The sequence below is a fragment of the uncultured Psychrobacter sp. genome (genome assembly GCF_947500265.1).
Lineage (GTDB): Bacteria > Pseudomonadota > Gammaproteobacteria > Pseudomonadales > Moraxellaceae > Psychrobacter.
In genome coordinates, this window is record NZ_CANMRN010000003.1 from 173,014 (window position 1) to 288,356 (window position 115,343).

The following is a 115,343-nucleotide window of genomic DNA, read 5'->3' on the forward strand; positions in this document are numbered from 1 at the left end:
TTATTTATGACATCATGAATGATAAGCAACGTGCCGACTTTGAAGAGTTTTTTGAAACGGATTTTTCTTTTGAAATTCCTAATCTAGCACGTTTTCGTGTCAACGCTTTTAATCAAAACCGCGGTGCAGGTGCTGTATTTCGTACCATTCCTTCCAAAGTATTAACGATGGAAGACTTAGGTATGGGCGATGTCTTTAGACGCGTTTCAGACTTTAAGCGTGGTGTGGTATTGGTCACAGGCCCAACAGGTTCAGGTAAGTCGACAACACTTGCAGCGATGATTGATTATATTAACGAAAGCCGTAAAGAGCATATTCTAACTATCGAAGACCCGATTGAATTTGTACATCAGTCTAAGAAAAGCTTGATCAATCAGCGTGAAGTACACCGTGATACTTTGGGTTTTGAGCCAGCATTGCGCTCTGCCCTACGTGAAGATCCCGATGTTATCTTAGTTGGTGAGCTACGTGACCTTGAGACTATCCGTTTGGCACTGACAGCGGCAGAGACTGGTCACTTAGTGTTCGGCACCTTGCATACCAGCTCAGCGGCTAAAACGATTGACCGCGTTATTGATGTATTCCCAGCTGCTGAAAAAGACATGATCCGCGCGATGCTGTCAGAATCATTGCAAGCTGTTATTTCACAGACCCTGTTACGTCGACAAGCGGGTGGACGTATAGCCGCCCATGAAATCATGATAGGCACCCCTGCTATCCGTAACTTGATACGTGAGAACAAAATCGCTCAAATGTATTCTGCTATCCAAACGGGTGCAGGCGATGGCATGATTACCCTTGATCAGACGTTAAAGAACTTGGTAAGTAAAGGAACCATTAGTAAGGATGTTGCACGTCCTTACGCCAAGCAACCTGAGGCATTTTTGTAGTACTGATAGATAGTATTGACAGATACCACTAAAAATAACAAACAACTTATGGTCTCTGTTTCTACTTTATTACTTTTTACTGACGTATTTAAAATATGATTTTAATCGACTTACATCCGGTGCAGGTGCGATATGGATATTGATAAACTATTACAATTAATGATCAGCAAAAATGGCTCTGACCTTTTTATTACTGCTGACGTAGCGCCTTCCATGAAAGTGAATGGAAAAATCTTACCTGTCGGTAGAACCCCTTTGAGTGCTGAGCAAACCATGAGATTGGTCAAAGGTGTAATGACGCCAAGCCAGCAAAAAGAGTTTGAAGAAACCAACGAGTGTCAATTTGCTATCTCTGATGAAGCACAGCAAGCTCGCTTTCGAGTCAGTGCATTTGTACAACGTGACATGGCAGGAATGATTTTACGGAAAATTGAAAACAACATTCCAACGGTCGAAGAGTTACGTTTACCGCCAGCGCTAAAAGAATTGGCCATGAAAAAACGCGGTATTATTCTATTAGTTGGCGCAACGGGTACGGGTAAATCCACTACCCTTGCTGCAATGATAGGACATCGCAATCAAAATTCTCATGGTCATATTATTACGATAGAAGACCCTATCGAATTTGTCCATAAACATCGCGGCTGTATTATCACCCAACGTGAGGTTGGTATCGATACCCATTCATTTGAAGCGGGCCTAAAAAACACGCTACGCCAAGCACCCGATGTCATCTTAATCGGTGAGATTCGTAACCGTGAAGTCATGAGCTATGCTATTCAGTACGCAGAAACTGGCCATCTAGTGTTTGCAACGTTGCACGCAAACAACGCTAACCAAGCAATCGATCGTATCATTCACTTCTTTGAAACCAGTCGCCATAATCAGTTGTTTATGGATTTGTCGTTGAACCTGCAAGCTATTATCGCGCAGCAACTTATCCCCACGCCTGATGGTAAAGGAAGACGCGCTGCTATTGAAATTTTGCTAAATTCGCAGCTGATCAGTGACTATATCCGTAAAGGGGAAGTTCATGAAATCAAAGATGTGATGACACGCTCACGAGACAGTGGTATGCAAACCTTTGATCAGGCACTTTTTGATTTGTATGAGCAAGGAGAGATAACGTATAAAGAAGCGATTCTACATGCCGACTCTCCTAACGATCTACGCCTCAAAATTAAGCTCAGCAGCAAAAATGGTAAGGCGAATTTAGATGAAGGTGCCGATAGTTTATCGTTAGATGTAAGCTAAATCATTAAGCTTTCTACGTATAATAGACATATAAAAAAACCCTCGTTATAAATAACGAGGGTTTCTTTTATTGTTCGATATCGTAGTACTGGCAGAAATAAGCGTTTCTACTTATACGCTAGACGATTACTTCGCGCTGTCTCTACAAGCTTGATCCGCGCAAATACCATATAGCACAAGAGAATGCCCAGACAGTTTAAAGCCATGTTTTTCTGCTACTTTTAGTTGTTCTTCTTCAATGACTTCATTATGAAACTCTATAATTTTGCCACACACATCACAAACTAGATGATCGTGATGCTCTTCTTGGGTAATCTCGAATACAGATAGATTGTTTTCAAAGTTATGACGCTCAACAATACCTGCTTGCTCAAACTGTGTTAGGACACGATAGACAGTGGCAAGACCTACGTCTTCACCTTGCTCGATAAGCGCCTTATACACTTCTTCTGCACTCATGTGATGCAGCTCTGCGCTTTCTAATAGCTCTAAAATTTTAATACGAGGTAACGTGACCTTGAGTCCTGCTCTACGTAAATCTTGATTGGTAAAAGAAGCCATAATATCCCTTTTGACTGTAACAGCCTTAACAAATAGAAAATATGAGATAAATAATCAGCAAAGATTATTTTTATTTAATATAAAGTAAATGATTAATAATAAACTGATGAAACTTATGCAGACATCTCTCTTATTATTTTCTAAATATCGAGATGCAAGCCTATGAATTTAAAATATAATTAATCTAACTATTCAGATTGTGTTTGGTAAATAATGTCGTAAGTGGTAGGCAATTGCAAGTAAATGACGTATCATTTGTCCAAGATTGTCGGTCAGACTGGTACGACCTAACGCTGGCCACACCTAATTCATTTCTTATGAGTCATCTTACCATGATAAAGACATTAAATTTCCGTCCGTTAAGCCACACAAGCGCATTACGTAAGATCGTTATCACCAGTATGCTTAGCGCTACTGTTGCTATGTCTGGCTGCTCATTATTGAGTGTTTATAAGATTGATTTGCCACAAGGCACAGCGATTACTCAAACCCAAGCTCTAAAGCTAAAAGTGGGTATGAATCAAAACCAAGTTCTTTATACTCTTGGTAGCCCTGCGATTCGAGATACTCTTGAGCCTAAACGCTGGGATTATATCTATGACTACAAAGCAGGCACTGAAGGTAGCCGCAAAGGCATCGCAGATGTCAAAAACGCTAGCCAGCATTTAGTTGTTTACTTTGATGATAATGGTTTGGTCACGCGCATCGAAGGTATTGAGAGTCTGCCAGCGTCATAGTTAGCGAAACCTATTAGCTTAGATAGTTAATGGTTTAGCTACGAGATTTATTTTTGCGCTGAGACATAGGATCAGCGCTTAAACTGCGATATACCTCGATACGGTCAAGAGGCTGTAGCAAATAGCTTAGTGGCTGTTTCTGTGCATAAATCCCTACATGCCAACGTTTTGCAGTTGGTGTGGTGATATCTATTACTTGCTCACACCACTCTGCCAGTTCTGCAAATTTCTCAAGCCACCCTGCTTGCGCCAACGCTTCATGCAAACTAGTACCTTGTTTGACCTGCAAAGCTAGATAATGCTGGCGCTGCTCATCTTCAGCATACGCCAGATATACGGTCATTAAGTTAGCTTGAGTAGACTGTGGCACGCTGTTGTCACGACCTTCGACTGTTAGCTCAACCACTGCATCACCCAACCTATCAATGCTAGCAGCAATGCTAATGGTACGACTAAACGTATCGCTACTCGCCACAAGTTATAAACTGCTTCATTGCTAAAATTTAACGACTTGCGTAGATGGCTAATCTTCATCTGCCAACCCGCAAATACTGATAATAACAGTACAGCAATGCTACTAATAATGACCAAGATGCCAACTAACCATGCTGTTGGAATCGCAACCACTAGTAATAAAGCTACAGCAAAAGTGATTATCAAACTAGCTAATAATCCAAACTTGTGCGTTAACTGTTGCGTGCTGTAATGTAGCAAGTAACTGGCTACAAATAACACCCCGCCCCAATATAACAGCTGTCCAATCGGCGGTAGCGACATACCACTAGTAAATAAAGCTACTACTCCTATCAGCAGTTGCAACACCCAAATCGGTAACACTAACTTGGTTGCACGGTACTCACGAGTAGCCGCTCTGTTGTTTGCTTGCTGATTGTTTGCTTCTACCGCTGTGACTGTCTGCTTACTCACTAAGTTCTGACCGAACCAGTATAATCCTGTACCCGCACCGACACTCACTAACGCTAACGCGACTGCGCGTGCCCATTCCGTCAAACTGACATCAGTCATGGCAAAACCAGCATTTGGCACACCGTTTGCGAATCCTAGTAGCAACCCTATTACCATCAACCCTAAGCCAATAGGTAAAGGCGTAATACCCAGCAAGCTTAAGAGTAACGCAATGACCATCAGGCCTGCAGCAACTGCGAAGCTAGGTACATCGGGTACGCTATTTAGCTCAGTTAATGCAGACAATATACCTGTACTTGCACCAGATATAACCAATGCTGCAATCACAATAGAGACCAGCGCCGCTAACCAACCAAAGCTGCGCCATATCGGACTGACATCTGCTTCACGAGTGAGCTTTTGCATACCCGCTAGAGGGCCTTCGACACTGCGATAGGCCAATGCTATCTCAGCGTAAACAACTGGCAGCGCAACCAATACCATGGCTAACAGCCATAGTAGCCAAAAATCAATCTCACCAATTGACGCAGGTGCAAACCAACGAAATAGCAATAACGGTAGTAGCGCCGCGATAAAATAAGAAGCATAACGGATCATCATAATTTCAATCCAAACGATCTAATACCACTCACAAAAACTGGATTAGCAAACGAAACAAGTGCAAGTACTACGCATAGTAGACTAGACATGTTTAACAAGGCTAATCGTATTTTGAAAATTGGTATAAAGTGAATAACGATAATTTATAATTATACAGAGCAACGACTGGCTTCTGTAAATGAATTCAGCTAAATACTGTCTTAATATAAGGGACAAACAGTTATAAAAAAACCCCGAAATCGGGGTTTAGTCATTCAGATATAATCAATATACGATTCAGTACTCAGTGGCTTTACTCAATGGCCTTCTATGCAAAGCAAAGTATGTATCAGATATTGAATCAGTGCGACTCAATTAGTGAATAGCACTTACATAGTCTGACAGGATACGAATATCACGATCTGATAGTTTCGATGCAACTGTTTGCATCATACCCATCTCCCCTTCTTTGGCTGCATCATTGACTCGTTTTTGATCATCACTATCGATATCATCAACACGTCCAGCGGCACGGAATAGTTTTAGCTGAGTAGCAATATACTGAGCGTGCTGTCCGCCTAGCTTTGGAAATGCAGCCCAAGTGTTACCTGCAGCATCTGGACCATGACAGCCTGCACAGCCAATAACACCGCGCGACTTATCGCCGCCCAAGAATAGCTTAGTCGCTTCTTGGTTGGTTGCAGGATTGCCGTAGCCAACGCCCCAAGGCGCTTGACTGGCGTAATAACCTGCTACGTTGGCTAGGTCTTGCTGAGACAGATTAGCAACTTGTGACTGCATGATACCGTTTTTGCGATATCCTGCTTTAAAGTTGACTAGCTGTTTATATAGGTACTTTACGTTTTGGCCGCCAAGGTTTGGCTGTGCAGGAACAATGCTGACGCCATTAAGACCATGACAAGCGGCACAAACGGTTTCTGCAACTTTTTGACCTGCATTGACGTCATATTCAGGAACAATAATAGCAGCTTGTACGCTGAAACTTGCAACGCATAAGCTGGCAGCAGCGATTAACTTTTTCATTGATACAAATCCTACTAGCTCGGCGTAAGCATTATTTAGAGTGATTGCACTGGTAAGATACCTGATATAGCCGTCTCTTTAATCATAAGAATGGCGTATATTTTGAGGTCTTGGACACAAGCAGTCTGAAAGTACTTACTAACATCAGGGTTTATTTTCGATTATTATAGCAAGACTTTGTATCATTTGCCTACTTAATCATAGTATCCATCAGTTTTCTGGCAACACAATATACAATATGCCGCAAAAACAAAAAGCGCAGATAGGTTGTTAAACCGGCGCTTTATTTTATATGTTCAAATTATATTTATAAGTCGATTATTTGCTCATATATTCGATAAGGTTACGATAATCGTCATCACTACATTTGTCGCAAAGACCACCTGCTGGCATCTGCGGCATCCCACCTTTGACAGACTTGATAAGCGTCGGCATACTTTTTTGTTTAATCAGCTGTTGCCATTTGGCACTATCACCTTTTTTGATGGCATTTAACGCCCCACTATCGTGACAGGCTGCACATGAGTTATTATAGGTAGTGGCGATATCCGCCGCACTTGCGCTGCTAATCATAATGCCACTTAATAATAGTGCAGCACTGCTAGCCGTTATAGCGCGATAACTCGTGCTAAGAAGTTTACTGATTGAAAACATAGAGCACCTCCTCGTGATATTTCACGTGTCTCATCAATCGTTCTATTAAACATCCTTCATTAAACATTGTAACAATATATGTCATATAAACATAGAGAATTTGGATATGGCTTTGTTAAAGCTGAGAACTTGTCTTAATGACTGACCAACTTTAATGTTATCCTACTATTTATATGATGCTAATCGCAGTTATTTCAATAAGTAAGACGCGGAATAGTATAGAATAGCCAGTAATTTTAAATAGCTACTTTTATGATTTGCACATAACTGTATTGATAAAGAACTGCCTTTTAACTTGGTTTACCTATTGCTTGACCACTTACTTGACCGCACCGATGACTTGAATCATCAGCTGACTAAAATTTTATAATCGCATCCAATTTTTTAAGATTAATGAGCCATTTATGAGTACCCCGTTTAACGATGTCGCCGCTGAACATGCCTTGTTCAATACCAAATCTCGTCAGAAAATTCAGCAAACTGAATTTATGATGTCAGCACCTACCTTTCGTCTCTGTCCTCCTGATATGGGATTGGAAGTCGCTTTTGCAGGTCGCTCAAACGCTGGCAAATCATCAGCCATCAACGCCTTAACCAATCAGCGTCAATTAGCTCGCTCGTCTAAAACACCTGGACGCACGCAGATGATTAACTTTTTTAGTATCGGTGATACTGACAGACGTTTGGTCGATTTGCCTGGTTACGGCTATGCAGCTGTTCCGCTAGAGATGAAAAAAGAATGGCAGGTTGAGCTAGAAGAATACTTGGTATCACGCTCAAGCCTTGCAGGTCTGGTATTGATGACAGATATTCGTCATCCGCTTAAGTTTTTTGATGAGCAAATGCTGCACTGGGCAAACGATGGTGAGCTACCAGTACATATTCTGCTGACCAAAGCAGATAAACTGAAGTACGGTGCTTCTAAGAACGCCCTACTCGAAACTCGCAAAAGACTGAAAAAACTGGGCTTAAACTGTACCATTCAGTTATTTTCAGCCCTTAGAAAAGAAGGTCTCGATGAGTTGGCTGGGATAATGGGCAACTGGTATGAGTATCAGCTTGATGCAGACAAAATTATCGAGTCATCTTTTGCATTGCTAGAAGGCGCTGAGTTAGAAGACGCTATTGAAAAAGAAAGCGGTGAAAAAGAGAGCGTTGATAAAGAAAACAAATAGATATCATTGTCTTTAGCAAAAAAGGGTTTATCGCTATTACGATAAACCCTTTTTTATTGCCTGTTTATTCACTCATTATTATTATCGGCGTGCTATTAAAATAACGAGAATGATAAAAGTAGCTCTACCCGCATAACAAGTCTACTAGCGCTTGTGGAGTATCAACTTGGTAGGTTGGATTTTGCTCAGCAAGCTCTACACTCGTTGCCGTACCATAGTTCACCGCTATACTGGTCATGCCTAATGCTGTTGCCATCTGAATGTCATAGATACTGTCGCCGATAAACACAGCATCAGAAACCTGCTGCTGCGTATAATCCAAGATATCGGTCAACATTTGCGGATCAGGTTTTGAGCCTGACTCATCAGCACAACGCGTAATTGCAAAATAATCATGGCTATCTGAGGCATCTAATACACGATCTAGCCCTTTTCTTTTTTTACCAGTTGCTACGGCGAGCGTTTTGCCCTGCTGCTGCAAAGTTTGCAACATATGCTCTATCGGTTCAAATAGCGGCGTACTATGACTATTGGCAATATAGTACTCTGCATAGGTTTGCTGAATCTCAAGCAACTGTGTATCCTTTGCCTGCGGATATAAAATCTTAATCCCATTCATTAAGCTCAGACCAATGATATCTTTTACGGCTTTATCAGTCGTCTCAAACCCGTGTGTTTCCCCAGCCACATGCATAGACTCAACGATTAGACCGATTGAATCCATTAGCGTGCCGTCCCAATCAAAAATAATTAACGTCTTATCAGACAGATTGTGTTCTGCTGATGGTTGAGTATTTACAACATACTCTGAAGTTGTAGCTGGTGTGGTCATGAATTTACCTTAATGAATATTAATAATAAATAGCAGATACTAAAACGTCACGGCGTCTTATTCGTAAAAATAAGATATCGTGACGTTTAGGAAAATACAAAATAGTTTAGCTTAAGAGTTTATTTTGAAAAATTATTCAGGCAATTTCGTTGTTTCTGGTAGCCAATCTGCCATATCGTCTGGCAATGGCGCAGTAATAGTCTTGTAGCCTGGAATATCTAAGCGCCAAGCATGTAGGCACAGACGATGGACACCTGATTTATCATGGACGTTATATTTGTCATCACCCAAGATGGCATGACCAATATGTGCCAAATGCACACGGATTTGATGAGTGCGACCGGTCAATGGCTTGGCTTCAATTAAGCTGACTGGCTGACTATTAATCATAAAGCGATCATGGATAACGATATCAGTCTGGCTTTCTTTCGCTTGTGGGTCTTGGCTATCTACTTTCACTCGGCGCTCACCACTGGCAAGCGTATATCTTAGCAATGGTGCATTGATACGCTGCTCATTAAGCGCAGGCTGTCCTTTGGCTAGACATAGATAGTGCTTTTGAATGGTCTTGTCTACCAAGTGCTGCTGTAACACTTTGAGCGTTGAGCGTTTTTTGGAAATCATCAGTAGCCCTGATGTGTCTTTATCAATGCGATGGATCAGCTCTAGATACTTTTTACCCGTCACTTCACGCATGGCTTCGATAACCCCAAAGTCCAAGCCGCTACCGCCATGCACAGCGATACCAGAAGGCTTATTCAGCACTAGCAAACCGTCATCTTCATAGACCACACGAGCCAGCAAGCTCTTTGCAAACTCGGTACTAATAATTGGTTTTTCGCGCGTTGCTAACTCTACAGGGGCAATACGTACCACATCTTCACGCTGCACCCTATCGTGTGCTTTGCAGCGCTTATTATTGACGCGTACCTCATCTGAGCGAATCATTTTGTAGATATGTGATTTTGGCAAACCTTTTAAACGGTTTAACAAAAAGTTATCCAAACGCTGGTCGTGTTGATGGCGCGTTACTTCGAGGTAGTTCACCTTACCGAAGTTGCTAATCTCATCGTCAGCGCTTTGTGGGCGTGTTTTGCTATTAAAAATAGCAGGGGCTTCATGGGTAGTAGCGTCGTCAGTCATTTTTGAGTTTGTCATTTTTAGTTAGGTATTTACACAAAGATTTGCTATAGTTTAGCATGTTGAGCGACAATTAAGCAGAGGCGACAGCAATAATCATTGTTGTTACAAATAGTTGACCACCGTTTTATTGCTTGTCAGTTTTCTACTACTTGCCAGTAAAGAGGTTGACACTATTTATCCTGCTGACCTGACACGTTTCATCTGATTTTAGGGCGCATTTTTATTTAGAGGTATTACTTACCAAATATAGCCCTACAAATTAAAAATACTGTACTGAATGTTATTCGGTACCATAAAATAAATAGTGACACTAAATACCATCGCGTTAATAACGCTGATAATAAATCAGCTTATTAACCGATTACAACACAACACTGACTCACTAATTGCATGACAACGACCGTACTCGATAACCAATCATTATTTAATGACTATTTATCTGATGGTTCTTTATGCCAGCATAGTTGAGCAAGTATGGGTAGTTTAGCGTTAGGATCGAAAAGTATATCGATAGCTGCCTAAGTATTGGTGGTCAAACAGATGACGATAACAATGTAAATACGATACCACGCTGACAAGCTGGTCCATTACTCTGTTTGCCAAGTACGCCCCGCTGATAACAAAAGCTGCGACACCTAACCTTGAGACACCCAAGATATTATTGACGTTATACAAAGAACGATAAACAAAGAGTAACCAATTGCTTCGCCTGAATAAACAACCGCTGAATGACGCCACTATATAGTAGCAATCATGACCGCGATATTATTGTTAGACTTTGATGGATGAATGGCAACAGCATCACGCCTTTTTAATATCAGTATTTTTTAGAACTGTAACTGACCCTCGCCCACGCTTACAACGTGCGCTGAAATCACTACCAATAGAACGTACTGAGAATAAGAGCGCTTTGACTCGCTGACCCAATCATATATGTACCAAGTTTACTGATGATAAAATATAAGTACCATAGCCTTACACCCTATATTACTGATATTAACGTGAGCACCGCTCATTACTTCAGGTAAAAAAGAAGCCATTGAAAAAGCCCATGTGCTTTATGAAACCCACGATTTACGTTCTACCGTTAATGAACATCTACACACGCTAATCACAATATTAGCCACACTTGCCACTATGTCCTAAAGACTGTCTTATCGTTGTCATGCGTACTCATAGGATACAAATATGAAACGCATTTTGATCAACGCCACTCAAAACGAAGAGATTCGTGTCGCCTTATGTAAAGGCAACCACCTGTACGATTTCGACCTAGAAAACCGTACTCGCGAGCAAAAAAAATCTAACATTTACAAAGGTCATGTGACCCGTGTTGAGCCATCGCTCGAAGCAGTATTCGTCGAATACGGCTCTCAGCGTCAAGGATTTTTGCCAATTCGTGAAATCTCTGCTGAATACCTAAGCGGCAACCCACGCGACGAAAACATCAAAAAACTGATCAAAGAAGGCGACGAGCTAATCGTCCAAGTCGAAAAAGAAGAACGCGGCAACAAAGGCGCTGCCCTATCGACGTATGTGTCATTAGCAGGTCGCTACCTGGTATTAATGCCAAACAACCCTCGCGGTGGTGGTATCTCACGTCAAATTTCGGGCAAACTGCGCGAAGATATGAAGCGTATGCTGAGCAACCTTGATTTACCAAAAGGCATGAGTGTCATCATTCGTACTGCTGGTATTGGTAAAACTCAGGAAGACTTACAGCACGATTTAAATCACTTGCTCAACATTTGGCAAGCCATTCAAGAACAAAACCAAAAATATCCTTCACCGCGCTTGGTTCACCAAGAAGCGGGCGTTGTCACACGTGCTGTTCGTGATTATCTGCGTGATGATATTGCTGAGATTTGGATTGATAACGAAAACGCTTACATTGAAGCGGCTGGGTTTATCGATGCGGTAATGCCAAAACAAGCCGAAAAGCTACGCAAATATACCGATTATGAACCGATGTTTTCGCGCTTCAATATCGAAAAACAAATCGAAACTGCTTATCAGCGTGAAGTTCGCCTGCCATCAGGTGGTTCAATCGTTATTGACCAAACAGAAGCACTAGTCTCTATCGACATTAACTCAGCTAAGTCAACCAAAGGTTCAGACGTTGCTGAGACCGCTTACCATACCAACTTAGAAGCAGCCGATGAGATTGCTCGTCAGCTTCGTTTGCGTGATATGGGTGGTTTGATCGTTATTGATTTCATTGACATGAATGACAATAAGCACCAAAAAGAAGTAGAAAAACGTCTAATCGACGCGACCAAATATGACCGTGCGCGCGTTCAGTTCGGCGATATCTCTAAGTTTGGTCTAATGGAAATGAGCCGTCAGCGTCTACGTCCTTCGTTAGAAGAATCAACTGGCTATATCTGCCCACGTTGTCATGGCAACGGTATGATTCGTGACTTGCGTTCATTGTCACTTTCTATCATGCGTCAAATTGAGCAAATCGCCCTTAAAGAACGCCAAGGTGAAGTACAAGCAGAAGTCCCAACAGACATCGCTGCATTCTTATTAAATGAAAAGCGCGACAGCTTGGTTTATCTTGAGCAAGACAGTGGCACGCGTATCACTATTTTGCCACATGCGCATTTAGAATCACCAAACTTCAAGCTTCACTTCAACCGTGATGGCTTTGCTCCATCAAGCTATGAGCGTATCACTGATACTCAGCAACAAGAGCACAGTGACCTTGGCTACAACGTTGACTGGCAGACTGCTGAAAAAGAGCGTCCTGAACAGCAGCCTACTCGCCAACCTCGTAAAAATACAGATGATAAGCAGAGCCGCTCAAACACTCAGCCGAATGCAGCCACGCAAGCACAGAACGATACGGTAAATCATAGCAATGATCGTCGTAATCATAAAAATACCAACGACGTGTCGCCTGCACATGCACCGCAAGCTAATAAAACCGCTAGTGTTGCCGCTCCAATAGCGCCGCAAACACAGAGTGTTGAAACTACTGCCCAACCAAAAGCCGTTGCGTGGTTATCAAACCTATTTGCTCAAGCACCGCAAGCCACTACGACGCCTAGTGTCAGTAGCCGAGATGCCGCTGAAGCAATCGAGGCGCTAGTAAACACGGGCGCGCAAAGCTTAGGCTCGTTTGGTCAAGTTGATAGCAATGCCTTGAATAGTGCCGCTGCAACAACTAGTGAGCAGCCAACTCAACAAAGCAACAGTCAGAAAAACGAAAGCCAACAGTCAGATAACAACGCTAATCGTCAACAGGCGCGTCGTAATGACAACGATACTGACGACAGCAGCAATGAAGACAGAAGAAGACGTAAGCCGCGTAAGTCTAGATCTTCTAAGCCGCGTCAAAGAAAAGAGGCAACTGACGAGACTGCTGGCAACGTAAACAGTAGCTCAGAAAGTACTAACTCAAACAATGCTGATGACAAATCGTCTGATACTCAAGACCAAAGACAGCAAGACAAGCGTCAGCATGATAATAGACGCACGAACGATCGCAATCGTAATAACCGCCAAGATAGCAATCAACAGAACAGCAATCGTAACACAAGCGAGCGCAGTGATGCTGATAACGAAAACAGCTCTAAAGCAGATGAGCAAACTCGTACTAAGCGTAAATCGCATAGCCAACGCGGCTCACGCGGTAAGCTAGAGCGCGGTGAGACACTCACGGCAGACAACGTTAAACAGAGCAAACAGCAGAACGCTAGAAACAACGATGCTGCCAGTAGCAAAAATCAACATAGTGCACGTCGCAATCAAGACCCTAACGAGGTCGTGCTACAGGTTAATGAAGCGCCAACTGAGCTAAAAGCGCCTGAAGTGGTGCATCTATCTTTAGATGATAGCAAATCTACACAGGCCAAAACTCAGCCTAGTGAGCAGCGAAGCGCGACAAATAACGTAGCAAAAGATGAGCATTCAAACGAAACAGCTGCTCAAAAACCTACTGATAAGCATAGTAGCAATGAGCAGAGCACTGATAAGCAGAACACCAGTGCTCCGAACGCTGATAAGAAAAGTGATAATGCAAAAAGTACGGTGGAAACCCATGCTAATCAGGTAAATGATGATAAGCGTGAATCTACCGAACAAGCTAAGGTTCAAAACGATGCTCCTAAGCAGGAGCAGGCTACTGAAGAGAAAAAAGCACGTGTAGTTGTAGAAGCTCAATCGACCTCTACGAGTAACACCGAAAGTAAGGCGGAAGCTTCAACGTCAGTAACTGCTGATGCTGAAAAAGCTACAGAGACTCCAAAACAGCAGGAAACAAAGACTGCTGAAGATGTGAGTAAGAGTGATGAAGCTCAAAATACTCAGGCTGATAATAATAGTGCAAGCACAAGTAGTGTAAGTAACTCAGCACTTGAGCTAACCCATGAAGCACTATTTGGCACACGTTACGTGACTGCTGAGAAATTTGGTCAAGCGAGTAACGATCCACGTGTAGTACTTGCTAAGCAAGCCGCGAAAGCGGACAAGCCAGCTGCTACTAATGTGCCAGCAATACGTGGTACGGTTGGTGAGTTTATTCGTGCCACGCTACCAGAGGCGCAAACGCGCTTAGCAGAAGAGGGCATTATCAACTGCTTTATCGCGACCATTGCGTTGCATAATGAGCAATCTCAGAGTACTGATAATAGCTCTGATACTGCTAGCCAGAGCTTTGACTTTAGCAACTATGGCTATCAACCATTGGCTGCCGACTACCTTGCACGCTTTGAATCGATGACCCAAGCGGTCAGTCAATTTGCAGCGGCACAAGGTAAGACAGACGTTGAACCACGTGCTATCACTAAGCGTGCTAGCAACGATCCGCGCGGACAGCACCCTGATTATCAGAAACCCGCTGTATTGAGCGTACCTGCTGAACAAGCGGAACAAGCTATCGTCGAGCAAACCAATAGCAAAGTCGATGCACATGACGTTGAAGCGACTGCCCTCGCCAATCAAGCTCAAACTGATGATATCAGTGTTGATAGTGAGCAATTGCTAGAAGTCGAGCGTGCTCAGTCAGAAGCTAAGGATGCAGAAGTCGAAACCTCTACAGAGCAAACTGTCAATGAGGTAGAAGATGCTGCAGAAAACATAGCTGCAGAGACTGAGCAGACGACTGACTCGGCAGTAGAAGAATCTACTAAAGAGGCTAGCAAAGATGACAGTCAGGCAGCTAAGTCTAAGACGACCATAGCCAGCTATAAAAACATGATCGAAAATGTGGCTGAGCAATTACTACCACAGACCGGTATGTTTAATCTGACTACGCCAAAAGTACCAAAGGCGCGCAGTCGTAAGCCTAAGACGGAGCATAAGAAGCCGACGCAGGCTGAAAAGCTCGCATCTGATGATACAGATAGCGATAGCTAGTTACATAAGCTCAAACGTAAAAGCCCCAAAGCTATTCGTAGCTTTGGGGCTTTTTATTTCAATACAGTCAAACTTACTTGCTAATTCAAACGAGAGACAATAAAAAGCAGATAAGCTTAGTGTGCAGAAGACGCTGTGTCATCTTTACCACGGATTTTACCAATAGTAGTAACAATAGCTACTACAATAGCACCAACAATCAGTCCGACCAATCCATTTAACAATGACGCAGTTAACCCTTCAAATACCCCAGTAAGATGAGCAATATCTTCTACACTGTGATGCAAAAAGCCGATACCGTGCACGATAATACCGCCGCCCACCAAGAACATCGCAATCGTGCCCGCTATGGATAAAAACTTCATAAGCTTTGGCGCAGCCGCAAGCATAAACTCGCCAAACTTGCGCTTACTATCACCTGCTTGTGAGTTTTCAATCAAATGCAGACCCGCATCATCAATCTTTACGATGCCTGCAACTAAGCCGTAAATACCGACGGTCACGACAGCAGCCACTATCGAAAGTACGATGCCCTTTTGGACAATATCGCCACCAGCTGCTGTAATTGCGCCTAAAGAGATAACAATAATCTCAGCTGATAAGATAAAGTCTGTACGTATGGCACCTTTGATTTTGTCCTTTTCAAACGCGACCAAATCTACCGACTCATCTGCGTTGGCTTTTAAACGAGCATTTTGCTCTTCATCATGAGGCAACAACTTCGGCCAAAACTTGTGAATGACCTTCTCAGCCCCTTCATAACTCAGATATAACCCTCCGATCATCAATAGCGGAGTAATCAACCACGGTATAAAATAACTAATCAATAGCGCCGCTGGTACTAAAATCACCTTGTTCACGGCAGAGCCTTTGGCAACTGCCCAAATGACGGGGAGCTCACGATTTGGCTTAACCCCTGTGACCTGCTCGGCATTGAGTGCTAAATCATCACCAACTAAGCCCGCGGTTTTTTTGGCGGCAACTTTGGTCATGACGCTCACATCATCCATTAAAACGCTGATGTCATCGAGTAAGGTTAATAAACTGGCACCTGCCATGTGTGCTCCTTAAAGCAAATTTGTTAAAGTAAGTCGTTCTCAAATGGTTTATACAACGCATTTTATATAGATTTTTATAAAAACAATGCGATTAGTCTTAGACTACAAGTTCAAGCAACTATGTTAAATAGCACAAATGTATCTTATTTTTTGAATTTATGTTGATAGCTATTCTTTAAAGTTGGCTTTACTGATACTTGTTGGCTGCCTTCCGTTCGCTATTATTTGGCGTAAATATGGTAATATGAAGGCTGTTATTACCTATCTTTTATTATCAATAAGTTATAAGAACTTCTTCAATGTTAAACCTTTAAAACACTGCCAAGACACATTACTATATAGAAAAGTTTATAGCGCTTTTTATAACGAACTCATGATTAGGCGCGATGCCTATAGGAAACCCGTATGCCGTTCCCCACTACCAAAAATACCACCTTGCGTAATCCTCTTTCTCGTACCGTTCTATCTCGTTTTATGATGAGTGCGCTGTTAGTTGGTATCGCTGCTGGCTGCTCAAACAATGCCGCTGATGCAACCAGCAATACCAGTGTTGTAAACGCTGCACAGACCAAAGCTACTACTAAGCCTTCAGCTGGTAATGATACAACCGTGGTGAAGGCGTTACAGGCGAATCTAAAAAGCTCTGGTATCGAGGAAACTATTGTCTCAGCTGTACCGACAGATGTGGATGGTATTTATTGGGTGACCGCTGAAGGTCTACCTTCTTTCTTTACTGATAAAGCTGGCAAGCATATTATTCAAGGTCAGATCATCGCTGTGGGTGATGCCGCTCCGGTTGATATCAGTGCCGCCCTAGTTGCTACGACAGCACAAGAAGCGCTAAAAGCCGTAGATAAAAAAGACATGGTGATTTATCCAGCAAAAGGCGAAACCAAAGCTGTCATCTATGCCTTTACCGATGCAGACTGTGGCTACTGTCGCAAATTACATTCAGAAATGGATGATATCAATGCGCGCGGTATCGAGGTTCGTTATCTGGCATGGCCACGCAGTCAAGAGTCTGTACCAAAAATGGAAGCTATCTGGTGTAGTCAGGATCGTAAAGCTGCGATGGATCAAGCAAAAATCGGTGCCAATGTACAAGGCCCTAGCTGTGCCAACCCTGTGCAAGAACATATGGCTCTAGGCTCAAGACTTGGTGTGCGCGGTACGCCTGCGGTGTTTACCGAAACAGGACAACAAGTAGGCGGCTACTTACCTGCAGCAGAATTGGCACAAGCAGTAGGCGCTAACTAATCATATGAATTACCAGTATTAATCACTCATATTAGAGTGACTAATACTGGTAACCAAGCATAAATGACATATACATATGCCAAACAAGATTGAAGCTACTGCTTTTTTATAATCGTAAGCTGATATAACCTTGATGACGTTGTCTTTATAACATTGGCTTTTATGACATTAACCTTCAGGACATTGGCTTTTATGAGATTGCTCTTTATGAGATTGTATAGACGTCACAATGCCTTGTCGGTATGATACGATAAAGCGCGATGCAAAATGAGTAACACCCTTTTTATTTGAGCTTTTTTATTCAACTATGATGAATTAGATAGGCAGGTAGCACTAGACAATGCGCACAGACGTTATGTTTGATGTCGCAGACTCATTTGACACTGTCACCGCTTATACTTACTTCATTATATTTAACCTCTTGAGGATACTGTGAGTAATTCCATCAAACTAGCGATACTTGGTCTAGGCACCGTCGGAACGGGCGTGATCAATCTGATCAATGACAATTTAAATGAGCTAAAACGCCGTAGCGGACGCGACATTATTATTACCGAAGTCGGTACGCGTCGTCAGCGTGATGATATTGATGCCGATATCATGCAAAACAGCGATCTGATGGCAATTGCCGCAAGCGACAACGTCGATATTGTTATCGAAGTGATTGGTGGGACCACCTTAGCCAAAGACGTCATTATGCAGGCCATTAAAAACGGCAAGCATGTGGTTACGGCAAACAAGGCTCTACTCGCTGAACACGGTAATGAGATTTTTGCTTTCGCTGAAGAAAACAATGTGCATGTTGCATATGAAGCAGCAGTAGCAGGCGGTATTCCAATTATCAAGGTAATGCGTGAAGCACTGGCTGCCAACAAAATCGACTGGCTCGCGGGTATCATCAACGGTACTGGCAACTTTATCATGACCGAAATGCGTGATAAGGGCCGTCCGTTTGCCGACGTATTGAGCGAAGCGCAAGAGTTAGGTTATGCAGAGGCTGACCCTACTTTCGATGTTGAAGGTATCGATGCTGCTCATAAACTGGCACTACTCGCCTCGATCGCGTTTGGCATTCCGTTACAGTTTGATAAAGTCTACTGTGAAGGTATCACGGGCATTACACTACAAGATGTAAACTATGCCGAAGAGCTTGGCTACCGCATCAAGCATTTAGGGTTTGCCGTACGCCGCGATAGTGAAAATAATGGTGACGCAGGGGTTGAATTACGTGTACACCCGACACTTATTCCACAAGATGCGCTACTGGCGAACGTTAATGGTGTGAAAAACGCAGTACTGGTCAACTCGCATCCACTTGGCCAGACGCTGTATTGCGGCGATGGTGCTGGTGCTGGTGCAACCGCTTCTGCAGTGATGGCCGATGTCATGGATTTGGTTCGTGTACTGGGTAGCAAAGACCGCGACGATCAGAGCAACACTGGACATCATGTGCCGCATTTAGCATTTATCCCTGAGCAGCTATCAGACACGCCTATATTGCGTGCTGATCAGATGGTAACTGGATATTATTTGCGTGTGCATGCTTATGATAGCCCAGGCGTATTGGCAGATATCACGCGCATCCTAAGTGATGCCGGTATCAACATCGATGCAATCTTGCAAAAACCTGCGCATAAAGTAGGTCAAGTGCCTGTGATTATCCTGACGCTACCTGTGATCGAGAGTCAGATGAATCTTGCTATCGAAAAAATTGAAAAGTTAGAGACCATTACTGATAAAGTGGTACGCATACGATTAGATGAGCTAGCATAAACCACATACTGAAGAAGACAGATGCTTATAATATAAGCAAAAGCTAGCCAATCGGCATCTGATTTCTTGGTAGATACTTAATCAAAACGCACAACAAGGAATAATAACGATGTCAAATGATGCAATTGTAATCCTAAACGGCGCACGTACACCAATGGGTGGCTTTCAAGGCGCACTAAAAGACATGAGTGCTACCGAGCTGGGTGCCGCCGCTATCAAAGCTGCCGTCGAACGCTCAGGCGTTAGTGCTGACAGTGTTGATGAAGTGATCATGGGTTGTATCTTGACGGCAGGTCTGGGTCAAGGCCCTGCTCGTCAAGCCATGCGTAAAGCAGGTCTACCGGATGCGACTGGTGCTGTCACTATTAATAAGCTTTGTGGTTCAGGCCTAAAAGCAGTCATGCAAGCGCATGATGGTATCAAAGCGGGCAGCTTCAACGTTGCTGTTGCAGGTGGCATGGAGTCAATGACCAATGCACCGTATATTATGCCAGGTTCACGTGGCGGCTATCGTATGGGTCATAAAGAAGTCAAAGACCATATGTTCTTAGATGGCCTAGAAGATGCCGATACTGGTAAGCTAATGGGTATGTTTGCTCAAGAAATGGCTGATGAAAAAGGCTATACACGTGAGCAAATGGATGAGTTTGCTATTGAGTCATTGAACCGTGCGCTGACTGCTATCAAAGACAACCATTTTAAAGATGAGATCGAGCCTGTCACATTTGCCACGCGCAAAGGCGAACAAACTGTTGATACCGATGAGCAACCTGCCCTTGCGAATGCTGATCGTATCCCTACTTTACGTCCAGCATTTGCTAAAGACGGTACGATTACTGCCGCAAACGCCAGCTCAATCTCAGACGGTGCTGCAGCCGTCGTAGTAATGAAAGAGTCACAAGCGAAAGCTGAAGGTCTTGATTATCAAGCTCGTATCGTTGCTACTGCGTCAAACTCACGTCACCCAAGCGAATTTACCATCGCGCCAATCGGTGCCATTGAAAAAGTACTATCAAGTGCTGGCTGGTCAGTAGATGACGTAGATCTATGGGAAATTAACGAAGCCTTTGCAATGGTTACTATGGCTGCGATGGACGAGCTGAAACTTGATCATGCCAAAGTAAATATCGAAGGCGGTGCATGTGCCCTTGGCCATCCAGTAGGCTGTTCAGGTGCTCGTATTCTGATTACGCTTATCAACTCTCTAAAACGTACTGGTGGCAAAAAAGGCATCGCAACGCTATGTATCGGTGGTGGTGAAGCGGTAGCTGTTGCTATTGAACTTGCTTAAATAAAGTAGGTTTAGCTGACTTAAAGTAAGTTAGCTAAATAATACTTAGATAATTATTGTTTATTGAGAAACCGCATTGCTAATGGTAATGCGGTTTTTTTGTGTCTGCTTTCTTTCGATGAATGTTGAATATTACTCTATGTAAAGACTCGTTAACTTCTACCCCCTCCTATGTTATGCCACTTACAGCCTATTACACGCAATTACTGCAAGCGCACACTTTGCTACCTTGCTCATATATCTCATCAAAAATCACGGTGTTAGGATAGCTACAAGTTGATAGGGAAGCTATTCATTTGGCTTACCGTTAACTGTAATAAATATGGTTTTACTAAAAATTAATAACAACACCAACCATTACATTATAAAAAATAAACTCGCGAAAAAGGAATATAACAATGAGTCAACTAATCCGTTTAAAAGATATTCAAGCTACTCACCAAGATTTGATTGGTGATGACTATTATGATCCAACGCACAAAACTGCTTACGGTATCAATGAAGAGAAAATTGGTAAAATCGAAGGTGCTCTAGTAGAAGATACCACTGGGCGTATTCGTTACTTAATCGTAGATGCAGGCGGCTGGTTTAGTTCAAAAGAAGTACTAGTACCAGCAGGTTTAGCACGTATCGTTGGTGATGATGTCTTCTTTGATAGCTTGACCAAAACGCAAGTAGAAGCCATGGAAGTATACGATCACGACTACCAGTACAGCTATAAAGAGCAGTACGAAAGAGATCGTCAAGCATTTACTGCTGATACACTCCCTGTAGAAGATCGCGTTGATATTGCAGATCACTCCTATGACGCACCAAATACGCTAGAGCTATTAGAAGAGCGTTTGACGGTGAATAAAGACCGTATCGTTGCTGGTCTAGTAAAAGTGGGTAAGCATGTCGTTACTGAAGAGCGCAATGTCGATGTAGATCTAGAAGAAGAACATGCCAATATCCAACGTACTAGCGTAAATCGTCCAACAGATCGTCGTATTGGTGATCTCGATGCTACTGAAACAGTTGAAGTTGAACTGCAGGCCGAACGTGCTCGCGTCAGCAAAGAAACATATGTTTCTGAAGAAGTAAACGTTGGCAAGACGACCGATCATCACACTGAAACTTTGATTGAGACCATTCAACGCGAAGAGCTAGATGTTGATGGCAACGGCAATGTGGTTGACCGTGAAGGCAACTTAGTAGACCGTGATGGTATCACAGCAGAAGATGTGCGCCGTGCTCGTGGCATGTAATATGCTAATACGTCATAGTTCAACGACGTGAGTTTCCTATACCGTCAGTTAAATATGATAGTAATAAATAGCTAAACTCATATGTTTGGCCATCAAGATCAGAGCATGTCTCTGGTCTTTTTTGTATTCATAACATGAACGAATGGTTTATAGTATTCAATGTAGCTAGTTAACATGTGTGGTTGACATACAGCGTTTTAGATTATTAAAAAATTATCATTTTACAATTATAAAGGAATCATAATGACTACTGAAAATGGAAACAGCCTTTACCAAGATAACTTGGACAAAGAACAAAATATCTCAACGAAGCAAGCAAATAATACCGTCAATGTTGGACACTTAGAGCTATTAGAAGAATGCCCTGTGACTAACAAAGAACGCTTGGACGTGGGTAAAGTAACCGTCACCAAGCATTCACGTACTAAAACTGTCGAAGTGCCAATTGAGTTAGTAGAAGAATATATCACCATTCGTACTGAGTACCATGACGCAGAGAGCCAAGATTTACTCTCTGGTAATTACGATGAAAAAGATATATTACGCCACGTCGAGCCTTCTTTGGATAGCAAAGCCGTAGTGACCATTAACGGTAAACAAATAGAGATTGGTGATGAACCGATTGATATTGTGTTATCTCGCCAAGTGGCTACCATCACCAAAGACACCTACGCTATCCAAGACATTGAAATCAATAAGAGCACCCATGTACATACTGATAGCATTCAAGTAGAGCTCAAACATGAGGAGTTAGATGTCACTGAAGAAGGTCTATTAGCTCATGGTTCTGATACAACTCCGTTAAAATAAGCGCTGATAGTTTAGTTACTACGAAATTGTATGATTGATAAAGATTATTTCACAACATTAAAAAGCAACGCTATCTTAGCGTTGCTTTTTTAATGATTATTCCCTGCTAAGTATTGAAGACCAACTATGAGGCTTCATTACACTCGAATGTATTAACATTTGACTCATCTGCACCAGCAGTACGCATGACGCCAGTTTTACGAGCTTCATGCCCTACGCGCCATTGTGTGAATCCTTGACCACCATCAATTGCGGTCGCCACTTCAAACACTTCAGGATTACTACCTTCATTGGTCTGGTTTAACGTTACTGTACCCATGTCAGTTGCGACAACAACTTGATTGGCATCTTCTTTATAAGTCGCCTCAACTTTTAGTTCAGGTGTACATAGATACGACATCTGCTTGACGGCGCTATTTACTGAAGCGGTGGTATCACCTTCTACTTCGTTAAGTGAAGCATCTTCAGTATCGACAACGACATCGCTAGGTTCAGCAGGCTCCGCTGACATTGGAACGGACTCTTCTGTATTAGCACCCTCTTCCATGCCCGACTCTGGCTCTGACTGTTGCTGACAAGCACTGACCGTCAAGGCGCCAGCCAACAAACTTGTTAAAACTACTGAGCTGCGTACTTTTTTTAAGAATTCTACACTCATGACACTCTCCCAAATAAATATGTTAAACACTATAGCGTGTCCATAAATTCACGCCTATGCTGAATTTGTAAGTAATCAATACAAAGTGTTTGTTGGTCTTGGTCTAGCAAGTTTTAAGTTTGCATAAGTTATCTAACAGATATAAAAAAGCCCCTATCTACTTAGGATAAGGGCTTTTTCAAATAGAGCTTACTTTAATAGCAGTTCAGTAAATAGCTATTAACTTATCATAACTAACGACTAGATTTTACCATGACACTGCTTGTATTTAAGACCTGAGCCACAAGGACACGCTGCATTACGACTGATATTCATACCTGCATATGGGTTTGATTCGTTAGCATTACTACCGTTACCTGCGATAGCAGCACCAACGCCAGCTGCCGCAGCACCGCTGTTTAGAGTGCGGCTTTGTGGTTGCGGCTGAGCAGCTGAACCACTCGCATTGCTATCCAAGTTATCTACATCGTCATGCTCAAACTGCATTTGCATATGGGCAGCGTTCTCACGTTGCTGAATTTCTAATGCTTCCAGTTCTTCCTTGGTTGGGATATGTACACGTGACAAATCTTGTACGGTCTCAGACTTAATCGCACCAAGCATCATCTGGAACAATTCAAACGACTCACGCTTGTATTCCTGCTCAGGGTTTTTCTGTGCATAACCACGTAAATGAATCCCTTTACGTAGCTGATCCATTTGCGTTAAGTGCTCTTTCCAATGCTTATCTAGACTCTGTAGCATGAAATGACGCTCAAGCTGAGCGGCATCCTTTTCACCCATCTGCTCACGGCGACTGTGATAACGATCTATCGCCGTTTGAACGATTTTCTCACGCAGCCCTTCTTCATCCAGACGACGATCTTCATCTAACCAATCATTGATTGGCATTGAGATTTTGAATTCGTCTTCTAACTCATCTTCTAAGCCGTCAATATTCCACTGATCATCAATAGAGCCAGGCGGAATAAACTGATTGATCATCGCGTTATATACTTCATGATGCATCACTTCGATGGCTTCTAATAAGTCCATCTCTGCTAATAAATCATCACGCTGACCATAGATAACTTTACGTTGCTCATTGGCAACATCATCGTATTTCAGTAGATTTTTACGGGCATCAAAATCGCGACTCTCAACTTTACCTTGCGCGTTTTCGATCGATTTAGAGACCATTTTATGTTCGATGGCTTCGTCTTCTTTGAGGCCCATCGCACGCATCATATTGACCACGCGATCGCCTGCGAAGATACGCATGAGATCATCTTCAAGCGATAAGAAAAAGCGTGACATACCAGGATCACCCTGACGACCAGCACGACCACGTAACTGGTTGTCGATACGGCGTGACTCATGGCGCTCAGAGCCGATGATATGCAAACCACCAGCTGCTACGACTTGGTCATGTTTGACTTGCCATTGAGATTTTAGACGCTGCATCTCCTCTGGACTCACCGCATCGATATCTTCGATAAACGACTGCCAGTTACCACCAAGGATAATATCCGTACCACGGCCTGCCATGTTGGTGGCGATCGTGACTGACTTTGGACTACCTGCCTGTGCAATAATTTCTGCTTCACGCTCATGCTGTTTGGCGTTTAGGACATTATGCTTGACGCCTTCTTGGTCGAGCAAGTAAGACAATTCTTCACTAGCCTCAATTGTCGCCGTACCAACCAGTACTGGCGCGCCTTTGGCTTGAATTTCTTTAATTTCGCGAATGATGCCTTTGTATTTGCCTAACTTAGTTAAGAAAATCTGGTCATCCATATCGATACGAGCAATCGGCTCATGCGTTGGAATCACGATGACATCTAGATCGTAAGTAGATTTGAACTCAGCCGCTTCGGTATCAGCGGTACCCGTCATACCAGACAATTTGTCATATAGACGGAAGTAGTTCTGGAATGTCGTGGTGGCAAGCGTTTGGTTTTCTGCTTGGATCTCAACGTTTTCTTTCGCTTCTACTGCTTGATGCAAGCCTTCTGACCAGCGACGACCAGGCATGGTACGACCTGTATTTTCATCAACGATGACCACTTCGCCTTCATCGACGATATAGTGAACGTTTTTAACAAATACGTGATGCGCACGGATGGCAGCTTGAACATGAGCCAGAAGTGGCAGACGACTTGGGCTATATAAGCTTTCGTTTTCACCAAGCTCGCCCACTTCGATTAAGAAGCGCTCGATTTTTTCATAGCCTTTTTCGCTAATCTCAATCTGGCGATTCTTTTCATCAATCCAAAAATCTTCTTCTTCGTTATTCTTGTTTGCTTCTTCGTCTTTTGAACGAATCAGCACAGGAATAATCGTATTAATCAACGCGTACATGCGTGATGAATCTTCAGCTTGACCCGAAATAATCAGCGGGGTACGAGCCTCATCAATTAAGATTGAGTCAATTTCATCGATAATACAAAAGTTTAGCGGGCGCTGTTTTTTCTCCGCAAGGCTAAAGACCATGTTATCGCGTAGATAATCAAAACCGTATTCGTTATTGGTACCATAGGTAATGTCAGCTTGATAAGCTTCGATTTTTTCTTGTGGCGGCTGCTGTGAGTAAATCACACCCACCGTCATACCCAAGAACCCGAACAACGGACGGTTTAGCTCAGCATCACGTGCAGCCAAATAATCGTTGACCGTGACTAGATGAACCCCTTTGCCACTGATCGCATTTAAGTACATGGCCAAGGTTCCCATTAGGGTTTTACCTTCACCAGTTTTCATCTCAGCGATTTTACCTTCGTGCAAGGTGATACCACCAATCAGCTGCACGTCGTAGTGACGCATGCCGTTGACACGTAATGATGCTTCGCGGCAGACGGCAAATGCTTCTGGCAATAATGCATCTAAGCTTTCGCCTTTTTGATGTCTGGCTTTGAATTCTTCAGTTTTTTGTTGTAGTTGCTCATCAGACAGGGCTTGTATTTCAGCCTCTCGTGCGTTGATCTTGCTGACCACTTTACGCATGCGTTTTAATTCGCGGTCATTTTTGGTGCCAACCACACTGCCTATAATCTTTGATAACATAATTTTTTGACCTATGGAATATTCGATAATTAGTGCGCATTAGCCAAAGCTTAGCTCTCTGCCTTGTCATCACCCGACTAAGTACTACCTAATTTAGTATCGCCCAATTAAGTGTGCCGTCATTATATATGGTTATGACGCTGATGGATACAAGGGCAGCGAGTAGATATTTGCCACAGTAAAAACCTAGTAGGACGTGTTAAAATAGCGAATACCTTCTTAAATTTCTTAGCTTTTTTAGCGACTTTATTTGTTTGTCACGGTTTGATTTCTATACAACTGCTATCGCTGCATCTTGGCTCAAAATTTGTCGTTAAGCCATTTATCTATAAGTAACTGGCTTATTGATAAAGCCAAAACTCAAAGCTATATATCAAATTCGTACATAAGACAAATGACCCTTTAGTATCTCTATCACAAAATACTTATTAATACTCATTAAAGCACTATAAGAGACTCTGCATGACCGTAAAGCCATCTGGACAAAATCAGTCGTCAAATCCTAATCCATCAGAAAAACCCTTATCAAAACAAGAGAACTCTGACTGCTTAAGTATAGGCGATGCCGTCTATAACCTAGCAGACCATACGCCAATGATGGTGCAATATCTAACCATGAAAGCCAACTATCCACAAGCATTGCTCTTGTACCGGATGGGTGACTTCTATGAGCTGTTCTTTGACGATGCTAGGCGTGCGGCGCAAATACTAGATATCACATTGACGCGCCGTGGTACGGATAAAGCAGGCAACACGATAGCCATGGCGGGTGTGCCCTTCCATGCAGCTGACAGCTATATGGCACGCTTAATCGCTGCCGGTCAGACAGTGGTCGTATGTGAGCAAATTGACGAATCGACAACTGGCAGTGGCAGTGGCAGTGCTAGCAATAAGTCCAATGTCCCTGCGATGGGCGATAAACAGAAAAAAGACAAGAGCAAGTCTGCTGCTGGCAGCATTATGCGCCGCGAAGTGGTTAAAACGCTTACGGCAGGTACTATTACTGATGACGCATTGATTGCCCCTAATCATACGCCAACTGTGGTTGCCATCGATATTTCGACTATGAAAACGCAAGACAATAGCCAGACTTTACAAGCAGCCGTTAGCCAGATGGATTTGGCCGCGGGTACACTGACTACCCAGACACTGATAGCAGATAAAAACGATATAGATGGCTTGCAAACTCAAATGCTGACTATATTGGCGCGTTTTGCGCCCAGTGAATGCATCATTAGTGAAACATTTAGCGATAGCACTGATGAGCAATGGCTACTGTGGTTACGACAAAATCTGGACTGCCCTATTATGGAAGTCGCTGCCAATGACTTTCATCGTGCGCATGCCAGTGACACGCTTTGTCAGCAGTTCGAAGTCCAGCGTCTCGATGGGTTGGGCATTCATGAGGCTCCACTTGCGCAAACCAGCTGCGCTGCGCTTATCCACTATGCGCGTCAGACTCAGCAACGCCACGTGCCTCAAGTCAACCAACTCATTGTCGAGTACAGCGATGACTACCTAATTATCGATGCCAATAGCCAGCAAAATCTCGAGCTATTTACTCCTGTTAGTAGCAACGGCACTTCTTTGATATCTGTGCTGAATTACTGTCAGACCCCGATGGGCAAGCGTTTACTCGTGCAGCAAATGAAACGTCCACTGCGTCAGCATTCACGTATCAATATGCGTCTAGATGCGATAACTTGTTTGCTAAACCCAAAGAGTGACTCAATTGAATCAAACCAAGATGTAAAAGATAGCTTACTGGTTACACGTTTACGAGAAACGCTGAATACTATTGGCGATATTGAACGAATCAGCAGTCGAATCGGGCTAATGAGTGCCAAACCTCGTGACTTACGCAAGCTCGCCGATGGTATCGCTAGTGGTGCTCAGCTTACTACTCTATTGACAGCATCGGGTATCAGTCATGAAGACGCTGGCCTATTACCAATGTTGATGCAGCAATTGCCAGCTAAGTTACCTGCTGTTCAATCCATCGCCGAATTAATCGAACGCGCTATTGTCATTGAACCGCCTGCGCATATCCGCGATGGAGGAATGCTAGCAGCGGGCTTTGATGAAGAGTTTGATCGCCTTACTCATTTGCATGACAATATTCAATCAACGCTAGACGAGATGGTCGAGCGTGCCCGTCAAGACAATCAATTACCGAGTCTAAAAGTCGGCTTTAATAAAGTTAGCGGCTTCTATTTTGAATTGCCCAAAATGCAGGCGAAGAATGCCCCTGCCCACTTTATCCGTCGGCAAACGCTCAAAAGTAGTGAGCGCTTTATCACTGATGAGCTAAAAGAAGTCGAGACAGAATATCTAAGTGCCCAGTCCTTAGCATTAGCTCGTGAAAAGCAGCTGTATCACGAGCTACTCACTCAATTAAACCAACACTTGGCTGATCTGCAACAGCTTAGCGCGGCTATCGCCCAATTAGATGTGCTAAGCAATTGGGCCCAACTTGCCATGATGTATAACTGGCAGCGCCCAATCATGGGTCTACATACAAAAGACCAAAGCGAATCGGTAGCCAAAAACCGAACCAACATTGATATTCGTCAAGGTCGTCACGTCGTGGTTGAAGCGGCATTAAATCAAACGAATGCGAACAATAGGAATAGTAATTTATTAAGTACAAACTACTTTGTCGCCAATGACTGCGCATTAGGTAGCGCCAATGCTGATGAAGGACACCCTGAAAGATTGCTTCTGATTACTGGCCCTAACATGGGTGGTAAATCTACCTATATGCGCCAAACAGCCTTGATTGTACTGCTCGCACATTGCGGCAGCTTTGTGCCAGCAGCTAGTGCTCATATTGGTGATATCGACCGTATTTTTACTCGTATCGGCTCAGCTGACGACTTGGCTGGTGGCAAATCGACCTTTATGGTAGAGATGATTGAAACGGCCAATATATTAAATCAAGCAACGAATAAATCACTGGTATTAATGGACGAAGTCGGACGCGGTACTGCCACCACTGACGGTTTGGCCATTGCCCATGCTTGCGTCAATCGCCTAGTCGAGATTGGCTGCCTGACGTTATTTGCCACTCACTATTTTGAGCTGACCCAATTAACAAATGATACTGGTAAGAATTATGCTAATATCCGTAACGTTCATGTAGCAGCTAGCGAAGTTGATGGTCAATTATTGCTATTGCACCAAATTAAAGATGGTGCAGCGAGTTCTAGCTTTGGATTACATGTCGCAAAGATGGCTGGTATTCCCACCCAAGTGCTAGAGCATGCTAAGCGCTATTTAGCAGACAACTTACAGTCAGACCATTTAACCGTAGATAAAGCAAAAACTATTGATGATAAAAATGAATTAGCTAAGTCAGTAAAGGATAAACGGCAAGAGAGTTATAATGATGCTACTCTCAATCAAGAAGTAAGTCATACTACTCAAGCGGCAGACACATTGAACAATCCAAAACAAAATCAGCTATTTAGCTTGCAAGATGAGCTGAGCATGATTGATCCTGATAGGCTAACGCCCAAGCAAGCGCATGATTTACTTTATCATCTGAAGAAAATCATTAGTCATTAAAGGGAATTGTCAAAGCGTAGTAAAGGCGCTAAAATACGATTTATTTTCCAACTATTCTATGTAGCCCTTATAGTTGATTTAATTTAAAAGAATTACACTGCAGCTGAGCGCAGAGGTATAAATCATACTTCAAGCAAGGTTGACACAGTAATTTTTTTGAAAGAGATTGACTATATCAGCCAATCCAATAACAGGTAGACCTCACTATGACCTTTGTCGTTACAGATAACTGCATTCTTTGCAAATACACCGACTGTGTAGAAGTCTGTCCTGTGGACTGCTTTTATGAAGGCCCAAACTTCCTAGTCATCGATCCTGATGAGTGCATCGACTGCGCGCTATGCGAGCCTGAATGTCCTGCCAACGCGATTTTCTCAGAAGATGAGGTTCCGAAAGACCAAGAGATGTTTACTCAGCTAAATGAAGAGCTGGCGCAAAAATGGCCTAACATCACTGAGATGAAAGGACAAATGCCAGAAGCTGAAAAGTGGGATGGCGTGGAAGGTAAGATTCAGTATTTAGAGAGATAGTATCCTTCTCGAAGTGCCAAGATATTGTAAAAATAAAAACCACCTAATAGTGATATGCTGTTGGGTGGTTTTTTATTGTCCATTTTACTGGCAATCTACTGGTAAATAACTACGAGAAATACTTAAGGACGCTTTACAAGTCCAACTACCACTAGCACTTCGATCAAGACTTATGGTTTGATTAGATAGATAACTTAAATTTTGAATTTGGCAAAGCACAGCGTTAGAGGTATTAGCGTTTATATTTGGCGCTGTCACACTCAATTTACAATTTTCTGTTTCTAAAGGCATGTTCAAGCCGCCAGGATCAAAACTTCTTACCCCTGCTCCTTCGTTAACAAGCATTTGGTAAGGCATTCTAAAGCTATTTACCTCCTGATAGATTATCATAACCTGAGTCTTTCTAATATAATTTTGATAACTAACAGTAGCTATAGATGCCAAAATACCTATGATTGCAATAACAATCATCATCTCAATAAGAGTAAATCCAGATTGATTCGCAATGCGGACTTTTGAAATATATAACATAAGAATCATAGCTTTATCATCTTTTGTTATATGTTGCATACATCATGCCATGTTAGAATAGTTTATAGCCATATACCCAAAATCTTGGTGGTGTCATTGGCATATCAGAACCAAAAGTAAAGGCTCGTAAGCCTATATAAAGTAGCCAAGCAGCTATTGCAACAAACACTACTACTGATAATTTATATTGTGCAGGAGATGCTTTTGGAATACCTCGATTGTAATACTGAGCATGAGGGAATATAGGGTTTTTTAACAAGAATATAAATAGCCATAATAGAGCCATTTGTGTGACTGGATAAATATGTACTCCAGAAAATAAGAAATCAATACTTATCGCTAAAAGACCTGCAACAGCAAAGTAGCTATGTATATTTTGCCATTCTATATTCTTGACAATAATTATTATTACGTAAACTAGAAAACTAAAGCCTACTAAGCCTGTTTCGCTTAATACTTGTAAATATAAGTTATGTGGATGGGCCGCTATATCTTTATAATTTTCCAGTTGATAAAAGCCACAGCCTAATATAGGACTTTGTAACCAACAATTATAAGCATTAACCAGTAGATCTAAACGCTCATAAGTTGCTGTTCTTAAAATCCTCAATTCTGAAGATCGTGAACTTATAGCGTAATAAGTAAGCGATAAATAGGCGAGCCACGAAGCAGTATAAACCCCTACAAGATGCCAGCGTATACTGCGATAAGCTAGACTCATAAACACGATAAATACAGTATAAGCGATCGTCACTGAACGACCACCGTCTAACAACACTGCGAAAAAAGCTAAAAACAGAAGTATTAAATAGAATATTTTATACTTTTCTTCAGCTAAATATAACCAAGTAGATAAAATAGATATAACTAAGAAATAACTATTGTAAACTCTAATGTTCCAAGGTAGAGGATACCAATTAGCTTCATAATTACCTGTTTTGATATAGTCGAATAAGGATAAAGGTAAGAGTAGAAACAATAGAAAAGTTGATAGAATGATAATTCTAGTAATGACATTATTATAATCTAATACTTGAAAGCTTTTATAAAGCAAATAGACGAGCAGTAATTCAGTGATAGAAAAAATAGGCTGTTGCCAAAAAAAACCACCTACTACTAAAAACAATAAAAACAATAGTTCTAATTTCGTAATGACGAACTGCTTATTGAATATGGCATTAAAGCTAAAGGTTAGTAGAACTACAATTTCAAAGAATCTATATTCATTATAAAAGCTATAACTAAAACCTGTTGTAAATCCTAAAATAAATAGCAAAAAATAAAGAGCTATTAATAGCTCTTTATTTTGAATGATTATTAACAACTTACTCATTGGAGATTAGCTAGCTACACAAGACTTAGGAAGATACTTTTGATCAAGTTTATTGGTACCAGATGAACTACATGCAAAATTAAAAGTCGTATTAGTGCCTGTAAGCGCAGGTGGAGTTAGTGTAATTGTTTTACCAGCAACATTAGCGTTTACGGTACCTGCAGCTTCCATAGTAACAGTAATAACACCAGTATCTGCTTCTACTTCAGATTTAGCATAAGTACCATTAGCTGCTAAAGATGCTGCTGTTGGTGCGGTTGCTGTACCAGGATAAGCACCATTAGTCTGTGCATATTCTGAAATAGCAGTTTTCTGTCCAGCAGTTAAAGCAAACGCTTCAGCGACCTGTGCACGAGCAATATAATCCTGATAAGCAGGGATAGCAATAGCTGCTAGAATACCGATAATAGCAACAACGATCATTAGTTCGATTAAGGTAAAGCCTTTTTGAGCGTTCATAGTATGTCCTTTAGGGTAAGGTGATAACAAATCGATTGATACGCTATTTGGTATCACTATCTGCCATCTATTATAGATATGGGGTTGCTAGTATGAGTAGTTACTGAACTTACGCATCTAACCTTCGTATTATTATCGTTGCAGGTAGCGTGCCAACTTATCACTTTTATTCTAATTATCGCCATGAACCATATATTTTCTATTGTTACTTTCCCTATATAGGTAACTCTATTTTTAATACTTAACAAATATCTGTATAAATATTACTACCAGTTTACTAAAAATTGTCAGTTTATGTAAATTAGAATCATTTACCGTAAGTATGATGACATTTTTTGTCAGTTTATTGTTTAGTCAAACTTAAATATTATTTACTCCATTCATTATCTTTGCCACATTTTTCTGTAGTTCCTATAATTCGGCATTTTATACCCTGATCATCCAAAGTCAGACTACCATCATTTGCCATACGTCGACCGGTAACTGGTATTGCTATAATAGTCCAATCACGTCCTGCTAATGTACCAGTGCTTGTCGTCCAGTCTGCCTCTCCCCACGTTCCTGTACCTGCTGTAACTGTATACAGCGCCGTTCCCGAACTAGGGAAACTCACACTGCCATTTGTAGCAGGAGTTCCTGAAAATATAGACGAGAGTGGTATCCTATCATATCGCTTATAGTTGACCTTGCTTGACTCAATACGACTGGCAATCTGTTGCATTTCACTCATCATATCTGCACGATTGGTTCTTTCTACATACCCTTGGTAACTAGGATACGCTATAGCTACCAACACCCCTATGATAGCAACGACGATCATTAACTCTATAAGTGTAAAGCCAGTTTGCTTTGAAAAAGACTCAGAAGATATTGCTGTGCTAACCGACCCATTGATTGTTACCACGTTGTCCCCCCTATCCCGCAGTTATCATTCGCAATATCAAAACTTATATTGTTGGCACAGCGTACACCTTGGCTGGTAATCTTAAAGCTGTTCGCACCTGTAAGATCGACTGGTGTCGCCATCATTACCCAGTTTGTAGCACGCGCGCTTCCTTCATGTAACGTACTAAATGTTGGCGTACTACCTGTAGTATGTCCAAGCCTAATAATATAGCGTGGATTATTGGTAGGTTGGTTGATCGCTCCAGTATTATCCGCGATACTATCTGACTGAGGCTCAAAACCTTTATAAGTTAATGCTTTAGCTCGCCATTGCTCAAGTTCGTTAGAAAGTGACAGCATTTTACGCTGTACATCTGCTTCAGCATTACGAATGATATAGGCACGATAGCTCGGTATCGCAATAGCGGCTAAAATACCAACCATAGCTATAACAATCATCAACTCTATAAGTGTAAAGCCTACTTGTTTCGTAGCCTTATAGTTTAATAAATGAGACATATCAATGCTCAATCCAACTGAGTGGATTAATACGTTTGTCAGTATTAAAACCATCTAGAGGACTACAAGTAGGACCCGTACAAGTAGGCGGTACAGGATCACAGTTGCCATTTGGACAAATAAGTGTAGGCGTACAAGAGTCACCTTCACAACGATTAACTAGTCCGCTAAAAATACTAGTATCATTGAACTGAGTTACAATATTATCGACAATCCCTGAACCTGCATTAAACGTAGAGCGACTGGTCAGTACATCATTACCTGTGCCATCTAGGCAAGCACCATAAGGCAAGCAAGTACGTTCACGTTGAGTCTCACCTTTAACACCAGCACTACATGCTTGGATCACTTGTCCTTTGTCAGGGTTGTATGAGGAGGACACTAATACTCCAGCTAATGCATCGGGTTCATTAAACATTTTTATTTTGTAAGGACCAGTAGTTTGTGTCGTCTCGTTTAGCCAAGTGTTAAATGGCATGTACCATCCTTGGACCGCATTGTTCTGCATATTTTGCTTAATACCATTTGAACCAATATCTGTAGCTGAGAACGTCAGTTTTTGTAGTTTGTTATTTTCATCTGATGCCACTCCAACCTTGTTTACAGGTGTACGCATGCTAATCGTCGTTGCTGTACCAGTTCCATAATAGAATAAATCGCTACGGGCAACATCCTTATCGATAATATTGTATAGAGCGTCAGGCATATTTCTGGTTGCGGTTACTGGATTACTGCGATCTCCCGTCCCTACCGTTACCATAGCTTGTACGCCACTGGCATTACCTGTTGCATTAGCTGCATCTTTATAAGCATACTTGCCGTTATAGAAAGTAATCAGCGGACGCTCATAAATGCGCGGCGGTGCATCACCAGTACCAACTTGATCACTGACATCTAATATTTTTACTACCCGATCTACTTTGAAATTATCAGTATCAGCATTGTTATTGATATCTGCTCGCCATACTTGACCACCCAAGTCAGCAAAATAAATATGATCTATTAGACCATCATAATTACGATCTAGAGTTCTAACCTGAGTGACAACACTATGCTTAAGGTCATCTGCCTTCGAGTACTGTAATGAAGCAGAGCGAGAAGTACTGTTACTACCAATACCGCTATTACTTGCCCACCATAATAAATTACCATTATTTTTTGAAGTATCTACTTTTTCTTCATTATTGGCTTTGGTTATGACCTCACCTACTTGTACCATATAAATGCTGTTGCCCTGGGCAACGTCTTTATTGCTACATTGAGTGTCATCCGGATAACTGGTATCTAGCTTAAATGTTGGATTCTCATAGCAAGCATCATAGCCACCAGGTAAAAAGCTAACCATAACACGTTTGCCGCCACTTTTGACATAGCCAAGAGCGGGCTTACCCCATGTTTGCCCCATACGAGCATAGGCTTTTTGGTCGGCAGATGCAGCTGCGCTACTAGTAATAGCACTAACACCATTTTTGACACCACTTATATCTGTACTAAGTTTTTTTAAGCGATTAGCGTAATTCGAACCCACACTATAGATTATTTTAGGACTTTCGAAGTTTGAGACGTCTAACGCATAATACATAGAACCGCCCATCCGCAAACCACCTAATGCAAAGCTTTGATCAGATTCGTAAGTATTGACAGTTGTTGCGGCAGCACCGGTACCTGTAGTAGTAGACTTAGTAGTATAAGAGGCATAAGTTAACCAAGGAGCATCGACACCGTATGGATAACTACCATCTTCTGCAGAACCACTACCAGTGAGTGCTTTAGGTTGCAAATCAAGAATCTGTTTTGGTACAAAAGTAAAGGTTTCTTTGCCCGTACTATCGTCGAGCATATGTAGCGCACCGTCCATAGAGCCATAGATAATATAATCTTTACGCTTGCTGGTATCGAACTTGCCAGTAGCATCAACCGCTACTTCTTTGGTAATAAGCTGCGGTATAGAATGCAAAACACCGCCAATATTCTTTAATGCCTTATTTTGAGTAGACGTGAGCGCTGTATTATCTTTGATCTTTGCTTCTTCTGGTTCGCTATAACCCATAAAATTAAGTAGAGCTACTTTCTGCTTATCATTATATGTTGTCGATAAAGAGTTGAAGTTTACTGGCTTGTTATTAGCCACTTTCAGATTGACCAGGCTATCACCACTATCGACAAACAAGTTTCTGTTACCTATACCAGTAGTAGCATTTTCAAATACTTTTTGATAAGCACCACCAATTTGCGGCGCACCGCCATCGGGTCTCGCGGTATCAAGACGACTGGTATCAGTGATTGTATTCCATAAGTCATGAGTGTTTTTTGCAAACAGCCCACTGCTATCAGAAAAGACGAATTTGTTGTCGCCACCAAGTAAGGTAGAGTTCTTGACTTTATATTTCTTTAGGTTACCTTTCCATAACAATGGTGATTTAGGAATCGGCTCAAGAATAGGTAAGTAGGCGAATTGACGAGATTCTAGCCCTCCTAGACTATCAAGCGGTACCGACATTGTGCCTGCTGATATTGGATCAATTTCCGCAGTACTAACATCTTCAATAAACTTTCTAACACTATTGGCAATATCTCTTGGCTCTTCGGTGTAATAGAAGCCACCATTACCATAGCCTTCACCTTTTTCGCCAAGTTTACATAGATTTTTGGCATCTTGACTAATACCATCAGCATCACATTGGTAAACGTCTACATTCTCAACGACACCGCTAGGTCGAGTAATAGTTCTAGTGATTTTCCCTTTATCTGTGAGCTGTTTAAAAACACTTCCAAAACCAACCGTTGCCGTCGCAATAAGAGTACTTTTAGGGTTGCCTTTGTTATATAAGTTTTTAGAATATTCACCGATACATTCCCATCTAGAAGCTGTCCCATATCTACCTGTACTGGCTAAGCCAGAATCACATGTACTGCCCATACTCAACGAGCTACCCGCCAAGCTATTTTCCATCAGGTTAATAGTATCAGCGGTTGATGTATTAGGCTCGCCATCGGTCAGAAAATAAACGCCATACCCATCACACTGACTGGCTTCACCTTTAATAGGAGAGTCATACTTTGATAGCTCTGGTTTGACCTTAGTATCATCAGAAGATTGATCAAAACCACCTTTTGCCCCATTACTATTGCCCCAGTCTTTTGTATTTCCTTTATAGTAATAAGTGATGTCACCTACTTCACGACTGAAATCAAACCCGCCCAACAAATCAAGGTCCGCATCTCCCTTTTTATCAAGATTCTTTTGAACTTTATCCTTATTACTATAACCATTACATTTGTAATATTTGATATTATCTACTGTAGATAATTGTGATTGGTTGTTACTACATTTATATAAATCGTACTTTTTATTATTTGTGCGGCGATATTCTAGATAACCTATTTCCGTATAGTGTGTTTCATATGTTCCTGCCTGAGTATTAGTGCCTAGCATATAGGCACCTGCTTCAGCATATGCATCAGCAGTAGGAGTGCTAGTATTAGCACTTAAAGACTTAACTGTCGTAAGTAACTTTCTTCGATTGTCTAAAGTCAAATCTAACACTGGATCGATGATCTTACCGCCACTTTTTCCAGAGCTACTATAAAAACTACCTAATCCAATTCTATATTTACTTAAATCAACATTTTTACCAAAGGCCGCATCACTCTTCGGGTTGGCAAACATCGGCATGAGCGCCATTTTGAGACGTGACATACGGTCGTAGTATTTTGTATCTCCTTTTTTTACATAAGTTACATCATACTCATAAGCCTGATTTGTTTTTACACCCTTATCATCGTAAAGATCCTGAGTTAGCTTTCCCGAAGTGGTACCATCACTAGATAAGACCGCTGAATAATCGCTACTAATACTTCTCTTATCCATACTTCCTGAGTTATCGAGCATCATTATAATAGAAGCGTTACCGTAAGTAGCTCCTTGGTATATCTCTAGATCTGTTGTATGACCAGCACTACTAGCCATGCAGCCTAATACTACAGTCGATAGTAATTTTAGAGACCAACCTGTAGTAATAGGATGGGCCTTATTAACTTTGATTCTGTTCGGAACTTTCATAATAACCACCCATATACTAATTACTGTTAGAAATAAACTGGTACTGTTATATATTGCTACGACAAGTTGAAAAATTATATTCTTAGCTTCCAGATACACAGGTAACGCCAACAGGCTGGTTTATATAAGTCTGTTGTTGCGTTTGATACGGAACACTTAGTGCAGTTAAGCAGCTATCTACAGTATCAGTCCCAGTACGCGGTTGTTTAAAACAACCTGCTATAGAAGTAGTATCTTTGCTCGCAGCATTTCCTAATGGCGCGCTAGATAATGCAGGTATAACCGAAGTTACGTAGCCTATAAAAGTAGTACAGCCAATAGCTGCATTGACCCCTGTTGTAGAAGGTTCAACATCGTTTGACGAGGTACCTGAGCCTTCTTGAGAAAATATACTCGTACTTTCAGGTCGAACAAAAGTCATTTGAGTAATCACGCGACCTTCACTGACATAGTCATTACTATCGTCAGGATTACAATAACCGTTATTTTTAGAGGTCAATAAGGCGTTGTTACGATCAACCTCACTTATTTCAAGGATACTAAATAGTTTAGTACTGCGTGGTCTAACACAAAAACTGACTTTGTGTCCTTCACGTTCGCCACTAGACATATAACCCTTTAGAGTATCATTCTTCTCACGGCTAGCAGCACTCAAGATACGATCCTCTTTTTCAACTTTTAGTAGAGCAGCATCATTGGCCTGAAACAGAAGTTTATTGACTTGGTCGGCTGTTGCCACTTTTAAGTCCGTAGTGCTTTGTCTGACAGCAATCGCCCCTACTATCATAATTAAAATAAGTACTAACAATACTACAATTAACACTGCCCCAGATTCTCTATATATACTTATAGATAGTTTAGGATGATTTATATTTTTAGATCTCATCACAAACCCCCTCTAGCATTACGTAATAGCACTGTAGTTTCATAGACATTACGTAAATATGTCGGCCCATTGACAGCAGCACTATTAAGTTTCACATTAGATTTATCAAGAACTGTAAATGCCAACTCACTATTTGTTTGCGGAGTCGCTGTCGGATTGTCTGAACGGGCTAATATACCAATTTGTAGGCTAACGATACGTCTAGCACTAAGGGCTGTTGTAAAGTTTGTAGTGGTGGGAATTGGTATATAGGCAATGTCTAAATTTTGAGGGTCTGTAGCAAAATCTCTACTTGAAGATATACCTAGCTTCGCTCTAAAGTAATCAACGTTAGGTATAATAATAGTACCTGTACCTGCTAGATTATTAGCTGTCCCAGCTGTTTCACCTGGCACGATGTATTCTTTTATATCCATACCAGTTGGGCTTCCAGCAACTGACTCATCATAATCATAAATAGCCGATGCACAAGCCAATCCAGGAGCATTAGGTGTAACTGTAGTATCCATCCGTACAAAGTATCGCTCGATCACATAAAAACCTTCTGGTATTGCAGTACCCTCACAGTCAAAAGTACCAGTTCTATCCGACCTATACTGAATCGTTAACTGATCGCTATTAGTAATACCATCTATGTTACTTATGCTATTGCCAGACGCATTACTTGATAATAAAGCTGCTGGAACAGCCTTACCATTCAATACCAATCCAGATAGATTACCCTGTAACCAACTGACTGGCGTACCAGTACCACTTGGTGCAGTCAGCACTACTCCACCTTGCGGCGTTAAATGATTCATAAAAAACTCATCATAAGCACTGGTTGATTTAGCACCATAGTTCGCTCGTCTTAAATGCTGCTGTATTTGCGAAAAACCAAAGATAGCATTATCTTGAATTTGTGAGCTGGCTTCTTGACGACGACTATTCACCGAGCTGGTATAAAAAATCTGCAATGCAGCAGCTGATATCAATAGACCAAGTACCAAAGCAATCATCAACTCTACTAGCGTAAATCCCTTTACTCTATTAAAAGTTACAGTATGCGAAGTAAGTGTGCTATTACTCGGCACAGCTGATTGTGGATAGTCTCGATGTTGTGGATTCATATTATATTTCCATCATCATACACGTCGCTCTGGCGTAATAATTACCACCAGCCACTACCGTCTTATCTTTATCATCGACCACTCTTTCCGTCAAACAGTCAGTCTCATCATCTGTACCAATGGTAGGTGTCGTTTCCCCCCAAGCTGATATCAAACAATATGAGTACATAATATTAGTGGCTGCATCAGTTCCTATGCCACCAGTATTAGGGCAAGGATGCATCTGTATCTGAAAATCATAACTCTGTAAATCTAACTTGATCCTATAACTTTCGGCTACTGCAAGTTCTGTTGCTGTACAAAGCTTAGTCACTGCTACACCATTTAAGCCACATTGTGTAGTAGGCGCAGTAATAGAAGATGTTTTATTAATTTCGTTTTCATAAGTTTCAATAGCAAAAGGATTTGAATGTATCCTTTCCGCAATGTTTCGCATCATTACCAATGACTGAGAGCGTTCAAAGGATTCATTAGTGACCTTGATAGCTTGTCCTTGCAGTGCACTATAGCCAAGCACCGCGATACTCAGCAATAGCAATGCAATCATAACTTCTATTAGCCCTACACCTACTTGTCTAGACTTAGTAATCATGAGCAGCTTCCGGAGTTTGTAGTACTAATATTGGCAATCTTATTAACACTTACTTGCCTAGGTATAATATTGCTTGAGCCAGTATCGCAAATGGTATACATAATACTTTCATCGCTAGCAATGACCTTGTTTGGTTGAAAGGTAACTGTAGTTATAGCAACTGGAATACTACCCATAGTCGTGATCGTCACCGTGTTTCTGTCATTTATATTATAAGTAAGTAATGTACCACTGCTATTTTGCACAGTGATCGTTCTCGGATTAGCAGTGTTGTTATAAATAACACTAGTATTTTGCCGTTTAATAATACTTTCAGCTTTAGCTTCTTTTAGTGCGCTTTCTATTATGGAAGTAGTCGACTTAACCCGCTGATTAGCAAGTTGAGTACTAATACTAGGCGCTGCAATACTCACAATAATGGCAAGAACAGCAATGGTTACCATTAATTCGATTAAGGTAAAACCTGAGCTTACGTTCTTCAGCTTAGGTGGTAGAGTGTTCAAAGACGCATTCACATAGTATTCCTGTTCAAAACTGCAATTATCTGTCTTTTGCTTATGGCATATTGATTGTGAGTATCTTATGCTTATGTCTTACTACTATGATTTTTCGCATATATCTGTTTAATAACATGCAATTTTCATTCCACGATATCTAATAAATATTATCTGAAAGTACCTATAGGTACTTTCTAACGTCCTTGACTAATGTATTAGTTCGCCAAAAAACTGCTTAGACATTTAGCTCATAGCAAAAAATTAATATACATATCTATAACAATATAGCGTTAAGGAAATATATTAGCAATAATTAGATATTACTGATAAAGATAAATTGGGTTTAGGTTTTGCTGCCATGTGCTAACACATAAGCAGAAATTTGATAACTATTATGGCTGCTATCTTTTGCTGATTTTACTGTTGCAAGTGGAATGAACGCTCGCGCTAATGCTTGTAAGCTTGCACCTGTGGTAGATACGTCATCAAATAGTAGTAAGCATTTTGTAGGAGGCTTTTCGATTAGAGCAAAGGCGTTATCTAAGTTACTAAGACGTTCGGCACGAGACAGCCCTTGCTGACTAAATGTATCGTCAATACGCTTAACGCCTTGCCATAAAGGAATCTGCCAATGTTTAGACAATTGGGCAGATAGAATACTGACAGGATCGAACCCTCGTTTGACCAATCGTTGACTTGTCGTTGGCATAGCAACAATCACACTGTTATTGCGATGACAACCGTGTGGACGCGGTAATTGACGTATAGCATGCAATAATAACGGCAATTTCGTCATATCTTCTTGATGCTTAAATGCTCGGATAGCTTGACGTATTGGATACTCGTAGTAAGTAGAGGCTTGGATAGATAGAGATATACTAGGAGCGATATCCACTTCAAAAGGTCTTGGTAACCAAGTTATATCGTTGTGACAGTGAGCACAAAGTAAACCACTGCTCAAATAGCTGTTTGCTTGATGAACGATATTAGTAAGAAAAGAGTGTTTCTTTAAGGCTGTCCGTGTAGGCGGCGCATCCACTATATTATGTAGGCTAGATGGTGCTTGATGGCGCAATAGTTGAGATCGTGGTGTACTACGATAAATACGGCATAGTTGGCAGCGCATATCCATATACTCTGCCAACCACAGTCCAGTTTGATAAGGCGCTAAGCGGCGCATAAACTATTATTTTTCATAACTTATAATAAATTCCACCTATGTTAGAGCCTTTCTCAAATTGATGCTCTTTCTAAATTAAAGCCCTTTCCAATCGTTCAGTACAATACCAAAGCCGATAGAGGTATTTTCATGATTATAGTCAATGATCGACTCACCATAGCCTTGGAATAGCTGAACCATACCATTAACGTTCTCTGATATAGGATAGATATAGTCGATTTGCGCAGCACCTTTATTGGTACCTGGATTGTAGCGCAAGGTACCGCTAATGCTCTGATCAGCAGGCAAATCGTACAAGAATTTGATATCACCATAGCCCATGTAGTCTTCAATATCTGGGTTGTCATCATCGCTATTACTATCACTATTTACGCGAGCCCATAGACGCGGTATGACTGATAGCTTGCCCCACTCTGCGCCTGCCATGAGGTAAGCACGGTTCCATGAGCGTGATAATGGATCATCTTGTCCATTCGAGTGATGCACAGCACCTGCGCCCAGCATACGTAAACGTCCACCAAAAGGTAGGTCTGCTGTTACAGGTTGGGTCAGGAATATTTCAGGTTGATAATCTGTAGCACGGAATGGACGCGAGTTGTCTTCGTTATAAACTTGCCAATGTGACTCTTGAGTATAGCCAAACCATAGGTCAGCACTGGTATCAAACAAATCTTCTGCCACCTTTGTCTTCAAAGATAGTTGGAATTTTAGTTCAGTTTCACGCATCTCGTTAGCAGTTAGAGACTCGGTCTCTTGTGATGGTGTGCTTGGATTTAAATTAGGATCAAAGGTATAAAATAATGGCAACAGATACGTCGGTCGATATGGTCTGACCGTCCAAGTACCACGCTCACTGTTTTTATCTAGGTCATAAGATAGACTGAGTGGCGAGAATTTTTCGATGTCTGTTTGAGTGACACCGACATTTTCTAAAATCTGTGCCTCACTATTCGTTTCAGCATCTATTTCTACATTGCCACTTGCCTTCAATTTGCTAGCAGCTGTTTGCTGATTGGTCATCAAGATGGTATCTGCATCTTCAACTGTCGTACCACTCATCGCCGTTTGAGACTCAGCCAATATCACTTTTGGATTACCTGAGACCGTACTTTGAAAGGTTTTTGCCAAATCAATTGGTTGTTTGGTTGAGGTATAGCTTGGTGTCTTACCTTGTTCAGCTACTTTATCAAAACAAGCGAGTCGAGCAGCACTAGACTGGACTTGAGTACATTCAGAAAACAGCTTGGCTTGCTGGGCAATAAATTCTTTGCTAATTATTTTGCCATTTTGTGTACTCATATCAGAAGATATCGCACTGTTATCAAGACTCTGTGATAGGTCAAGATCCTCGTATTCAAACGCAGCTTCGGGTGCTGGTAGTTCGTTATAAGTCTGAGAGTCATCAGCAGCTTGTACTTGTATCGCGGTACAACTCAACGCAAGAGCAACTGCAATACGAAGAGGCATATGCGCATTCTGGTAAGACGGCTGTTGGTGACGCTGAGTAATGGTATGGGCAAACATAAGTGTCCTTTATCTAACTAGCATTAGCGCTAGCAGAGTATATGAGGTAATTAATATAGCCATTAGCGTTATCGCTAAAATAGAATTGACTGAGACTATCAGCTAATCGCAGATATTAGGAGCGAAAAAAATGACAATTAGTGCCCCTGCTGCATTGTTTCTTTATTGTAATGAAAATATAAGCACGATACTAGCTTTATCGATAGTTAAAATAAGCATCTATCAATATAATTACTTATATAACAAATACTTAATAAACATTCTATAGTATGAATTTAAAGGCATCAAAAAAGCCAGCATACTTTCTTAGTATACTGGCCTTCTTAATATTCTTAAGAATTTTCGAAATATTACACTGGTTTCTTAAGTGTTCATTGTTAAATGTTAGTTGTTCAACGCCGATAATGTTTGCTCAAATTCTGAGCGACCAATCTCACCCACTTGCTGATTTACTAGCTGGCCATCAATATAATACAGTAGCGCTGGTGGACCGAAGAGTTGGTAACGAGACAACACGGCTTTTGAGTCTGCCGTCGTTTCAGTAATATCGAGCTTTACTAATTGCCAATCTTGCATTTGTGCTGGGCGATTATGAAACAGGTTCTTGTCCATAATGCGGCACTCAATACACCACTCTGCTGTCAGATCGACAATGACATTCGGATTGGCTGCGACAATGGCATCTAGCTCTGCAAGCGTCGTGATCGTCTTATCAGTGGTGCTATCACTATTCACTGGTTGACCAGATGTTGACTGTACCATCATCGGTGCTGCACCCAACGACGCTAATGGATGTAAGCTATCATCATTACCCAATGCAGCGCCGACTATTAGGCAAGCGGCCCAAATACCAGTGATAAGGCTTAGTGCTTGGGTCAGCATACGACCTTTACCTAGCCAACTCCATGCCCATGTTGCCACGACCATAAACCACAATGCCCATACCATCAGCATGACTGGCGATATAAAAACTCGCTCAATCAATAACAAAGCCACGGCAAATAGTAGTAAAGCAAAGCCTTGCTTGACCCAATTCATCCACTCGCCTGCTTTTGGCATAATCTTGCCTTGAGTAGCACCGATTAGGATAAGCGGCGCTGATAAACCAAAACCAAGCATGAATAAAGCGGCAAAGCCGAGCAACGGACTACCAATAGTAGAAACCGCCAATAATGCCCCAAATAATGGCGCAGAAACACAAGGTGACACGACTAGCGCTGATAAAAACCCAGCGATTAAACTGCCGCCTGTACTACCAAGCTTACTGTCACCTGCTTGGCTTAAGCCTTGCATCTTTCGACTGATCGCTTGTGGTAATCGCACACTGAAAAGACCTAACATGTATAGTGCGAGAAGTATAAAAACAATAGCAAAGCTAATGAGAATAATTGGATTCTGCAGCCAACCAATAATACCTAAAGATTCACCGAATACTGCGATAACAGCGCCCAAAATTCCGTAAGCAGTCGCTACCCCAATCGCGTAACTGGTGGTCAAGATGACACCGCGTTTGACCGTTGGGTTTTGTTCGCGGGCTACAATGTTGGCCACGATAGGTAACATCGGTAACACACATGGCGTCAAGGCCAAGCCTAAGCCTGCTAGAAATAATAGTACTAATGCCAGCCAAGGGTGAGAAGCCAAACCAAAAGGATCGCTATCAACGAAACTGTTGCTCAAGGTATTTTCACTATTGGCCGTCTCGCCTGTTACGCTGCTATTTGCTACAGAAATCGTATTCGTCGCTGCATTACTATCTAAAGAATCATACTCTACAGCGCTGTCATCAATGAGATCATAATCAATAGCCCCATCGTCTGTCAGTGCTTGCGCCTCATCAGGCAAAGGATTATCAAGAGCTGTTGAGCTTGCTTCCTCTGGTGTCGTCGTAGCACTATTCTCTGAATCGGTCGAGCTCGCACTACTCTCACTATCTGCTGATACCTGCGTCGATGCAGCTGCAATATCGACAGTCGTATTAATCTTTTCAGGTGGATAGCACAGTCCTGCTTTTGCACAGCCTTGCCAGCCGACGACGATAGCTCCGTCTTCTATATTCTTGCCACTATTGTTTGTCAGTGTGGTGGTAGCGACCATATTCGCTTGGTCAAATACCAGTACTTTGCCAAATGTCGGATCATCTATCGAATATGGTGTCTGGCTAAAGGTAAAAGGTGCAGCCGTCACGCCAGCGGGTAGCGTAAGCTTGATTTGCTTTTTATAGACGTAATGTTCAGGAGTGATATCAAAATTAACAGATAACCGCGTACCTGCTTTGACAGGGGTACTATCTGTACTTACCTGAAACGCTTGATCTACTGGCAAAAACTTTGACTTCGATGAGCTTTCACTACTACCAAAAAGGTCGCCTAACCCTGCCGCTTGTACCGTCGATGTCGCTGATAAACCTGTCAACAATGAGCCACTAGCGATAGCAAGCGCTAAGATATGGGATTTTTTCGAATGGGTAGATACGCTAAATGATGAGGACTTTGGTGATGTCTTGATGGACATGAATGGCTACCTATTATTACCGATATTTTAATCAATCTGCTCGCTATTTATCTGCGTGTCGCAGCAATGTCTATCTTGGTTTTAACTTTTTCTGGTGGATAGCATAGCCCAGCCGTTGCACACCCTTGCCAACCAATAATAAGAGGCGCGTTTTTGGCACCCTTACCATTACTGGTCGTCATTGTCGTGGTTGCAATGACGCTTCTTTGCGTAAATACAGGAACCTGACCAAAGGTCGGATCATTGATTGATACTGGTGATTGATTAAAAGTGAACGGCGTAGCGTTTATTCCTGTAGGGAAGCTCAACGTAAGCTTATCCTTGTAGACATAATGCCCTGGCGTAATTTCAAAACTGATCGACAACCGCGTGCCTTTGGAAGTCGCTTTGGTATTACTGACCACCTGAAAGGCTTCATCCACTGGTAAGAACTTTGAGTTTGACGAGGAGCTATTTTTAAATAAGTCGTTTAGTCCTGCTGCTTGTGCACTGACCGATGTCATTGACAGAACCGTTACTAATGAAGTACTGGCGACGGTTAGAACCAATTTATAAAGGTTTTTAAAAAAGTATTTATTAGAATTTTGGATCAACATAAATGATTACCTTTAATTGCAGTTTGCGATGACTTTTTGCTGAGCGCCTAGATATATTTATAGCACTGGCTATCAAACTTGTATTGAACAGTAGGCAGTTTATCTACTGATAAAAAATATCAACCAATAAGGGAATATTGGTTGATATTTATAAATTGTTGAAAGTGCATCGATGAGCGAATGTTTCATGCTACAAAGCTATATCAGTATCAGAACTTATTCACTATACGTCTGTTATTAAGCTTTATAGCTGAGCATAAAGATCCGCATCTTGACCTTCACCACCTTGTTGACCATCAGCACCTAACGAAAATAAATCGTAAGGGCGCCCTTCACTACCTGGTGCAACATATTGCATCTCATTTTCCCAGCCATCAGTTGGATAGCCACCTTTAATATACCCACCTTCAGGATAGTTTTTTGCATCAGCTGGCGGTGTCGTAAGCGCCTCTAGCCCTTGAGCAGTCGTCGGATAGCGCGAATTATCAACCTTATACATATCTAGCGCATTTGAGACAGTGGCAAGCGCCGTTTCAGTTGTTTTAACACGGGCCTTATCACTTTGACCAACTACTTTTGGTACCACTAATCCAGCAAGAATGGCTAGGATCACAATAACGACCATAATTTCGATAAGAGTGAATCCTGCTTGACCAGACTTTGTCCTCACACTGCGCTGCATAGCTGAAGAAGCGATCTTATGGTCAGTTACAATATTTGAATGGGATTGCATATCCTGAATAGCACTTTTTGGCGTCATATTTACTTGGAGTTTGTCAGTCATAGTCATCGCTTTGGTCATCACAGTTATGTAAATAGTAAAAGTGGCGTTCTATTGTGGCTCTCATCAATACTATATCAATGAGCTCTGAAACTATTGTCACTATAAACCATGGTTTTATTTTTATCCAGCGCTGTGCCTAGTTTGAATTTGGGTTTGCTATTTTAGCCGAAGTTAAATGTTAGCTGACTCTAAATGTATGACTATTAAACCGTGCTTACTATAGCGCGGGGCTGGTGTTTGCCATAGCAAAAATAGCGTTCGTTCAACAATATACAACAGTAAGCAAACCTTAAGAAAGCTAGTCCAAGGTTTAGCAAGTAAGTCAGGTGATATGAATAGAGTAAAAGAGAACTAAATAGAGATATTGAAAAAGGAGAGCTGACTATATGTAAAGAGTATGGCAAATCATCAGCTAGCGAATGAGCCTAGCCTGCCAAATCGTTCATATTAACGATAGGTAGCATAACCGCCATTACAATAATCATGACTACTACGCCCATCAGCACCAACATTAGAGGTTCGAGTAATGATAATAAGGTGCTAATAAAATTGGTTGCTTCTGCCTCCTGCATATTGGCGGCACGGCTGAGCATATTTTCAAGCTCGCCTGAGTTCTCCCCACTTTTTATCATCTGTACCATCATCGGTGGAAAGTAAGTAGATTTCTCTAGCTGGCTAGACAAACTAGAGCCTTCTGTGACCCTATCAGCCGCAGTAATAATCGTTTTTTGGATATACAAATTGGTCGTGACCGCAGCACCGATATGTAATGCCTCAATTAAAGGCACTCCTGAGCGTACTAGTATCGCAAGAGTACTGGCAAATCGCGCGGCATTTAATCCTTTCGACAATCTGGCTAGTATCGGCAACCTAAGCACCACGCTATCAATGGTTAATTTACCTGCTTGCGTTTGGGCAAAACGGTAGAATAAAAATGCAGTACTTGCCAATACCAATAGTATCAACCACCACCACTGAGTAATGATATTCGATAGCGTGAGAACGATTTGAGTAATCAAAGGCAGCGCTTGCTCAGACTGTTCAAAGACTTTGACAATTTTGGGTACAACGAAGCTCATCAGCCCCATAATTACCGCAATTGCCATTACCATCAGAACAATCGGATAGACCATGGCCCCTTGGATTTTCTTTTGGAGGGCAAAACGGTTTTCGGTGTAGTCTGCTAGTTGATTGAGGATAAGATCAAGGTGACCAGATTTTTCGCCTGCAGCAATCGTAGCGATATATAACGGTGGGAAGCTAGCAGCTTGTTGCAGGGCACGTGCTAAGCTGAGTCCTTCTAAGACATGTGAGCGCACTGCAAGCATCAGGGATTTTATATGAGTCTTTGGAGATTGCTTAGCAACCGCTGCCAAGGTTTCCTCAAGTGGGATACCCGCTGCCAATAATACAGATAACTGACGTGTCAGCAATGCCAACTCGTATGCAGACGGTTTTTTGTAGCGGTTTTTGCTCTGACTCTGTCTGTCATTGACCGGATTGACTTCAACGGGTGTCCATTGCTTATCGCGCAACTGCTGGCGAATTTGCCGCGCAGAATCCCCCTCTAGCAAGCCTTTTTGGACAACGCCATGGTCGTCAAGCGCTTTGAAATGATAGGCAGGCATGGCAACAGATATCCTAAGAAGCTTACAAGTAGATAGTTATGATTTATGACTTAATAGAATTCTATTAATTTGACATTCTACGCTTAAAAAAGTGGCGTTGAGTCATTACTATCAGGCATCAAACCTTGTAATAGCAAAACATCCAGATGCTGCTGCTGTAGCTTTTTATCAAAATCATTAACTTCAGCGATTAGCATTCTTTCAATACGTTTATCACTCGCGAACACGCTCAAGCGCGCACAAATAACGGCCAACTGATAAATGCGTTTTTTGCAATAACCGTCAAGACCTTGTAATAATCTAACCATATGCGGGGTTTCAAGACTGGCGTAATCATAGTCAGCCACGACTTGCTGGCCAAGGGCTGTGACGCCATAAGTAATCGACAGATGAGCACAATAATAACAGCTGAATAAATAACCAACCACATGACCAATATAATAGCCTCGATCGTAGGTAAAACTACTTACGCCAAAGTGACCAAGTACATAACTGTTGAGGCTACCTTGGTCGCGAATTGGCTTGCCGTGCTTTAACTTACCGACTGTAGCAAAGCACAATGGATTGCGACCATCTTGAGTCGTCAGTTGCCAACCGGCGGGCTGCTGCGCAGGCATATGACGCACAATATCTGCAATAATGTCATCGACCACATGCAGCTGCTGCCAGAGTCTTTCGAGCGTATCCGTATCCATCAACCCACGTTTATCAAGCTGCTGCGCAAGTAAATATTGCTGATATTCTGCGAATTGCGGCTTCAGGGTTTGTACTAAGTAAGTAGGACGCGTATTGGCAGATGCCATATATAACAGTCGAGTACGCTCGTGCTGAGCACGATAAAGCGCAACACGCTGCGTAGCGACATTAGTTTCTTGAGCCACAGGTTTTGCAGCTACTGTAAGACTATCGGATGACTCAGATATTACTGCTTCAGTTGCTACCGCCTCGATATCTGGCAAAGTAAACATCGTCAATAATGCCGCCTTATCAGGTGTCTCTACCGACTCATTTTTCGGCGCATCTTTGCTGACCTGCGGGTTCTCTATAGCAGTGTTTTTATCAACATTACTTTCTATTTTAGCAGTTGCAGCAGCCTCTTGTTGGCCATTACTTCCTGCATTTAGCTTTGCGGTCGGTTCAGTCATAACATACCATCAGCAGCGAAAATAAACATCGTCTCGATCCTTTTATATGCCTATCGTATAAGGACATATAGCGCGTTACAACATCAGCGCTTTTGTCTCGACGACTCATCAACCCATAGTACCTGAACACAGACTCAATGTCAGCTGCCCTTAACTAAAATAGCCATAGCAAGTTACCAAAGGTTTTATAGATATGAATGGTTCAACGTTTATAAACAATATGTATTCACAAATTAAAAAAAGCGCCAAGGACATATAAATGACCTTAGCGCTTATCGTCGAGATTCTACTTAAATAACTTAAATAAACAGCAACTAGAGCTATGCAAGATTGTTCTGTCGATACTGCTGACGGTATGCTTTTGGCGAGACACCATACACACGTTTAAACGCCTGACTAAAAGTTGAATCTGAGGCATAACCTACCATCTCGCTGATACGGCTAATACTGTTTTGCTGTAAGCGTAAATATCGAGCCGCCAATCGTAAGCGGTAATCAATCAGATAAGTCAGTGGCGGCATACCAACGGTGTCTTTGAAACGCTGTGCAAAGCTAGAACGCGACATTCCTGCTACTTCTGCAAGTTGATGAATGGTCCAGCTTTCACTCGGTGCCTCATGCATCGCGGCTAATGCCTTGGTCAAAAACGGATCTTTCATGGCCTTAAGCCAGTTTTCTGTAGCTTCAGGTAAGCTTTCAATATACACGCGCAAACACTCAATCATCATGATGCTTGCCCAATGATTGATTACAGCCGTTTTGCCCATACGCTCACGCTCAGCTTCTAGTGTTAGCAGCTTTATCTCTACATCAATCACTTCAAACCGTCCGTCAGCAGCATCATTGAGCTCTGGCAATATCGGTGGCAGTACTGACAACAGAGGATTAATCATCTCTTTGTCGTATTTGCATTCGATTAGTATCAAAGATGAATTGGGGTCTCCATCGCCATCGATATCAAGTGTACGCTCGGTGCAATTACTCAATAGTTCATCAAGCGACTCAGCAACATCACCATGGTGATTGAGTGCGTAACTCACATGCTTGTGCGCATTCGGAATCATGATCATGTCGCCAGCGCGAGCTTCTCGTAGACCATTACCAACATCAATGCAAAAACCGCCAGACATTACCAAGTAAAATAAAATGGTGTCTTTTCTAGTCATAGAATAAGACCAATTGCCAGTGCCATTTAGACGATAATACTTAGTCTCAAATAAATGCACGTTTTGCAGCAATACACTCAGTGCGTCCATCAATCAATTCCTCAATAATGCAGATTAATAACGATTCATCTTAAAAAAATAATAGTATTCTTAATCACAAGTTCTGTCGGTTTGCTCCATGCCAATACTTGCTCCAATAAATAATTTTTATTAAATAATATGGGTGTGATAACACTTAAGCATAATGCATCATTTAAAACGTCATGTCTATTTACTTATTAGAACTACTAAACAATAGTAGAGGAGACACAGTCACGCTAGGCCTTAAGGAAAACCTACAGGAAATGATGATAAAAATTTGGGGGATTATCTAGCATTGAAGGTGCTATCAAACTCTATCTGTTTCATCTTGTAAAGATAATATAGAGATAAAATCGAATAGGCATAAAAAAATCGCCATCAAGGGCGAGTGCTATTACTGATATATTTTTAGATTAAGATATGATTTGTATGTAGATACATACAGAATAAAATATGGGGCGACTGATGGGACTCGAACCCACGACAACCGAGATCACAACCCGGGGCTCTACCAACTGAGCTACAACCGCCATAACTATTGCCAAAGAATAGGCAAGATTTGCAGGCTAAATGGTGCGCCTGGCAGGATTCGAACCTGCGGCCACCTCCTTAGAAGGGAGATGCTCTATCCAGCTGAGCTACAGGCGCTCTTAGAGGACTTTTATATACTAAGCTTACTTTGCGATGTATTTTACTATATCAGAAACTAAACCGTTATACATAAAAAAAAGCCTGTAAGGCTCTTAAAATAGATGGTCGGAGTGATAGGATTCGAACCTACGACCCTCTGGTCCCAAACCAGATGCGCTACCAAACTGCGCCACACTCCGAAATTCTCTATTATCACGATAGTTTGTTAATCAACTCGTTGTTGGCAATGCCGCTAACTTGTTAATGTTCCTCGCTATCGAGGTGCACATATTAAGGGGTAAAGGCGATTGTGTCAACACCTATTTTCGATTAATTTCAAATAATCGCTAATTTTTTTAAAATTACGTCAATTTCGCCAAAATAATGACAGTAAGACCCTTTATCTATCAGTCATTGATGACCGTATTAAGCTTTGTCCAAATGTGGCAGTACTTCACCGTTAAGTGTGCCTGTCAAAACATCAAACGGCATTAACCATAAATAGGCATCAATTGATTCATTGTTTTTAATATCATCGCTACTGCTATCATTATTACCATAATGTGATTGCTGCTTGAGCGCTACTGGTTGCCTATCACGACCTAGCACCGGATAAACCAACCAGACCTGCCCCGCCAAGTAAGCTTGTGCATAGCTAGTCAATTGATAAGCGTCGCTCGCACTAATCGCAGCGGCATGTGGTAAGTACTTCCACTTAATATCGATGACATGACTGTAGTGACCTTTTGTTTTGTCTTTAGCTTGAGTTTGATGAGCTGCTGTATCACTCTGATTTTGACAATCATTGGAGACGATTTCAAATATCAGCAAATCAGGCCGTATAGACAAGCACGCTAGTCCTTCAGCATCGTTTAGCCAGACACTTTGAGTTTGGTAAAAAGGACGGTAATTGCTACTAACCTGCTGAAACATCGATGCGATACGCTGACTTGCCCATTGCTCAAAAGCTTGATTCATATCAATTAACAAACACAATCTTAGCTGAGAGCAGTTTTGTCTATTTGGATCAATACCGTTACCTGTCGCAGCTGTCGTCTGTTTCAATAGCCAATATGCTAGGTCTACTAACTGCTGCGCGGCATGCAATTTTTGCTTTTGGAGTGGCTGAACGTCTAGCTGACGCTTTGCTTGAGCATATATTAATGCTATCTGCTGCATTTCGCGGTTGTTTAGCGTAGGCACTTGCTGCCATGGCTGCAACAGTTTTGAAGAAATAAACTGGGGCAATAAAGGCATCAAGTAAACCAATGCTCTCTTAATCAGCCGATTGGCCAACATGTCGTGACTTAATACGCTACTTTCACAGATGAACTTATGCGGTTGCATACTATTGTGACGCAGTTGCTCTTTGATGAGCAGTCGACCTTGCAGAGATGCCTGATTATCAATCTGAGCCTGATAATGCTTGGTTGGTTGATAATCCATTAAACGCTGCAAAAACTGCTCAATCAGCCAATCTGATATAGGCAATACTTTCAACGGTAAAGGAGCGGACTGGGAACTAAACTGACCGAAGTTTTTCGTATTGGGTAGCTTACGATTGTTATGCGCATCAAGATGAATTAAATCCGATAGCATACCCTGTACCCAATAACGAGTCTGGACGATATCGCTAGGCTGAGTAGACTGATTTAGCTTTGGCAATATCTCAAGCGTTATGCCACTAGGTAGGAGAATAATCCCAATGTAGTGCCCAACCTTAAGCTGCCATTGCCCTCGCTTACGCTTGATAGTAAATACTGCAAACTCTTGTGCCATTAGCCAGTCGAAGTCAGACGCTTGCAAAAAATCATGCACGGTCAGACGTTGATGCTCAAACACGGTGATAACATTCATTGTGACGACACTACTGTTAGGGATACGAGTCTGACGACTATTTGCCCTAATAGCGTGCTCTTTGGCGTAATATTGATTATTCGTTATCACTGAACGGTCACCCTGCTAGTACAAACGCTGATAGATAGCAGCATTATTAAACTCACCATCCCTAGCGATCAGATCGGCATTGATAGTATAGCTATTCATACTCATAGACTGACCAAGAAAAGAACCCTGCCCTGCAAACATTTGGTGTTCAGCGGAAGCATTATTTTGGTTGCCCATTGGATTATACAAGTCGTCATTCGTCAATGCTTGACTGTCCTGTACAAACTGCTTACTCGTCGATTGCTGCTCATCTCTAAAGATATACTGCAGCACCGTAATTTGACCACCAGTTGCTTGAGCCAATTGAGGAATAATTTGTTCAACGAGAGCTGTTTGTAATTGTTCTAACTGAGTGACTGCGAATAAAAACGCATGACCCAACTGCGCTTCTACTCCCAGTGTCTGCACAATACGTCTATTCAAACCTGTTAGTAATTTACTCAAATCTATCATAGCTGCTTCTGAACCGTCAGATAGGCCAGCATCAATGTCATTGCTGTCACGAATTGTCGATAGTAAATTAGGCTGCGGCGGACAATCAATAAAGCGAAAACGTCGACGTAACGCCATATCAAGTGGTGCTAAAGAATGGTCTTGGGTATTCATAGTGGCATAAATATCAACATTGGCAGGCACACTAAAGGCACGTCCAGAATACGCCAAACTTACTGTCATCGTATTTGGCTTGCCCGCTCGTTTATCAGGCTCTATCAAACTAAGAAGCTCGCCAAACACCCGTGACACGTTAGCACGGTTAATCTCATCAATCAGCATTGCATAACGCTGCTGAGGGTCACGGGCGGCGCGTTGGCACAGCTTCAGGAATGCTCCATCTTGCACCGCGTAACTCATTTGAGTTTGATTAGAAGGGCTACTATTTGCTTGAGCGGTGCCACTCATGACAGGGCGTATACCTTCTACAAACTCTTCATAACCGTAGGCTTGATGGAAGCTCACCATACTAAAGCGCTGCTGAGCAATATTCTGATTTTGATGAGATTGGTTGTCACGCTTTGCTTGCTGAAATTCTGCTAATTGCTGTGTTAAACCTTCTAGTAGCACCATACTTTCAGGTAATAAATACCATGCTCCACTATTGTCTTTGTCAAAATAAGCTTGGCTAGCACGGTTATCAAAACTGACTGTTTGAGAGTTCGTAGGACTATGTCTGCGTAGCTCTAACCAAGCTGTGCTATCCAGATTTTTATCACGTGAGTTCTGAGCAGCTTTGGTCATAAAAAAAGGATGATCAATAATTTCTCGTACCTTTAACAAATCCTGTTGTTCAGCACGTAAATCTAAAAATACCAAACATAATACTTCGCGCCAGCTTAGACCTTGCAGCAGCTGTTCTAATAAGTCTTCATTTTCAGTCTTGGGTAGATAGTCGGTATATTGCTTCGCGATTTGCAGCAACCTATAGGTTTTACCTGTACCAGCAACACCCGTATAAATAATATTGGTCGGTTCATGAGCAGATATATCAGGCATAACGTTATCCAGCGGCATTGAAAACAGGTTTGAAACAGACATGCTAACATTTTGTCATTATAACGTGGCTGTCTATTGGCATGGTAACTATAGTCAACCCTCTATAAATTAGATGCGGTGTTCGTCTCGCTTAGTCTACTATTTGTAGTACTTTCACTCGGCTTCCTTGTATATCAGTCATATTGAACTGACTATACCAATCACTTAATAGTACCAATGTCCAAATGATACTGATAGATAAGATAGCTAGGCTGCTTTAAGTGGCGATCTAAATTGATGACATAACCTAGCAACATAGCCACGCTACTATAGTTTTGTAAGCGCAGCAGTTCATGCTAATAATAGTAGGAAAGCAATGGTTGATGTACCATAGTATTTGTAGCGACTTTCATTATCTATATTTGTGTCGCTATCATAAAAAGCCATGCTAAGAATGTCATTCAACTCATTTACGTTAAGGAATTTTGTATGTCAGGATTATTAAAAAAACTACCCGCCAAGTTGACCAATAAACTGCCAGCCAAAGTATCTGACAGCACAAAACCTTCAGTTGAGAAATCCAGTAGCACGCTAAAACCAATTAGCAATCAATTTACCAAACTGTTATCCGTCACCAAATATCTGCCTGCTGGTGCACGTTCAAGTATTTTATCTAAAGCCTTTGGCAAGGTCGTTCCCTATGTCGGCACGACCGGCATTTATTATGAGACGGTAGAACCAAACCAAGTCGTCGTTAGTTTAAACAACAATAAAGCCGTCCAAAACCATATCGGCTCTATCCATGCAGTCGCCATCACATTACTGGCTGAGACGGCTACGGGGTTTATTTTGGGTTTAAACTTGCCCTCTGATCGCATTCTGCTGATTAAATCTTACTCGGTAAATTTCCATCGTCCGATCAAAAAAGGTCAAATTGCTGCTATTGCAAGCTTGTCTGACGAACAGCGTTTGGATATCCTAAACACGCCAAAAGGTGAGATGATTATTCCTTGTGTCATCAAAGATCGTGAGTCTGATAGTGACCGCGATCCAATTGTGGTTGAGATGACGTGGGCATGGATACCAAAAGCGGAGCTAGAGGCACGCCGCCAAGGTAAAGGGTCTGAAAAAGTCGCAGAAGATGACTCTAAAACCGAGGCAGCAATCGAAGAAAGCGATGCCTCATCTACTCAAAATAATAGTACTGATAAGTAGCTAGTAAAAATTGATAACAAACCCAATGAGGAAACAGTATGTCCAAACTTAGTACTTGCTTGTCTACGCTAGCGCTCGCCGCTATGTGCTCATTGGGTTTTGTTCATAGCGCTAATGCTAATACGACGACAGCTGTTAGCATTGCTAAATCTAGCCCTACTTTCTTGGGCGATGGCGGTACTTATCCTTTTTCAGAGGCTGTACGCGTGGGCAATACATTGTATATGTCGGGACAAATTGGCTTTAAAGATGGCAAACTGGTCAAAGGCGGTATCAAAGCTGAAACCAAGCAAGTGCTCGATAACATCCATAGCACGCTATTAAAGTACGGCTACCGAAAGTCTGATATCGTTAAATGTATGGTCATGCTGACTGATATGGATGACTTTGATGACTTTAATAAGGTCTACAAGGTTGAGATGATAAAGCCTTATCCTGTACGCTCAGCTTTTGGCGTATCAGAACTGGCTGCTGGAGCAAGCGTTGAGATTGAGTGTATGGCTGCAAAATAATAGCGGCTAAAAACTCTAAAGCTCCACAATTAGAAAAATACCAAAATAACTGGCTATTCACGCCAGTTATTTTTTGACGGCTATACCGATATCTAGTCTGCAAATTTATACCAATATTGTCTCGTCCGTTAACGAACTCTCCTTCGTTACTCGTAGCACTTCCTCCAACGTCGTACGTCCTTCTATGACCTTACGCAAACCATCCGCACGTATCGATGGGGTCTGCTGACGCGCATATTCTTCCAGCTCATACTCAGCCGTATTGCTATGAATCATACGGCGCAATGTATCGTCGATTGGCACGACTTCATATATAGCAGTACGTCCTTTAAACCCTGACTGATTACATTTATCGCAGCCAACTGGCTTGGGCAAACGAATCGACTCACTTGCTATATCTTTGGCATTACTCTTCAACGTTGACCCAATGCCAATTTCGGTAAACAGCTTGGCTTGCTCGGTATCAGCGGCCTGCCAGCTTTGACAATGTGCACATAAAGTACGTACCAAACGCTGCGCTACTACGCCAATAAGCGATGACGACAACAGAAATGGCTCAACACCCATGTCCTGTAAGCGAGTGACCGCGCCAATAGCGGTGTTGGTATGCAGTGTCGATAATACCAAATGCCCTGTTAAAGAGGCCTGTACGGCAATCTCAGCTGTCTCTAAATCACGAATTTCACCAACCATCACCACATCAGGATCTTGACGCAGCATTGCACGCAAGCTTTTAGCAAATGTCATGTCTACTTTATTATTGACCTGCGTCTGCCCAATACCATCAAGCTGAAACTCAATCGGATCTTCAGCAGTCAAAATGTTGCGAGTTTGATCATTTAAATCGGTCAATGCAGAATATAGCGTCGTCGTTTTACCCGAGCCAGTCGGCCCTGTCACCAAAATAATGCCATGCGGACGATGGATTAAGCGCTTTAGCTCAGTATAGTCATTATCAGACAGCCCCAAATACGTCATGTTAAGACGGCCAGCTTGCTTGTCTAATAGACGCATTACCACACGCTCACCAAAGCTCGATGGCAAAGTCGATACACGCACATCGACCTCTCGCCCTGCCAGTCTTAAACTGATACGACCATCTTGCGGCACTCGCTTTTCAGCGATATCCAACTTAGCCATTACTTTAATACGCGAGACCAACAATGGAGCCAGTTGGCGTTTTGGTGTGATGATTTCTTTTAGCTCACCATCAACTCGGAAACGGACGACCAAGCGCTTTTCAAAGGTCTCAATATGAATGTCTGAAGCACTTAAACGAATAGCTTCGGACAATAAGGCGTTGATCAGACGAATGATAGGCGCGTCGTCTTGTTGATCCATCAGGTCTTCAGTTTCAGGGACGCTATCTGCCAAGCTATCGAGATCAGGATGGTCCTCAAGTCCAGCAGCAATATGCTGCGACTCTCCTGTATTGCCAGCATAAGCCGCGTTCATACGTTTTTCAAAATCGTCCGCGCTAACACTTTCGTAAGTGGGTACACCGCGAATACCTTGCTGCTGTAAAAACCGTACCGCTTCGTTGATCGCTGACAACGGAGTCGCTTTGGTGAGTACCAATGTCGGCGGCAATTCCGGATCTATCGCAAGTATGGCCAAAATCTGATGGCGTTTCGCAAAGCTGTATGGCAATTGCATCATAAAGACGGCCCAATAAGTGAGGAGAGGATAAGAAGTACGCACGTCAAGACATGATGGATGCCTTGTCCTTAACAGTTCGAATCAAAAAAGACTGCCAGTAAGGTTGCATGAGTTTGTTATAATAGCATTTTGTTTTAGACGGGTATTATTTTATGTGACTGGCGCTTTATACCTATCGCCCAGCACATATTATTACTATCAGAGTTAGCATATCATGCCTTTTTTTGCAGACCGCTTGCCATTGTCTATTACACCTTTTAGATTGCTTAGATTACTCATCATATTTTGTCTGTCCCCTTCTCCCGCTCGATATTAGGATTTTCCGTTATGTCAGAGAACGTTAGCACTACTCATCCAACACCACTTTTACAAGATACCTTTACTGTCGGTAGCCGTACCTTTTCTTCACGTCTGCTGGTCGGTACTGGTAAGTATAAAGACATGACAGAGACTGGAGAAGCTATTGCCGCTTCAGCAGCCGAGATCGTGACCGTTGCTATTCGCCGTGTCAATATTGGACAAAATAGTGATGAGCCTAACTTATTAGATGTGATTTCACCTGATAAATATACGATATTACCGAATACTGCTGGCTGCTTTGACGCCGAAACAGCCATTCGCACTTGTAAGCTTGCTCGCGAGTTATTGGGTGGGCATAATTTGGTTAAGCTTGAGGTATTGGGGGATGAAAAAACCTTATATCCAAACGTTATGGAAACTTTAAAAGCAGCAAAAGTATTGATCGATGATGGTTTTGAAGTGATGGTTTATACGTCAGATGACCCTATCGTCGCACAAGAATTAGAAAGCATGGGCTGTGTCGCTATTATGCCGCTTGGCAGTTTGATTGGTTCAGGACTTGGTCTACTCAATCGTCATACGCTTAGCTTAATAATCGAAAATGCTAAAGTACCCGTATTGGTTGACGCTGGTGTCGGCACTGCGTCTGATGCTGCACTTGCGATGGAGCTTGGCTGTGATGGCGTACTGATGAACTCAGCCATTGCCAATGCGCAAAATCCAGTAATGATGGCACACGCAATGAAACATGCTATGTGGGCAGGTCGCGCTGCGTTTTTGGCAGGTCGTATGCCTATGCGTAAGATGGCTACTGCCAGCTCACCACAGACTGGGTATTTCTTTCAATAAATTGAAGTATAAATGACATGTCATAATAGAGCGTGTTGAGTATTTACGTATAGTGCTGTCAGTGCTATGGTTGATTGCTTAACACGCTCTATAAAATAATAAAAAATGTTATTTGATTGAATATCTACTCATTATAATTTTCACATAACACTTATCGTCATAAAAGGATTTATTATGCGACTTCTCACAGCAGTCGACCAGTTGTTTCTACTTCTTGAGTCGCGTAAACAGCCCATGCACGTTGGTGGGCTGTTTGTATTTGAATTACCAGACAATGCGGATAGCGATTTTGTCTATCAATTGGTAAAACAAATGCAAGAGTCTGATGTGCCGCCCAGCTTTCCTTTTAATCAGGTACTTGAGCATTTAGCCTTTTGGAAAAAAGACAAAGACTTTGATGTCGAGCATCATTTGCATCATGTCGCACTACCAAGTCCTGGACGCGTACGTGAACTATTGATGTACGTCTCAAGAGAACATGGGCGTTTATTAGATCGCGCCATGCCTTTGTGGGAATGCCATGTTATCGAAGGTATCCAGCCAGAAGTCGAGGGTGGACCTGAACGTTTTGCGTGGTATTTTAAGATTCATCACTCTTTGGTTGATGGCATCGCAGCGATGCGTTTGGTTCAAAAATCCTTATCTCAATCGCCAACCGAGCCAGTTACCCTTCCTGTCTGGTCGCTGATGGCACGCCATCGCAACCAAGTAAACGCTATCTTACCTGCCGAACGATCTATCAGGGGCATAATAAAAGAGCAGATATCTACCATCAAACCTGTATTTACAGAACTGCTAGATAATGTAAAAAACTACGGTAATGAAGGGTACGTCGGTACTTTTGACGCCCCAATGAGTATCTTGAATAAACGTATATCAGCCTCACGGCGTATAGCCGCACAGTCTTATGATATAAAACGGTTTAACGATATTGCTGAAAGGCTCAAAATTAGCAGGAACGATGTGGTACTGGCGGTCTGTGCAGGTGCTATTCGTCGTTATCTAATATCAATGGATGCGTTACCAAGCAAACCGTTGATTGCCTTTGTACCGATGTCCCTGCGTACAGACAACAGTATCTCTGGCAATCAGCTGTCATTTGTATTGGCAAACTTGGGTACGCATTTGGACAATCCACTGCGCAGGATAGAGCTTATTCACCGTAGTATGAATAACGGCAAACGTCGCTTTCGCCGCATGAACCAAGCGCAGGTCATTAATTACAGTATCGTCTCATACGCGTGGCAAGGCATTAACTTAGCGACAGGACTGTTTCCTAGAAAGCAGGCATTTAACCTAATTATTTCTAACGTACCTGGTTCTGAAAAACCGCTGTACTGGAATGGTGCTCGTTTGCAATCATTGTACCCAGCTTCTATCGTCTTCAATGGTCAAGCGATGAATATCACTTTAGCCAGTTATTTAGATAAGATTGAGTTTGGTATTACCGCTTGTAGCAAGGCGCTGCCTCGCGTACAAGATATGCTGATGCTGATAGAAGAAGAGTTGCAGCTGCTAGAAACTACCAGTAAGGAGTTAGCATTCAAAGGCATTACTGTCGAAGATAAAAATGACAATAAGGGTAATGATAAAACAAAAAAGCTGGCTCCATAATGGAACCAGCTTTTTTTCATTCATACTCAATCTAGATATTAATTACATCTAGGCACTGAAAGCGCTAAACGTTAATACCATTAAGGTTAACGTTTAAATTGCGTCACCCCAGATTGGTACAACTGTTTGCATCAATGGCTTGAGTAATTTCACATTACAAGCGAAGATAGAGCCTGATGTCATAGAGTTGTGCGCGCCAGTATGATCAACCACCACACCGCGTGCTTCAGTTACGATAAGCTCGCCCGCAGCGATGTCCCAAGGCTTGATAGACATCTCAAAATAACCGTCAAAACGACCAGCAGCAACATAGCACAAATCAAGCGCAGCTGAACCCATACGACGTACCTGACCACCTGCCTCAGATATCTTCTGTAAGCTCTCAAAGTGCTGTTTAGCATAAGAGATAACTTCGCCATTGCGCTTACGCTCAAGCGGATGTCCTGTCGTAAAGAAACCGCCATCAATGGTTTTACGCTCGCTCACTTGCATACGGCGATTGTTCAAGCGCGCGCCTTTACCACGGCTCGCTGAGAACATCTCATCACGTACTGGATCATAGACCACACCGTGTTGGGTAACACCTTTATGCTGTACAGCGATAGATACGCAGAACTGCGGTACACCATGAACGAAGTTCTTAGTGCCATCTAGTGGATCGATAATCCAGCACCAGTCAGCATCTTCGCCGCGGCCTTCTTGCATACCAAACTCTTCACCCAAAAATGAATGATTAGGATAGCTGGCTTTTAGCGTCTCAATCGTGAGCTCTTCGCTAAAGCGATCAATGCGGGTAACCAGACCATCAAGTCCTTTAGACTCAATATCTAACTCGATTTTGTGGCGGTTTTGATGCGCATATAAAATCTCTTTACCAACTTTTTCAGCAGTACGCGCTGCGATGACGACCATGGGTTCCATAAATAACCTATTTGCTTGATGAATGAATATAAAAAATAAGACTAACTTTGTGCCCACAACATGCCAAACAGCCGCCGCATCACACCACATCTATGCGATTAAAAACGTGTCTCTTATAAACGAAAACTTATAAAAGACACCCGCATTATACTAAAATTGTTCAATAAAAACGAAAAAACCGTCACGCTGACCAAGCCAGTACTTTGGCGATCATCTAAACTGCGCAAGTTGTAAAAAAGTTATCACCTACGGCTAGCAGGTGTTTGCTCTGTTTAAGGAGCTTATGTTAGTTTTAAGTAACACATTTTTAACGCATTAATTTTTTAAAAAATATTGTAACGCTTACGATAAGAGCGTTTTAAGTTGCTTAATTACGCCTTTGACATCTAGACCACAATCAGCCAATTGCTCTGCTTGGGAGCCGTGAGCAATAAAGCGATCAGGAATACCGATATTAGCAATAGCTGGACGACTTTGCTTAAAGGCTGCCGACTCATTGAGCAAATACTCATTCACTGCACTACCTGCGCCGCCCATAATCATGTGCTCTTCTAGGGTTGCTATATGAGTGACCCCTTGTGCTAATAACATCTCAAGCATGGCTATATCTAACGGTTTTACCCAGCGCATATTGACTACCTGTATCTGGCAATCTAACGCTGCATCGTTATTTGTTAGGGTTTCTGCTGCTTGCTGAGCAGTTGCGACCATCGTACCAAAGGCCAATAGTGCCAATTTGTAAGGTGCATCAGCTTTACCTAATACTGACTCGACAACTGCTTCGCCAATTTTATAAGTTTGGGCTGGCTGTTCAATATCAGCACCTGTACCTGTACCACGCGGATAACGTACCGCCGTACAACCTGGATACTCATAGCAAGTATTGAGCAAATGGTAGCATTCGTTCTCATCTTTTGGCGCTGCAATCACCATATTAGGCACACAACGTAAAAATCCGAAATCAAACACGCCAGCATGCGTGGCACCGTCTTCACCGACTAGGCCCGCTCGATCTATAGCAAACATCACATCGAGATTCTGCAAGGCCACGTCATGAATCAGCTGATCATATCCACGCTGTAAGAACGTTGAATAAATCGCGACAATAGGTTTGACGCCTTGCGTTGCCATCCCAGCCGCTAGCGTGACAGCATGTTGCTCAGCAATGGCCACATCAAAAAAGCGCTCTGGAAAGTGACGAGCAAAGTCCGTCATCCCTGAGCCTTCTTCCATGGCAGGGGTGACAGCTAGTAGCTTATCGTCTTCGGCCGCTTTATCACATAAGAACTGGCCAAACACTTGCGAATATTTTAACGCTGGCTTATCTTTTGAAGCCTTTACTATTGAAGTATTAGCTGCGTTGGTTTTTGCTTCGTTATCTTCGACAGGCAATTTACTGATTGCATGATAGCCCACCGGGTCTAACTCTGCTGGTGCAAAGCCTTTACCTTTAGTGGTATAGATATGCACTAATACTGGGCCTTTTACTTGCTTCGCCAGTGACAATACGCGCAGTAGCTCAGGAATATTATGCCCATCAAATGGACCAAAATAAGTAAAACCAATCGCTTTGAATAAGTTGTCTTCTAGCTGCGGAACATCGCGCATCTCTTTATGACGTTTGCGACGATCGAACGCTTGCATATCAGGACGATGACAGAGTACTGGCTCACCTGACTCAGAGATATCAACTTGATAACCTGACTCCCAAAGCATCGCTAAATGTCGTGAAAATCCGCCAATAGAGCAAGATATCGACATATCATTATCGTTTAGGATGACCAGTAAATCAGCATCTTGCTGTACTGCGTCATTCATGGCCTCAAATGCCATACCGCCTGTCATTGCACCATCGCCGATGATGCAAGCAACCGTTTGCTCGCGGCCTTGATAACGCAGTGCGAGGCTCATGCCCAAACCAGCTGAAATAGAGGTCGATGAATGCCCTACGCCAAATGTATCGTAGGCAGACTCTCCGCGCTCAGGAAACGCCGTCAGACCGTCTTTAGATCTGATAGTACCTAGCTGCTCACGGCGACCTGTCAGTACTTTATGAGCATAGGCTTGATGACCTACGTCCCAGACGATTTGGTCTTGCGGCGTATCTAACAAATAATGCAATACTATAGTCAGCTCAACCACGCCCAAATTAGCACCAAAATGCCCACCGCTCTGACCAGCTGAATACAATAGAAAAAGGCGCAACTCGTCAGCCAGCGTAATAAGCTTGGCAGCCGAAAGCATGCTAAGGTCAGTGGGTGTATCAATTGCATCAAGCAATGGCGTATGAGGACGCACACGTGGAATCACAGTATAGGTCTGCTGTAAGCTCGATAGCTGAACAGCAGAATCCAGCTCTGATGTAGATAGGAACTGAGACTTTGGAGAATGAGGTGACTGCTGCATAAACTGTACGATACCTACCAATCTGCTGACAAGACGTGTCTTTAAAATATAGCGGTGACTATAATCAAAAGACGTCAATAATACCTACATCATTATTGATGTAATCGACCATATAATTATTCATGCAACTTTCGTATTTGTATAGCTGCGCTACTTACGATAGTAGACACGCTAGCACAATAAACTGCGCGTCAATACCAACGTTTTGATATCAAAATATTGATGCTTTTATACTATTGACGACTGAAGGGTGACATTATGCCCTATTATTTTGCATCAATAGCGGATGTTAGTGACGACATAGTAGTGTAAGGGTAAAGACTTGTCACTGTATCCGTCAAAATAGTATGGCATAATAGCATTTTTTTTTAATTGTCGCTTTAATCATCGTGCGTCATCTGTGAACTTTGTGTGTTTTTATAAAAAATACAATGAGCACGCTGTCTTTATGAACAGGTTATACTGGTATCATCTTAATCTTAGCAGGAAAGTTTAGGTGACATGCTCATCTCAACTAATAGTTATTTCGAAAACAGTAGTTATCTCGAACAGTAACCGGCTCAAACAGCGCTCATCTCGAACAGCAATAACATACTTTTCACAGCCACGACTTTAGGCTTATGTAGGACAGCAATGTCATATCAATTTATCACTAGTGCCAAATTACCCACTCGTCACGGCGAGTTTGATATTCATATCTTTGAAAATAGCGAAGGTCAAGAGCATGTCATGCTGACCGTTGGTCTAGCTGTGGTCGATCAACAGACAGATGATATCGCTAACCAACCTTTAGATGACATGATATTGAACCAAAAGAACGAATCGATAGCGAAGCAAGTGCCGCTCATTCGTATTCATTCTGAATGTCTGACAGGTGACGCATTTAGCTCATTGAAATGTGACTGCGGTCCACAGCTCAACACCGCGATGCAAGCGATACAAGAAGCTGGGTGCGGTGCGATTTTGTATTTGCGTCAAGAAGGCCGCGGTATTGGTTTGACCAATAAGATTCGTGCTTACGCCCTTCAAGATCAAGGGCATGATACATTGGATGCAAACCTAATGTTAGGCTTGCCTGCTGATGCGCGCATCTATGATATGTGTGGTCCGATGCTTGCCCATGTCGGTGTCGACGCTGTCAGGCTCATCACCAACAATCCAAACAAAGTCGCTTATCTGACTGAGCATGGTATTGATGTTATCGAACGAGTGCCATTGTTGGTCGGTGTCAATGATATGAATGCGGAATATCTAGCAACCAAACGTGATCGCATGGGCCACTTGTTTGATAAAAATATCAATCTTGATATAGACGCTTCTCTCGATACAGACCTTAATACCGCCATACACCTGAATAAATAGATATCTTATGAGTATTACAAATACAAATAACGAAACAGACTTATCAACGGTAGCATCAGTGACGACGCCAACCAATAACGACATCATGCGAGTGCGTGAGTTTTTAGTTGATTTACAGGCACGTATCTGTGAATCGCTAGAAGCACAAGAGCGTGACGGTAGCACTAACGACAACGAATATGCGACCTTTGTCCCTGATGACTGGGAACGTCCTGAAGGCGGTGGTGGTCGGTCGTGCGTATTGGCAGATGGCGAGGTCATCGAAAAAGCGGGCGTCATGTTTAGCCATATTCATGTACATAACCTCCCTGCCTCTGCTACCGCGCGTCACCCTAATATCGCTGGACGTAAAGCTCAAGCAATGGGCGTATCACTGGTTGTCCATCCCAGAAATCCGAACGTGCCTACGAGCCATGCCAATGTGCGTTTATTCGTAGCAGAAGCGGAAGGCGAAGCTCCTATCTGGTGGTTTGGCGGTGGTTTTGACTTAACGCCATTCTATCCAGTACTCGCTGATTGTGTACACTGGCATCAAGTTTGTCATGATCTATGTGCGCCTTTTGGAGACAATATCTACGCTGATTTTAAGCAGTGGTGTGATGAGTATTTTCATCTGCGCCATCGTGATGAGCAGCGCGGTATTGGTGGTCTGTTTTATGATGACGTCAGTACTGAGAGTCGCGGCTGGGACTTCGAGACCTGCTTTAACTTTATGAAAGCAGTTGGCAACGGTTATCTTGACGGTATCATGCCGATTTTTGAACAACGTAAAAATACGCCTTATACTGAAGCGCAGCGCGAGTTTCAACTCTATCGCCGTGGTCGCTATGTTGAATACAATCTGGTCTACGATCGTGGCACGCTATTTGGGCTACAGAGCAACGGACGTATTGAGTCAATTCTAGTCAGTATGCCGCCGCTTGCCAGCTGGCATTATCGTTTTGAGCCTGCTGAAGGAACGCCTGAATTTGAGTTGACCGATTATTATCTAAAACCGCGTGATTGGTTAGCACTATAAGTTTCGTAAATATCACAGCATTCATATTTTTGGAAAATATTAAAAAGGTCAGCTACTATTCGCTGGCCTTTTTTATTGTCAGTACCATCCAAACTAGCCATTCTCACGTTGTTATCGTAAAGAATACGTTGTGTAGCTACCATAAAATCACTGCAACCAACCATAACCAAGTTAAGTTATGCTTATTTAAAATATTACGAGGATATAACAACTATATAATTCCCATCGCCCAGATAACCGTTACAATAGAAGACGTTCTTTATTAGCAACTGTGCTCAAAAGAATTTTAGGCAGTATTTTGTATAACTATATTTTAAGTCAAAGCGAGCGTTTGTAATCGCGCTTACTATTAGCCAAGTTTAAAGGAGTAAGTCATATGGCACAGGTTCATACCAACAAATCTTTCAAATCTCTGTTTAGCGTTACCTTGATGGCGGCTGCACTAGGTCTAACGGCCTGTAGCACCTCAACAGGATCTAACCCTGACGTGCAAGCGCGTCAAGACACCATGAAAAACTGGGGCGACGCAATGGGCGTCATGGGTGATATGGCAAAAGCACCTGACACATTTGATGCGGACGTATTTAAAGAGCAAGCAGCGTTCTTGGCAGAAGATGCCGCCAAGCCTTGGAGTCATTTTGAAGACCCAGAAGCGGTAGGCAATGCTACCGAAGCGGTTTGGTCTAATGCTGATGGCTTCAGTGCTGAAACTGAAAATTTTCAAAAAGTCACTGCTGAGCTAAACGCCGCCGCCCAAAACGCCACTAGTATGGACGATGTTAAACCTGCCTTTGGACAAGTTAGTGCAAGCTGTAAATCATGCCATACCGACTTTAGAGCAAAAGACGAATAAGCCTTTATATTTATAGCAAGTCGACACGTAAAAAAAACCGCCATATCGTTTGATGTGGCGGTTTTTCAGTTTTCTAAATATTGTGGAAATCAAAGTTTTGACACTAAGTGAATATTTCACCGAGCGTGCTACTCTGCTACTGTTTTATTCACATCCACAACGTCTTGTTGCTCGTTCATCTTATTAACGATTGCACTTACTGAAGGATCACTCAAATCGATCGTACGTATTGGGAATGGAATGTTTACGCCCGCTGCATCCAACGAGTTTTTGATACCTACAATTACTTGATGAATCGAGGCAACCTTATTGGCTTGCGTACCATCTTCGATAAACCAGCGTACCATTAGATCAATGGACGAACCACCAAAACCAGTAGCAATCACGCTTGGCGTTGCTTTCTTTGAGACGCTCTCTATCTTATCTAATGCTTTTATAATCTCAGCTTTGGCCGCTTCGATATCATCTTCATAGCCGATACCAACTGCAACTTGCAAACGGCGCTGCTTGTAAGCAGTATTAACGGTCAACGCCGAAGTATAAAGATCTGAATTTGGAATCACTACTTGTCTGCCATCATAAGTCCTGATGGTAGTTGCACGGATTTTGATATCTTCGACCGTTCCTTCATAGTCGCCTGAAACAATCTGATCACCGATACGAAACGGCTCTGAAATTAGCAGCAAGATACCAGAGAGCAAGTTTTGGAAGATATCCTTAAAAGCAAAACCGATAGCAACGGAACCAATACCGAGCGCGCCAATCAGCTTAGCAGGAGTGAACCCCGGCACCGCAATAACCATCGCTATCATAAAACCAATAAAGAAAATAAGCGCCCCGCCTACTCGCTGAAACACTTTGACCAAGTTCTGATGCCGACTACGGCTGCCTAATAATTTGTGAACGATTTTTTTGAAAACAATCGATAAAAACCAAAAAATCAGGATAACGATAATTGATGCGACAAAATATGGAATGCGCTCAACAAAGCCAACCCATATCTCATTTGCCGAACCAAGGATGCTTTGATAGGTTAATCCATCCGTTGTCGTAGACTGCGCAGCTGTCTCAGCACTCAGTGTCGTGTCTGCCTCAGAGGTAGGCATCTGGGTGATACTCCTTTATTCTATTTATTTCTATTAGCGTACTTATCTTAATAAGTGCTGTCGTTTTGACAATTAGCCCATCAAATCGGCCTGTACGATTTCGATCCAGTAGCCGTCCACATCTTTGATAAAGGCAATGTTTTTCATACTGCCATCTTCTGGACGTTTTTTGAATTCGACATCGTTTTTGTCAAACCAAGCAACCGCTTCATCCAAACTTGGAACACTAAAACAAATATGACCAAAACCTTGTGGATCTTGATTGCCATCATGATAGCTAAAGTCAGCTTTTGTCTCGGTGCCGTAGTTGTGCGTCAACTCTAAAATACCACGCTGGCGGAAAGCAAAGATTTCTAGATCATCGCCAGTTGGCAAGTTTTCGCGCTCGCTCTCGGTCAATTTAGCCAAGAAATATAAATCGAATCCCATGTCAGGGAATTTCTTAACAGCAAGCAAGGTCATGCCCAAGACACCAGTGTAAAACTCTAGCGATTTAGCAGGGTCTTTGACACGCAACATGGTGTGGTTAAAAGTAAAACCGGTCGTCTGTGATGAAATTGGCTGAACACCATCAGTGCTAACACTACTAGCAGGCTGGTCTATTGCGTCGTTATTGTTGTTAGATGAAGTAGACATAATTATCCTAATATAATTCAAAAAATAAAGGCAAAAACACGCAAATCACGATTGTCATGATTTGCGTCGTTCTCTTATCATAATAAAAAATGGCCAAATAACTGATAGGGTTTTGTAAGAATATGAACAAGGTATGTTCGTCTTTGTGCCTTAACTAGCTAGTTATCTAAAGCTATCTAAGACTGACTAGCTATCTAAAAAACGCACTTTTCCTGTCTCAAGATCATACTCAGCGCCGACTACCAGTAGCTGACCACTATTGGTTAGGTCCTCTAATGCACGTGAGCCATGCTTTAGCTGACTGACTGACATACGTACGTTAGCGCGAATAGAGCGATCGACCAGCTCGTCTGCATCGACGTCTTGACCATTGGCAGTTGCCAATTCGTGTAAGTTATAAACGCTTGGGCGAATACGATCAACGATAGATTGCAAGTTAGGTGAATAATTCTGCTCAGGGTTAATTAACGTCTCAACGCAAGCCGTGACAGCACCACATTTTGAATGTCCAAGTACCACTACCAATTGCGTGCCAAAAGCTTCGGCTGCAAACTCGATTGAACCAATCTGTGATGGTGCAACGACGTTACCCGCGACTCGTATAACAAACAAATCTCCCAACCCTTGATCAAAAACAATCTCAACTGGTACTCGTGCATCTGAGCAACCCAAAATAATGGCCAATGGATTTTGATCCTTGACCAACTCTGGACGGCGCTGCATATACTCATCGGTACTGGTGAGGCTATCAACGTAGCGTGCATTACCTGCTTTTAAAAGCTCAAGCGCTTCTTGACCTGTGGTTGGACGTATATCGGTAGGCATGAGAGATCCTTTATCATCAATAATATTAGAGTTATAAGCTGTTTTGCATATATGTATTCAAGCACAGATTGACTAATTGTCGCCAAACTATCAGGCTAATCATGTTTGTCAGCCATAACGTGATTGTATAGGAATAAAAACCAAAAAACGGTAAAAAAATTTGTCTAAATGTCTTTAGATGAATGTAGTCACATCTAAAAATACAGCTGTATATATCGCTGCTACGATAGTACGACTCGCGTAACTTATAACGAACTTGCACTGAATTATATTAAGGGTTTGTTATAATACGCAGCACTCAGGCAGCACTCAGGCAGCATTCAGGCAGCAATCCGAACATGCTTACGCTCATGCCAATCCCTATAATGACAGCCAGCTGCATATAGCTATTGGACGCTTAGGAACAGATATTATGACCGATTTATCTCAAAATACGCATAACACCTCTGCGTCACCTCATGATGATCAGGTGCTGCTGCAACTGACTGGTCTAAAAAAAACCTATGATCAAACCGAAGTCCTAAAAGACATCAACCTTGATATCAAACATGGTGAGTTTTTGACGCTACTTGGCCCATCAGGCTGTGGTAAGACGACATTACTACGCTTGATTGCAGGCTTTGAACAGCCTAATGCTGGGGCGATATATTTGGATGGCGTACAGATGGCAGGCTTGTCCGCTGATAAACGTCCGGTAAATACCGTATTTCAGCAGTATGCATTGTTTCCTCATATGAGCGTGGCCCAAAACGTAGCTTATGGCCTAAAGCTAAAAAAAGTCCCAAAAGATGAAATCCAAAGACGTGTTAGCGAGATGCTAGCGATGGTACAGCTAGAGCATTTAGCCAACCGTAAGCCGCAAGATTTGTCTGGTGGTCAGCAGCAACGAGTTGCGATTGCACGTGCGGTGATTAACCGTCCTAAACTGCTATTGCTCGATGAGCCATTATCCGCGCTCGATCATAAACTGCGCCTGCAAATGCAATCTGAGCTTAAGCGTCTACAACGTGAGCTGGGCATAACCTTTGTCTTCGTGACCCATGATCAAGAAGAAGCGCTGTCGATGTCAGACCGTATTGCCGTGATGAAAGACGGTACGTTCCAGCAAATCGGTACGCCTATCGAAATTTATGAAACCCCTGCCAATTTATTTACTGCAAAATTTATCGGCGAGACTAATTTGTTTAGAGCTGAGGTCAAAGGTGTCCATCCAGACCAGCCAGATCGCGATGGCAAAGTGACTAACGGACGTATCGAGGTCGAAGTCTGTGAAGCGCAAGCACAAGAAGGGCCAACTACATTACGTAACTTACGTCGTCCCAATTTTGCCAATGACGTGCAAGTGGGCGATATCGTCAATTTACTACTTCGCCCCGAAGACTTACGAATATATGATCCAAAAGACAACGAACATAGCGGACTGTTAGGTCGTGTCATCGAAAGTAACTATAAAGGCAGCACCTTAGACTCGATTATCGAACTGGCCAATGGTCATATCATTAAGGCGTCTGAGTTCTTTGATGAAGATGACCCTAGCTTTGATTACAAGCTAAATGAAGGCGTCAAAGTCTCATGGGTAGATGGCTGGGAATGGGTATTGCCAGAAGATCCTGACACTGTGCCAGACACGACTGCACAAAAGGATGGTAGCTGATGGCTCGCAACCACTTAGGCAGTAAAAGTCCATTTCGTACTGCCACGCTTTGGCTAATCTGGGGTTGGCTACTGATATTTGCACTATTACCAAATATCCTAGTCATCGCTGTCAGTTTTTTAACCCGGGATAGTAGCGCCTTTATTAGCTTACCTGTTAGCATCGACAGCTATGTACGTATGATTGATCCGTTATATTTTGAGGTGTTTGTCCATTCGCTGTGGATGGCTGGTATCACAACGGTTATCTGCTTGCTGCTTGGCTATCCTTTTGCATGGCTGGTTTCCAAGGCAAAAGTGCGTTGGCAGCCGCTGCTCATGATGTTACTGATACTGCCATTTTGGACCAACTCTTTGGTACGGACGTATGCGCTCAAATTACTATTTGCCAATAATGGTTTGATTAATAAATCACTATTAGCCATCGGCGTCATTGATACGCCAATCGATATTTTATATACCCAAGGCGCAGTGATCGCAGGACTAACTTACTTGTTATTTCCGTTTATGGTACTACCGCTATACGCTGTATTTACTGACTTACGCAATGATATGCTATTGGCTTCGCAGGATTTGGGTGCAACTAAAACACAGACCTTTTGGCATGTGGTACTGCCATTAACGACACCTGGTATTATTTCCGGTGTTCTGCTCGTGCTATTGCCTGCGATGGGCATGTTTTATGTGGCAGATATCTTGGGTGGTTCTCGTAACTTATTGGTCGGTAATATTATCAAAAACCAATTTTTGGATGCGCGTGATTGGCCCTTTGGTGCTGCGGCCAGCGTGTTATTGACACTGGCAATGGCAGTATTATTACTTGCTTACCGTGCCAGTAGCCGCCGCATTGGCAAGACTGACTTTAACGAGGTGGCCTAATGTCTTATAGCTCACCGAATAAAAAAACTCGTACGCTCAAAATTGGCAGTATCGCCGCCAAAGGCTATCTCGGACTGATTTATGCCTTGTTGTACCTGCCCATCATCGTCTTAGTAGTAATGTCCTTTAACAAGTCAAAAATTGGCTATAACTGGGGCGGCTTTAGCTTAAAGTGGTACGAATCGCTGTTTAACAACCAAGCGATGCTCGATGCATTTTGGCACTCTATTGTCTTAGGATTGGTGGCAGCCACTGTCTCGACTTTGATAGGCACGCTTACAGCGTTGGCGTTACACCGTTATAATTTTCGTGGTAAAGGCTTACTAAATGGGCTGCTGTTTGTACTGATGATGTCGCCTGAGATTGTACTGGCTATCTCGTTATTGGCATTGTTCTTACTGATTGGTTTGCAGTTGGGCTTTGTCTCGCTACTATTGGCGCACATTACTTTTTGCCTGCCCTTTGTTGTGATTACCGTCTTTGCGCGATTGAGTAGCTTGGATGAGCGCTTGATGGAAGCGGCACGCGACTTGGGTGCTAATGAATCAACTATGGTGCGCACCGTATTGATTCCCGTTATTTTGCCAGCAGTCATGGCGGGTTGGTTACTGGCCTTTACCTTGTCGCTAGATGATGTAGTGGTGTCGACCTTTGTCACAGGACCTAGCTATGAGATCTTACCGCTGCGCATTTATTCTATGGTGCGTGTAGGACTCAAGCCAGAAGTCAACGCCATTGGTACGTTATTGCTGGTTGCCTCGCTAGTATTGGTGGTTATTTCACAGTTATTGTTACGCAAGCGCTAGATGTTGATTGCTAACTAATTGCTTATTAGCTACTTATTAATAACGGACTATGAGTGAAAGTCAGCGCTATATTGACTATAATGAATTTTTCTCACCTTAGCGGTTAGGTTATATTATGCTTGAGCTACGTCATCTTAATACATTAACCGCGCTACGAGCGCATGGTTCACTTGCAGCAGCGGCGGATGAGCTACACGTTACTGCCTCGGCCGTTTCGCATCAATTAAAAGAGCTTGAGAACTATTACGATATCAGCTTGGTCAATCGTCGGACGCGCCCGCTTAGCTTTACGCCAGCAGGTAAAGCAGTACTGGCGTTAGCAGACAATATCCTACCGCAAGTAACTCGTACCAAATCTAACCTTAAACGCTTAGCACATGGTCAAGCAGGTAGATTACGCCTAGCATCAGAGTGCCACAGCTGCTTTGATTGGCTGATGCCGATACTTAACCACTATCGCCGTGAATGGTCGGATGTCGAGCTAGACTTTGCAACAGGGTTTGAGCCTGAGCCGCATCATCTATTGATGGAAGGTGATATTGATCTGCTTATCACTACCAGTGATTTACCGCTCGACGGTATCAGCTATCAGCCATTGTTTGAGTACGAGAGTCGTTTGGTGCTCTCCCCAACGCATGATTTAGCGGCTCAAAAATTTATTGAACCAGATGATTTGGTTAATGAGACATTGATTGCCTATCCCGTAGAAGCCAAACGCCTCGATATCATTGCTAATTTTATGACGCCAGCACAAGTAAGCTTTGAGAGTGTTCGTACGACAGAGCTGACCGCGATGCTGATTCAGTTGGTTGCTAGTGAACGCGGCGTAGCAGCATTGCCTGATTGGGTGGTTGCTGAATACGAGAAAAAAGGTTGGGTCGTCTCGCGGCCACTAGGAGAAGGTGTGCATTGTCAGCTGTACGCAGCGACGCGTACCTCAAGTAAAGATACGGCGTATATGCAGGGATTTGCGAGCTTATTGGAAGGGATAGTGAAGCCGTTGTAGTTTCATTACTAATCACTTTTTTATAGTGATGAAATATTATTCACCTTTTCATATCGTAATGAATATTATGGTAAATAATGGTTCCCTAGTGAGGACTTGAATCTTTGGCTATAGACCACTGGAATCAACGTTTTAAATCAATGAAATAGTTACAGTGTACTTCATGGTGTACAGAACCTTAGTTTTTCAAGCTCAAGAAACCTTTGATAGAACTATTGCTGAAGTTTTAAGTGCCACTATAGGGAGTTATTTTACCAACTGATAAAAATCCTTCTTTAAAGTTTCCTCAAAATCCCAACATGGTGATGATTTACTATATTCTATAATTGTAGAAATATATCTTTCACTCTCTGTAGCTTTCAACCTATATTTGTCTTTACAAAAAAAGTATAACCCCTTCTCCTGATAATCTTTTTTGTATTGTATCCAACCATCGGCTTTGATTTTACTTATATTATCGTCAGTTATACCACTACTATCTTCAAACGTTATTCCGTAACGTAACGAGCTACTACCTCTGCTCATTCGACCTTCAGATATTGAATTGCTCTTAAAAACCTCCTTTAAAGGGGGGCAAGCTGCTCTCGAGCAATAGCTTCACTTTTTTTAACGTTTTCAAGATAATTTTCAGGCGTTTCTAACTTTTCTTTAAGTAACATAGCCATAATGAAAACAAATACTCCAGAGAAAAATATATTAAATGTGCGCTGACTAAAAAAACCTTTATTATCTTCTTTCATGCCTTTCTCTCGTTAGCGGTAAGGCTTTTTAATATATAACTGGTAGTTCGATGCGCTATACAGGAATCGAACTCTAAACTGTACACTCACTATTTTTGATAACTTAACAACTGATTTAAGAGAACTATAATATGGATGAAGACGATCTGAGTCTTAAATTTGAGATGCTTATAGATCATATTATAGCTAAAAAAAGTTCTCAGCCTATTCTTAGGGATATTTTTGGTCACTCTAGTGGTGATTGGGTGAATTGCAGAAATTATATAGATGAAAATGCATATACTGAAGAATATGAGGGCTTGGATGTATATGTGTTGGCTAAATGAGATTAATTCAACTAATGACCAAGGTAGGTTAGTTGCTTTCTTCGAAAATAATCAATTGTATTCTCAAATATTAATATTCAATATGAATACGCTTAAGCTTAAAGCTTAATGAAATTAGGCAGTTTTTAAAGGCATACTCCAACGGAACCAGCTATTTCACTCTTCAAACGTATTAATAGATCACTTAAAACAGACTGCTATCATGGAACCACTTCTAACAGACTCTTAAAAGATTAATATTTATCAACGGCTACAAAATTAGCTTAAAGAAATAAAAGCCAAGCGCGGTTGCCAGTAACGTTAGCCCAACGTGTAAGCCGATGAGCGCTAAACCTGCTAGCAGCCGCCCGTCATGGATAAAGCCAAATACCTCTGCACTAAACGTACTAAAGGTAGTCAGCCCACCTAAAAAACCCGTAATGACAAACACGCGTACATGATCGGACAAATTGCTTCCCATACGCTCAAACCACACTAGCGCCAGCCCTATCAGCAGTCCACCCAAGATATTGGCGCTCAGAGTACCGAGCGGCACCCAACCGTGCAAGGCATTAAAACGCGATAACCAAGCTCGCAGACAAGCACCGAATGCTGCGCCCAAACCGATAGCAAGCCACTGCATAAACTATCCTTAATTCATATAAACGTGTTGGACCAAATGCTCATTTATACGGCTGGCAATTCTGTCATCGGCCAACGCGGAATACAGCTAACAGCCAAATCATCAGACTGTCCAGCTTGCAAGCGCTCAAAACCTGCATAAGCAATCATCGCGCCATTATCCGTACATAGCGCAGGCGGTGCATAATGAACCGTCGCATTGATCTTAGCCAGTTCAGCTTCTAACGTCTCGCGCAGATGCGTATTGGCACTGACCCCGCCCGCAATTACTAAGCGGCTCATATCTGCTTGCTTAAGTGCTTTGACGCACTTCTTCACTAGCGTGTCGACCACTGCATGCTGAAAACTGGCGGCAATATCAGCACGAATCTGTGGATCACTATCAGCGCTATTGCCCGACCCTCCTGAATGTGGTGTATCTTTAATAAGATTATGCACGGCTGTTTTCATGCCACTAAACGAAAAGTCTAGACCCCGATGTAGCATTGGTCTTGGGAGTGCGTAAGCGTCAGGATTACCAGTTTCTGCTAGTTCGGCAATATTAGGGCCGCCAGGATAAGGCAGGCCTAGCATTTTAGCCGCCTTATCAAAGCACTCACCCGCCGCATCATCTATCGACTCGCCCAATATCTCATATTGTCCAACACCGTGAGCAGCAATGAGCAACGTATGCCCACCAGACACCAATAGCGAGACAAAAGGAAACGCCGGAGGGTTTGCACCCATAAGCGGCGCCAAAAGATGCCCCTCCATGTGATGAATACCAATCGCTGGAATATCCAAACCATATGCCAAGCTACGACCAAATAGTGCGCCTGTCATCAATGCACCAATAAGACCAGGCCCTTTGGTATAAGCAATCGCATCAATCTCGCTTTTTTTCATATTGCATTGTTCGAGTAGCTCATTAAGTAATGGCACTAGCTTACGAATATGATCGCGGCTAGCAAGCTCAGGCACAACGCCGCCATAAAGGGCATGCAGCTCAATCTGAGAGTACAGTACTTGCCCGACCAAACCTTGGTTGTCGCTATTTATTTGCTCACTATCAAAAATCGCTAGCCCCGTCTCATCACAAGAGGTCTCTAAGCCCAATACTCTCATACTTTTGCCTTTATACTTTCGTTTTCGTGCTATTTTTGTCGCACTTTTATCTTACATCATTCTGGGAAATTGGATAACGAATACAGCCAGTCACACACTATCTCAAATTAGCTTAGTAAAGCTGTATATTGTTGAGACTGGCATGACAAAAAATATGCATGAAAAAACCGTCATTGTCAGTCACAATGACGGCCAGTTTAGCAAATTTCAATAGCTTACATACTCTATATATACCGTATCAGCTTACCGACGCTAGCATATAATCAACAGCTGCTTTAACTTGTGCTTCGGTCACACCATTTACCGCTTGTGCTGGCATTTTATTAAAGCCTTTAGCCGAGTGCATATATAGCGTCTCTTTGTCTTTGGTCAAACGAGCTGTCCAAGCCGCTGTATCACCATACTTTGGCGCATCGAGCAAACCTGCAGCATGACAAACCTGACAATTTGATTCATACAGTTTAGCACCTGCATCTGCTGCCAACACTTCAGGCTCAGAATCAGTTTCAGGTGTGGCCACTGCCTCATCTACTATGTCAGCAGACTCTATTGCTGCTTTTGATTCTGTATCTGCTTTTGGATCAACCATAGACTCAGGCGTCGTGCCTTCGGTTTCTGCTACAGCTGTTTCTTCTACAGCGGTCGCTGGTTCATTGGCTGCTGTCGACTCTTCCGTAGCTGTGTTATCACCGCTACAAGCACTCACTGCAAATACCACACTCATACCGATCACAGACAATTTCAGCTTGTTCATATACGGTTGTATATCAATCATGGTTTTACCCTTACTTAGTCAGTCTGCAATCAATTAGTGATGCGTTATATCAGCTTAAAGTACTTACATATACGACTAATAACTGTTTAATATTCAGTTGAGCTAATAGTCAATTGACCAATAAATTACTCAGCAGTGGCTGCAGCTGTATCTTCAGTAGCCGCCATATCAGCGCTGTCAGTAGGAGCAGCGGCTGTATCCGTACTATCGGTAGCTGCTGCTTCTGCAGTATCAGCGTCAGCCGTTCCTGCTTCAGCAGTAGCTGTACCGTCAGCTTCTGTACCCGCTGCATCAGCCGCTGGCATTGGTGCTGTCTCTGGGAATTCCATTTCTTCTGCTTCAGGCGCGTTTTCGCGTGCCAACTCAGCCGCTTCATCCACCATATCGATAGCCAGCACTTCTTCATGCTCTTCGCCGCCACTACAAGCGCTCACGTTCACACCTAAAGCTACGATAAGTGCCATGCTTAATGCCGTGTTAAATACTGTTTTTTTCATTCCAACATCCTCAATAAAATACACACAAAACGGTTCATAGGCTTACTAGGGTCTATTGAACATTCAAATGTGGTGCTGGCAGTCACTATTTTTTAGACAATATGCAGTGAAATTGTTGAAGCCTAGTCATTCTAGGTTAAACCATTTCGCCATATATTGATAAAAAAGAGTACTGCCCTCCACTCGAGCACAGCTCTTGCCTTGCGAACGGGCAAAGCAGTGCTTTGCTCGATCCGTTCTCAAGGCTGATGCTAAAATTACCCCAACCGTTGTTGAAAACCTAGCTAAGGTCTCGACATTATCGTCGGTTTTCGCCTAGTTTGGGGTAACTTTAGCCATCAGCAGCCCTAATATTTGAATGTTCAATAGACCCTATAATATGGGAATTATCATAGCATAAACTCCAATCAAACCGTTATAGACGGTAGGGGTTTTTTATTGATAAAGCGTTGTATATATGTCGAATTCATAGTTTGAGAGCCAAATTCAAATAGCTATCTAATTGAACACCTTATCAGCAATAAATGCTTAAAATCATTGACTTTGTTGGTATTTTTTATTAAAATACCTGCCCTTGCGCTAATGCGTGAGAATTGTCCTAGTTTGAGCTGATGCCTGTAATCTTGAGATATTACGGCTAAATACTAATACACAGCCAAACTAATGCCCTTATATCTCATCCTAATCGAGGAGTCTTCATGCCTGCAGTTAAGGTTAAAGAAAACGAACCAGTTGATATCGCTATCCGTCGTTTCAAACGTGCTTGTGAAAAAGCTGGTGTATTATCAGACGTACGTAAGCGTGAGTTTTATGAAAAACCAACGCAAGTACGTAAGCGTAAAAAAGCTGCTGCCGTAAAGCGTTATAAGAAGAAGTTACAACGCGAAACTATTCGTACCACTCGTATGTACTAATCAGTAATCTGATTAGCTAAGTACAAGCGCTACACTAACGCCACTGTTATCAATCGATATCAGTGGCGTTTTTTATGCTACAATTTTTGTTATTACTGCTGACATAACTTTTTATTAAAACCACAATCAGCAGGTTTTGTTCTAAAATTTAACAAACAACCTCTAACGAATAGCATTTAACAGAGCGATAAGGATAATAGCAGTGAGCCAACTTAAACAGACGTTATCAGACAATATCAAAGTTTCAATGAAAGCTCGTGAGCTTGAGCGCGTCAAAGTACTGCGCAATGTACAGTCAGTAGTGAAACAAATCGAAATTGACCGTCAGACAGAACTTGATGATGCGCAAGTATTAGAAGTTTTGCAAAAGCAGCTAAAGCAGCGTCAAGAATCACTAACTATCTTTACAGAAAATGGCCGTGATGACTTGGCTACAAAAGAGCAGTTTGAGATTGATATCATCAACGAGTTTATGCCACAGCAAATGAATCAAGACGAGATCATGGCATTGGTAAATGCTGAAATCGCTGAGCAAGGTGCTACGTCTATGCGTGATATGGGTAGCGTCATGGGTGTTTTGAAGAATAAAACAGCTGGCCGTGCTGATCCTGCTTTGATTTCTAAAATGGTTAAAGACGCGCTACAAGGCTAGCACTTGCTATTGATTGGCAGGCTAATCTGTACAAATAACCGTCTAAGGCTTAAAGTCTTTGGCGGTTTTTATTGCTTTGAGTTCTACGTTAATATTAGCCAATAACGGACGCGCACTATTGGCTTGTTCCGTGGTTTGTAGGTTCTCCGTCAACTGTTTGGCTTGTGTCAAAGAGGTCAGCGCATTCTCATAGCGTCCATTCCATAGCTGATCATAACTGCGATAGCGCAATGCATTAATCGTCGCGATATTGGCTAACTGTGGTGAAGTGGTGGTCTTAGCAAGTTTTTCATTGGCAAGTTGCAAGCTTTGCCATGCATAACGATCGCTTGGCTGCTGTTCTGTTAGTGGCTTCAACAGCGCTTGAGCTTTTATCGGTTGATTACTGTTAGTCAGCGCTTCGGCTAGATAAAGGCGTAAGTCACGGCGCTCAGGATATAGGCGCTGTTGGCTCTCTAAGACATCTACAGTTTGTTGCCATTTTCCTTGTTCACTCAATAATTGACTATGGGTAATCGACAATAGAGGCTCTAAATTTTGACGCTGCGTATTTGATAACCCATTTATCTCAGCCAATACCTTATTAGCATCTGTAAAACGCTGCTGCTCTCCATACCAATGCATTAGCGCAAGTTTGGCTCCAAGACTGTTTTTGGCGGCCGTTGTCAGTGTGACTTCGGATGCATGTTTACCAGTCACTTGCACACGCCAATACAGTAAATCAAACAGTGCTTGATGGCGCTGCTGTTGGCTCAATGAGAGCGCTGGATACTGTTGGGCGCGACTCTGTGACTCGCTCAACCGCTCATTACTCAGAGGATGTGAGCGTACAAAGCTCGGTAAAAATTGATTCTCAACTTGGTTTAACTGACTCTGCTGATTCATCGTGGCAAAGAACCGCGGCATCGCCCGAGGATCATAACCCGCTTGGGTCATAATCTGCATCCCTACTCGGTCAGCCTCGCGTTCATTACTACGGCTAAACGCCATACTGCTATTCATAGAGGCTGTCTGACTGCCCATCATCACAGCCGCAGCGGCATCACCATCGACAGCTGAGGCAGCAATCGCAGCTAGCATACCGCCTAGCTGCATCAGCAAAGCTTTTTTACGTTCGTCAGCGCCGCTTTCGTAGTGCCGTTGACTGATATGCGCAACTTCATGCGCGACGACGCTTGCCAGCTCATCCATGCTACTAGCTGACAGTATCGTCCCAGTATTGATACCGATTACGCCACCAGGCGCTGCAAAGGCATTAATACTAGGATTATCAATGATAACGACGCCAAGTGGTGCTTGCTGACGAGCTTGGGCATTGAGACGCCACGTCATGTCTTTTATCGTTTCCTGTACCCAAGGATCATGTTCCATTCTGACGCGGCCATTGATATTCTGTAATGACCATTCACCAAGCATTTTGTTTTGATATTGCTCAGCAAAGCTCAATCCTTGCCCGCGCAGGTTTGGTAGATCTAGCGTTTGCGGATCTGTTACTTGCCACGAGCTATCAGCAAATGGCAGCGTTTGACTCTCACGACTATGCGCACCGCTGGCTATGGCTAGTAACATCATTGACAACCCTACCTTGATACCACTTGGCAAAGCTACACTCATAAAATGACGTTTACCTTTTTGCTTAGATAACATAAATGGCAAGCCTATAGAGTTTTTGGCTACTAAAGAGTTGTTGCTGTCGGGTCGCTTCGTTCTATTAGCCTGGTACAAGTGCATATCCTATAAGATAATTGACGACATCTTTTCGACTATACGAGCTTGTCTATATAAGGTCAATTCTACAATGAACTTAACTACCAATAACTTAGCCACCCGTCACGATTGCGCAACATAACTGTGTAATTATTCATTGGGCTATTATTTATGCAGTAAATCTCAAACGTATAACTATTAGTCGGGCAATTGCTAATCGTGCAACTCTTGGTTATATGATTCTAGTGAACCGAACACAGCGTTGATTATATTCAACTGCAACTATACATTGTCTATTTGGTATAATAAGCAACAATGATAGTAGGTTTAGGTGACTGTGATGACGACCTCATAATTTATAATTTCTGAATTATGTTCGTACTCAATATCAGAGCCTCTCGCTAATAAAACAAATTAAAATATAGATATCTACAAGGTTTAAGTTATGCCCGCTGCTAGTGAATTAGTCATCGAACGTGTGTCGCACTTTATACAGTTATCAGAGAATTTGACTGATGCACAGCAGAACGACATTGCGAGTTTACTAGAGCTGCTACCGACTGAAAGTCATAATTCAGATGATGTAGCTACAGCGCAATCTGAACTAAATATAAAAGGTTTCGTTGATGGACGCGGTCTTGCATGTCCGATGCCATTGTTAAAAACTAAGGTCGCATTACGTGACGTAACAGTTGGCGAATCACTATATGTGGTTGCAACCGACCCTAACTCGCAAGCTGATATCACAGCGTTTTGTAGACAAAGTCAGCAATCACAGTCGGCAGATTATTTGGAACTAGTGGTCAATGAAGTTACTGACCACTCGTCAGTTGATGGCACATCATTACAGCGTTTCGCTACAATATATCACTTCATCATTACCAAAACTGATAGCAACTAAGCGCTGCTATCCTTTACAATTAAATCATAAAGATTTTTATCTGACTATTTGCTTAACTATTTAACCAAGGTCAAGAATATGGCTAATACTTCTACTGATGCTGTAAATACAAATAAAAAAGATGGCTCAGCTCCTATAAAAAACGATGCACGCGATGCTGCATTAAAGGCCGCTGCTCAGCGACCACCTTATGACGCGAGTACATTAGGCAATACCAGTACGCGTGACTTAGTACCAGCTATGCCAACTCACCTGTCAGCGCCAGGGGTCAACTTGGGTGCATATATCAATACTGTCCATCAAATCCCTATTTTGACGCCAGTACAAGAGCAAGAGCTGGCACATCGCTATTATGATGAAGGTGATGTTGAAGCTGCTCGTCTACTGGTAATGTCGCATCTACGCTTTGTAATTCATATCGCACGTAGCTACTCGGGTTACGGCTTGCCGCAAGCAGATTTAATCCAAGAAGGTAACTTAGGTTTGATGAAAGCAGTCAAACGTTTTGACCCGAATAAAGGCGTACGTTTGGTATCCTTTGCTGTACATTGGATCAAAGCTGAAATTCATGAGTTTGTGATTCGCAACTGGCGTATTGTGAAAGTTGCGACTACCAAGGCTCATCGTAAACTGTTCTTTAACTTGCGCAGCCTTAAGAAAACCAACAATCAGCTGACCTTAGAGGAAGCGGACGCTATTGCTAATGACTTGAATGTTACGCGCAAGCAAGTGTTAGAGATGGAATCACGTCTAACCTCTTATGATGCTTCGTTTGAGGCACAGTCAAGCGACGATGATGATGGTCGCTACGCCCCTCAGCTATTTTTGGAAGATGGTATCGATCCAGCTGAGCAGTTAGAAGAAGCGGATTGGGAAGAAAATAACTCATCAGCACTCATCGCTGCTATGGGTACTTTAGATGATCGTTCACGCGATATTGTCGAGCAGCGTTGGTTGTCTGAGCAAAAATCCACCTTGCATGAGTTAGCTGCGGTTTACTCTATCTCAGCTGAGCGAGTCCGTCAGATTGAGAAAAATGCCATGGACAAGATTCGTGATGCGATGACCATTGATAGTGTGATTTTGCCAGATGATATTCAGTAGCCCTAAGATGATACGAGTTGTTCAATGTTAAATTGGATCGGTATTGCAGCAATTAATATGGCTATCGCCGTGGCCTTAGGTGCATTTGGTGCGCATAGTTTAGAAGGTCGTGTCAGCATTCAACAGCTTGAATGGTGGCATACGGCAACGCTGTATTTGTTCGTACATGCGCTAGGATTATTGCTTGTTGGCTTACTGATTCGTTTGAAATATATTGCTCAGTCGACCGCTTGGTTACTACAAATTGGTATTATCATTTTTGCTGGTAGCTTATATGCAATGACGCTTGGTGCACCTCGCTGGTTCGGTGCGATTACGCCTATTGGCGGCGTTCTTATGATTGCAGGTTGGCTATGGTTGGCCGTTTCCGCCTTTCGATTGAAGGACTCAATTAGCTGAGCTATTTAATAGTTATTGTAATTTTTAGCTCTTTGCATTAGCTGCGACAAACTATCAGTAACAAAACAAAAGATACGTAGTAAATAGCGGATACATAGGAATTTTAAAATATTAAGGAGTATTTATTATGAGCACCATTAGTGTCAATGGTAAAAGCTTGCAAACCACTCATCAGACTGTACAACTGGTTATCAATGAGCTTGGTCTTAGTCAGGGTCGTTACGCTGTGGAAGTCGACGGCGAGCTGACGCCAAAGAGCGAGCTTGCTCAACTACGTGTTGTAGAAGGCATGAATATCGAAGTAGTACAAGCCGTCGGCGGTGGTTAATAATGTTTAGACAGGTAAGCTTGAGCTGATAGCTAGTTCATTTTCGTTCTAAATTTACTAACTAAGTTTACTAACTAAGTTTACTAACTAAGTTTACTAATGCTAAAAAAGACCTCGACGTATTACACGTTAGAGGTCTTTTTTTATGTCAATTACAAACTAATGCAGCAGCTACTTATAAATTTTTTATACTCTTAGTCTACTTTCACTAGCTTGTAACGATAGTGTTCAAAGTTTTAAACTCGAACTATGCTGCTGGTACTGCTTCTGCAGGGGTTAGATCCTGATAGCGACTATCGCGTCCTGCACCCTGAGTCTTTTTGCGCTCTTGACGGGTTTTATACTTACGTACTTGTCTATCTAGCTTGTCTGCCATCTCGTTAATGGCTTTATACATATCATCTTCATACGCTTGGACAAACATTTCTTGACCCGAGACACGCATAATTGCTTCAGCTTTATGGCTCTTTTTACCGCCGTCGCTAGCACCGCTATTGTCTAACGATAAAATCACTTGAATACTTTGTATCTGATCGAAGTGACGCTCTACTTTTTCAAGCTTCTCGCGTACTGCTGTGTCCATAGCTTCGGTAACGCTGATATGATGACCACTGATAGAAACATTCATATTGTTGTCCTTTTATTTGTAACTTACAATCAACAGATGAGGTAGCATTCTTGCTCTTATCATCCTGCCTTACCACTAACTATCCCAATGCCTCTAGTAATGTGTCGACGTATCCTTTTATCGTCTCCTTTATTAGTTGTAAATAAATACTATAAACCGGCACTTGGTTTTCGTTGTTGGTATGACTCTAATTTGTCATGAAAATCGCCCAGTAGCAAGCCATTAAATTGTAATTAAGTGTAACAATACCTATTATTTCTACTTGGTTTCTATATAATCAAAAAATTTTATTTTTTATATCTCGATTACACCGTACAGACAGGTAACCATTAACCTTATAGAAAGATGAGCTTAGATAATTAGTATTTCTGTTTGCGCTGAGTAGACGAGCCAATATTCATTGCTTCACGATATTTGGCGACGGTTCTTCTGGCTATATCGATACCATCTGCTAACAGCTCATCCTTGATACGACTGTCTGATAATGGTTTTTTGGGATCTTCGTCAGCGATGAGCTTTTTAATCATGGCACTGATAGCGGTCGATGAGATATCTCCATCAGCACTACTTACGTGAGAGGAGAAGAAGTGTTTCAAAGAAAACAATCCTTGCGGCGTCAAGATGGTTTTACTGGTGGTAAGGCGTGAGACTGTCGACTCATGCAAGTCAACTTCTTCAGCAATTGCCTTTAATATCAAGGGTTGCATGGCAGTTGCACCATGCTGCAGGAACTCTTGTTGATAGCGTACAATGCTGGTCGCTACTTTGAGTAGATTTTGATTGCGCTCTTCGATACTACGAATAAACAGTCGAGCATCGGTAAGGTTTTCGCGCAGATATTGATTGTCAGGACTATCATCGCCACGCTTGACCAAATTGGCATATTCTTGGTTTACGCGTAGTTTTGGTAAGGTGTCTGGATTGAGACGTACATACCAGCCATCCTCTTCTACTTCAGAGTTACTTGTCGCCTTATTGTTTCTAACAGGTGTGACCAACACATCTGGAATATCGTAGCTCTCAGGCGGTTGGGCATAGTCGGGCTGGCTAGACTGAAACAGTAGACCTGGTGAAGCGTTTAAGGTACGTAGTAGCGTAAGCGCAGGTGTGATGTATTCTGGTGCAAGCCCTGTACGTTCTGTTAGTGCTTTAATATTATTACTGACTAAATGCTCGCTCGCTGATAGTAGCGCTTGGGCTTCTTGTAGGTATTCGGTGTGAACATCTAGTTTGGATAGCTGAATCGATAAGCACTCGCTTAAATGGCGTGCCCCTACGCCAACTGGATCACAGGACTGGATAATACGTAATACCGTCAAGACCTCTTCTTTTTCAACGCGCTCATCCCATTGATAGAAACTTGCCATCGTATCAAAGCTCTGTAGCAGCTCATCTATATCAATTCGAATAAAGCCCATATCATCCATAGAGTCTATTAAATATTCTGCAATCAGCGTATCGGACTCTGATAGACGCTTAAAATTCAGCTGCCAGCGCACATGATCTTGAATGGTAGACGAAGTACCGCCTTGGTACCTATCAAAATCTTCATCACCCCTACTATTGCCAGCGCCTGTTGCGGTAGAGGCATAGTTACCCGTGTCAAAGCTACCTATATCAAAGCTATCGGCATCAGAACTGCTGTAGCTATCTACATCTATTGCACTATCATCGATATTAGGCTGTTGTAATTTGTCCAAACTATCACTGAAGCTATCGCTACTATCGCCGCTGTACTCTGTACCGCTAGTAGGTACTGAGTCGAATGAGTCACTGCTACTTTGATTCCAGCTATCAAGCGTCAACGGCTCGCTCCACTCCTCTATTTCATCGTCACCACTGTCGTATTCGTCATCGTTTTCGATACGTTCAAGTAATGGATTACTATCTAGCTTTGCCTGAACCTCTTGTGCGAGCTCAAGACTAGAGAGCTGCAGCAATTTTATAGCTTGCTGCATTTGCGGGGTTAGCTTTTGTGAGTTGCTCAGCGTGGTCGCCAATCCGAACGACATACTCATGGGCGGCTTATTGCACTCCGATCTTAGTGATATTGTGTTTATTCTGTCAGTAAAGGTAACGACATAAATCTTATCAGGACATGACGATAGCATTTTTTGCCACAATTTTGCTATGATAATTTATGTTTTGTCCGGATACGTTTGGTTTGCTATCGATAGCAGACTACCATCTTGGCAAGGATGAGCAATCCATAAATACGAGCAGTCTGCTCATTACCGCGAAAATATTATAATAAATAAATTACGGTAAATGACCAATACAGCTCACACCCAATAGGAATATTGTCATGAATTCAAGTAACCATCAACTTAACGTCGCTGCTATTCAAATGAACAGTCAGCAGAATGTTGAGGATAATCTAGCAGATATCAAAGCCGCTATCACAGACGCACAAGCTCAAGGTGCTGAGCTTGTTGTATTGCCTGAGAACTGCTGTAGTATGGGACAGCAATCTGCTACTGCTGAGCGTTTTGACGACTTATCAGCGACGATAGCAGACTACGCCCGCACCGCTGGTATCCATGTACTAGCAGGCTCGTTACCCTGCCATTATCGCCCTGATGGTACTGTCGTTCCTGATGGTAGATTGCGCCAAGTGAGCCAGCTGTTTGCACCAGATGGCACCCGCGTCGCACGCTACGACAAGATTCATCTGTTTACCGCAACTGTGGCCGATAAGCATGGCAGCTATAACGAAGCGGCGACCTTTGAGCCGGGTACGCAGACCGTAATTGCGCCACTAGCAGTAGGCAATACAGTCTATCAACTCGGCATGATGGTATGTTTTGATTTGCGCTTCCCAGCATTGGCGCAGCGTCTGCGACAAGCAGGTGCTGAACTGTTGAGTGCACCTTCTGCCTTTACGTACTTGACTGGGCAAGCGCACTGGTCGCTGCTGTTACGAGCGCGTGCTCTAGACAGTCAATGTATGGTCATCGGCGCAGCGCAAGGTGGCGATCATCTTTACAAAGATGGTAGTACGCGCCAGACATGGGGACATGCAGCCATTACAGCGTTTGATAGTAGTGTTATCGCAAGCTATGACGATAGCGAACTGGATAAACGGTATGCCATCGTCATGGCGTCATTAGACAAGCAAGCACAAGAGCAAGGCCGTCAGAAGCTGCCTATCTTTGATTGCCATCGTTTGGCGTAGATTGTGGAATACAGTGGATTTCGTGCCTAATTGCTAAGGCAACTCTTCATTTTGAGCATGAGTTGCTCGTGGATGGGCGCGATCATAAACTTGCGTTAATTTTGCAAAATCAACGTGGGTATAAATTTGCGTGGTGCTAATATCACTATGCCCGAGCATCTCTTGTACGGCGCGCAAGTCGCCACTGCCTGACAGCATATGTGATGCAAAACAATGACGCAATAGATGGGGATACATGTTTTGGGCAATACCTGCGCGGGTGGCAGCGACTTTTAAACGCTGCTGCACTGCCCGTGTTGATAATCTGGTGCCGAGCTTTTCACTGATGAATAATGCGTTATCCATCTGCTCTACCCACAGGTTACGATGCGGTAGGTAGCGACTAATCGCTTCTGCTGCCTTTATCCCTAATGGCACTAGGCGTGTTTTATTACCCTTACCCGTGACTCGTACCCGTAACTCAGACAGGTCTACATCTGTCATATCGAGTGCAACCAATTCGCCAACACGCAAGCCACTACTATAGAGCAGTTCAAACATGGCCTTGTCACGTAACCATAAGCGCGCTTGCTCTGGCGTATCAGGCATCTCTTGATCGAGTAGCTGAGTCAGCAAATCGACATCAGCGATAGAAGGCAGCGGTCTAGGACTGCGCTTCAGCTGATAGCCAGTGGTTGGGTTGATACGTGCTAGCTCTTCTTCAATCATCCAACCATAAAAATGCCGAATCGCAGACAACTCTTGCTGAACACTGGCAAGCGCCAACTTATCTTCATCAAGACGTTGACTGATGTGCTGGGCAAGTTGCCGTTTATCACAGCGTGTCCACGTTAGACGCTTACCACGCAAAAATAACGCCAGTTGATTCAAACCAGCAAAATAAGCAGTCAGAGTATGCGGCGAATGGTTGCGCACAGACAACGTATTGAGCCAACGATGCACAGGTGTGAGTAGCTCTCGTAACGCAGCGTCTGACTCTATAGTGGCGGCCAGCTCAGTAGATAGCCAAGGTGATGAGCTCGCCGCTTGAGTGTCTTTATTTGTAGACATAACCATATTAGAACCATCCTTGGCATTTATACGATCGGCCTAACAACAGTTATTAGCCTTCAGCATTGGGTTTAAGACCTGCTTGTGCCATCAGGCCATCTGGACTAAATACACCTTCATAAACGAAAGCGGTCGGACCCGTCATCGTAACTGAATAACCTGGCTGCCATTTGATAATCATGCTGCCACCGTAGAGCTGCGCGCGAACTTCCTCACCCTCATCGAGCCAACCCTCACGTATACCAACAGCTACTGCTGCACACGCGCCCGTACCACAAGCTTGGGTCTCACCCACACCGCGCTCGTACACACGTAGACGAATGTGGCGCTGATTCATCACTTGCATAAAGCCCACATTGACGCGGTCTGGGAACGCAGGATGCGATTCAATTGCTTTGCCTAAAGTCTCAACCTCAGCATCGAGTACGTCATCGACTTTTATCACAGCGTGCGGGTTGCCCATATTGGCAACGTACAACTGTACAGGCGTACCATTTACATCAAGATGATAGGTGTTTTGAATTTTGGTCGTCGCTCTTGGGCTAAACGGAATCTCATCTGGCTCAAACTTAGGCTTGCCCATATCTACATCTACCCAACCGTAACGATCAGTAGTCAGGGAAATAATACCACTGGCCGTCTCAACGCGTAGACGCTGCTTAAATGACAGTTTACGTGCCTGTACAAAACGCGCAAAACAACGCGCGCCATTGCCGCACTGTTCGACTTCGGTGCCATCAGTATTAAAGATACGATAACTGAAATCGACATCAGGGCGCATGGGTGGCTCGACTACGAGCAGCTGATCAAAACCAATGCCTAGATGACGATCGCCCAATAACTGCACCAAATCCTTGGTCAAATCTAAGCGCTGGGTCACTAAATCAATGACCATGAAATCATTACCCAACCCATGCATTTTAGTAAACTCTATTAGCATATCTTTGATGTCCTATCCTATTTTTATGTATGCCTTATCTTAGCACGCTGTCAGATACAATCATAATAATACCAATCCCAAAAAATACGATTAGCGGTGTCAAACTTGTTTAGTCTACAGTGAGTAGTACTTGCACTTGTTTTCTTTGCTATTCTAATTTTTGTGAATGGTGTTGCCTTCAACTAAAGGCATGCCTTCAGTTAAGAATCAGCTTTAATTAAAAAACATTTTCCTCAAAATCCAGTCATAAAAAAACCCATTGTCATTATCACAATGGGTTCTCTTCAACCATCAAATACGGCGATAGTTTTGGCTTGTCTTTAATCGCCTTACTGCGCCTGCCACAGCGCTTCATCTGCATATAACGCTTCAATCGTTTCGCGCTTGCGGATTAGCTGATGACTATCGCCAGAAACCATCACTTCGTTAGCACGCGGGCGTGAGTTATAGTTACTACTCATGGTAAAGCCGTAAGCACCTGCACCTGTAATGGTAAGTACATCGCCTGTGGCCAATGACAGTAGGCGGTCTTTTGCCAAGAAATCACCCGTCTCACAAATCGCGCCAACGATATCCCACGGCTGCGTACCATCTGTATCGATACCAGCACTAGGTAACACACTTGGAATCACCGCCATCTCAGCTTGATATAAAGCAGGACGAATCAAGTCATTCATAGCGGCATCAACGATCGCAAAATTCTTATGCTCAGTTGGCTTGAGTACGTCAACTTGAGTCAATAGCACGCCAGCATTGGCAACGATACTACGACCTGGCTCAAAGAACACAGTCAAAGCAAGCTCGCTAAGCTTCGGTAATAAAGCTTGAGCAAACTCATCGATAGAAACAGGCGTCTCATCAATATAGCGCACCCCTAAACCACCGCCCAAATCGATATGCTGCAACTCAATACCAGCATCACGCAGGCTATGTATCAGCTCAATCACTTTATCTAACGCTGCAACAAATGGCTCTACTTCAGTCAACTGCGAGCCAATATGACAGTCAATACCAACGATGTCGATATGTGATAAATCGGCCGCTTGCTGATAGACCGCTAATGCGTCTTCGTGAGTGATACCGAACTTATTGTCTTTAAGACCTGTTGAGATATACGGATGGGTTTTGGCATCGACGTTAGGGTTGACGCGTAACGAGATTGGCGCAGGCTTATCAAGTGACTTTGCCACTTCATTGATTAAAGTCAGCTCGCTGATAGACTCAACATTAAAACAGCCAATACCTTGAGTCAGCGCGTATTCGATATCACTGTACGTTTTGCCCACACCTGAGAATACCACACGTGATGCTGCACCACCTGCCGCCAACACACGCATAAGTTCACCGCGAGAGACAATATCAAACCCAGCGCCTGCCTGTGACAAGACACCAAGCACGGCAAGGTTAGAGTTTGCTTTTACGGCATAGCATACTTGATGATTCAGACTGCCAAAGCTATCGGTATAAGCTTGATAAACGTCCAATATTGCTTGCTTTGAATACACGTAGCAAGGTGTACCATATTCTTTTGCCAACTCATCGATACTGACCTGCTCCATATACAATGCATCGCCGCGATAGCTTAGCGCTGGCAAGTGAGCACTCAACGCTTTCGGGTCAACATATAGCCCTTGCTCAGTTTGGATAGTAACGGATTCGCCAGTAGCAGAATCGGTTAAGTCAGCAGGTAGTTCAGAATGACTCATATAAACATCTCTAATATAATCAGATTATCAAGGGTGAAAATTAAATTTAGGTAGCAAAGCTATTTAGTCAATCAGGCAGTGAAGAATCGACAGTTAGTTAAACTGTTAATTAAAAAGCACCTAATCGCTATCTACTGGCTCAGCTTAGCAATTATTAGCTTGGCAGTTATTAATAGTCGTTGGGATTAGTACTAGGCTCAGGTAGCACCATTTGCTCTTCTAGGTAGCGGTTTTTTTGATAGTTATCATCGTCGATACCCGCAAAGGCTGCGTCTTGTGGATGACTAGTACTATCCAGTACAGACGCACTGCCCTCTATCGTTTGACTACTAGAGTCTGCCAGATATAGATCGCCTTTTTGCCCGCAGCCTGACAATCCTACCATAACCGCACTGCCAATAAATAAAGTGGCGACAGCCTGACGACTGGTACGAGCGAACGAGCTAGCATGCTTGGCTGCTGAAGGGCTGTGTATAGTAGACATATAATAGATAACCTGTGAACTTACGACGGCATAATGGCGATAGTAAATCGTGATAAATAAAAAATAAGTGGACAGCCAAACCGACAGCGAAAGCACTGTCGTTATGACCATTTTAATCATAGCATTATTACATAAAGCTGTACGGATACTGAATATGATTGGTGAATAAATTTGCGTGATGTTGAATATTTTCTAAAACATTAGTCGAATTTTTATAGTAATATCGTCTGCGAGCTTAGATATGAGTGTATGACATATGGGTGTCTCGACAATATTTCTTACAATTTCGTGAGCAATAGCCCTGTTATGCCGCCCATAAAAGTTATCCATTTATAGTTCTATAACTCACTGAATATAATTGATTTATTTCATATTTAGCCATTTATTAATCACACATTTTAAACCTTGCCCCTGTCGTGGTGTAGAAACAAAAATGTGTTACATTATATTCCCAGTTTGCGGCGGCAATAGGATGCTAGCCTGAGATGCAGACGCATTACCTCATAAGCATGGATGCATAGCACTGTCAGAAATAGTAGCCCAAGTATAAAAAAAATCGCCAATATGCTTGCTTGATATGATCAGCATAGATATGGCTGATGTTTATTTACTCGGCAGTTATCAACTTCATCAATTCCATATAATAATGACATCACATCTCAGTGACCTTTACTACAGCAGTTGAGATATCAGCGATGTGGCATTTGATGATAATAAAACAGGACGTGGCAATAGACGTCTTTTTCGTATCGAACGAACAAACGATATAATTGATTTGCCCTTTATAAAAACCAATCTAAGGATAGAGTATGAGCGCCAACCTAAGTACCACTTTTGATGATAAGAATAGCGAAACATCAACCCTAACCAGCCCCACTTTAGTCCTCAACTGCGGTTCGTCTTCTATCAAATACGCGTTGATTAGCGATGACAATTCTACTCGTATCACCGGTCTTGCCGAAAACTTAGGTCTCGATACAGCCCGTATCAAACACACCACGCTAAATGGCGATAAGTTAGAGATTTCTATTCCTGGTGGTAGTCACAAACTCGCCCTACAAAAAATTCTAGAGCTACTAGAGCAATATCACTTTATCGCAGTCGGTCACCGCGTGGTACATGGCGGCCGTGAATACTCTCAAGCTGTTCGTGTTGATCAGCACGCGTTGGAAGAAGTAAAACGCTTAAAGATATTGGCTCCACTACATAACCCTGCAAATGCTTTGGGTATTGAAGCGGTTCAAGCTATCTACCCTGATATTCCACAAGTTGTGGTATTTGATACCGCCTTTCACCAAACCATGCCACCGGTCGCCTTCCGCTATGCATTACCAAAATACCTATACGAAGAGCACAAAATTCGTCGTTACGGCTTCCATGGTACGTCTCATGCCTATGTCTCAGAACGTGCTAGCCAAGTCACTGAAGCAAAAGGTTCTCATGGCTGGATAACCGCGCATCTAGGCAATGGTTGCTCAGCAACCGCCGTATATGATGGCAAAAGTCTTGATACCAGCATGGGTCTGACCCCACTTGAGGGACTGATGATGGGCACACGTAGCGGCGATGTCGACCCAAGCTTACATATGCATCTGAAACGTCAGCTCGGTATTAGTCTAGAAGAAACGGATAAGATGCTAAATAGCGAAAGCGGTCTGCTTGGTATCTCTGGTCTATCAAATGATTTGCGTACTATTGAACAAGCTGCGAGCGAAGGCCATAAAGATGCGCAGCTCGCCATCGAGATGTTCTGCTACCGCGCTGGTAAATACCTCGCTAGCTTAAGCTGTGCACTGCCTGAATTTACCGGTATTGTATTCACTGGTGGTATCGGCGAAAACTCTGTCACCACGCGCGCAAGTATTTTAGCCGTCATGCGTCATTTCGGTATCAAGATGGACGCTGAAAAGAACGCTGGATTGTACGGTGGCCAAGAAGGCAGCTTCCAAGCAGAAGGTAGCAGTGTCGAGCTGTGGGTTATACCAACAGACGAAGAATACCGCATCGCTCAAGAGACTCGTCAAGCATTAAAATTAGTATAAGCCTATTGATTATAATGCCTAGCGCTTATCTTGCGAAACGCTTATAAAAAGCTGAGAACGAATAAGATAAAGCGCTTGGTGTTTTTATGCTGCACTGCTTATGCTGCTCAAAATGACTCGACGTCTAAAATAAAATAAATTGTAGGACACATTATGCAAACCATTTTACTTGTTCCCATTAGTCGCGGTATCGGTGTGACATCAGCCGCGCTAGGGCTAATCCGTGCCTTTGATTATAACGGTATCAAAGCGGGCTTTATGAAGCCGTTTTTGCAAGATGACACGCTAGACAAACAGCACAGCTTAGACAGCTCAAGCGCATTGACCATGCACGCATTTGGCCTAAATCCACCTGACTCTATCAGTCGTCAACACGTCGAGCGTATGCTAGGCGATGACAATCTTGATGACTTGATGGAAGAAGTGATTGCCAATTTTCATACGATCGATGATGGTCATGACGTGATTATCTGTGAAGGTCTGGTGCCAACCACTGAGACCTCTTATGCTTCACAAATCAACCGTGCACTTGCTCACGCGCTAGACGCCAAAATTATATTTGTCAGTACCGCTGATATCAGTAAACCTGCTTATTTAGCGGATAAACTGGATGTCCATGCCCGTGAGTTTGGCGGTGTCATCGATTCACGAACGCTCGGTGTGATATTGATGCGTGTACAAGACGTGCCGAACACCTTTGACAATCAACCTGTCGCGCCGGGTGAGGCCGTTGTCAGCTTAGATCCTAACTTCCTACAAGAGGTTCAGCGTCTATCGCCTTCGTTCAATACCGAAGTATTCCGCCTTATCGGGGTGGTGCCTTTTAGTGACTCCCTATCTGTGCCACGCACATGGGATATCGCAACAGAGCTTGATGCGACTTGGCTAAATGTTGGCGAAGCAAAGACACGTCGTATCAATCGTATCAGCCTAACCGCTCGTTCAGTGGCGCGCGTCAATGAAGTATTTAAGCGTGGTACGTTAATGGTCGTGCCTGGCGACCGTGATGACTTGCTATTGGCTGCTGGATTGGCCTGTATCAATGGAATTCCGTTGGCAGGTCTGGTGTTAACAGGTGGCATCACTCCAAGCGATACAGTTGCTGAGCTTTGGCAATCAGCGCTCAAAACTGGCATACCCGTCATGAGTGTCGAAAGCGACAGCTACGAGACGGTACAGAGCCTGATGCATATGAGTTCTGAGATTCCAAGTGATGATACAGAACGTGCTGATGAAGTGGCTCGTTATGTGGCAGCGCATTTGGATCTAAGTTGGATTAAAGAATACTTCAGCCGCAATCATGAACCGCGTCTGTCACCATCAGCATTTCGCCATCAATTGGTCAAAAAATCACAACACGCCAAAAAACGCATTGTACTGCCAGAAGGCGCGGAGCCACGTACGGTTGAAGCTGCCTGTATCTGTCAGAGTCGCGGTATCGCCAATTGCGTGTTACTTGCTAAACGTAGTGACGTTGAGCAAGTGGCTAAAAACCGTGATTTGACGCTGCCTGAAGGGCTAGAGATCATCGATCCTGACAACCTCGATATGAGCAAATATATCGCCGCTGTCGTAGAGCGCCGTAAAGGTAAAACCACTGCGGAAGTTGCTGCTGAATATCTAAAAGACACGGTCTATCTAGGTACTATCATGCTCCAACTAGACGAAGTCGATGGTCTGGTCTCAGGTGCGATTCATACCACTGCCAATACAGTACGCCCAGCATTCCAGCTAATCAAAACCGCGCCGCAATATTCGCTCGTGTCGTCAGTATTCTTTATGCTGTTGCCTGAGCAAGTGGTCGTCTATGGTGACTGTGCAATCAACCCTGATCCTAACGCTGAAGAGCTGGCTGAGATTGCCATTCAATCAGCACAGTCTGCTGCTGCCTTTGGTATCGACCCAAAAGTTGCAATGATCAGCTACTCTACTGGCTCATCAGGCGCAGGCGCGGATGTCGAAAAAGTCGCCCGTGCAACCCAAATCGTTCGTGAGCGCGCACCAGACCTCAAAGTAGACGGCCCGCTACAGTATGATGCGGCGTCTGTCATGAGCGTCGGTAAGCAAAAAGCGCCTGACTCACCTGTCGCTGGACAAGCTAATGTCTTTATCTTCCCTGACCTCAACACTGGTAACACCACATATAAAGCAGTACAGCGTAGTGCCAACGTCGTCAGTGTTGGCCCTATGCTACAGGGCTTGAATAAACCCGTGAATGATTTATCACGTGGTGCCTTGGTCGACGATATCGTCTATACCATCGCGTTAACCGCTATCCAAGCGTATAGCGATTTGATTTAATCGCTGTAAGACTTATCCGTCAAATTCCTATACAAAGCCGACTATCTTTATGATGGTCGGTTTTTTATTGGTGCTCTGTGACAGCCAGTGGTGACAGATGCTCGTCTGCCCTCTACAATAGCGCTATCATCAAATTATTTACCCTAAAAGGTCAGCCAGTAAAAGAGTAAGGTGCATCAACGACTACGTGCGCCCTATCTACTTTTATACATTTATTTATGCCAAATACGAGCAACACCCCTCAAGAGAAAACACCTGCACCTGCCATTCGTGCCTATCTTGGTGGCTCATTCGATCCCGTACATAATGGTCATCTAGAAGTAGCGATGTCTGTCTATCAGCACCTACTACCAATCGCCAAGCAGCTACAGCGCACACTGCACGTGTCCTTATTACCCAATGCGCGCTCACCATTTAAGACGCAAAGTACAGACCCTAACCATCGTTTAGCGATGTTAAAGCTGGCGACGGAGAATACGCCGATACAGATCAATGAGCTGGAGCTATGGCAAGCGCCGCCTGTCTATACGATCGACAGCGTACGCACATTAAGAAAGCAATATCCTGATGACAGTTTGATATTTATTATGGGTATGGACAGCGCCCATAGTTTAGATAAATGGAAAGATGGCTTGCGTCTCACTGACCATGTCAATCTATGGGTTTTTAATCGTCAGAGCAGTAACGATGTGAGCGATGATGTTAGCGAAAAATTTTCTGACAGTATTATATCTTCTGAAAACCATACAACGTCCTTACAAGATATTGCTTTTTTAAAAACGCAATTGCCGTTGTCATTACAAGCACATATAACAGACTCACCTATCGAGCTATTAACTCCAACCATTCAGCGCTCGTCAGATAGCTCAAGCTCAAATAGCACTAATCCAAATAACACTGACCCTAAAAGCACTGACTTGAAAAACGCCAATCAAGGACGCATTTATATAGATTCTCGGCCCATTACTGCAGTATCAAGCACACAAATACGTGAACAACTACAGAAACTAGACGATCAAACAAATAAAATGCCAGTCGCTCAACGGCAAATCGCATCTATAGCATCAATAAATGATATCATTAGCAATACTGAATCTAATCCATTAGCTAAATGGCTAAATCCTGCTGTTTATCAATATATTATCGTCCATCAGCTATATTCTGCTGCTCAATTCCGTTAAAATCGCCTTATCTATGTCATTTTTCCTATCCTGTCTCTATGCGTGACTGACAACATATGATCAGTCGGATAAGACAAATTGACGTTTTACCCCTTTATTTTACATATTTACGATTCAAGAGATTAAAATTTATGACCAACACCATGACTGCAGAACGCCTAACAGAATGCTTGACCCTAGTACAAAGCGCTCTAGATGATATGAAAGCAAAGAACATCACTGTAATGAATGTAGAAGAGTTGACTGACGTAACAGAGCGCATCATCATCGCTGATGGTACCTCAAAGCGTCATGTACGTGCGATGGCTGATAGCGTCGGCGCTGAAGCTAAGCAAGCTGGTTTTATGCCACTTGGTCGTGAAGGCGGCATCGACTCTGATTGGACGTTGATCGATTTGGGCGCAGTTGTCGTCCACATGATGACGCCGCAAGCACGTGAGTTTTATGACCTAGAAGGCCTATGGTCATCACCTGAGCAGTTGGCTGAGCTAGTTGCTACGCCTCGCGAAAAGAAAACTGCGGGCCGTCGTAACAAAAACAAATAAGCTTGTCAGTGACGATATTCGTTCAAAATTAAGAAACGCTCCACCAAAAAGACCAGAATACTTATTCTGGTCTTTTTTTATGTAAATTTTATGGTGATGAACCAGTATAATCAGATACATATCATTGAGTACAGATAAGCTCATTTCATATTAGTATTTATTAGCCGCTAAAATTAAACCGCCAAAGTTAAGCCGCCTTCGCCTATTCATTCTACTTATTAGGAAACCATATGAGCGCAGAATCGAACACGTCATCACCTGAGCAAACCTTAACAGACTTTAACCAAGACTTGCCCCTACATATCGCTACCCTCACTTGTGTTCGCGCTGGTAAGTCTATGCCATTTGCTCGTGAAGAAATGAGCGCCATTGATAAAGCACCTATCAAATCTCCTGTCGCCGTCAACTTTATGGGATTAACCTCTGATGAACAGGCTGACCGCAAACATCATGGTGGCCCATTAAAAGCCGTGCATCAGCTAGCGCCTGCGACATATGGAAAAATCAATGCAGAATTCAGTTTAAAGGTTCGTGTCGGTACATTGGGTGAAAACCTGACGACTGAAACTGTCGATGGTTTGCCTGAAATGACCGAATCTACGGTTTGTATTGGCGATGTTTTTCAATATGGTGGACATTTTGAAAACGGTCAAGACACTAGTAATGATGATACTAGCGTTCAACTACGTATCGTCCAACCACGCCGTCCTTGCTACAAAATCAATGATCAAATTGGCCAATTTACCAAAGTACCAAATATCGCGGCATGGGTCAGCAAGCAAGGTATCTCTGGTTGGTACTTCCAAGTCGTTCGTGATGGCATTATAGACGCTGATTTACCTGTATATTTGGTCGAGCGCCCTTATCCGTTTGCAACATTAGAGACGCTATGGCAACTGGCAAACTCAAAAGAAAAGTTTGATACTAATGTGATTGAACCGTGGCTCGCGATTGACTGTTTAGAGGACAGTTGGAAAAAGGTTCTGGCTAAGAAAATCCAACAGGATTGAAAAGGTAACACTCAACAAAAACCTTTAATATGACTTTTCTATTTATAAAAGATAGCCAGCACCCTGCGTAATGGCGTCACAAGGTTTTTCATGTTCTATATCAGCTCCATAATAAACACTCTCTCCTTCTCTATGTTTAATCGCGAAGGAGCACTCTATGAGTGAAAAGACAGAAAGTATCAGCTACCTACAAGCGATAGCGATTAGCGTTGGCGCGATTATTGGCTGGGGCGCTTATGTCATGCCAGGCGATTTGTTTTTGCCGCAGTCACAGCTATTAGGCTCTTCTGTTGCTATTATTATCGGTACTTTAGCCATCTATATGGTTGCGCGTGCCTATATTAATTTGCTGACCCAAACGCCAGAGAACGAGTCAGGCGGTATCTATTGGATTGAAAAATACATCAATCGCAAGCATGCCTATATTTATGGTTGGGGCGTCACGATAGGCTATATCTCTATTATCGCACTCAATATATCAGCCGTCGCTTTGCTACTGCGCTATCTGTTACCTAGTGGCTTACAATTAGGCTATCTGTATACGATTGCTGGTTGGGAAGTCTACGCCAGTGAAGTGTTCTTGTGCAGCGCGGCTATTATTTTATTCAGTTATATCAATCTAAAGGGCGTACGAGTCGGCGCAAAAATCCAACTCTATATCGCCCTCTTTATGATTCTATCAGTCACCGCGCTGTTTTTTGCCTCACTTTGGATGACACCAACGAGCCAAGCATTTTTGCCAACTGATATGTATAGCAGTTCTATTACCAGTCTGGCATGGTTACCTATCTTGGCCGTTATGCCGTGGGCGTATGTTGGTTTTGAGACCACACCGCAGATTTCAAAAGCCATCAGTGATTCAAAAACCAAGACCAAAAGTATTATCCTAATTTCACTCATAGCTGGCGTGTTGTTTTACTTTTTGATCAACTACTTTACCGCGCTAAACATGAGCTTTGACTATCAAGCGATCAAAGACAGCCACTGGGCAACAGGTGAAGGCATAGACAATCGGATTGGTAGCATCGGCATTTGGCTGCTATCGATCGCTATGATTGGCTCGATAATGAGCGGTATCAACGGCTTTATATTGTCATCGGTCAAGCTCTTAGAATCTATGGGCGACACGTCGTTATTGCCTAGCATATTTACGGATAAACACAACCAATTTAGTAAGCAAAAGACCGTTATATTGATATGTTTGGTGTGCCTACTCTCTCCTTGGCTAGGTAGAAACTACCTACTCGATATCGTGACGATGGCGTCCTTGGGTATAACGGTTGGCTTCGCTTATGTCACGACCGCTGACCTCATCAATGAGCGAAAAAAGAAACAGGCAGGTTTGCTAAATTATCTCTCTGTATTAATTAGTGTGGTCTTTATATCGCTATTGCTACTACCATTTTCACCAGCGGCGCTGTCATTCAATGCTTATGTCTTGCTGGGATTCTTTATTCTGCTCGGGGCAATTGGCTATAAAAAAATCGCAGTCAATCCTAACGTTAATTAACCGCAACCATTCCCACACAGAGCATTTCATGGCAAAAAATATTTCCTCGACTGCATTGGCTTCAGTATTAATATCATCCTCTATGCTATTGCTCGTTGGCTGCGTATCAACGACAGCACCGCGTTATGTCATCGACAGCAAAACCTATCAAGCCACTGGCAAAAGCGAACGTATCAAAACCATTGTGCTGCACTATACGGTTTCAGACAATGACCGATCTATCAAAACACTGACCACGGGCAATGTGAGCGCGCACTATTTAGTATTGGACAATGATGACGATAAAATCTACAACCTTGTACCAGAGAGCGAGCGCGCATGGCATGCAGGTGATGGCGGCTTTGCAGGACGGACGATATTAAATGATACCTCTATCGGTATCGAGATCGTCAATAACGGTATCAAGCCTGAATATCGAGACGCACTAAAAAATGGCACGCTCGACTATCACCCTTATGAGCACTATGTGGCATTTGATGAGTTGCAGATTAAAAAAGTCGCACAACTGGTGCAAGATATCGCCACGCGCTATGACATCTCACCAAAGAATATCATCGGTCACTCCGATATGGCACCCTCGCGCAAGATAGACCCTGGTGCCAAATTCCCATGGGAGCGACTGTATTTCGATTACGGTATCGGCGCTTGGTATGATGAATTTGATAAGCAATTTTTTATGAATCAAGATGGATTTGCGTCGGCCACGATACCTGAGATCAAGCAAGCGTTTCGCAAGTATGGCTATCAAATCAATGACACTGATATATGGGACAAAGCCAGTCGCGATGTCGTCTATGCGTTTCAGCTACACTTCAGAGCGCAGCAGCCAACGGGTAATATGGATAGCGAGACCTATGCGATATTGCAGGCACTAAATAAAAAGTATGCTAGTCGGGATGATTTTTATTAAAGAATACAGACTATCAGGAGACATAAGCCATGAATAACTCTCAACAAGATGATTTGCAAAAGTATCTAGAAGAAAAAGCCAAGCAGGAGCAGGAAAAGAAAGAGGAGCAAGAACCTGAGCTGCTTTCTGCCTATGATGCTTGTGTGCTAAAGGAAAGTGCGAAGATTCATGAGTTGATCGCTGAGGCTCAGAAGCGCCCCAAAGATGACTAACTGGATAGACAGTACTTATCAATACTTACCACTCAAGATTATAAAAATGCGCAAGTTAATGTCTTATGTTTTGAGACATAGCTAAGCCGCTATGAGACCAATATCACAACTAAACAATGCTATATCACTTTATAAAAGAAGGCCTATCTACCAACTATTTAGGCTATTTATTGCGATAGGCTAATGATAAAATCACCGCTCACAGGGTTATAGACAGTATCACTGCTCGCACCATCTCATTGGCTTCCCGCATTGTTGGTTTTATCATTGGTTTTAACGATGGCTAGAATGATGTGCAGATTTTATAGCTTGGCTTTGATAGCTTAATTCTATTACCAATATCTCTATTATCAAACGAACACCAATAATACTAAAAAAGGAATATTTATGTATCAAGCCTTTCAAAAACACCTACAACAAGAAATCAGTGATATACGCGAGGCAGGGCTGTATAAAAACGAGCGCGTTATCACCTCTCCGCAGGATGCACTCATCAAGATTGCCGATGGCCGTGAGATGCTTAACTTCTGTGCCAATAATTACCTTGGATTGTCTGACCATCCTGAGATTAAAAAGGCGGCGATCAAAGCCATTGAAGACTCAGGTTACGGCATGTCATCGGTGCGTTTTATTTGTGGTACGCAAGATTTGCATAAGCAATTAGAGGCAGCAATTTCTAAGTTTTTTAATACTGAAGATACGATTCTTTATGCGGCCTGTTTCGATGCCAATGGTGGTGCCTTTGAGCCACTGCTGACCAGCGAAGATGCCATTATTTCTGATTCGTTAAATCATGCTTCAATCATTGATGGTGTGCGCCTGTGTAAAGCCGCGCGTTATCGCTACGCCAATGCGGATATGCAAGATTTAGAGACTCAATTACAAGCGGCGCAAGCACAGCGTTTTCGTTTGATTGTCACCGATGGTGTGTTTTCAATGGACGGTAACGTAGCGCCAATGGATGAGATCTATGCGGTGGCACAAAAATATGATGCCATGGTGATGATTGACGAATCGCATTCAGCAGGCGTGGTCGGTCGCACTGGTGGTGGCGTGACTGAATTGTTTGATCTACGTGGTGACATTGAGCTGATCACGGGTACTTTAGGCAAGGCGTTTGGCGGTGCTATTGGCGGCTTTACGACAGGTAAAAAAGAAATCATAGAGATGCTGCGTCAACGCTCACGCCCGTATCTGTTTTCCAACTCTATTCCTCCTATGGTGGCTGCCGCTGGGGTAAAAGCGTTTGAGATGCTGTCGCAAGACAATACCTTACAAGACCAATTGCATGAAAATACCGCCTATTTTGTGAAGAAAATGCAAGATGCAGGCTTCGATATCAAGCCTACCGAATCGGCCATTTGTGCAGTGATGCTCTATGACGCCAATGTCTCGCAGCAAATGGCAGACGCACTGCTTGAAGAAGGCATTTATGTGATTGGTTTCTTCTATCCTGTCGTGCCCAAAAATGAGGCTCGCATTCGTGTGCAGCTCTCTGCTGCCCATACTCGCGAGCAGCTCGACCAGTGTATCGCCGCCTTTATCAAAGTCGCCAAGCAAATGAAGGTGATTGATTAAGCGTCGTTCGGTATTTATCTAGGGCGTGTCCTCAATTCAAACGAGTGTTCTCTAAATGGGCTAAAAATAGCTAAATTTTGCCAAACATCGTCAAATAGTTGGTCAATATCTCGATATTATCTGCACTATTTTCCTCGTTTGACGGCAATTTATCTCATTTTTATCACCATTTTTAAAATGAGGACACACCCTAGATTCAATAATTAAATACAGTTAAATAAGAGAAAACTATGAAAGCACTGGTTAAAGCTCATGCCAAAAAAGGCATCTGGATGCAAGACATGCCAGAACCTACGGTCGGCATCAATGACGTTAAAATTAAAATTAAAAAAACTGCCATCTGTGGCACAGACTTGCACATTTATAAGTGGGATGAGTGGTCACAAAAGACCATAAAAACGCCAATGATTATCGGACACGAATACGTCGGTGTCATTAGTGAAATGGGCGATGGCGTCAAGCATCTTGAAATAGGTGACCGAGTCACAGGCGAAGGCCATATCGCTTGCGGGCATTGCCGTAACTGCCGCCGAGGTAAGCTCCATGTGTGCGAAAACACCATCGGCGTGGGCGTTGACCGCGATGGCGCGTTTGCCGAATATTTGGTGATACCTGCCGATAATGTCATCAGACTCGATGAGCGTATCAGCGATGAGATGGCGGCCATTATGGACCCCTTTGGCAACGCTACTCATACCGCATTGTCTTTCCCTGTCCTTGGTGAAGATGTGCTAATCACGGGTGCAGGATTGATTGGTTCGATGGCAACAGCGATTTGCCGATTCGCAGGGGCGCGTAATATTGTGGTCAGCGATATCAGCGATTATCGCCTAGAGCTTGCCAAAAAAATGGGCGCGACGATGACCATTAACCCAGCCAAAGGGGAGACCATCGAAGGCGCCATTGCTGAGTTAAAAATGCACGGCTTTGATATTGGGCTTGAAATGTCAGGCTCGCCTCAGGCATTTGATTCGATGATTAGTAACATGTATAACGGCTCTAAAATTGCGCTCTTGGGCATTTTGCCTAACACTACCACGGTGGATTGGAGCAAGATTATTTTTAAGGCGTTAACCCTAAAAGGCATCTATGGCCGTGAGATGTGGGAGACGTGGTATCAGATGGAGCAAATGCTGATCAGCGGTATTGATTTGACGCCAATCATCACCCATCGCATGCACATCGATGACTTCCAAGAAGGCTTTGATATCATGGAAAGTGGACAATGCGGTAAAGTGATTTTAAGCTGGGATTAATTTTGGCGATTCAGCACTTGATGAGCCATAGTTAGCTTTTAAATTGTCACGACTTATAAAACGGCACCGATTTCAGTGCCGTTTTTTTGGACTTTAAAGAGTGATAAGAAATAGAAGCCCGACTCTGATCCGCTTTCTACTTATGACGCCTGTGTAATAAGAGAGAGTGATAAGGTACGTGAGTTGATTGCTGGGGCTAAGAAAAAGTGTAAAGAGCGGTCAAAGGATTAATAATTATATAACATTATGCTTTAAGTCAAAACTCTGCTTAAAGCATATTTAGTCAACATGAATAAATTCTTCTTTAGCCCCATAAAAACCTATTATAGTTAATAAATTGTACGATTAACCGTCTGTTCGAGCTTTTTTAGAATCACTTATTTCTCAAAAGTCTTCATGCAATCTATAGTAGTACTGGTCAAACTCTTCTATAGTATAGCCTAATTCTGCTATAGAAGAGACTACCTCTTCAACTACATCAAAACTAGGATTACCTACAGTAACCGTAATATAAATTTTTCCTGAATCAAAATTTATACTTTTTATGAACGGGCTAATTGGTTCTAAAGCTTCATGCACATTCACATATAGCTCATCTTTGTCCCTTATTCTATCGAGATAAAACTCTAAAGTACGAGGCTCTCCATAAACACTATAAGCTGAACTGTGTACAGATTTATTTCTCATCATTTGGTTTCTATTGCTTCCACTCATAGAGTTAGAAAGACGACTTACAGATACTTGAAGATCTTTAAGAGTATCTAACACATATCTATCAACAGAAACCGTCTCTTCAGTAATTAAGGGAGCTTTAAAACCACCATAGTTTTTTAAGAAAGTGGAATAATTTTCAGGGTCATTTTCATATGCTTTATAAGTCTTTTTTATTCTATCTTTTAAATTTTCTTTGAAAACTTCAATGTCATGGTATCTTAAGTCTTTTGGATAACTTAGGTGTTCAATTACGGAGGTATCAAAAGAATAAGGTGTTATCTCATCTTTTATAATGATTGTTGGTTTATCGAAAGCTAGACGTAATCCTAGCTCAAACATGACATTTGGATTTCTACCGCTTATATCGCAAACTATCATCGGATTATCATATAAGTTCTGAACAATACGTTTGTGAATAACGCCTATATCATCCGCATCACTCACTAATCTAGCTTCAAAATTAGCTTCTTTAATCGCAGATTCTATTATCCTTTTGACATCTTTCCAATGAGATTCAGGATAACCATCCATACTTGCGATAGGCATTACGATGCCACATTTTTTCGGTGAATTATCGTCTGATTTTTCGTGTGGCTTGTTTTCGATTTGATTCGGTTCAGATTTATTGTCCATTCTAATCTCCAAAGAAAACAATGAGTTCGTAGGGTGCGTCCAGCGCATCAATAACACTAAAATTAAAGTTTAGACTAATTTATCACAAAATTGTCATTCAGAAGCGCTGTTTAGCCCCGACTGTAGCGGTATCCTGCTAATTTGGGTGAGTTGTGATGGCTAGGTTTTGGGGTGGCGACGCGAAGCAAGCGACGACCCAAACCGTAGCCAGCGCCGCGCCCAGACTGGGAGATACAAGCGGAAGGCGGGAAATAGCTCAATTATTTATAAAAAACGTTATATCTTACTCAGCTCTTTTAACGCAGATAGCGCCTGCTCCGCCTTATCATTCGACACAAATATATGGTCATGATAGTAGGCAGCGATCACATTGGCACTGATGCCTTTTGAGGTCAGTTTGGTTGCTATTGCTGCGGTTAGACCTACCGCTTCTAAACTTGAATGCACCGTCAGAGTGATTTGGCGAAACACGCCTTCATAATGCAAACCCGCTTCATCAGCTTTGTCTTTTGTTAACACCAGAGTCAGCCCTTCTGACTCTACAAACGTCGCTATTGGCGCTAGGTTTACGTATTCAGCCAGTTGACCTTTTGCAGTACAAAACACAAATAACTCATCAACCAGTGCTGGCTGCATCGAACTCAATAGCTCATTGATATCTGTAATTCCTGACATTTTATTCTTCCTTATTTTGCCTGATTTTAATCTTTGTTCACCACAATTTTAGCATGGGTGTTCTTACCTATATCCGTGAAAACACGATATAAACACCAACCTTTATTTCCAAACACTCAACTATTAAGCACAAAAAAGGTGAGCCTAAGCCCACCTTCTTATTTTAAAAAACAGCTGTCTAAAACTACAAGCAATTGCTAGAGGCCTGAGTAACGACTAGCGCAACCAAGCTCGGGCGTTACGGAACATACGCATCCATGCGCCGTCCTCGTCCCACTCTTCTGGTTTCCAGCTGTGGTTGTAGGCTTTTAGGTTACGCTCAGGATGCGGCATCATGATAGTGACGCGACCATCAGTGCTACATAGACCCGTGACACCGCCGAGCGAACCGTTTGGATTGAGCGGATAGGTCTCGGTTGGATGACCTTGGCTATCGACATAACGCATCGCAAGCTGACCGTGTTTTGCCATACCGTCGATTTCAGTATTGTCGAGCGTGGCATAGCCTTCACCATGCGCCACAGCGATTGGCAAGATGCTGTCTTGCATGCCTTTGAACAGGATAGACTTGGTACGCTCAATTTTTACGTTGACCGTACGCGCTTCAAAACGAGCCGATTTGTTCGCGATGAAGCGTGGGAAGTTTTCTGCACCTGGAATGAGGTCTTTTAACTGAGCCATCATCTGACAACCGTTACAGACACCTAGTGAGAAGGTATCAGGACGGGCAAAGAAGCGGACAAACTGCATGCGTAGCTCGTCATGGAACAAGATAGAGTTCGCCCAACCAGAGCCTGCGCCGAGTACATCACCATAACTAAAGCCACCACAAGCGACCAGTCCGTCGAAGTCACGTAGGTTGATACGGCCACTGAGTAGATCACTCATGTGTACATCGACCGCTTCAAAGCCCGCTTGGGTAAAGCCTGCTGCCATTTCTGTCTGACCGTTTACGCCTTGCTCACGCAAGATAGCAACTCTTGGTTTATTCTCACGGCTATTTAGATATGGTTCTTCTACTTTTTGATTGAGATCAAAGTTTGGCGCAGCGATCAGACCTTGATGGCTCGCATCAGCGATTAAGTCATACTCTTGCTGTACGCACGCTGGGTTATCACGGCGACGAGCGATTTGATAGCTGACCTGAGTCCACGCTTGCTGCAATTCAGTACGGCTAAAGCGTAAAGTGTCATCACCCATGAGTGTTGGCGTTTGGATAAGTAAGCTGTCTTCTTCCGAGCTTTGACCCACGAGGCTCAGCATGTCAGCAACGTTCAACTCTTCTGCCAATTGCATTAAAGCCGCGACGTTTTCTGGCAATACTTGGATGACTGCACCCAGCTCTTCACTGAACAATTGACCGAGTAAGTTATCATCATTTAATGACAGCTTGATACCCTGACGGCTGGTGAACTGCATTTCTGCGATAGTTGCCAACAGACCGCCATCACCGATATCGTGATAAGCGCTGATGACGCCTTGCGCGTTACCCGCTTGGATAAAGTTAAAGAAGTCGACCAAATCACTTGGCTGCGCTAAATCTGGGCAGTCGTTGCCTAGTTGGCTAAGCGTTTGCGCAAGGATTGAGCCGCCTAGACGCAATTTACCTTTTGACAAGTCAATACGATAGAACGCGCTGTCGCCATTGATTAGCTCAGGGGTTAGCGTTTTTGCGACGTCAACAACAGGGGCAAACGCAGTCACGACCAAGCTCATTGGTGATACAACTGACTTATCTTGATTGTCGCCATTCTCGTTATCTGTCCAGTTAGCACGCATCGATAGCGAGTCTTTACCAACTGGGATAGCGATACCGAGTGCTGGGCATAGCTCTTCACCAACAGCATGGACAGCGTCGAACAATGCAGCATCTTCTACGTCATCACCACACGCGGCCATCCAGTTCGCTGACATCGTGATATCAGACAACTGAGCGATACGCGCACCAGCGATGTTGGTAATCGCTTCACCGACTGCGAGTCGTGCTGAGGCTTTTGGACTGATAAGTGCAACAGGCGTACGCTCACCGACACTCATGGCTTCGCCAGTCATTGGCTGACCATCTAGCGCCACCAAGCCAGAAGCGGTCACCGCGCAATCTGATACAGGCACCTGATAGCGACCCACATACTGATCACGCACGACCATACCTGTGATAGAACGGTCACCAATGCTAATCAAAAATGATTTGCTCGCCACGGTTGGGTGACGCAGTACATCGGTGATTGATTCAGCTAGATTCACATCACCAAGCTCTAATGCTGGTAACGTGCTCTCAGTACGCTCAAAGCTACGCTGCATTTTTGGTGTACCGCCGAGCAGTACTTGCATCGGCATATCGACTGGTTGCTCAGTTAATAGCTCATCATCAACGATTAGCTGACGGATATCCGTCGCCTCACCTAAGATGGCATATGGGCAGCGCTCACGGGCACAGATGGCATCAAACTGATCTTTGCTCTCTGGGCGAATCGCTAGCACATAACGCTCTTGCGCTTCGTTTGACCAGATGGCCATTGGCGACATGCCAGCTTCTAACGATGGAATCTTACGCAAGTTCAGATGCGCGCCCATTTCATGGTCATTGACCAGTTCTGGCATCGCATTAGACAGACCACCTGCCCCTACATCATGTAATGAAACAATTGGGTTGCCGTCTTTACTATTATTGCTTACATCGACATCATCACCAGCGAGTGCCCAGCAGCGATCAAGGACTTCTTGGCAACGACGCTCCATTTCAGCGTTATCGCGCTGAACTGAGGCAAAGTCTAAACCTTCATCAAGGTCACCACTATCGACTGACGATGCGGCACCGCCGCCCAGACCGATTTGCATCGCAGGGCCACCAAGGACGATTAGCAAATCGCCTTTTTTGATGGCATTTTTTTCAATCAGATTGCGTTTGATATTGCCGTAACCACCTGCCAACATGATTGGCTTATGATAGCCGCGCATCTCGCTACCGTCTTTTGCCGTAGAGGTATCTAGCTGAAAACTACGGAAGTAACCGCATAGATTTGGACGACCAAATTCGTTTGAGAAGTTGGCACTGCCTAGTGGCGCTTCGGTCATGATCTCAAGGCTGGTTGCCATACGATCTGGCGTACCATAATCCTGCGTGCTCAATTGACCTGACTGCTCCCACTTTTCGCTAAGCTCTGGGATATGCAAATGTGACACATGGAACCCTGTTAGACCTGCTTTTGGCTTACCGCCGCGACCAGTCGCGCCTTCGTCACGAATCTCACCGCCAGCACCTGTTGCCGCACCCGAATAAGGGGCAATCGCTGTTGGGTGATTGTGCGTCTCAACCTTCATTAAGATATCGATGTTTTCTTGATAAAAGTCGTAAGGGTGGATTGAGTTGGCATCCATCGCGTCAGTTGGAATAGGATAAAAACGCATTCCATCAGACCCTGCCATCACCGCAGCATTGTCTTTGTACGCTGACAAGATACCTTGCGGATTAGACTGGTAAGTGTTTTTAATCATTTGGAACAATGATTTTGGCTGCACTTCACCATCGACTGTCCACTGAGCGTTGAAAATCTTGTGACGGCAATGCTCTGAGTTTGCCTGTGCAAACATCATCAGCTCAACGTCAGTTGGGTTGCGTTTCAACTCATTGACATAGGCATTAATCAGATAGTCGATATCTTCACTCGATAAAGCAAAGCCGAACTCTGTATTGGCAGACTCTAGCGCTGCCTGACCTTGTCCGATCACGTCGATATGATTCAATGATGCTGGCGCTTGATCGTCAAACAATTTGCTCACATCGCTCAAGTCATAAACCAAGCTCTGCGTCATACGGTCAAACAACAATTGCTCAGCGTCTACTGGTAGTTTTTCGCCTGCGTCACCCTCAATCGTTAACGTATAAACAACCACACGCTCAACACGATTGATTTCGATTTCACAGTTATTAAAGATATCTGTCGCTTTACTTGCCCATGGCGATATCGTACCAAAACGTGGCCCAACGATGACTTGTAATTGGTTGTCTTGCGGCGCATTTAGCGTTGCTGACTGGTCAACTGCCAGTAAATCTAGCGCTTTTTTATGTTCATCACCAGATAACTCTCGTGATAGCACATATACTTGCTGTGTACTTATTTGACTGACATTTAGCTCGGTTTTTTGCTGAAACTGACTGATGAGTTGCTGCGTCTGAAAATCGGTAAGAAACGGTTGTCCGGCGATGGTCATCATAAAGGCATAATCCGTAAGATCAAGGCATCTCTGCCATGCTAAGTAAATGGTCTGGGTATTATAACAAGAAGACCTGTAATAAGCAGGTCTAAACCAAGATAAATTGCCGATAAGTTGCGTTCTATCGCGACTTACTATTTGCGAATCGATAATTCAAAAAAGTATCTTTTTAAATCGTTTTTGAATAATTCATCGAAAAATAGAACACTCAAATCATAGAACACTCAAATCTACGCTGTCACAATTTTTACCTAACCTTCATATTCCTTACAAACACTCACATCGCATTACTGGGAACCTATATAAATGTAGGGTGACAAGTCGGTATTCTAGTTTCAGTTGTTAAGGCGACGATGACGTTTAACTTTTATATATATTTAAGGGTTAAATATATCTAGCCTAAAGAAAAATTACTATAAATAATCAACTGTTCAATTCGGCTAATTAAAACAACGCTATATAAGCCCAACTAAAACATCATAAAAAAGGAAATTTATTATGAGTAGACAAGACCATATCGATAAAGTACAAGAACTGGTAAAAGAAGTGAAATTTGCCATGATGACCACTCGTACTCATGAAGGCCATCTACACGCCTGCCCAATGACTACTAGCGAGACAAGCATTGGGGCAAAAGAGATTTGGTTCATTGGTGATAAAACTACTGAAACCATTAAAGATATTGAAAAAGACCCACAAGTGAACTTGGCCTATGTCAGTCAAGATTCAAAAGATTATGTCTCGATCAACGGTAAAGCAGAACTGGTTGAAGACCAAGAGAAGTTAGATGAGCTATGGTCACCAATTTATAATGCGTTTTATGAGCAAGGTAAAGAAGATCCAAACGTTCAGTTAATTAAAGTCGTCCCACATGGTGCCGAGTACTGGTTAAGCGGTAGCTCAGTAGTTAATATGTTTAAGATGACTACTGCTACAGTAATGGACGGCAAAAAAGCGACCAACTTAGGCGAAAACAACTCAGTGACGCTATAATTTATCTGCATTTAAGCAGTAAAAACAAAAACGCCAGTGGCTAATGCGACTGGCGTTTTTTATCGTCTAAGTTTTGAGCTGATTACTTTTGTCTGATGAAACTACCCGCTTTGCTTTAAATAAGGCCAAGCGGCTTTTAGATAAATCATCATCGACCATAGGGTAAGTATCACAGCGGCAACCATTAATACATAACCGATGGTTTCAAGCGACTGCCAGTTAAGCAGTAGTACGGTAATTGCTACCATCTGGAACGTGGTTTTTAATTTGCCAACATAAGATACGGCGACGCTAGTGCTCTTACCTAACTCTGCCATCCATTCGCGTAATGCTGATACTGCGATTTCGCGTGAAATAATGACGATAGCCGCTATCGCCATAATGATATTGGGGTGCCACTGTACAAGAACGATGAGCGCTACAGCTACCATTAACTTATCAGCAACAGGGTCCAAAAATCGACCAAAGGCTGACATGACATTAAGTTTACGAGCAAAATATCCATCAAGCCAATCGGTAATTGCGGCAATAATAAAGACGCCGGTCAATAATAAATGGCGCAACAAACTATCGCTAAACTCGCTCATCCCAACGCGCGCAATGACATTGTCTGAAATCGCAGGCATACCAATACCCATGGCTGGCGGCCAATAAGCAATCGCGACAAATAGCGGAATCATCAAGATACGCGCAATCGTAAGGTTGTTAGGCAAGTTAAAAATACTCTTGGTATTTTGCGAACTTGGCGGTTCTTCCTGCGTATGCAAATGCGTGCTGTCAGTCATGGCAAACCCAGTTTAATATGAACATAATAATGGCAGATAGCTTAGCATTTTTCGGACAAGGCGTCATGCCATCTCTGCAGCGATTAAGTTATCAAAGGTATCAAGATCGACTAGATGCCCTCCTATCGACATAAGGTATTGAAATTATTGGAAGCCTTTATCAATGATTGCATCATAAAGCTCCGCTACTTACTCTAAATATCAGTGCTTCATACAAGTCTTGGCGTCTTTTGGATTTTTACAACGTAATATACTGTAACCAAAATCGCCAGACAGCACTCAATTGCGCTATCATAGCGACTGTACCAGAACACTTGTACACTTAAATCAGTAAATATTAATAGCTAAGTAAATATCTCCACCTATTGTATTGATAATTATTACCCTTATAAATAACAGTAGAGAGCACCAATAATTACAACAACTCTTGACCACGGCCTGTGTAGCTAATACATGACCCGTTTTCCTCAGCCCACAGTACCTCCTCTGTGGGCCTTTTTTTGCCTACGTTTTGCTAAATGTCGAGTTTTTATACTTTCCAAATATCGCTTAAACACTAGCTTTAAAATAAGCCTCAGTTCTAAACAATGCAAAATAATGAGCATGGATATTACGCTTACTGAGTTTGCATGATTGCTTTAACAGTTTGCTGCGCCATTCGATAGCAGCTTTCAATATTACCTTTTGCACACCAGTCACCACTGACGATCCACTGCTTAGTTGCATCGATTAAGATGCCCAACTCTTCAGTATCCTTATTTACAATAGTAGCTGCATAGCGCCAACGATGACAATCTGTTTGGCTAGGTGCGCTGTCTTCATTCCAGTTCAATGCTTGTTTTGCCGCCTGTAATAACTGTTCTTTTACCAACTCAATATCATCATCGACGTGGGATTCTGACCAGTCATTACGTGCATGAATGGTGACACTTGGTAGTAGTTCACCATGAGCAGGCTTTTTATGCTCAATGAATATCCTATCAAGAATAGCGCTATTTAAATAAGCGACATCCCATTGCGGTGCTAGTTGGCCATTTAATGTTTCAGGTAGCTTTTGCACATCATCCCAACCAAGCATCAGCGTATAGCAGGCTTGCATTTGCGGTTTAGTAATTTTGTCTTGTTGAGCAAAACCGCTATCTGCCATTAGCTCTAATGCCTGACCATTTGGCGCTGTGTAAAT

Annotated in this window: 96 protein-coding genes and 3 tRNA genes (2 of these 99 only partly in view); 42 read left to right on the forward strand and 57 right to left on the reverse strand. The window is 42.8% G+C overall.

What is annotated here, in order from left to right; translation table 11 throughout:
* Both Q0788_RS05630 and Q0788_RS05635 read left to right on the forward strand, forming a co-directional pair.
* A protein-coding gene (locus Q0788_RS05630) for a type IV pilus twitching motility protein PilT (protein WP_057758253.1) crosses the window boundary here: on the forward strand, window positions 1–890 show its 3' portion. 166 nt of this gene lie to the left of the window's left edge; 890 of the gene's 1,056 nt are visible here — the last part of the coding sequence; the start codon falls outside the window, past its left edge; it ends in the stop codon at window positions 888–890.
* Between the two features lie 132 nt (window positions 891–1,022).
* Window positions 1,023–2,144 carry a PilT/PilU family type 4a pilus ATPase gene (locus tag Q0788_RS05635; protein WP_298808636.1) on the forward strand — a complete coding sequence of 374 codons (1,122 nt, stop codon included), beginning with the start codon at window positions 1,023–1,025 and terminating at the stop codon, window positions 2,142–2,144.
* A gap of 126 nt (window positions 2,145–2,270) precedes the next feature.
* On the opposite strand, the gene fur is transcribed toward Q0788_RS05635, so the two are convergent.
* Entirely contained in the window at window positions 2,271–2,705 is a 435-nt protein-coding gene (gene fur, locus Q0788_RS05640) for a ferric iron uptake transcriptional regulator (RefSeq protein ID WP_057758249.1), read from the reverse strand.
* A 317-nt stretch (window positions 2,706–3,022) separates the two neighbouring features.
* Here fur and Q0788_RS05645 point away from each other — a divergent pair, with 317 nt between their 5' ends.
* Entirely contained in the window at window positions 3,023–3,442 is a 420-nt protein-coding gene (locus Q0788_RS05645) for an outer membrane protein assembly factor BamE (protein WP_298808638.1), read from the forward strand.
* A gap of 34 nt (window positions 3,443–3,476) precedes the next feature.
* Here the strand turns inward: Q0788_RS05645 and Q0788_RS05650 are convergent, their stop codons facing one another.
* The 4 genes from Q0788_RS05650 to Q0788_RS05665 form a co-directional block, all read right to left on the reverse strand.
* A complete protein-coding gene (locus tag Q0788_RS05650) occupies window positions 3,477–3,848 on the reverse strand; it encodes an RnfH family protein (protein WP_298808639.1) in 372 nt (123 codons plus the stop codon).
* The gene (locus tag Q0788_RS05655) at window positions 3,836–4,969 is read right to left on the reverse strand and encodes a hypothetical protein (protein WP_298808641.1); all 1,134 of its coding nucleotides are present in this window, start codon (window positions 4,967–4,969) and stop codon (window positions 3,836–3,838) included. Before Q0788_RS05655 ends, Q0788_RS05650 begins: the two co-directional genes overlap by 13 nt.
* 354 nt (window positions 4,970–5,323) lie before the next feature.
* A complete protein-coding gene (locus Q0788_RS05660; protein WP_101205531.1) occupies window positions 5,324–5,992 on the reverse strand; it encodes a c-type cytochrome in 669 nt (222 codons plus the stop codon).
* Window positions 5,993–6,310: 318 nt separating this feature from the next.
* On the reverse strand, window positions 6,311–6,646 hold the full coding sequence (locus Q0788_RS05665; protein ID WP_298808643.1) for a c-type cytochrome: 336 nt from the start codon (window positions 6,644–6,646) through the stop codon (window positions 6,311–6,313).
* A gap of 404 nt (window positions 6,647–7,050) precedes the next feature.
* On the opposite strand from Q0788_RS05665, the gene yihA reads away from it, so the two are divergent.
* Window positions 7,051–7,821, forward strand: coding sequence for a ribosome biogenesis GTP-binding protein YihA/YsxC (yihA, locus tag Q0788_RS05670; protein WP_102078084.1), 771 nt, complete (start codon window positions 7,051–7,053; stop codon window positions 7,819–7,821).
* Between the two features lie 124 nt (window positions 7,822–7,945).
* Here the strand turns inward: yihA and Q0788_RS05675 are convergent, their stop codons facing one another.
* Both Q0788_RS05675 and Q0788_RS05680 read right to left on the reverse strand, forming a co-directional pair.
* Window positions 7,946–8,653: an HAD family hydrolase gene (locus Q0788_RS05675; RefSeq protein ID WP_298808645.1), complete on the reverse strand. Its 708-nt coding sequence runs from the start codon at window positions 8,651–8,653 to the stop codon at window positions 7,946–7,948.
* 132 nt (window positions 8,654–8,785) lie between these two features.
* On the reverse strand, window positions 8,786–9,796 hold the full coding sequence (locus Q0788_RS05680; protein ID WP_298808646.1) for an RluA family pseudouridine synthase: 1,011 nt from the start codon (window positions 9,794–9,796) through the stop codon (window positions 8,786–8,788).
* A 1,188-nt stretch (window positions 9,797–10,984) separates the two neighbouring features.
* Between Q0788_RS05680 and Q0788_RS05685 the strand changes: the two genes are divergently transcribed.
* A complete protein-coding gene (locus Q0788_RS05685; RefSeq protein ID WP_298808647.1) occupies window positions 10,985–15,157 on the forward strand; it encodes an Rne/Rng family ribonuclease in 4,173 nt (1,390 codons plus the stop codon).
* 116 nt (window positions 15,158–15,273) lie between these two features.
* Here the strand turns inward: Q0788_RS05685 and Q0788_RS05690 are convergent, their stop codons facing one another.
* Window positions 15,274–16,215: a DUF808 domain-containing protein gene (locus Q0788_RS05690; RefSeq protein ID WP_057758232.1), complete on the reverse strand. Its 942-nt coding sequence runs from the start codon at window positions 16,213–16,215 to the stop codon at window positions 15,274–15,276.
* A 405-nt stretch (window positions 16,216–16,620) separates the two neighbouring features.
* Between Q0788_RS05690 and Q0788_RS05695 the strand changes: the two genes are divergently transcribed.
* The 5 genes from Q0788_RS05695 to Q0788_RS05715 all read left to right on the forward strand — a co-directional run bounded on the left by Q0788_RS05695 (window position 16,621) and on the right by Q0788_RS05715 (window position 22,593).
* Window positions 16,621–17,472, forward strand: a complete 852-nt coding sequence (locus Q0788_RS05695; RefSeq protein WP_298808650.1) for a DsbC family protein — start codon at window positions 16,621–16,623, stop codon at window positions 17,470–17,472.
* A 432-nt stretch (window positions 17,473–17,904) separates the two neighbouring features.
* Window positions 17,905–19,245, forward strand: a complete 1,341-nt coding sequence (locus Q0788_RS05700; RefSeq protein ID WP_298808651.1) for a homoserine dehydrogenase — start codon at window positions 17,905–17,907, stop codon at window positions 19,243–19,245.
* 109 nt (window positions 19,246–19,354) lie between these two features.
* On the forward strand, window positions 19,355–20,536 hold the full coding sequence (locus Q0788_RS05705; protein WP_057758226.1) for a thiolase family protein: 1,182 nt from the start codon (window positions 19,355–19,357) through the stop codon (window positions 20,534–20,536).
* A gap of 398 nt (window positions 20,537–20,934) precedes the next feature.
* Window positions 20,935–21,783 carry a PRC and DUF2382 domain-containing protein gene (locus Q0788_RS05710; RefSeq protein ID WP_298808653.1) on the forward strand — a complete coding sequence of 283 codons (849 nt, stop codon included), beginning with the start codon at window positions 20,935–20,937 and terminating at the stop codon, window positions 21,781–21,783.
* 243 nt (window positions 21,784–22,026) lie between these two features.
* Complete coding sequence (locus Q0788_RS05715; RefSeq protein WP_298808654.1) at window positions 22,027–22,593, forward strand: YsnF/AvaK domain-containing protein; 567 nt, start codon at window positions 22,027–22,029, stop codon at window positions 22,591–22,593.
* A 124-nt stretch (window positions 22,594–22,717) separates the two neighbouring features.
* Here the strand turns inward: Q0788_RS05715 and Q0788_RS05720 are convergent, their stop codons facing one another.
* Together Q0788_RS05720 and secA are read right to left on the reverse strand one after the other, a co-directional pair.
* Complete coding sequence (locus Q0788_RS05720) at window positions 22,718–23,251, reverse strand: hypothetical protein (protein ID WP_298808656.1); 534 nt, start codon at window positions 23,249–23,251, stop codon at window positions 22,718–22,720.
* A 240-nt stretch (window positions 23,252–23,491) separates the two neighbouring features.
* Window positions 23,492–26,293 carry a preprotein translocase subunit SecA gene (gene secA, locus Q0788_RS05725; RefSeq protein ID WP_298808658.1) on the reverse strand — a complete coding sequence of 934 codons (2,802 nt, stop codon included), beginning with the start codon at window positions 26,291–26,293 and terminating at the stop codon, window positions 23,492–23,494.
* A 462-nt stretch (window positions 26,294–26,755) separates the two neighbouring features.
* Here secA and mutS point away from each other — a divergent pair, with 462 nt between their 5' ends.
* On the forward strand, window positions 26,756–29,860 hold the full coding sequence (gene mutS / locus Q0788_RS05730; protein WP_298808660.1) for a DNA mismatch repair protein MutS: 3,105 nt from the start codon (window positions 26,756–26,758) through the stop codon (window positions 29,858–29,860).
* A 206-nt stretch (window positions 29,861–30,066) separates the two neighbouring features.
* Complete coding sequence (gene fdxA, locus Q0788_RS05735; RefSeq protein WP_101205516.1) at window positions 30,067–30,390, forward strand: ferredoxin FdxA; 324 nt, start codon at window positions 30,067–30,069, stop codon at window positions 30,388–30,390.
* A gap of 84 nt (window positions 30,391–30,474) precedes the next feature.
* Here the strand turns inward: fdxA and Q0788_RS05740 are convergent, their stop codons facing one another.
* From Q0788_RS05740 to Q0788_RS05850, 23 genes are all read right to left on the reverse strand, one after another.
* On the reverse strand, window positions 30,475–30,960 hold the full coding sequence (locus Q0788_RS05740) for a pilin (RefSeq protein WP_298808661.1): 486 nt from the start codon (window positions 30,958–30,960) through the stop codon (window positions 30,475–30,477).
* 13 nt (window positions 30,961–30,973) lie between these two features.
* The gene (locus Q0788_RS05745; RefSeq protein WP_298808663.1) at window positions 30,974–32,254 is read right to left on the reverse strand and encodes an O-antigen ligase; all 1,281 of its coding nucleotides are present in this window, start codon (window positions 32,252–32,254) and stop codon (window positions 30,974–30,976) included.
* 6 nt (window positions 32,255–32,260) lie between these two features.
* A complete protein-coding gene (locus Q0788_RS05750) occupies window positions 32,261–32,713 on the reverse strand; it encodes a pilin (RefSeq protein WP_298808664.1) in 453 nt (150 codons plus the stop codon).
* Between the two features lie 367 nt (window positions 32,714–33,080).
* On the reverse strand, window positions 33,081–33,617 hold the full coding sequence (locus Q0788_RS05755) for a type IV pilin protein (protein ID WP_367179710.1): 537 nt from the start codon (window positions 33,615–33,617) through the stop codon (window positions 33,081–33,083).
* On the reverse strand, window positions 33,611–34,117 hold the full coding sequence (locus Q0788_RS05760; RefSeq protein ID WP_298808665.1) for a type IV pilin protein: 507 nt from the start codon (window positions 34,115–34,117) through the stop codon (window positions 33,611–33,613). Before Q0788_RS05760 ends, Q0788_RS05755 begins: the two co-directional genes overlap by 7 nt.
* A 1-nt stretch (window position 34,118) precedes the next feature.
* Window positions 34,119–38,180: a hypothetical protein gene (locus Q0788_RS05765; protein ID WP_298808667.1), complete on the reverse strand. Its 4,062-nt coding sequence runs from the start codon at window positions 38,178–38,180 to the stop codon at window positions 34,119–34,121.
* 82 nt (window positions 38,181–38,262) lie between these two features.
* Window positions 38,263–39,066 (reverse strand): PilX N-terminal domain-containing pilus assembly protein, encoded by an 804-nt coding sequence (locus Q0788_RS05770; protein ID WP_367179711.1) that lies wholly within the window; start codon window positions 39,064–39,066, stop codon window positions 38,263–38,265.
* Window positions 39,066–40,175, reverse strand: coding sequence for a PilW family protein (locus Q0788_RS05775; RefSeq protein WP_298808669.1), 1,110 nt, complete (start codon window positions 40,173–40,175; stop codon window positions 39,066–39,068). The genes Q0788_RS05770 and Q0788_RS05775 overlap by 1 nt, the downstream gene beginning before the upstream one ends.
* A gap of 1 nt (window position 40,176) precedes the next feature.
* Entirely contained in the window at window positions 40,177–40,767 is a 591-nt protein-coding gene (gene pilV / locus Q0788_RS05780; protein WP_298808671.1) for a type IV pilus modification protein PilV, read from the reverse strand.
* Window positions 40,764–41,282 carry a Tfp pilus assembly protein FimT/FimU gene (locus Q0788_RS05785; protein WP_298808673.1) on the reverse strand — a complete coding sequence of 173 codons (519 nt, stop codon included), beginning with the start codon at window positions 41,280–41,282 and terminating at the stop codon, window positions 40,764–40,766. The genes pilV and Q0788_RS05785 overlap by 4 nt, the downstream gene beginning before the upstream one ends.
* Window positions 41,283–41,607: 325 nt before the next feature.
* Window positions 41,608–42,444 carry a ComF family protein gene (locus tag Q0788_RS05790; protein ID WP_298808675.1) on the reverse strand — a complete coding sequence of 279 codons (837 nt, stop codon included), beginning with the start codon at window positions 42,442–42,444 and terminating at the stop codon, window positions 41,608–41,610.
* A 75-nt stretch (window positions 42,445–42,519) separates the two neighbouring features.
* A complete protein-coding gene (locus tag Q0788_RS05795; RefSeq protein WP_298808678.1) occupies window positions 42,520–43,968 on the reverse strand; it encodes a phospholipase A in 1,449 nt (482 codons plus the stop codon).
* Between the two features lie 384 nt (window positions 43,969–44,352).
* Complete coding sequence (locus Q0788_RS05800) at window positions 44,353–46,482, reverse strand: protein-disulfide reductase DsbD domain-containing protein (protein ID WP_298808680.1); 2,130 nt, start codon at window positions 46,480–46,482, stop codon at window positions 44,353–44,355.
* A 47-nt stretch (window positions 46,483–46,529) separates the two neighbouring features.
* On the reverse strand, window positions 46,530–47,078 hold the full coding sequence (locus Q0788_RS05805) for a protein-disulfide reductase DsbD N-terminal domain-containing protein (RefSeq protein ID WP_298808683.1): 549 nt from the start codon (window positions 47,076–47,078) through the stop codon (window positions 46,530–46,532).
* Between the two features lie 244 nt (window positions 47,079–47,322).
* Window positions 47,323–47,760, reverse strand: coding sequence for a type II secretion system major pseudopilin GspG (gene gspG / locus Q0788_RS05810; RefSeq protein ID WP_179798223.1), 438 nt, complete (start codon window positions 47,758–47,760; stop codon window positions 47,323–47,325).
* A 527-nt stretch (window positions 47,761–48,287) separates the two neighbouring features.
* On the reverse strand, window positions 48,288–49,490 hold the full coding sequence (gspF, locus tag Q0788_RS05815) for a type II secretion system inner membrane protein GspF (protein WP_298808686.1): 1,203 nt from the start codon (window positions 49,488–49,490) through the stop codon (window positions 48,288–48,290).
* A gap of 83 nt (window positions 49,491–49,573) precedes the next feature.
* Window positions 49,574–50,635 carry a hypothetical protein gene (locus tag Q0788_RS05820; protein WP_298808688.1) on the reverse strand — a complete coding sequence of 354 codons (1,062 nt, stop codon included), beginning with the start codon at window positions 50,633–50,635 and terminating at the stop codon, window positions 49,574–49,576.
* Window positions 50,636–50,955: 320 nt separating this feature from the next.
* The gene (locus Q0788_RS05825; protein ID WP_298808690.1) at window positions 50,956–51,891 is read right to left on the reverse strand and encodes an AraC family transcriptional regulator; all 936 of its coding nucleotides are present in this window, start codon (window positions 51,889–51,891) and stop codon (window positions 50,956–50,958) included.
* A 445-nt stretch (window positions 51,892–52,336) separates the two neighbouring features.
* Window positions 52,337–52,412, reverse strand: a tRNA-His gene (locus Q0788_RS05830).
* Window positions 52,413–52,453: 41 nt separating this feature from the next.
* Window positions 52,454–52,530, reverse strand: a tRNA-Arg gene (locus Q0788_RS05835).
* A gap of 105 nt (window positions 52,531–52,635) precedes the next feature.
* Window positions 52,636–52,712 (reverse strand) — tRNA-Pro (locus Q0788_RS05840).
* A gap of 226 nt (window positions 52,713–52,938) precedes the next feature.
* Complete coding sequence (locus Q0788_RS05845; protein WP_298808691.1) at window positions 52,939–54,459, reverse strand: hypothetical protein; 1,521 nt, start codon at window positions 54,457–54,459, stop codon at window positions 52,939–52,941.
* A 15-nt stretch (window positions 54,460–54,474) separates the two neighbouring features.
* Complete coding sequence (locus tag Q0788_RS05850) at window positions 54,475–55,992, reverse strand: AAA family ATPase (RefSeq protein WP_298808692.1); 1,518 nt, start codon at window positions 55,990–55,992, stop codon at window positions 54,475–54,477.
* 426 nt (window positions 55,993–56,418) lie between these two features.
* Between Q0788_RS05850 and Q0788_RS05855 the strand changes: the two genes are divergently transcribed.
* Together Q0788_RS05855 and Q0788_RS05860 are read left to right on the forward strand one after the other, a co-directional pair.
* A complete protein-coding gene (locus Q0788_RS05855; RefSeq protein WP_298808693.1) occupies window positions 56,419–57,144 on the forward strand; it encodes a DUF4442 domain-containing protein in 726 nt (241 codons plus the stop codon).
* A 38-nt stretch (window positions 57,145–57,182) separates the two neighbouring features.
* On the forward strand, window positions 57,183–57,656 hold the full coding sequence (locus tag Q0788_RS05860; RefSeq protein WP_298808694.1) for a RidA family protein: 474 nt from the start codon (window positions 57,183–57,185) through the stop codon (window positions 57,654–57,656).
* Between the two features lie 105 nt (window positions 57,657–57,761).
* Here Q0788_RS05860 and gspE read toward each other — a convergent pair whose 3' ends face one another.
* Window positions 57,762–59,315, reverse strand: coding sequence for a type II secretion system ATPase GspE (gspE, locus tag Q0788_RS05865; protein WP_298808695.1), 1,554 nt, complete (start codon window positions 59,313–59,315; stop codon window positions 57,762–57,764).
* A gap of 327 nt (window positions 59,316–59,642) precedes the next feature.
* Between gspE and Q0788_RS05870 the strand changes: the two genes are divergently transcribed.
* Together Q0788_RS05870 and Q0788_RS05875 are read left to right on the forward strand one after the other, a co-directional pair.
* Window positions 59,643–60,464: a thiazole synthase gene (locus Q0788_RS05870; protein WP_101205496.1), complete on the forward strand. Its 822-nt coding sequence runs from the start codon at window positions 59,643–59,645 to the stop codon at window positions 60,462–60,464.
* Between the two features lie 174 nt (window positions 60,465–60,638).
* Window positions 60,639–62,078 (forward strand): wax ester/triacylglycerol synthase family O-acyltransferase, encoded by a 1,440-nt coding sequence (locus Q0788_RS05875; RefSeq protein WP_298808696.1) that lies wholly within the window; start codon window positions 60,639–60,641, stop codon window positions 62,076–62,078.
* A gap of 93 nt (window positions 62,079–62,171) precedes the next feature.
* Here Q0788_RS05875 and Q0788_RS05880 read toward each other — a convergent pair whose 3' ends face one another.
* The gene (locus tag Q0788_RS05880; RefSeq protein ID WP_057758174.1) at window positions 62,172–62,999 is read right to left on the reverse strand and encodes an inositol monophosphatase family protein; all 828 of its coding nucleotides are present in this window, start codon (window positions 62,997–62,999) and stop codon (window positions 62,172–62,174) included.
* 342 nt (window positions 63,000–63,341) lie between these two features.
* Window positions 63,342–65,405: a 1-deoxy-D-xylulose-5-phosphate synthase gene (gene dxs / locus Q0788_RS05885; protein WP_298808698.1), complete on the reverse strand. Its 2,064-nt coding sequence runs from the start codon at window positions 65,403–65,405 to the stop codon at window positions 63,342–63,344.
* 633 nt (window positions 65,406–66,038) lie between these two features.
* Here dxs and ribA point away from each other — a divergent pair.
* The 3 genes from ribA (at window position 66,039) to Q0788_RS05900 (ending at window position 68,638) form a co-directional block, all read left to right on the forward strand.
* Window positions 66,039–66,767 (forward strand): GTP cyclohydrolase II, encoded by a 729-nt coding sequence (gene ribA / locus Q0788_RS05890; RefSeq protein ID WP_298808701.1) that lies wholly within the window; start codon window positions 66,039–66,041, stop codon window positions 66,765–66,767.
* A gap of 58 nt (window positions 66,768–66,825) precedes the next feature.
* Window positions 66,826–67,785, forward strand: coding sequence for an oxygen-dependent coproporphyrinogen oxidase (gene hemF, locus Q0788_RS05895; RefSeq protein WP_296209807.1), 960 nt, complete (start codon window positions 66,826–66,828; stop codon window positions 67,783–67,785).
* 376 nt (window positions 67,786–68,161) lie between these two features.
* Window positions 68,162–68,638 carry a cytochrome c gene (locus Q0788_RS05900; protein WP_298808704.1) on the forward strand — a complete coding sequence of 159 codons (477 nt, stop codon included), beginning with the start codon at window positions 68,162–68,164 and terminating at the stop codon, window positions 68,636–68,638.
* Window positions 68,639–68,766: 128 nt separating this feature from the next.
* Here Q0788_RS05900 and Q0788_RS05905 read toward each other — a convergent pair whose 3' ends face one another.
* The 3 genes from Q0788_RS05905 to Q0788_RS05915 form a co-directional block, all read right to left on the reverse strand.
* Window positions 68,767–69,744, reverse strand: a complete 978-nt coding sequence (locus Q0788_RS05905; protein ID WP_101205491.1) for a mechanosensitive ion channel domain-containing protein — start codon at window positions 69,742–69,744, stop codon at window positions 68,767–68,769.
* A gap of 72 nt (window positions 69,745–69,816) precedes the next feature.
* Window positions 69,817–70,380: a lactoylglutathione lyase gene (gloA, locus tag Q0788_RS05910; RefSeq protein WP_298808706.1), complete on the reverse strand. Its 564-nt coding sequence runs from the start codon at window positions 70,378–70,380 to the stop codon at window positions 69,817–69,819.
* Between the two features lie 186 nt (window positions 70,381–70,566).
* Window positions 70,567–71,205 carry a carbonic anhydrase gene (locus Q0788_RS05915; protein ID WP_057758161.1) on the reverse strand — a complete coding sequence of 213 codons (639 nt, stop codon included), beginning with the start codon at window positions 71,203–71,205 and terminating at the stop codon, window positions 70,567–70,569.
* Window positions 71,206–71,617: 412 nt separating this feature from the next.
* Between Q0788_RS05915 and potA the strand changes: the two genes are divergently transcribed.
* The 4 genes from potA (at window position 71,618) to Q0788_RS05935 (ending at window position 75,549) form a co-directional block, all read left to right on the forward strand.
* Window positions 71,618–72,859: a spermidine/putrescine ABC transporter ATP-binding protein PotA gene (potA, locus tag Q0788_RS05920; RefSeq protein WP_298808710.1), complete on the forward strand. Its 1,242-nt coding sequence runs from the start codon at window positions 71,618–71,620 to the stop codon at window positions 72,857–72,859.
* Entirely contained in the window at window positions 72,859–73,737 is an 879-nt protein-coding gene (gene potB, locus Q0788_RS05925) for a spermidine/putrescine ABC transporter permease PotB (RefSeq protein ID WP_298808712.1), read from the forward strand. Before potA ends, potB begins: the two co-directional genes overlap by 1 nt.
* Complete coding sequence (potC, locus tag Q0788_RS05930; RefSeq protein ID WP_201578844.1) at window positions 73,737–74,543, forward strand: spermidine/putrescine ABC transporter permease PotC; 807 nt, start codon at window positions 73,737–73,739, stop codon at window positions 74,541–74,543. The genes potB and potC overlap by 1 nt, the downstream gene beginning before the upstream one ends.
* Window positions 74,544–74,658: 115 nt before the next feature.
* On the forward strand, window positions 74,659–75,549 hold the full coding sequence (locus tag Q0788_RS05935) for a LysR family transcriptional regulator (RefSeq protein ID WP_201578843.1): 891 nt from the start codon (window positions 74,659–74,661) through the stop codon (window positions 75,547–75,549).
* A gap of 246 nt (window positions 75,550–75,795) precedes the next feature.
* On the opposite strand, the gene Q0788_RS05940 is transcribed toward Q0788_RS05935, so the two are convergent.
* Window positions 75,796–76,074, reverse strand: coding sequence for a hypothetical protein (locus tag Q0788_RS05940; protein WP_298808718.1), 279 nt, complete (start codon window positions 76,072–76,074; stop codon window positions 75,796–75,798).
* 38 nt (window positions 76,075–76,112) lie between these two features.
* Window positions 76,113–76,289: a hypothetical protein gene (locus Q0788_RS05945; protein WP_298808720.1), complete on the reverse strand. Its 177-nt coding sequence runs from the start codon at window positions 76,287–76,289 to the stop codon at window positions 76,113–76,115.
* A gap of 131 nt (window positions 76,290–76,420) precedes the next feature.
* On the opposite strand from Q0788_RS05945, the gene Q0788_RS05950 reads away from it, so the two are divergent.
* On the forward strand, window positions 76,421–76,615 hold the full coding sequence (locus tag Q0788_RS05950) for a hypothetical protein (RefSeq protein WP_298808722.1): 195 nt from the start codon (window positions 76,421–76,423) through the stop codon (window positions 76,613–76,615).
* Between the two features lie 250 nt (window positions 76,616–76,865).
* Here the strand turns inward: Q0788_RS05950 and crcB are convergent, their stop codons facing one another.
* From crcB to Q0788_RS05970, 4 genes are all read right to left on the reverse strand, one after another.
* Window positions 76,866–77,237 (reverse strand): fluoride efflux transporter CrcB, encoded by a 372-nt coding sequence (gene crcB / locus Q0788_RS05955; protein WP_160021062.1) that lies wholly within the window; start codon window positions 77,235–77,237, stop codon window positions 76,866–76,868.
* 44 nt (window positions 77,238–77,281) lie between these two features.
* Window positions 77,282–78,340, reverse strand: coding sequence for a tRNA (adenosine(37)-N6)-threonylcarbamoyltransferase complex transferase subunit TsaD (gene tsaD / locus Q0788_RS05960; protein ID WP_298808726.1), 1,059 nt, complete (start codon window positions 78,338–78,340; stop codon window positions 77,282–77,284).
* A gap of 238 nt (window positions 78,341–78,578) precedes the next feature.
* Window positions 78,579–79,115, reverse strand: coding sequence for a c-type cytochrome (locus Q0788_RS05965; RefSeq protein ID WP_298808727.1), 537 nt, complete (start codon window positions 79,113–79,115; stop codon window positions 78,579–78,581).
* Window positions 79,116–79,240: 125 nt separating this feature from the next.
* Entirely contained in the window at window positions 79,241–79,612 is a 372-nt protein-coding gene (locus tag Q0788_RS05970) for a hypothetical protein (RefSeq protein ID WP_298808728.1), read from the reverse strand.
* 698 nt (window positions 79,613–80,310) lie between these two features.
* Here Q0788_RS05970 and rpsU point away from each other — a divergent pair.
* Together rpsU and Q0788_RS05980 are read left to right on the forward strand one after the other, a co-directional pair.
* Window positions 80,311–80,526 carry a 30S ribosomal protein S21 gene (gene rpsU, locus Q0788_RS05975; RefSeq protein WP_010195908.1) on the forward strand — a complete coding sequence of 72 codons (216 nt, stop codon included), beginning with the start codon at window positions 80,311–80,313 and terminating at the stop codon, window positions 80,524–80,526.
* Window positions 80,527–80,728: 202 nt separating this feature from the next.
* Window positions 80,729–81,178, forward strand: coding sequence for a GatB/YqeY domain-containing protein (locus Q0788_RS05980; protein WP_057758141.1), 450 nt, complete (start codon window positions 80,729–80,731; stop codon window positions 81,176–81,178).
* 42 nt (window positions 81,179–81,220) lie between these two features.
* On the opposite strand, the gene Q0788_RS05985 is transcribed toward Q0788_RS05980, so the two are convergent.
* Window positions 81,221–82,792, reverse strand: a complete 1,572-nt coding sequence (locus Q0788_RS05985) for a M48 family metalloprotease (RefSeq protein ID WP_298808729.1) — start codon at window positions 82,790–82,792, stop codon at window positions 81,221–81,223.
* Between the two features lie 538 nt (window positions 82,793–83,330).
* Between Q0788_RS05985 and Q0788_RS05990 the strand changes: the two genes are divergently transcribed.
* From Q0788_RS05990 to thiS, 4 genes are all read left to right on the forward strand, one after another.
* Window positions 83,331–83,786 (forward strand): sulfurtransferase TusA family protein, encoded by a 456-nt coding sequence (locus Q0788_RS05990; protein ID WP_298808730.1) that lies wholly within the window; start codon window positions 83,331–83,333, stop codon window positions 83,784–83,786.
* A 240-nt stretch (window positions 83,787–84,026) separates the two neighbouring features.
* Entirely contained in the window at window positions 84,027–84,890 is an 864-nt protein-coding gene (gene rpoH, locus Q0788_RS05995; protein WP_197099889.1) for an RNA polymerase sigma factor RpoH, read from the forward strand.
* 24 nt (window positions 84,891–84,914) lie between these two features.
* A complete protein-coding gene (locus Q0788_RS06000; protein WP_298808732.1) occupies window positions 84,915–85,289 on the forward strand; it encodes a DUF423 domain-containing protein in 375 nt (124 codons plus the stop codon).
* A gap of 127 nt (window positions 85,290–85,416) precedes the next feature.
* Entirely contained in the window at window positions 85,417–85,617 is a 201-nt protein-coding gene (gene thiS, locus Q0788_RS06005; protein WP_298808734.1) for a sulfur carrier protein ThiS, read from the forward strand.
* Window positions 85,618–85,864: 247 nt separating this feature from the next.
* Here the strand turns inward: thiS and raiA are convergent, their stop codons facing one another.
* Both raiA and rpoN read right to left on the reverse strand, forming a co-directional pair.
* Complete coding sequence (raiA, locus tag Q0788_RS06010) at window positions 85,865–86,245, reverse strand: ribosome-associated translation inhibitor RaiA (RefSeq protein ID WP_057758130.1); 381 nt, start codon at window positions 86,243–86,245, stop codon at window positions 85,865–85,867.
* Window positions 86,246–86,604: 359 nt separating this feature from the next.
* Complete coding sequence (gene rpoN / locus Q0788_RS06015) at window positions 86,605–88,263, reverse strand: RNA polymerase factor sigma-54 (protein WP_298808735.1); 1,659 nt, start codon at window positions 88,261–88,263, stop codon at window positions 86,605–86,607.
* A gap of 287 nt (window positions 88,264–88,550) precedes the next feature.
* On the opposite strand from rpoN, the gene Q0788_RS06020 reads away from it, so the two are divergent.
* On the forward strand, window positions 88,551–89,420 hold the full coding sequence (locus Q0788_RS06020; protein ID WP_298808737.1) for a nitrilase-related carbon-nitrogen hydrolase: 870 nt from the start codon (window positions 88,551–88,553) through the stop codon (window positions 89,418–89,420).
* Between the two features lie 33 nt (window positions 89,421–89,453).
* On the opposite strand, the gene Q0788_RS06025 is transcribed toward Q0788_RS06020, so the two are convergent.
* From Q0788_RS06025 to Q0788_RS06040, 4 genes are all read right to left on the reverse strand, one after another.
* Window positions 89,454–90,476: a tyrosine recombinase XerC gene (locus tag Q0788_RS06025; protein ID WP_298808739.1), complete on the reverse strand. Its 1,023-nt coding sequence runs from the start codon at window positions 90,474–90,476 to the stop codon at window positions 89,454–89,456.
* Window positions 90,477–90,522: 46 nt separating this feature from the next.
* Window positions 90,523–91,410, reverse strand: a complete 888-nt coding sequence (gene dapF / locus Q0788_RS06030; RefSeq protein ID WP_057758121.1) for a diaminopimelate epimerase — start codon at window positions 91,408–91,410, stop codon at window positions 90,523–90,525.
* A gap of 329 nt (window positions 91,411–91,739) precedes the next feature.
* On the reverse strand, window positions 91,740–92,969 hold the full coding sequence (lysA, locus tag Q0788_RS06035; RefSeq protein ID WP_298809034.1) for a diaminopimelate decarboxylase: 1,230 nt from the start codon (window positions 92,967–92,969) through the stop codon (window positions 91,740–91,742).
* A gap of 316 nt (window positions 92,970–93,285) precedes the next feature.
* On the reverse strand, window positions 93,286–93,600 hold the full coding sequence (locus tag Q0788_RS06040) for a lipoprotein (RefSeq protein WP_298808741.1): 315 nt from the start codon (window positions 93,598–93,600) through the stop codon (window positions 93,286–93,288).
* Window positions 93,601–94,409: 809 nt separating this feature from the next.
* Here Q0788_RS06040 and Q0788_RS06045 point away from each other — a divergent pair.
* The 10 genes from Q0788_RS06045 to tdh all read left to right on the forward strand — a co-directional run bounded on the left by Q0788_RS06045 (window position 94,410) and on the right by tdh (window position 106,145).
* Entirely contained in the window at window positions 94,410–95,642 is a 1,233-nt protein-coding gene (locus Q0788_RS06045; RefSeq protein ID WP_298808743.1) for an acetate/propionate family kinase, read from the forward strand.
* Window positions 95,643–95,795: 153 nt separating this feature from the next.
* Window positions 95,796–97,943 (forward strand): phosphate acetyltransferase, encoded by a 2,148-nt coding sequence (gene pta, locus Q0788_RS06050; protein ID WP_101205111.1) that lies wholly within the window; start codon window positions 95,796–95,798, stop codon window positions 97,941–97,943.
* A gap of 218 nt (window positions 97,944–98,161) precedes the next feature.
* A complete protein-coding gene (locus Q0788_RS06055; protein WP_298808744.1) occupies window positions 98,162–99,124 on the forward strand; it encodes a nicotinate-nicotinamide nucleotide adenylyltransferase in 963 nt (320 codons plus the stop codon).
* Window positions 99,125–99,255: 131 nt separating this feature from the next.
* Window positions 99,256–99,669: a ribosome silencing factor gene (rsfS, locus tag Q0788_RS06060; protein ID WP_057758112.1), complete on the forward strand. Its 414-nt coding sequence runs from the start codon at window positions 99,256–99,258 to the stop codon at window positions 99,667–99,669.
* Between the two features lie 230 nt (window positions 99,670–99,899).
* Window positions 99,900–100,679: an MOSC domain-containing protein gene (locus tag Q0788_RS06065; RefSeq protein ID WP_298808745.1), complete on the forward strand. Its 780-nt coding sequence runs from the start codon at window positions 99,900–99,902 to the stop codon at window positions 100,677–100,679.
* Between the two features lie 157 nt (window positions 100,680–100,836).
* Window positions 100,837–102,189 carry an APC family permease gene (locus Q0788_RS06070; RefSeq protein ID WP_298808746.1) on the forward strand — a complete coding sequence of 451 codons (1,353 nt, stop codon included), beginning with the start codon at window positions 100,837–100,839 and terminating at the stop codon, window positions 102,187–102,189.
* 28 nt (window positions 102,190–102,217) lie between these two features.
* The gene (locus tag Q0788_RS06075) at window positions 102,218–103,099 is read left to right on the forward strand and encodes an N-acetylmuramoyl-L-alanine amidase (RefSeq protein ID WP_298808747.1); all 882 of its coding nucleotides are present in this window, start codon (window positions 102,218–102,220) and stop codon (window positions 103,097–103,099) included.
* A gap of 29 nt (window positions 103,100–103,128) precedes the next feature.
* Window positions 103,129–103,311 (forward strand): hypothetical protein, encoded by a 183-nt coding sequence (locus Q0788_RS06080; RefSeq protein ID WP_298808748.1) that lies wholly within the window; start codon window positions 103,129–103,131, stop codon window positions 103,309–103,311.
* Between the two features lie 387 nt (window positions 103,312–103,698).
* Entirely contained in the window at window positions 103,699–104,889 is a 1,191-nt protein-coding gene (gene kbl / locus Q0788_RS06085) for a glycine C-acetyltransferase (protein ID WP_298808749.1), read from the forward strand.
* Window positions 104,890–105,119: 230 nt separating this feature from the next.
* Window positions 105,120–106,145 (forward strand): L-threonine 3-dehydrogenase, encoded by a 1,026-nt coding sequence (tdh, locus tag Q0788_RS06090; RefSeq protein WP_298808751.1) that lies wholly within the window; start codon window positions 105,120–105,122, stop codon window positions 106,143–106,145.
* 384 nt (window positions 106,146–106,529) lie between these two features.
* Here the strand turns inward: tdh and Q0788_RS06095 are convergent, their stop codons facing one another.
* From Q0788_RS06095 to purL, 3 genes are all read right to left on the reverse strand, one after another.
* Window positions 106,530–107,492 carry a hypothetical protein gene (locus Q0788_RS06095; protein WP_298808753.1) on the reverse strand — a complete coding sequence of 321 codons (963 nt, stop codon included), beginning with the start codon at window positions 107,490–107,492 and terminating at the stop codon, window positions 106,530–106,532.
* Window positions 107,493–107,768: 276 nt separating this feature from the next.
* Window positions 107,769–108,167, reverse strand: a complete 399-nt coding sequence (locus Q0788_RS06100; protein WP_298808755.1) for an ACT domain-containing protein — start codon at window positions 108,165–108,167, stop codon at window positions 107,769–107,771.
* 216 nt (window positions 108,168–108,383) lie between these two features.
* Window positions 108,384–112,382 carry a phosphoribosylformylglycinamidine synthase gene (gene purL, locus Q0788_RS06105; RefSeq protein ID WP_298808757.1) on the reverse strand — a complete coding sequence of 1,333 codons (3,999 nt, stop codon included), beginning with the start codon at window positions 112,380–112,382 and terminating at the stop codon, window positions 108,384–108,386.
* Window positions 112,383–112,880: 498 nt separating this feature from the next.
* On the opposite strand from purL, the gene Q0788_RS06110 reads away from it, so the two are divergent.
* A complete protein-coding gene (locus tag Q0788_RS06110; RefSeq protein WP_298808759.1) occupies window positions 112,881–113,375 on the forward strand; it encodes a pyridoxamine 5'-phosphate oxidase family protein in 495 nt (164 codons plus the stop codon).
* A 101-nt stretch (window positions 113,376–113,476) separates the two neighbouring features.
* Here the strand turns inward: Q0788_RS06110 and pgsA are convergent, their stop codons facing one another.
* A complete protein-coding gene (pgsA, locus tag Q0788_RS06115) occupies window positions 113,477–114,160 on the reverse strand; it encodes a CDP-diacylglycerol--glycerol-3-phosphate 3-phosphatidyltransferase (protein ID WP_057758088.1) in 684 nt (227 codons plus the stop codon).
* Window positions 114,161–114,776: 616 nt separating this feature from the next.
* On the reverse strand, window positions 114,777–115,343 hold the 3' portion of the coding sequence (locus tag Q0788_RS06120) for an NAD(P)-binding protein (RefSeq protein ID WP_298808761.1). The gene runs 651 nt beyond the window's last position; only the last 567 of its 1,218 coding nucleotides appear in the window; the start codon falls outside the window, past its right edge — the gene reads right to left on this strand; it ends in the stop codon at window positions 114,777–114,779.

What these genes read in the sequence shown, in the direction of transcription:
- Q0788_RS05635 (WP_298808636.1), top strand. Translation starts at nt 1,023, where the DNA reads ATGGATATTGATAAACTATTACAATTAATGATCAGCAAAAATGGCTCT.
- fur (WP_057758249.1), bottom strand. Translation starts at nt 2,705, where the DNA reads ATGGCTTCTTTTACCAATCAAGATTTACGTAGAGCAGGACTCAAGGTC.
- Q0788_RS05645 (WP_298808638.1), top strand. Translation starts at nt 3,023, where the DNA reads ATGAGTCATCTTACCATGATAAAGACATTAAATTTCCGTCCGTTAAGC.
- Q0788_RS05655 (WP_298808641.1), bottom strand. Translation starts at nt 4,969, where the DNA reads ATGATGATCCGTTATGCTTCTTATTTTATCGCGGCGCTACTACCGTTA.
- Q0788_RS05660 (WP_101205531.1), bottom strand. Translation starts at nt 5,992, where the DNA reads ATGAAAAAGTTAATCGCTGCTGCCAGCTTATGCGTTGCAAGTTTCAGC.
- Q0788_RS05665 (WP_298808643.1), bottom strand. Translation starts at nt 6,646, where the DNA reads ATGTTTTCAATCAGTAAACTTCTTAGCACGAGTTATCGCGCTATAACG.
- yihA (WP_102078084.1), top strand. Translation starts at nt 7,051, where the DNA reads ATGAGTACCCCGTTTAACGATGTCGCCGCTGAACATGCCTTGTTCAAT.
- Q0788_RS05675 (WP_298808645.1), bottom strand. Translation starts at nt 8,653, where the DNA reads ATGACCACACCAGCTACAACTTCAGAGTATGTTGTAAATACTCAACCA.
- Q0788_RS05680 (WP_298808646.1), bottom strand. Translation starts at nt 9,796, where the DNA reads ATGACTGACGACGCTACTACCCATGAAGCCCCTGCTATTTTTAATAGC.
- Q0788_RS05685 (WP_298808647.1), top strand. Translation starts at nt 10,985, where the DNA reads ATGAAACGCATTTTGATCAACGCCACTCAAAACGAAGAGATTCGTGTC.
- Q0788_RS05690 (WP_057758232.1), bottom strand. Translation starts at nt 16,215, where the DNA reads ATGGCAGGTGCCAGTTTATTAACCTTACTCGATGACATCAGCGTTTTA.
- Q0788_RS05695 (WP_298808650.1), top strand. Translation starts at nt 16,621, where the DNA reads ATGCCGTTCCCCACTACCAAAAATACCACCTTGCGTAATCCTCTTTCT.
- Q0788_RS05705 (WP_057758226.1), top strand. Translation starts at nt 19,355, where the DNA reads ATGTCAAATGATGCAATTGTAATCCTAAACGGCGCACGTACACCAATG.
- Q0788_RS05710 (WP_298808653.1), top strand. Translation starts at nt 20,935, where the DNA reads ATGAGTCAACTAATCCGTTTAAAAGATATTCAAGCTACTCACCAAGAT.
- Q0788_RS05715 (WP_298808654.1), top strand. Translation starts at nt 22,027, where the DNA reads ATGACTACTGAAAATGGAAACAGCCTTTACCAAGATAACTTGGACAAA.
- Q0788_RS05720 (WP_298808656.1), bottom strand. Translation starts at nt 23,251, where the DNA reads ATGAGTGTAGAATTCTTAAAAAAAGTACGCAGCTCAGTAGTTTTAACA.
- secA (WP_298808658.1), bottom strand. Translation starts at nt 26,293, where the DNA reads ATGTTATCAAAGATTATAGGCAGTGTGGTTGGCACCAAAAATGACCGC.
- mutS (WP_298808660.1), top strand. Translation starts at nt 26,756, where the DNA reads ATGACCGTAAAGCCATCTGGACAAAATCAGTCGTCAAATCCTAATCCA.
- fdxA (WP_101205516.1), top strand. Translation starts at nt 30,067, where the DNA reads ATGACCTTTGTCGTTACAGATAACTGCATTCTTTGCAAATACACCGAC.
- Q0788_RS05740 (WP_298808661.1), bottom strand. Translation starts at nt 30,960, where the DNA reads ATGCAACATATAACAAAAGATGATAAAGCTATGATTCTTATGTTATAT.
- Q0788_RS05745 (WP_298808663.1), bottom strand. Translation starts at nt 32,254, where the DNA reads ATGAGTAAGTTGTTAATAATCATTCAAAATAAAGAGCTATTAATAGCT.
- Q0788_RS05750 (WP_298808664.1), bottom strand. Translation starts at nt 32,713, where the DNA reads ATGAACGCTCAAAAAGGCTTTACCTTAATCGAACTAATGATCGTTGTT.
- Q0788_RS05760 (WP_298808665.1), bottom strand. Translation starts at nt 34,117, where the DNA reads ATGTCTCATTTATTAAACTATAAGGCTACGAAACAAGTAGGCTTTACA.
- Q0788_RS05765 (WP_298808667.1), bottom strand. Translation starts at nt 38,180, where the DNA reads ATGAAAGTTCCGAACAGAATCAAAGTTAATAAGGCCCATCCTATTACT.
- Q0788_RS05770 (WP_367179711.1), bottom strand. Translation starts at nt 39,066, where the DNA reads ATGAGATCTAAAAATATAAATCATCCTAAACTATCTATAAGTATATAT.
- Q0788_RS05775 (WP_298808669.1), bottom strand. Translation starts at nt 40,175, where the DNA reads ATGAATCCACAACATCGAGACTATCCACAATCAGCTGTGCCGAGTAAT.
- pilV (WP_298808671.1), bottom strand. Translation starts at nt 40,767, where the DNA reads ATGATTACTAAGTCTAGACAAGTAGGTGTAGGGCTAATAGAAGTTATG.
- Q0788_RS05790 (WP_298808675.1), bottom strand. Translation starts at nt 42,444, where the DNA reads ATGCGCCGCTTAGCGCCTTATCAAACTGGACTGTGGTTGGCAGAGTAT.
- Q0788_RS05795 (WP_298808678.1), bottom strand. Translation starts at nt 43,968, where the DNA reads ATGTTTGCCCATACCATTACTCAGCGTCACCAACAGCCGTCTTACCAG.
- Q0788_RS05800 (WP_298808680.1), bottom strand. Translation starts at nt 46,482, where the DNA reads ATGTCCATCAAGACATCACCAAAGTCCTCATCATTTAGCGTATCTACC.
- Q0788_RS05805 (WP_298808683.1), bottom strand. Translation starts at nt 47,078, where the DNA reads ATGTTGATCCAAAATTCTAATAAATACTTTTTTAAAAACCTTTATAAA.
- gspG (WP_179798223.1), bottom strand. Translation starts at nt 47,760, where the DNA reads ATGCAGCGCAGTGTGAGGACAAAGTCTGGTCAAGCAGGATTCACTCTT.
- gspF (WP_298808686.1), bottom strand. Translation starts at nt 49,490, where the DNA reads ATGCCTGCCTATCATTTCAAAGCGCTTGACGACCATGGCGTTGTCCAA.
- Q0788_RS05820 (WP_298808688.1), bottom strand. Translation starts at nt 50,635, where the DNA reads ATGACTGAACCGACCGCAAAGCTAAATGCAGGAAGTAATGGCCAACAA.
- Q0788_RS05825 (WP_298808690.1), bottom strand. Translation starts at nt 51,891, where the DNA reads ATGGACGCACTGAGTGTATTGCTGCAAAACGTGCATTTATTTGAGACT.
- Q0788_RS05850 (WP_298808692.1), bottom strand. Translation starts at nt 55,992, where the DNA reads ATGTCTGTTTCAAACCTGTTTTCAATGCCGCTGGATAACGTTATGCCT.
- Q0788_RS05855 (WP_298808693.1), top strand. Translation starts at nt 56,419, where the DNA reads ATGTCAGGATTATTAAAAAAACTACCCGCCAAGTTGACCAATAAACTG.
- Q0788_RS05860 (WP_298808694.1), top strand. Translation starts at nt 57,183, where the DNA reads ATGTCCAAACTTAGTACTTGCTTGTCTACGCTAGCGCTCGCCGCTATG.
- gspE (WP_298808695.1), bottom strand. Translation starts at nt 59,315, where the DNA reads ATGATGCAATTGCCATACAGCTTTGCGAAACGCCATCAGATTTTGGCC.
- Q0788_RS05870 (WP_101205496.1), top strand. Translation starts at nt 59,643, where the DNA reads ATGTCAGAGAACGTTAGCACTACTCATCCAACACCACTTTTACAAGAT.
- Q0788_RS05875 (WP_298808696.1), top strand. Translation starts at nt 60,639, where the DNA reads ATGCGACTTCTCACAGCAGTCGACCAGTTGTTTCTACTTCTTGAGTCG.
- Q0788_RS05880 (WP_057758174.1), bottom strand. Translation starts at nt 62,999, where the DNA reads ATGGAACCCATGGTCGTCATCGCAGCGCGTACTGCTGAAAAAGTTGGT.
- dxs (WP_298808698.1), bottom strand. Translation starts at nt 65,405, where the DNA reads ATGCAGCAGTCACCTCATTCTCCAAAGTCTCAGTTCCTATCTACATCA.
- ribA (WP_298808701.1), top strand. Translation starts at nt 66,039, where the DNA reads ATGTCATATCAATTTATCACTAGTGCCAAATTACCCACTCGTCACGGC.
- Q0788_RS05900 (WP_298808704.1), top strand. Translation starts at nt 68,162, where the DNA reads ATGGCACAGGTTCATACCAACAAATCTTTCAAATCTCTGTTTAGCGTT.
- Q0788_RS05905 (WP_101205491.1), bottom strand. Translation starts at nt 69,744, where the DNA reads ATGCCTACCTCTGAGGCAGACACGACACTGAGTGCTGAGACAGCTGCG.
- gloA (WP_298808706.1), bottom strand. Translation starts at nt 70,380, where the DNA reads ATGTCTACTTCATCTAACAACAATAACGACGCAATAGACCAGCCTGCT.
- Q0788_RS05915 (WP_057758161.1), bottom strand. Translation starts at nt 71,205, where the DNA reads ATGCCTACCGATATACGTCCAACCACAGGTCAAGAAGCGCTTGAGCTT.
- potA (WP_298808710.1), top strand. Translation starts at nt 71,618, where the DNA reads ATGACCGATTTATCTCAAAATACGCATAACACCTCTGCGTCACCTCAT.
- potB (WP_298808712.1), top strand. Translation starts at nt 72,859, where the DNA reads ATGGCTCGCAACCACTTAGGCAGTAAAAGTCCATTTCGTACTGCCACG.
- potC (WP_201578844.1), top strand. Translation starts at nt 73,737, where the DNA reads ATGTCTTATAGCTCACCGAATAAAAAAACTCGTACGCTCAAAATTGGC.
- Q0788_RS05935 (WP_201578843.1), top strand. Translation starts at nt 74,659, where the DNA reads ATGCTTGAGCTACGTCATCTTAATACATTAACCGCGCTACGAGCGCAT.
- Q0788_RS05940 (WP_298808718.1), bottom strand. Translation starts at nt 76,074, where the DNA reads ATGAGCAGAGGTAGTAGCTCGTTACGTTACGGAATAACGTTTGAAGAT.
- Q0788_RS05945 (WP_298808720.1), bottom strand. Translation starts at nt 76,289, where the DNA reads ATGAAAGAAGATAATAAAGGTTTTTTTAGTCAGCGCACATTTAATATA.
- Q0788_RS05950 (WP_298808722.1), top strand. Translation starts at nt 76,421, where the DNA reads ATGGATGAAGACGATCTGAGTCTTAAATTTGAGATGCTTATAGATCAT.
- crcB (WP_160021062.1), bottom strand. Translation starts at nt 77,237, where the DNA reads ATGCAGTGGCTTGCTATCGGTTTGGGCGCAGCATTCGGTGCTTGTCTG.
- tsaD (WP_298808726.1), bottom strand. Translation starts at nt 78,340, where the DNA reads ATGAGAGTATTGGGCTTAGAGACCTCTTGTGATGAGACGGGGCTAGCG.
- Q0788_RS05965 (WP_298808727.1), bottom strand. Translation starts at nt 79,115, where the DNA reads ATGATTGATATACAACCGTATATGAACAAGCTGAAATTGTCTGTGATC.
- Q0788_RS05970 (WP_298808728.1), bottom strand. Translation starts at nt 79,612, where the DNA reads ATGAAAAAAACAGTATTTAACACGGCATTAAGCATGGCACTTATCGTA.
- rpsU (WP_010195908.1), top strand. Translation starts at nt 80,311, where the DNA reads ATGCCTGCAGTTAAGGTTAAAGAAAACGAACCAGTTGATATCGCTATC.
- Q0788_RS05985 (WP_298808729.1), bottom strand. Translation starts at nt 82,792, where the DNA reads ATGAGTGTAGCTTTGCCAAGTGGTATCAAGGTAGGGTTGTCAATGATG.
- Q0788_RS05990 (WP_298808730.1), top strand. Translation starts at nt 83,331, where the DNA reads ATGCCCGCTGCTAGTGAATTAGTCATCGAACGTGTGTCGCACTTTATA.
- rpoH (WP_197099889.1), top strand. Translation starts at nt 84,027, where the DNA reads ATGCCAACTCACCTGTCAGCGCCAGGGGTCAACTTGGGTGCATATATC.
- Q0788_RS06000 (WP_298808732.1), top strand. Translation starts at nt 84,915, where the DNA reads ATGTTAAATTGGATCGGTATTGCAGCAATTAATATGGCTATCGCCGTG.
- thiS (WP_298808734.1), top strand. Translation starts at nt 85,417, where the DNA reads ATGAGCACCATTAGTGTCAATGGTAAAAGCTTGCAAACCACTCATCAG.
- raiA (WP_057758130.1), bottom strand. Translation starts at nt 86,245, where the DNA reads ATGAATGTTTCTATCAGTGGTCATCATATCAGCGTTACCGAAGCTATG.
- rpoN (WP_298808735.1), bottom strand. Translation starts at nt 88,263, where the DNA reads ATGAGTATGTCGTTCGGATTGGCGACCACGCTGAGCAACTCACAAAAG.
- Q0788_RS06020 (WP_298808737.1), top strand. Translation starts at nt 88,551, where the DNA reads ATGAATTCAAGTAACCATCAACTTAACGTCGCTGCTATTCAAATGAAC.
- Q0788_RS06025 (WP_298808739.1), bottom strand. Translation starts at nt 90,476, where the DNA reads ATGGTTATGTCTACAAATAAAGACACTCAAGCGGCGAGCTCATCACCT.
- dapF (WP_057758121.1), bottom strand. Translation starts at nt 91,410, where the DNA reads ATGCTAATAGAGTTTACTAAAATGCATGGGTTGGGTAATGATTTCATG.
- lysA (WP_298809034.1), bottom strand. Translation starts at nt 92,969, where the DNA reads ATGGAGCAGGTCAGTATCGATGAGTTGGCAAAAGAATATGGTACACCT.
- Q0788_RS06040 (WP_298808741.1), bottom strand. Translation starts at nt 93,600, where the DNA reads ATGTCTACTATACACAGCCCTTCAGCAGCCAAGCATGCTAGCTCGTTC.
- Q0788_RS06045 (WP_298808743.1), top strand. Translation starts at nt 94,410, where the DNA reads ATGAGCGCCAACCTAAGTACCACTTTTGATGATAAGAATAGCGAAACA.
- pta (WP_101205111.1), top strand. Translation starts at nt 95,796, where the DNA reads ATGCAAACCATTTTACTTGTTCCCATTAGTCGCGGTATCGGTGTGACA.
- Q0788_RS06055 (WP_298808744.1), top strand. Translation starts at nt 98,162, where the DNA reads ATGCCAAATACGAGCAACACCCCTCAAGAGAAAACACCTGCACCTGCC.
- rsfS (WP_057758112.1), top strand. Translation starts at nt 99,256, where the DNA reads ATGACCAACACCATGACTGCAGAACGCCTAACAGAATGCTTGACCCTA.
- Q0788_RS06065 (WP_298808745.1), top strand. Translation starts at nt 99,900, where the DNA reads ATGAGCGCAGAATCGAACACGTCATCACCTGAGCAAACCTTAACAGAC.
- Q0788_RS06070 (WP_298808746.1), top strand. Translation starts at nt 100,837, where the DNA reads ATGAGTGAAAAGACAGAAAGTATCAGCTACCTACAAGCGATAGCGATT.
- Q0788_RS06075 (WP_298808747.1), top strand. Translation starts at nt 102,218, where the DNA reads ATGGCAAAAAATATTTCCTCGACTGCATTGGCTTCAGTATTAATATCA.
- Q0788_RS06080 (WP_298808748.1), top strand. Translation starts at nt 103,129, where the DNA reads ATGAATAACTCTCAACAAGATGATTTGCAAAAGTATCTAGAAGAAAAA.
- kbl (WP_298808749.1), top strand. Translation starts at nt 103,699, where the DNA reads ATGTATCAAGCCTTTCAAAAACACCTACAACAAGAAATCAGTGATATA.
- tdh (WP_298808751.1), top strand. Translation starts at nt 105,120, where the DNA reads ATGAAAGCACTGGTTAAAGCTCATGCCAAAAAAGGCATCTGGATGCAA.
- Q0788_RS06095 (WP_298808753.1), bottom strand. Translation starts at nt 107,492, where the DNA reads ATGGACAATAAATCTGAACCGAATCAAATCGAAAACAAGCCACACGAA.
- Q0788_RS06100 (WP_298808755.1), bottom strand. Translation starts at nt 108,167, where the DNA reads ATGTCAGGAATTACAGATATCAATGAGCTATTGAGTTCGATGCAGCCA.
- purL (WP_298808757.1), bottom strand. Translation starts at nt 112,382, where the DNA reads ATGATGACCATCGCCGGACAACCGTTTCTTACCGATTTTCAGACGCAG.
- Q0788_RS06110 (WP_298808759.1), top strand. Translation starts at nt 112,881, where the DNA reads ATGAGTAGACAAGACCATATCGATAAAGTACAAGAACTGGTAAAAGAA.
- pgsA (WP_057758088.1), bottom strand. Translation starts at nt 114,160, where the DNA reads ATGACTGACAGCACGCATTTGCATACGCAGGAAGAACCGCCAAGTTCG.